Origin of the sequence: Pseudomonas sp. MWU318 (assembly GCF_016756945.1) — a bacterium.
Lineage (GTDB): Bacteria > Pseudomonadota > Gammaproteobacteria > Pseudomonadales > Pseudomonadaceae > Aquipseudomonas > Aquipseudomonas putida_A.
This window is the reverse complement of record NZ_JAESJL010000001.1, coordinates 230,686-346,028: the sequence shown is the minus strand read 5'-3', so window position 1 is coordinate 346,028 and position 115,343 is coordinate 230,686. Positions and strand designations below refer to the sequence as shown.

At 55.2% G+C, this 115,343-nt stretch carries 93 protein-coding genes and 2 pseudogenes (2 of these 95 only partly in view); 47 read left to right on the top strand and 48 right to left on the bottom strand.

Annotated elements, in window-relative coordinates:
• Positions 1–306: the start of an anti-sigma factor family protein gene (locus JN524_RS01440; protein WP_202368214.1), read on the bottom strand. The gene continues 435 nt to the left of window position 1, outside the view; the window shows 306 of its 741 coding nt (coding positions 1–306); the start codon lies at positions 304–306; its stop codon lies off the left edge, out of view.
• Positions 299–811 carry a sigma-70 family RNA polymerase sigma factor gene (locus tag JN524_RS01435; RefSeq protein WP_202368213.1) on the bottom strand — a complete coding sequence of 171 codons (513 nt, stop codon included), beginning with the start codon at positions 809–811 and terminating at the stop codon, positions 299–301. Before JN524_RS01435 ends, JN524_RS01440 begins: the two co-directional genes overlap by 8 nt.
• Before the next feature lie 153 nt (positions 812–964).
• On the opposite strand from JN524_RS01435, the gene JN524_RS01430 reads away from it, so the two are divergent.
• The 8 genes from JN524_RS01430 (at position 965) to JN524_RS01395 (ending at position 9,366) form a co-directional block, all read left to right on the top strand.
• Positions 965–1,933 (top strand): metallophosphoesterase family protein, encoded by a 969-nt coding sequence (locus JN524_RS01430; protein WP_202368212.1) that lies wholly within the window; start codon positions 965–967, stop codon positions 1,931–1,933.
• 14 nt (positions 1,934–1,947) lie between these two features.
• Positions 1,948–2,256, top strand: coding sequence for a plastocyanin/azurin family copper-binding protein (locus JN524_RS01425; protein ID WP_202368211.1), 309 nt, complete (start codon positions 1,948–1,950; stop codon positions 2,254–2,256).
• Positions 2,257–2,494: 238 nt separating this feature from the next.
• Positions 2,495–3,163 carry a GntR family transcriptional regulator gene (locus JN524_RS01420; protein WP_202368210.1) on the top strand — a complete coding sequence of 223 codons (669 nt, stop codon included), beginning with the start codon at positions 2,495–2,497 and terminating at the stop codon, positions 3,161–3,163.
• Positions 3,164–3,242: 79 nt separating this feature from the next.
• The gene (locus JN524_RS01415; RefSeq protein ID WP_202368209.1) at positions 3,243–4,049 is read left to right on the top strand and encodes an ABC transporter substrate-binding protein; all 807 of its coding nucleotides are present in this window, start codon (positions 3,243–3,245) and stop codon (positions 4,047–4,049) included.
• 11 nt (positions 4,050–4,060) lie between these two features.
• Complete coding sequence (locus JN524_RS01410; protein ID WP_007967116.1) at positions 4,061–4,837, top strand: amino acid ABC transporter permease; 777 nt, start codon at positions 4,061–4,063, stop codon at positions 4,835–4,837.
• A 2-nt stretch (positions 4,838–4,839) separates the two neighbouring features.
• On the top strand, positions 4,840–5,619 hold the full coding sequence (locus tag JN524_RS01405; RefSeq protein WP_202368208.1) for an amino acid ABC transporter ATP-binding protein: 780 nt from the start codon (positions 4,840–4,842) through the stop codon (positions 5,617–5,619).
• Between the two features lie 170 nt (positions 5,620–5,789).
• Complete coding sequence (locus JN524_RS01400; RefSeq protein WP_202368207.1) at positions 5,790–7,400, top strand: gamma-glutamyltransferase family protein; 1,611 nt, start codon at positions 5,790–5,792, stop codon at positions 7,398–7,400.
• 106 nt (positions 7,401–7,506) lie between these two features.
• Entirely contained in the window at positions 7,507–9,366 is a 1,860-nt protein-coding gene (locus JN524_RS01395; RefSeq protein WP_202368206.1) for an ABC transporter ATP-binding protein, read from the top strand.
• A 60-nt stretch (positions 9,367–9,426) separates the two neighbouring features.
• On the opposite strand, the gene JN524_RS01390 is transcribed toward JN524_RS01395, so the two are convergent.
• Positions 9,427–10,518: a GlxA family transcriptional regulator gene (locus tag JN524_RS01390; RefSeq protein ID WP_202368205.1), complete on the bottom strand. Its 1,092-nt coding sequence runs from the start codon at positions 10,516–10,518 to the stop codon at positions 9,427–9,429.
• Positions 10,519–10,605: 87 nt separating this feature from the next.
• Entirely contained in the window at positions 10,606–12,006 is a 1,401-nt protein-coding gene (gene gabP, locus JN524_RS01385) for a GABA permease (RefSeq protein ID WP_150370635.1), read from the bottom strand.
• 398 nt (positions 12,007–12,404) lie between these two features.
• Between gabP and JN524_RS01380 the strand changes: the two genes are divergently transcribed.
• The 4 genes from JN524_RS01380 to JN524_RS01365 all read left to right on the top strand — a co-directional run bounded on the left by JN524_RS01380 (position 12,405) and on the right by JN524_RS01365 (position 16,099).
• Positions 12,405–12,896: a GNAT family N-acetyltransferase gene (locus JN524_RS01380; protein WP_202368562.1), complete on the top strand. Its 492-nt coding sequence runs from the start codon at positions 12,405–12,407 to the stop codon at positions 12,894–12,896.
• An 85-nt stretch (positions 12,897–12,981) separates the two neighbouring features.
• Positions 12,982–13,365, top strand: coding sequence for a winged helix-turn-helix transcriptional regulator (locus JN524_RS01375; protein WP_202368204.1), 384 nt, complete (start codon positions 12,982–12,984; stop codon positions 13,363–13,365).
• A 576-nt stretch (positions 13,366–13,941) separates the two neighbouring features.
• Complete coding sequence (locus JN524_RS01370; RefSeq protein WP_202368203.1) at positions 13,942–15,009, top strand: alkene reductase; 1,068 nt, start codon at positions 13,942–13,944, stop codon at positions 15,007–15,009.
• Positions 15,010–15,427: 418 nt separating this feature from the next.
• A complete protein-coding gene (locus tag JN524_RS01365) occupies positions 15,428–16,099 on the top strand; it encodes a lipopolysaccharide kinase InaA family protein (protein ID WP_202368202.1) in 672 nt (223 codons plus the stop codon).
• Positions 16,100–16,172: 73 nt separating this feature from the next.
• Here the strand turns inward: JN524_RS01365 and JN524_RS01360 are convergent, their stop codons facing one another.
• Positions 16,173–16,442 carry a hypothetical protein gene (locus JN524_RS01360; RefSeq protein WP_027611776.1) on the bottom strand — a complete coding sequence of 90 codons (270 nt, stop codon included), beginning with the start codon at positions 16,440–16,442 and terminating at the stop codon, positions 16,173–16,175.
• Between the two features lie 293 nt (positions 16,443–16,735).
• Here JN524_RS01360 and JN524_RS01355 point away from each other — a divergent pair, with 293 nt between their 5' ends.
• On the top strand, positions 16,736–16,978 hold the full coding sequence (locus JN524_RS01355; RefSeq protein WP_103367089.1) for a hypothetical protein: 243 nt from the start codon (positions 16,736–16,738) through the stop codon (positions 16,976–16,978).
• A gap of 50 nt (positions 16,979–17,028) precedes the next feature.
• Here JN524_RS01355 and JN524_RS01350 read toward each other — a convergent pair whose 3' ends face one another.
• The 11 genes from JN524_RS01350 to JN524_RS01300 all read right to left on the bottom strand — a co-directional run bounded on the left by JN524_RS01350 (position 17,029) and on the right by JN524_RS01300 (position 30,193).
• Positions 17,029–17,931, bottom strand: a complete 903-nt coding sequence (locus JN524_RS01350; RefSeq protein WP_007967141.1) for a bestrophin family protein — start codon at positions 17,929–17,931, stop codon at positions 17,029–17,031.
• 166 nt (positions 17,932–18,097) lie between these two features.
• The gene (locus tag JN524_RS01345) at positions 18,098–19,384 is read right to left on the bottom strand and encodes a carbohydrate porin (protein ID WP_202368201.1); all 1,287 of its coding nucleotides are present in this window, start codon (positions 19,382–19,384) and stop codon (positions 18,098–18,100) included.
• 105 nt (positions 19,385–19,489) lie between these two features.
• Entirely contained in the window at positions 19,490–21,895 is a 2,406-nt protein-coding gene (locus JN524_RS01340) for a membrane-bound PQQ-dependent dehydrogenase, glucose/quinate/shikimate family (protein ID WP_202368200.1), read from the bottom strand.
• 206 nt (positions 21,896–22,101) lie between these two features.
• Positions 22,102–22,545 (bottom strand): tryptophan-rich sensory protein TspO, encoded by a 444-nt coding sequence (gene tspO, locus JN524_RS01335; protein ID WP_027611782.1) that lies wholly within the window; start codon positions 22,543–22,545, stop codon positions 22,102–22,104.
• 59 nt (positions 22,546–22,604) lie between these two features.
• On the bottom strand, positions 22,605–24,794 hold the full coding sequence (locus tag JN524_RS01330) for an ATP-binding protein (RefSeq protein ID WP_202368199.1): 2,190 nt from the start codon (positions 24,792–24,794) through the stop codon (positions 22,605–22,607).
• Positions 24,795–24,953: 159 nt separating this feature from the next.
• The gene (locus tag JN524_RS01325; RefSeq protein ID WP_202368198.1) at positions 24,954–26,492 is read right to left on the bottom strand and encodes a cryptochrome/photolyase family protein; all 1,539 of its coding nucleotides are present in this window, start codon (positions 26,490–26,492) and stop codon (positions 24,954–24,956) included.
• A 14-nt stretch (positions 26,493–26,506) separates the two neighbouring features.
• On the bottom strand, positions 26,507–26,812 hold the full coding sequence (locus JN524_RS01320) for a DUF6482 family protein (RefSeq protein ID WP_183779726.1): 306 nt from the start codon (positions 26,810–26,812) through the stop codon (positions 26,507–26,509).
• A gap of 32 nt (positions 26,813–26,844) precedes the next feature.
• Complete coding sequence (locus JN524_RS01315; protein WP_202368197.1) at positions 26,845–27,387, bottom strand: DUF3833 domain-containing protein; 543 nt, start codon at positions 27,385–27,387, stop codon at positions 26,845–26,847.
• 106 nt (positions 27,388–27,493) lie between these two features.
• A complete protein-coding gene (gene folE / locus JN524_RS01310; protein WP_202368196.1) occupies positions 27,494–28,054 on the bottom strand; it encodes a GTP cyclohydrolase I FolE in 561 nt (186 codons plus the stop codon).
• Between the two features lie 241 nt (positions 28,055–28,295).
• Entirely contained in the window at positions 28,296–29,420 is a 1,125-nt protein-coding gene (locus JN524_RS01305; protein WP_202368195.1) for an alkene reductase, read from the bottom strand.
• A 95-nt stretch (positions 29,421–29,515) separates the two neighbouring features.
• The gene (locus JN524_RS01300; protein WP_202368194.1) at positions 29,516–30,193 is read right to left on the bottom strand and encodes a type 1 glutamine amidotransferase domain-containing protein; all 678 of its coding nucleotides are present in this window, start codon (positions 30,191–30,193) and stop codon (positions 29,516–29,518) included.
• Positions 30,194–30,389: 196 nt separating this feature from the next.
• Here JN524_RS01300 and JN524_RS01295 point away from each other — a divergent pair, with 196 nt between their 5' ends.
• From JN524_RS01295 to JN524_RS01280, 4 genes are all read left to right on the top strand, one after another.
• The gene (locus JN524_RS01295) at positions 30,390–30,974 is read left to right on the top strand and encodes a TetR/AcrR family transcriptional regulator (protein ID WP_202368193.1); all 585 of its coding nucleotides are present in this window, start codon (positions 30,390–30,392) and stop codon (positions 30,972–30,974) included.
• 67 nt (positions 30,975–31,041) lie between these two features.
• Positions 31,042–31,701, top strand: coding sequence for a carbonic anhydrase (locus JN524_RS01290; protein WP_027611791.1), 660 nt, complete (start codon positions 31,042–31,044; stop codon positions 31,699–31,701).
• A 92-nt stretch (positions 31,702–31,793) separates the two neighbouring features.
• On the top strand, positions 31,794–32,420 hold the full coding sequence (locus JN524_RS01285) for a TetR/AcrR family transcriptional regulator (protein WP_097089798.1): 627 nt from the start codon (positions 31,794–31,796) through the stop codon (positions 32,418–32,420).
• Between the two features lie 197 nt (positions 32,421–32,617).
• Positions 32,618–33,889: an OmpP1/FadL family transporter gene (locus JN524_RS01280; protein ID WP_202368192.1), complete on the top strand. Its 1,272-nt coding sequence runs from the start codon at positions 32,618–32,620 to the stop codon at positions 33,887–33,889.
• Between the two features lie 240 nt (positions 33,890–34,129).
• Here the strand turns inward: JN524_RS01280 and JN524_RS01275 are convergent, their stop codons facing one another.
• Positions 34,130–35,590, bottom strand: coding sequence for an efflux transporter outer membrane subunit (locus tag JN524_RS01275; RefSeq protein ID WP_202368191.1), 1,461 nt, complete (start codon positions 35,588–35,590; stop codon positions 34,130–34,132).
• A gap of 170 nt (positions 35,591–35,760) precedes the next feature.
• Here JN524_RS01275 and JN524_RS01270 point away from each other — a divergent pair, with 170 nt between their 5' ends.
• The 7 genes and pseudogenes from JN524_RS01270 (at position 35,761) to JN524_RS27415 (ending at position 46,044) form a co-directional block, all read left to right on the top strand.
• Positions 35,761–36,870: an efflux RND transporter periplasmic adaptor subunit gene (locus JN524_RS01270; protein WP_202368190.1), complete on the top strand. Its 1,110-nt coding sequence runs from the start codon at positions 35,761–35,763 to the stop codon at positions 36,868–36,870.
• Positions 36,867–39,638, top strand: a pseudogene (locus JN524_RS01265) (efflux RND transporter permease subunit); the annotation flags it as partial. The gene JN524_RS01270 and the pseudogene JN524_RS01265, both read left to right, overlap by 4 nt.
• 382 nt (positions 39,639–40,020) lie before the next feature.
• On the top strand, positions 40,021–41,832 hold the full coding sequence (locus JN524_RS01260) for an integrase catalytic domain-containing protein (protein WP_202368189.1): 1,812 nt from the start codon (positions 40,021–40,023) through the stop codon (positions 41,830–41,832).
• Entirely contained in the window at positions 41,833–42,855 is a 1,023-nt protein-coding gene (locus JN524_RS01255) for a TniB family NTP-binding protein (RefSeq protein ID WP_109631309.1), read from the top strand.
• 384 nt (positions 42,856–43,239) lie between these two features.
• Positions 43,240–44,901 (top strand): TniQ family protein, encoded by a 1,662-nt coding sequence (locus JN524_RS01250; protein ID WP_202368188.1) that lies wholly within the window; start codon positions 43,240–43,242, stop codon positions 44,899–44,901.
• 230 nt (positions 44,902–45,131) lie between these two features.
• Positions 45,132–45,518, top strand: coding sequence for a hypothetical protein (locus JN524_RS01245; protein WP_109631315.1), 387 nt, complete (start codon positions 45,132–45,134; stop codon positions 45,516–45,518).
• Between the two features lie 160 nt (positions 45,519–45,678).
• Positions 45,679–46,044: a DNA binding protein gene (locus JN524_RS27415; protein ID WP_442964266.1), complete on the top strand. Its 366-nt coding sequence runs from the start codon at positions 45,679–45,681 to the stop codon at positions 46,042–46,044.
• Positions 46,045–46,178: 134 nt separating this feature from the next.
• Here the strand turns inward: JN524_RS27415 and JN524_RS01240 are convergent, their stop codons facing one another.
• Positions 46,179–47,156 (bottom strand): site-specific integrase, encoded by a 978-nt coding sequence (locus JN524_RS01240; RefSeq protein ID WP_202368187.1) that lies wholly within the window; start codon positions 47,154–47,156, stop codon positions 46,179–46,181.
• A 179-nt stretch (positions 47,157–47,335) separates the two neighbouring features.
• Between JN524_RS01240 and JN524_RS01235 the strand changes: the two genes are divergently transcribed.
• Together JN524_RS01235 and JN524_RS01230 are read left to right on the top strand one after the other, a co-directional pair.
• On the top strand, positions 47,336–48,373 hold the full coding sequence (locus JN524_RS01235; protein ID WP_202368186.1) for a DNA-binding protein: 1,038 nt from the start codon (positions 47,336–47,338) through the stop codon (positions 48,371–48,373).
• 333 nt (positions 48,374–48,706) lie between these two features.
• Positions 48,707–49,225 (top strand): hypothetical protein, encoded by a 519-nt coding sequence (locus tag JN524_RS01230; RefSeq protein ID WP_202368185.1) that lies wholly within the window; start codon positions 48,707–48,709, stop codon positions 49,223–49,225.
• 147 nt (positions 49,226–49,372) lie between these two features.
• Here JN524_RS01230 and JN524_RS01225 read toward each other — a convergent pair whose 3' ends face one another.
• On the bottom strand, positions 49,373–49,849 hold the full coding sequence (locus JN524_RS01225; protein WP_237402906.1) for an XRE family transcriptional regulator: 477 nt from the start codon (positions 49,847–49,849) through the stop codon (positions 49,373–49,375).
• Positions 49,850–50,352: 503 nt separating this feature from the next.
• Here JN524_RS01225 and JN524_RS01220 point away from each other — a divergent pair.
• The 4 genes from JN524_RS01220 to JN524_RS01205 all read left to right on the top strand — a co-directional run bounded on the left by JN524_RS01220 (position 50,353) and on the right by JN524_RS01205 (position 52,206).
• Positions 50,353–50,655 carry a hypothetical protein gene (locus tag JN524_RS01220; RefSeq protein WP_237402905.1) on the top strand — a complete coding sequence of 101 codons (303 nt, stop codon included), beginning with the start codon at positions 50,353–50,355 and terminating at the stop codon, positions 50,653–50,655.
• Between the two features lie 88 nt (positions 50,656–50,743).
• Positions 50,744–51,178 (top strand): DUF6957 family protein, encoded by a 435-nt coding sequence (locus JN524_RS01215; protein ID WP_202368184.1) that lies wholly within the window; start codon positions 50,744–50,746, stop codon positions 51,176–51,178.
• Positions 51,179–51,544: 366 nt separating this feature from the next.
• Entirely contained in the window at positions 51,545–51,985 is a 441-nt protein-coding gene (locus tag JN524_RS01210) for an antitoxin Xre/MbcA/ParS toxin-binding domain-containing protein (RefSeq protein WP_202368183.1), read from the top strand.
• A 50-nt stretch (positions 51,986–52,035) separates the two neighbouring features.
• Complete coding sequence (locus tag JN524_RS01205; protein WP_202368182.1) at positions 52,036–52,206, top strand: type II toxin-antitoxin system PrlF family antitoxin; 171 nt, start codon at positions 52,036–52,038, stop codon at positions 52,204–52,206.
• A gap of 97 nt (positions 52,207–52,303) precedes the next feature.
• Here JN524_RS01205 and JN524_RS01200 read toward each other — a convergent pair whose 3' ends face one another.
• Complete coding sequence (locus tag JN524_RS01200; RefSeq protein ID WP_202368181.1) at positions 52,304–52,633, bottom strand: hypothetical protein; 330 nt, start codon at positions 52,631–52,633, stop codon at positions 52,304–52,306.
• 735 nt (positions 52,634–53,368) lie between these two features.
• Here JN524_RS01200 and JN524_RS01195 point away from each other — a divergent pair.
• Positions 53,369–53,950 carry a toll/interleukin-1 receptor domain-containing protein gene (locus JN524_RS01195; protein ID WP_202368180.1) on the top strand — a complete coding sequence of 194 codons (582 nt, stop codon included), beginning with the start codon at positions 53,369–53,371 and terminating at the stop codon, positions 53,948–53,950.
• A gap of 183 nt (positions 53,951–54,133) precedes the next feature.
• Here JN524_RS01195 and JN524_RS01190 read toward each other — a convergent pair whose 3' ends face one another.
• The 6 genes from JN524_RS01190 to JN524_RS01165 form a co-directional block, all read right to left on the bottom strand.
• On the bottom strand, positions 54,134–54,550 hold the full coding sequence (locus tag JN524_RS01190; RefSeq protein WP_202368179.1) for a hypothetical protein: 417 nt from the start codon (positions 54,548–54,550) through the stop codon (positions 54,134–54,136).
• Between the two features lie 12 nt (positions 54,551–54,562).
• On the bottom strand, positions 54,563–55,321 hold the full coding sequence (locus tag JN524_RS01185) for a hypothetical protein (RefSeq protein WP_202368178.1): 759 nt from the start codon (positions 55,319–55,321) through the stop codon (positions 54,563–54,565).
• Positions 55,322–55,333: 12 nt separating this feature from the next.
• The gene (locus JN524_RS01180) at positions 55,334–55,930 is read right to left on the bottom strand and encodes an SLOG domain-containing protein (RefSeq protein ID WP_202368177.1); all 597 of its coding nucleotides are present in this window, start codon (positions 55,928–55,930) and stop codon (positions 55,334–55,336) included.
• Positions 55,927–57,081: a toll/interleukin-1 receptor domain-containing protein gene (locus tag JN524_RS01175; protein ID WP_202368176.1), complete on the bottom strand. Its 1,155-nt coding sequence runs from the start codon at positions 57,079–57,081 to the stop codon at positions 55,927–55,929. Before JN524_RS01175 ends, JN524_RS01180 begins: the two co-directional genes overlap by 4 nt.
• A gap of 35 nt (positions 57,082–57,116) precedes the next feature.
• Positions 57,117–57,605: a TIR domain-containing protein gene (locus JN524_RS01170; protein WP_237402904.1), complete on the bottom strand. Its 489-nt coding sequence runs from the start codon at positions 57,603–57,605 to the stop codon at positions 57,117–57,119.
• A 294-nt stretch (positions 57,606–57,899) separates the two neighbouring features.
• Positions 57,900–58,808, bottom strand: a complete 909-nt coding sequence (locus JN524_RS01165) for a hypothetical protein (protein WP_202368174.1) — start codon at positions 58,806–58,808, stop codon at positions 57,900–57,902.
• Between the two features lie 358 nt (positions 58,809–59,166).
• Here JN524_RS01165 and JN524_RS01160 point away from each other — a divergent pair, with 358 nt between their 5' ends.
• The 4 genes from JN524_RS01160 to JN524_RS01145 all read left to right on the top strand — a co-directional run bounded on the left by JN524_RS01160 (position 59,167) and on the right by JN524_RS01145 (position 64,182).
• Positions 59,167–61,722 carry a UvrD-helicase domain-containing protein gene (locus tag JN524_RS01160; RefSeq protein ID WP_202368173.1) on the top strand — a complete coding sequence of 852 codons (2,556 nt, stop codon included), beginning with the start codon at positions 59,167–59,169 and terminating at the stop codon, positions 61,720–61,722.
• 177 nt (positions 61,723–61,899) lie between these two features.
• Entirely contained in the window at positions 61,900–62,409 is a 510-nt protein-coding gene (locus JN524_RS01155; RefSeq protein WP_202368172.1) for a hypothetical protein, read from the top strand.
• On the top strand, positions 62,381–63,136 hold the full coding sequence (locus JN524_RS01150; protein WP_202368171.1) for an AbiV family abortive infection protein: 756 nt from the start codon (positions 62,381–62,383) through the stop codon (positions 63,134–63,136). Before JN524_RS01155 ends, JN524_RS01150 begins: the two co-directional genes overlap by 29 nt.
• A 131-nt stretch (positions 63,137–63,267) precedes the next feature.
• Positions 63,268–64,182: a toll/interleukin-1 receptor domain-containing protein gene (locus tag JN524_RS01145; protein WP_202368170.1), complete on the top strand. Its 915-nt coding sequence runs from the start codon at positions 63,268–63,270 to the stop codon at positions 64,180–64,182.
• Between the two features lie 415 nt (positions 64,183–64,597).
• Here JN524_RS01145 and JN524_RS01140 read toward each other — a convergent pair whose 3' ends face one another.
• The 4 genes and pseudogenes from JN524_RS01140 to JN524_RS01125 all read right to left on the bottom strand — a co-directional run bounded on the left by JN524_RS01140 (position 64,598) and on the right by JN524_RS01125 (position 67,295).
• Entirely contained in the window at positions 64,598–65,044 is a 447-nt protein-coding gene (locus tag JN524_RS01140) for a helix-turn-helix domain-containing protein (RefSeq protein WP_237402903.1), read from the bottom strand.
• A gap of 477 nt (positions 65,045–65,521) precedes the next feature.
• Positions 65,522–65,791: pseudogene (locus JN524_RS01135) on the bottom strand (glutathione binding-like protein); the annotation flags it as partial.
• 192 nt (positions 65,792–65,983) lie between these two features.
• Positions 65,984–66,193 carry a hypothetical protein gene (locus JN524_RS01130; RefSeq protein ID WP_202368168.1) on the bottom strand — a complete coding sequence of 70 codons (210 nt, stop codon included), beginning with the start codon at positions 66,191–66,193 and terminating at the stop codon, positions 65,984–65,986.
• 235 nt (positions 66,194–66,428) lie between these two features.
• Positions 66,429–67,295 carry a patatin-like phospholipase family protein gene (locus JN524_RS01125; RefSeq protein WP_202368167.1) on the bottom strand — a complete coding sequence of 289 codons (867 nt, stop codon included), beginning with the start codon at positions 67,293–67,295 and terminating at the stop codon, positions 66,429–66,431.
• A 438-nt stretch (positions 67,296–67,733) separates the two neighbouring features.
• Here JN524_RS01125 and JN524_RS01120 point away from each other — a divergent pair, with 438 nt between their 5' ends.
• Positions 67,734–68,099 carry a hypothetical protein gene (locus JN524_RS01120; protein WP_202368166.1) on the top strand — a complete coding sequence of 122 codons (366 nt, stop codon included), beginning with the start codon at positions 67,734–67,736 and terminating at the stop codon, positions 68,097–68,099.
• A 157-nt stretch (positions 68,100–68,256) separates the two neighbouring features.
• On the opposite strand, the gene JN524_RS01115 is transcribed toward JN524_RS01120, so the two are convergent.
• The 4 genes from JN524_RS01115 to JN524_RS01100 are packed head-to-tail and all read right to left on the bottom strand — an operon-like array spanning position 68,257 to position 83,079.
• On the bottom strand, positions 68,257–70,296 hold the full coding sequence (locus tag JN524_RS01115) for a hypothetical protein (protein ID WP_202368165.1): 2,040 nt from the start codon (positions 70,294–70,296) through the stop codon (positions 68,257–68,259).
• A 10-nt stretch (positions 70,297–70,306) separates the two neighbouring features.
• Entirely contained in the window at positions 70,307–73,867 is a 3,561-nt protein-coding gene (locus JN524_RS01110; RefSeq protein ID WP_237402902.1) for a DEAD/DEAH box helicase, read from the bottom strand.
• Between the two features lie 9 nt (positions 73,868–73,876).
• Positions 73,877–76,663, bottom strand: coding sequence for a DISARM anti-phage system protein DrmE domain-containing protein (locus JN524_RS01105; RefSeq protein WP_202368164.1), 2,787 nt, complete (start codon positions 76,661–76,663; stop codon positions 73,877–73,879).
• 2 nt (positions 76,664–76,665) lie between these two features.
• Positions 76,666–83,079 (bottom strand): hypothetical protein, encoded by a 6,414-nt coding sequence (locus tag JN524_RS01100; RefSeq protein WP_237402901.1) that lies wholly within the window; start codon positions 83,077–83,079, stop codon positions 76,666–76,668.
• A 930-nt stretch (positions 83,080–84,009) separates the two neighbouring features.
• Between JN524_RS01100 and JN524_RS01095 the strand changes: the two genes are divergently transcribed.
• Positions 84,010–84,900, top strand: coding sequence for an alpha/beta fold hydrolase (locus tag JN524_RS01095; RefSeq protein WP_237402900.1), 891 nt, complete (start codon positions 84,010–84,012; stop codon positions 84,898–84,900).
• Between the two features lie 150 nt (positions 84,901–85,050).
• On the opposite strand, the gene JN524_RS01090 is transcribed toward JN524_RS01095, so the two are convergent.
• The 3 genes from JN524_RS01090 to JN524_RS01080 all read right to left on the bottom strand — a co-directional run bounded on the left by JN524_RS01090 (position 85,051) and on the right by JN524_RS01080 (position 87,419).
• Positions 85,051–86,340 (bottom strand): hypothetical protein, encoded by a 1,290-nt coding sequence (locus tag JN524_RS01090; protein WP_202368163.1) that lies wholly within the window; start codon positions 86,338–86,340, stop codon positions 85,051–85,053.
• Positions 86,341–86,510: 170 nt separating this feature from the next.
• The gene (locus tag JN524_RS01085; RefSeq protein ID WP_237402899.1) at positions 86,511–86,855 is read right to left on the bottom strand and encodes a hypothetical protein; all 345 of its coding nucleotides are present in this window, start codon (positions 86,853–86,855) and stop codon (positions 86,511–86,513) included.
• A gap of 354 nt (positions 86,856–87,209) precedes the next feature.
• Positions 87,210–87,419, bottom strand: coding sequence for a hypothetical protein (locus JN524_RS01080; protein ID WP_202368162.1), 210 nt, complete (start codon positions 87,417–87,419; stop codon positions 87,210–87,212).
• 119 nt (positions 87,420–87,538) lie between these two features.
• On the opposite strand from JN524_RS01080, the gene JN524_RS01075 reads away from it, so the two are divergent.
• The gene (locus tag JN524_RS01075) at positions 87,539–87,745 is read left to right on the top strand and encodes a hypothetical protein (RefSeq protein ID WP_237402898.1); all 207 of its coding nucleotides are present in this window, start codon (positions 87,539–87,541) and stop codon (positions 87,743–87,745) included.
• 742 nt (positions 87,746–88,487) lie between these two features.
• Here the strand turns inward: JN524_RS01075 and JN524_RS27315 are convergent.
• Together JN524_RS27315 and JN524_RS01065 are read right to left on the bottom strand one after the other, a co-directional pair.
• Positions 88,488–88,679 carry an antitoxin Xre/MbcA/ParS toxin-binding domain-containing protein gene (locus JN524_RS27315; RefSeq protein WP_202368553.1) on the bottom strand — a complete coding sequence of 64 codons (192 nt, stop codon included), beginning with the start codon at positions 88,677–88,679 and terminating at the stop codon, positions 88,488–88,490.
• Positions 88,680–88,717: 38 nt separating this feature from the next.
• Positions 88,718–89,236, bottom strand: a complete 519-nt coding sequence (locus tag JN524_RS01065) for a hypothetical protein (protein ID WP_202368161.1) — start codon at positions 89,234–89,236, stop codon at positions 88,718–88,720.
• A gap of 121 nt (positions 89,237–89,357) precedes the next feature.
• Between JN524_RS01065 and JN524_RS01060 the strand changes: the two genes are divergently transcribed.
• Both JN524_RS01060 and JN524_RS01055 read left to right on the top strand, forming a co-directional pair.
• Entirely contained in the window at positions 89,358–89,666 is a 309-nt protein-coding gene (locus JN524_RS01060; protein WP_202368160.1) for a helix-turn-helix domain-containing protein, read from the top strand.
• 473 nt (positions 89,667–90,139) lie between these two features.
• Positions 90,140–90,631 carry an HNH endonuclease gene (locus JN524_RS01055; protein ID WP_202368159.1) on the top strand — a complete coding sequence of 164 codons (492 nt, stop codon included), beginning with the start codon at positions 90,140–90,142 and terminating at the stop codon, positions 90,629–90,631.
• A gap of 140 nt (positions 90,632–90,771) precedes the next feature.
• Here the strand turns inward: JN524_RS01055 and JN524_RS01050 are convergent, their stop codons facing one another.
• From JN524_RS01050 to JN524_RS01040, 3 genes are all read right to left on the bottom strand, one after another.
• Positions 90,772–91,581, bottom strand: a complete 810-nt coding sequence (locus tag JN524_RS01050) for a hypothetical protein (protein ID WP_202368158.1) — start codon at positions 91,579–91,581, stop codon at positions 90,772–90,774.
• A 169-nt stretch (positions 91,582–91,750) separates the two neighbouring features.
• The gene (locus JN524_RS01045) at positions 91,751–92,185 is read right to left on the bottom strand and encodes a hypothetical protein (protein WP_202368157.1); all 435 of its coding nucleotides are present in this window, start codon (positions 92,183–92,185) and stop codon (positions 91,751–91,753) included.
• A gap of 222 nt (positions 92,186–92,407) precedes the next feature.
• Positions 92,408–92,671: a hypothetical protein gene (locus JN524_RS01040; protein WP_202368156.1), complete on the bottom strand. Its 264-nt coding sequence runs from the start codon at positions 92,669–92,671 to the stop codon at positions 92,408–92,410.
• 209 nt (positions 92,672–92,880) lie between these two features.
• Between JN524_RS01040 and JN524_RS01035 the strand changes: the two genes are divergently transcribed.
• The 4 genes from JN524_RS01035 to JN524_RS01020 all read left to right on the top strand — a co-directional run bounded on the left by JN524_RS01035 (position 92,881) and on the right by JN524_RS01020 (position 99,264).
• Positions 92,881–94,863 (top strand): ATP-binding protein, encoded by a 1,983-nt coding sequence (locus tag JN524_RS01035; RefSeq protein ID WP_202368155.1) that lies wholly within the window; start codon positions 92,881–92,883, stop codon positions 94,861–94,863.
• 101 nt (positions 94,864–94,964) lie between these two features.
• Complete coding sequence (locus JN524_RS01030) at positions 94,965–96,686, top strand: hypothetical protein (RefSeq protein WP_202368154.1); 1,722 nt, start codon at positions 94,965–94,967, stop codon at positions 96,684–96,686.
• 304 nt (positions 96,687–96,990) lie between these two features.
• Positions 96,991–98,370 carry a DUF6035 family protein gene (locus JN524_RS01025; protein WP_202368153.1) on the top strand — a complete coding sequence of 460 codons (1,380 nt, stop codon included), beginning with the start codon at positions 96,991–96,993 and terminating at the stop codon, positions 98,368–98,370.
• A gap of 177 nt (positions 98,371–98,547) precedes the next feature.
• Positions 98,548–99,264 carry a hypothetical protein gene (locus JN524_RS01020; protein WP_202368152.1) on the top strand — a complete coding sequence of 239 codons (717 nt, stop codon included), beginning with the start codon at positions 98,548–98,550 and terminating at the stop codon, positions 99,262–99,264.
• A gap of 142 nt (positions 99,265–99,406) precedes the next feature.
• Here JN524_RS01020 and JN524_RS01015 read toward each other — a convergent pair whose 3' ends face one another.
• The 3 genes from JN524_RS01015 to JN524_RS01005 are packed head-to-tail and all read right to left on the bottom strand — an operon-like array spanning position 99,407 to position 105,907.
• Entirely contained in the window at positions 99,407–101,767 is a 2,361-nt protein-coding gene (locus JN524_RS01015; protein WP_202368151.1) for an RNaseH domain-containing protein, read from the bottom strand.
• Positions 101,745–104,885: a hypothetical protein gene (locus tag JN524_RS01010; RefSeq protein WP_202368150.1), complete on the bottom strand. Its 3,141-nt coding sequence runs from the start codon at positions 104,883–104,885 to the stop codon at positions 101,745–101,747. Before JN524_RS01010 ends, JN524_RS01015 begins: the two co-directional genes overlap by 23 nt.
• Positions 104,873–105,907, bottom strand: a complete 1,035-nt coding sequence (locus JN524_RS01005; protein ID WP_202368149.1) for a restriction endonuclease-related protein — start codon at positions 105,905–105,907, stop codon at positions 104,873–104,875. Before JN524_RS01005 ends, JN524_RS01010 begins: the two co-directional genes overlap by 13 nt.
• A 470-nt stretch (positions 105,908–106,377) precedes the next feature.
• On the opposite strand from JN524_RS01005, the gene JN524_RS01000 reads away from it, so the two are divergent.
• Both JN524_RS01000 and JN524_RS00995 read left to right on the top strand, forming a co-directional pair.
• The gene (locus JN524_RS01000) at positions 106,378–108,447 is read left to right on the top strand and encodes an AAA family ATPase (RefSeq protein ID WP_202368148.1); all 2,070 of its coding nucleotides are present in this window, start codon (positions 106,378–106,380) and stop codon (positions 108,445–108,447) included.
• Positions 108,444–110,447: a UvrD-helicase domain-containing protein gene (locus JN524_RS00995; protein WP_202368147.1), complete on the top strand. Its 2,004-nt coding sequence runs from the start codon at positions 108,444–108,446 to the stop codon at positions 110,445–110,447. Before JN524_RS01000 ends, JN524_RS00995 begins: the two co-directional genes overlap by 4 nt.
• 142 nt (positions 110,448–110,589) lie before the next feature.
• Here the strand turns inward: JN524_RS00995 and JN524_RS00990 are convergent, their stop codons facing one another.
• The 3 genes from JN524_RS00990 to JN524_RS00980 all read right to left on the bottom strand — a co-directional run bounded on the left by JN524_RS00990 (position 110,590) and on the right by JN524_RS00980 (position 113,751).
• Complete coding sequence (locus JN524_RS00990; protein WP_202368146.1) at positions 110,590–111,747, bottom strand: DUF3800 domain-containing protein; 1,158 nt, start codon at positions 111,745–111,747, stop codon at positions 110,590–110,592.
• Between the two features lie 375 nt (positions 111,748–112,122).
• Entirely contained in the window at positions 112,123–112,692 is a 570-nt protein-coding gene (locus JN524_RS00985) for a hypothetical protein (protein WP_202368145.1), read from the bottom strand.
• 93 nt (positions 112,693–112,785) lie between these two features.
• Positions 112,786–113,751 (bottom strand): PIN domain-containing protein, encoded by a 966-nt coding sequence (locus tag JN524_RS00980; protein ID WP_202368144.1) that lies wholly within the window; start codon positions 113,749–113,751, stop codon positions 112,786–112,788.
• 652 nt (positions 113,752–114,403) lie between these two features.
• Here JN524_RS00980 and JN524_RS00975 point away from each other — a divergent pair.
• On the top strand, positions 114,404–115,343 hold the 5' portion of the coding sequence (locus tag JN524_RS00975) for a hypothetical protein (RefSeq protein WP_202368143.1). It continues 77 nt past the right edge of the window; 940 of the gene's 1,017 nt are visible here — the first part of the coding sequence; it begins with the start codon at positions 114,404–114,406; its stop codon lies off the right edge, out of view.

The window sequence follows — 115,343 nt, the reverse complement described above, 5'->3', positions numbered from 1 at the left end:
CACCATCGCCAGGGCCAGCGCTGCGGCGGAAAAGGCCGGGGCCAGCCATTTTTGCCAGCGCTGGATCAACCTCGGCGCAGGTGTGTCGGCGGCGAACACGCTGGCTGTCAGTGAGGCGGGGGCGCGGTAGTAGGGGGCATGGCGCTTCACGCTGACCTTGAGCAACTTCGCATGATCATGCAGCCGCGCGCACTCGGCGCAGGCGCTCAGGTGCGCTGCCACCTGCGCCGCTGTGGCCGGATCAAGCTCCTGATCCAGATAGCCGTGCAGTTGGGTCTGGCAAACCGTGCAGTCGAGTTCATTCATGATCGTGCAACTTCAGTAGTTCGAGCTTGAGCAGGGCGCGCGCCCGGGCCAGCCTGGACATGACGGTACCGATGGGAATATCGACCACCAGAGCGATGTCCTTGTAGGGCAGGTCTTCGAGTTCCTTGAGCACGATCACCTCGCGAAACACCGGCGGCAGAGCGCACAGCGCTTGCTGCAGCAACGCGGCGTTTTCCGTGTGAATGGCCAGCAATTCCGGGGTCTGGCTATGGCTCAGGGGGCCGTCGTCAGTCATCATGTCGTCATCGATGGCGACCCAATGGCGTCCGGCCGAGGCCTTGAGCCAGGTGTAGCTTTCGTTGCGCACGATGGTCAGAAACCACGCCTTGGCGTTGCCGTCGGCGAAACGCTGCAAAAACCGGAAGGCGCGCAGCGCGCTTTCCTGCACCACATCGCGCGCAGCGCTGTCGTTGCCGGTGAGCCAGCGCGCAAGGTTGTAGGCCGCGTCCAGATGGGGCGCAATCAGTTCCTCAAATCGCTTCATGGTCGGTTCCGCACCGTCACACCCCTATAACCGTGCTGCGGCAGGTTTTATTCGCGCCAAAAGATTTATTTTTTGCCGTGGAATAAAGCCTCGCGCGGCCAGGTTTACCTCGTGTCAGCTACCTCACTGTAGTTCGCCCGCGAGGACATACCGATGGACATTCAAGCAAAACATCCGCTGCGTACCGACGGCCCGCTCAACCCGGACCGGCGCACCCTGCTCAAATGCTCGGCGTGGGCCGGGGCAGGAGTCCTCTGGGCCTTGAGCGGCGGGATTCCCAAAGCCTTTGCGCTGGACGAGGCGGGCAACGTCAATGATCCAAAAGCGCTGGCCAGCACCTTTCACTTCGTACAGATCAGCGATTCGCACATCGGCTTCAACAAGGAAGCCAATCCGGAGCCGGTCAAGACCTTGCAAGTGGCGATCGACAAGGTCATCGCACTGCCCAAACGGCCGTCACTGATCCTGCACACCGGCGACATCACCCACCTGTCCAAACCTGAGGAATTCGACACCGCCGCACAGCTGCTCAAAGGCCTGCCATCCACCGTGCATTACGTGCCCGGTGAACACGACACCCTCGACGAGGGCGGCGGCAAGCTTTATCTGGAGCGCTACGGCAAGGGCACCAAAGGCAACGGTTGGTACAGCTTCGATGACCATGGCGTGCACTTCATCGGGCTGATCAATGTGTTCAATTTCCAGGCCGGCCATGAGGCCAACCTCGGGGCCGAGCAACTGGCCTGGCTGGCGGATGACCTGCGTGCGGTTTCCACCAGTACGCCGATCGTGGTGTTCACGCACATCCCGCTGTGGACCATTTATCAGCCGTGGGGCTGGGGCACCGAGGACGGCGATCAGGCGATTGCGATGCTGCGCAAGTACGGCTCGGTGACGGTGCTCAACGGGCACATCCATCAGGTGATCCAGAAAGTCGAAGGCAATATCACCTTCCACACCGCCCGTGGCACCGCCTATCCGCAGCCGGCACCGGGTGCTGCACCGTCGCCGGGGCCGATGACGGTGGCGGCCGATCAATTGCGCAATTACCTGGGGATCACCGACGTGCGCGCGACTCAGGGTGATCACCCGCTGGCCCTGATTGATTCGACACTGGTGTAACCGAGGGCGAACCGATGAAAACGCGACTGTTGGCGCTGATGGGCCTGTTGCTGGCGATGCCGCTGTGGGCCGCCGAGGTGAAGATCGACATCAAGGAATTCATGTTCGCCCCCAAGGACTTGACCGTGGCCGTCGGCACCAAGGTGACGTGGGTCAATGACGATCAGATTCCGCACGCAGTGGCAGAAACCCACAAGGTGTTTCGCTCCGGAGCGCTGGATACCAATGACAGTTTTTCCTGGGTGTTCGATACGCCGGGGGAGTTTGAGTATTTTTGCGTGTTGCATCCGCAAATGATCGGCAAGGTGGTGGTGACGCAGTGATACATACCGCAAGGGTGCCGTTGAGTTGAGTGTTACTCAGCTACCAATCTGCACCTTTGCGGGGCTCGACATGGGCCATCGGGTAGCACTACTCAAGTTTCGCGCTGCAGGATCTGATCGCTGTTGTTTTCTTAAATCATTCGAATCAAGCGCTTGGCACGGTGCGGAGAAATCTGGCATGCATCGTGCTTTTTTGTATCCGTGGATAATTGGATACAAAAAGACAGAAGGTGCTGCCATGCAATTCGCTCCCGCCTACGACCAGCGTCAACCGATGACCGCCGAGGAAGAGGCCTACAACTTTCTGTTGGAAGGCATTTGCGGTGGTCGTTATCGCAAGGGCGACCGGTTGATCGCCGAGGACATCGCCAGTGAAATCGGCATGAGCCGCATGCCGGTGCGCGAAGCTTTTCGCCGCCTCGATGCGCAGGGCCTGGTGACGCTGCGGCCTAACCGCGGCGCGGTGGTTAGCGGTCTGGATGTCGAGCAAATGCATGAAGTGTTCGAGATGCGCAGCGCCCTGGAAGGGCTGGCGATTCGTATCGCCGTGCCCAAGATCAGCGAGCGTCAGTTGACGGCGCTAGAGCGGCTGCTCGATGAAATGGACGACTACCGCGAGGAGAGTGCGGCGTGGGTCAGCCGCCATCGCAAGTTCCATGAATACCTGTGCAGCCTCAGCGATCGCCCACGACTGCTGAAGCAGATCAGCGCCCTCTATTCGCTGATCGAAGCGCCGATGCGCCTTTGGCTGCAGCACATCGAAAAGCCCCTGAGTGCACGCCAGGAACACCAGATGATCCTCGATGCGATTCGCGCCGGCGACGCCAACAAGGCCGAAGCCGTGGTGCGCGAGCACATCGAAGGCACGGTCCCCGAACTGATCAAATTTTTGCAATCGGAAAAATAACCACAGAGCGGAACACGAGTCCGCCGATGTTTTGACTTTGAGTACTGCCCCGTTACTAACCGAACTGGAGTGTCTGGTCATGCATACGTCTCGCCTGTTACTGGCTGCAATATCCCTCGGGCTCTGTACTCAGTGGGCGCTTGCCGCACCCACGGTGCCGGAGCGTCTGGTCAAGGTCGACAAACTGACCTATTGCTCGGGCATGGATTCGCCGCCACTGGTGTCCTTCGATGAAGCGCAAAAGCCCAAAGGGCTGACCGTCGACCTCGGCCTGGAAATCGCCAAACGTCTAGGCGACAAGAAGGTCGATTGGAGGGTGATTCCGTTCTCCGGATTGCTCCCGGCCTTGCTCGCCAAACAGTGCGACATGATCGTCGACCAGTTGTTCGACAAGCCCGAGCGCCGTGAGGTGATCGACATCGTCAACTACATGTATTCCAGCCAGGCGGTCGTCGTGCCCAAGGGCAATCCGAAGGCGCTGAAAACCCTTGCGGATCTCAGCGGGCACAAGATCGCGGTGCTCAACGGCTCGACCATCAAGACCTTGCTCGACACCGAAAATGAAAGCCTGAGCAAGGCCGGCAAGCCGCCGATGAAACTGGTGGTCTACAACACCGACACCGATGCCTTCCAGGCCCTGCGCATCAATCAGGTCGACGCTTACGGCACCACCGTAGAAACCGCCGGCTATTACGCGGCGATGGCGCCGGATCTGTTCGAGGAAGGCGTGCCAGCCTTCAGCCGGATCCTCACCGGTCTGGGCATTCGCAAGGATGATGCGCAACTGAGCGCTGCGGTGCAGCAGATCATCAGCGACATGCGCAGCGACGGCAGCTACAACCAGCTCTTGAACAAGTGGCACGTCTCCAGCGACACACTCGATTGAGGTAAGCGTTGATGAACTTCAATTGGGATGTGTTCTGGCAGTACCTGTTGCAGCCGAGCGGCGTATACCTCACCGGCCTGTGGCTGACGTGCCTGATCAGTGTGCTGGCGATGTTGCTGGGCTGTGTGCTGGGGCTGGCCGCCGCATTGTTGCGCTTGTCGAAGAACCCTCTGCTGCATCTGCCGGTGCGTTTTTATGTGTGGCTGATGCGCGGCACACCGTTGCTGGTGCAGATCGTTTTCCTCTACACCGCGCTGGCGGCGGGCGGGATTTTTCGCTTCGAAGACATTGAGCTGTTCGGACTGGTGGTGCCCGGCAACATTCAGGCGGCGATCATTGCTCTGGGCCTCAACGAAGGCGCGTACATGGCCGAGATCATTCGCGCCGGGATCGGCGCCGTGGACAAGGGCCAGTACGAGGCTGGTCGTTCGCTGGGCATGACCTTCGCCAAACTGATGCGCCGCATCGTGCTGCCGCAAGCGTTTCGGGTGATCGTGCCGCCGCTGGGCAACGAGTTCAACGTGATGCTGAAAAACACCACGCTGGTCAGCGTGATCGGCGTGCAGGAGCTGTTGCTCAGTACGCAAATGGTCACCTCGGCGACCTTTCGCGTATTCGAGCTGTACCTGGTGGTGGCGATTTATTTCCTGTTACTTACCACGCTGTGGGGCTTCTTTCAGCGCTGGCTGGAGAACCGCTTCGGCCAGTCCGACCGACCTTCTGCGCCACCGCCGGCCTCCAGTCGGATGTTCGGGCGCAGCACTCTGAAACTGCTGAGGGGACGTTGATCATGGCGCAGCAAAGTGACGAGCTGATCATCGAGGCGCTGAACATTCACAAGGCCTTCGGTGATCTGCAGATTCTCAAGGGCATCTCGCTGCAAGTTCGCCGTGGCGAAGTGGTGGTGCTGATCGGCGCCTCGGGCTCGGGCAAAACCACGTTTATTCGCTGCATCAATCTGCTTGAAGACATTCAGGGCGGGGAAATTCGCGTCAGCGGCCGGCCCATGGGTTATCGCACCCGGGCGGACGGCAGTCTGGTGCGCGACTCGGAACGCAACATCGCTCGTCAACGCCGGGACATTGGCATGGTGTTCCAGCGCTTCAACCTGTTCCCGCACATGACCGCGCTGGAAAACATCATCGAAGCACCGATTCAGGTGTTGGGTGTGCCACGCCATGCTGCGCTGGAGCTGGCGCACGCGTTGCTCAAGCGAGTCGGGCTGGCAGACAAGGCCAGCCATTACCCCTCAATGCTTTCCGGCGGCCAGCAGCAACGGGTGGCGATCGCCCGAGCACTGGCGATGAAACCGCAGGCGATGCTGTTCGACGAACCCACCAGCGCACTCGACCCGGAAACCGTCGGCGAGGTTTTGCAGGTGATGAAGGAGCTGGCCGAGGAGGGCATGACCATGGTCGTGGTCACCCATGAAATGGGCTTTGCTCGCGAGGTGGCCGACCGGGTGGTGGTGCTCGATCAGGGTGAACTGATCGAACAAGGCCCGCCGGAGCAGATTTTCAGTCGTCCCACCCATCCCCGTACCCAGGCCTTTCTCAGTCGCGTGCTGTGAACTTCACAAGGATATTGACGATGCGTTTATCGAGCTTGTGCGCGGAGCCGCAGCCCCGACACGTTGAAGAACTTCGAGAAGATCCCCGGAAAACATCCAGCGCCTGATCACCCGCGAATGGAACCGGATCAAGTCCGGCCAATGAATTGCTGATTTGAAGAGCCTTTGCCATGTTGAAATACTCTGCTCACGAATATCCCTATCCATCGCAACGCCAAAGCGTCTTCGCCCGTCGTGGCATGGTCGCGGCGTCTCAGCCACTCGCCGCGCAGGCCGGCATCGAGATGCTGCAGAAGGGCGGCAACGCGATTGACGCGGCCATCGCCACTGCGGCGGCACTGACCGTGGTCGAACCTACGGGCTGCGGCCTGGGCGGTGATGCGTTTGCGCTGGTCTGGTTCAAGGATCAGCTGCATGGCCTCAATGCCAACGGCCATGCCCCGGCGTCGCTAAGTATCGAAGCGGTCAAGGCGACCGGCCATGAACAGATGCCGCTATATGGCTGGACGCCAGTGACGGTGCCCGGTTGCCCATCGGCCTGGGCCGAGCTGTCGCAACGCTTTGGCGTGTTGCCGTTCGCCGATTTACTGCAACCGGCGATCAGTCTGGCCAGAGACGGTTTTCCGCTGTCGCCGGTGGTTGCCCATCAATGGCAGATCGCGCTGGATGAGTTCGGCCCGCATCGTGATGAGGTGCTGCAGGCCTGGTTCGATACGTTCCTGATTGACGGTCGCGCGCCCCAAGCCGGGGAGCTGTTCCGTAACCCGGCGCAGGCGAGAACCCTCGAAGAACTGGCCCTCACGCGTTGCGAGAGTTTGTATCGCGGCGATTTGGCGCAACGCCTGGATGCGCATTCCCGAGCTACTGGCGGCTACCTGCGCGCCACCGATCTTGAACATTACCGCGCGCAATGGGTCGAGCCGATTCACGTCAATTACCGGGGCGTGGATGTCTGGGAAATCCCACCGAGCGGACAGGGGTTGGTCGCCTTGATGGCGCTGAAGATTCTCGAGGGCTTCGACTTCGATCACCGTGACAGCCAGCAGACCTGGCACCGGCAACTGGAGGCGATGAAGCTGGCCTACAGCGATGGTCTGCACTACATCACCGATCCGCTGCACATGCGCGTGGCTGTGGCCGATCTGTTGAGCGACGAGTACAGCGCCCGCCGCCGCGCTCAAATCGGCGAACAGGCGCAGCCGCCGAAACCGGGCGATCCCCACGCCAGCGGCACGGTGTATCTGGCCACGGCGGATGGGCAGGGCAATATGGTGTCGTTCATTCAGAGCAATTACCACGGTTTCGGCTCAGGCGTGGTGCTGCCGGACAGCGGCATCGCCCTGCAAAACCGAGGGCAGGAGTTCAGCCTGGATCCCGAGCATGCCAACGCGTTGGCGCCGGGGAAAAAGACCTTTCACACGATCATTCCCGGTTTCCTCACCAAGGACGGTAAGGCGTTGGGCCCGTTCGGTGTGATGGGCGGCTACATGCAGCCGCAGGGCCATGTGCAGATGGTCATGAACCTGGTGGATTTCGGCTTGAACCCGCAGTCGGCACTGGACGCGCCGCGCTGGCAGTGGCTCGGCGGCATGAAGGTGGGCATCGAGCAGGGCGCTTCAAGGGATCTGGCCAATGCGTTGGCGCGTCGCGGGCATGAGGTGCAGATCGCCAGTGACCTGACGGATTACGGCAGAGGACAGATTATTCTGCGTGATCCAGTGACGGGTGTGCTGTGTGGCGGGACTGAGCCGCGGGCGGATTCGCATATCGCAGTCTGGTAGAGACGGCAGGCACTCGTCAGGTGGGGCGCACACACTTTTTCACAAAGACCTCCCGGGATCCAATCGGTGGCAGAATCTCCCTGACTTGAACGTTCAGGAGAACATCATGCTTCGTGTGTTTGAACGAAGACTCGACCCTTTCCCGCCTGACGAGGTGCCACCGCCACCCAACGGTCTGGCTAAATTTCTCTGGGCCTGCACTCGCGGCGCTCGCGGCTACATTCTGGCATTGGCGTTGCTCAGCGCTGCTGTGTCGATCTATGAAGCCTGGCTGTTTTCCTTCCTCGGCCAGGTCGTCGATTTGCTCTCGACGTGGCAGGCCGGCGGCGAAGCGGCGGTGCAGGAAAGCCGCGTGTTGTGGGGCATGGGCATTGTCATGGTGCTCAGTGTCGGGCTGGTGGCGTTGCGCACAATGGTCCAGCACCAGATTCTGGCGATTAACCTGCCGCTGCGCCTGCGCTGGGATTTCCATCGGCTGATGCTGCGGCAAAGCCTTTCGTTTTTCTCCGATGAGTTTTCCGGTCGGGTCACGACCAAGGTGATGCAGACGGCGCTCGCCGTGCGCGACGTGCTGTTCACCATGATCGAGATTCTGCCGGGGATTGGCGTGTACTTCATCGCGATCATTGCCCTGGCCGGTGGTTTTGCGCTGAAGCTGATGCTGCCGTTCCTTGCTTGGGTCGTGCTGTTCGGTCTGGCCATGTGGTACTTCGTGCCGCGCCTGGGCAAGGTCGGCCAGGAACAGGCCAATGCGCGCTCGATGATGACCGGGCGTATCGCCGACGCGTACACCAATATCACCACGGTGAAGCTGTTCTCCCACTCCAACCGCGAAGCACATTTTGCGCGGGCGGCGATGGAAGATTTCAAGCAGACCGGCTTTCGTCAGATGCGTCTGGTCAGTCTGTTCGAAATCGTCAATCAGGCCTTGGTGGTGGGGTTGATCATGTCTGCCGGCGGCTACGCCCTGTGGCTGTGGCACCAGGGTGACGTCGGCGCCGGTGCGGTGGCGGCGATCACCGCCATGGCGTTGCGGATCAACGGCATGTCGAACTGGATCATGTGGCAGATGACTTCGCTGTTCGAAAGCATCGGTACCGTCCAGGACGGCATGGCGACGCTGACCCAAGGCACCAAAGTGCAAGACGCGCCGGATGCCGGCGTGCTGGTCACTTCTGGCGGCGCGGTGACGTTCGACAAGGTCAAGTTCAACTACGGTGGCGAGCGTCAGGTGCTCGATGGCCTGAGCCTGAGCATTCGGCCCGGTGAAAAAATCGGTCTGGTGGGCCGCTCCGGTGCGGGTAAATCGACGCTGATCAACCTGCTGCTGCGTTTCTATGACGTCGACAGCGGCGAGATTCGTATCGATGGCCAGAACATTGCGCACGTGACTCAAGACAGCTTACGCAGTGCGATCGGCATGGTCACCCAGGACACTTCGCTGCTGCACCGCTCGATTCGCGACAACATCGCCTACGGCCGGCCCGATGCCACCGACGCACAGATCCGCCGCGCCGCTGCCAATGCGCAGGCTGATGAGTTCATCAGTCAACTCAGCGACCGTCAGGGCCATACCGGCTACGACACTCTGGTAGGTGAACGCGGGATCAAGCTGTCGGGCGGCCAGCGTCAACGGGTGGCGATTGCCCGGGTGATGCTGAAGAACGCGCCGATCCTGCTGCTGGACGAAGCCACCAGCGCGCTGGACTCGGAAGTCGAAGTGGCGATTCAGGATAGCCTCGACGACATGATGCAGGGCAAGACCGTGATCGCGATCGCACATCGACTGTCGACGATTGCAGCGATGGATCGGCTGATTGTCATGGATGACGGGCGCATCATCGAGCAGGGCACCCATGCCGAATTGCTGGAAAAGAACGGCGTGTATGCGCGGCTGTGGGCGCATCAGAGCGGCGGGTTTCTTGGAGAAGACAAAGGCGTGGTGGAGGCCTTGGATCAGGCGTAAACGGGCAGGGCCCATGGCCGGGGCATCTTGGGTGTTCCCGGCCGATTTGCCTCGGTTCATTCAAGCCAGATCGACACTCGCCATCATTCGAACACTGGCAAACGTCGATTCGTTTCTCGCCTGATCGAGCGTTGTCAGTGTGTTGATCGATGACGGCGGCGTTATCCGTTTACGACTCATTGCAGAACCTGAGCGCTCGTCGCTCGGCGGCACCCCAAAGTGCTCGCGATAGCATTTTGAGAAATGCGGTGTGGAGGCAAAACCGCAGACATACGCCAGTTCCACGATCGACAGCGAGGTTTGCTTGAGCAGTTGTCGCGCGCGAATCAGCCGCAACCTCAAGTAGTAGCGTGACGGCGTGCATTGCAGGTATTTCTGAAACAGCCGCTCCAACTGTCGGCGTGACAGATCGACGTATTCGGCGAGGTTGTCCAGCTCTATCGGCTCCTCAAGATTGGCCTCCATCAACGCAACGACTTCTTGCAGCTTGGGCTGATGCGTACCGACCACATGCTTGAGCGGTACGCGTTGATGGTCCTGCTCGTTGCGGATGCGCTCGTATACAAACATCTCCGAGATGGCGGCTGATAACTCACGACCATGATCGCGGGCGATCAGGTGCAGCATCATGTCCAGCGGCGCTGTTCCTCCGGAACTGGTAAAGCGGTTGCGGTCGAGGGTGAAGAGGCTGGTGCTGACGTTGACGCGTGGGAAAGCTTCCTGCATGGCCGCCAGAAATTCCCAATGCACGCTGCACTCATAGCCATCGAGCAATCCGGCTTTGGCGAGTGCCCAGCTACCGGTGCACACACCGCCCAAACGTCTGGATTGCCGGGCCAGGGCTTGCAACCAGGATGTGTGCTCACGGGTGATCACGCTCTGGATGCCGACCCCGCCACAAACAATCACCGTGTCCGCCACGCTGGGGTTGCTCCACGAGGCATCCGGCGTGATCGGGACCCCGTCGCTGGCCCAAACAGCCGCACCATTGGCGCTGAAGGTATGCCAGCGATACAGCGTTCGCCCCGACAATTGATTGGCCATGCGCAGTGGTTCGACGGCGGATGCCAGCGACATGAGGGTGAATTTATCCAACAGCAGAAACCCGACGGATTGGGTCGTACCGTCGGCCACGGAGGGGGGCGATGACATCGTGTCCTCACAGGAATTGGTCTGAGATGCAGGCGTCGGTCATTCCCCAGGTCTTCGCCAAGGGAATGTCGGCTTCGGCGTGAACGCCTAGCCCACCGACGTTGCGCGTGCCGCCGGGGCAGGGTGACGCGACGTCATCAGGCCGATAAAGGAGATTGCCAGCGCCAGGCCAATGGTGGTGGTGACTTCGGTGCGGTGCTGCGGAGTGATCATCATGACCGCCAGCGCCGCGCAGATGAAGCCGATCACCAGCCACGTCAGCCATGGAAACAGCCACATGCGGAAGGTCAGCTCGACCTTGCGCTGTTGCAATATCCGCCGCATGCGTAGCTGCGACACCGCAATCGCCAGGTACACCAGCAAGGCAATCGCCCCGGAACTGGCCAGCAGGAACTCGAACAGCCCGGCGGGCATGAAATAGCTCCACACGGTGATCGACGCACCCAGCACGGTGCTGGCGATCACGGCGGCCCGTGGCACACCGGCCGCGGAAGTCGCCTTCAGCGTTTTCGGTGCATCGCCGCGACGGCCCAGCGAGTACAGCATGCGCGAGGCAATGTAGATCGAGGAGTTCATGCAACTGGCCACGGCGATCAGCACGACAACGTCGACCATGAACTTGGCGTTTGGAATGTTCATGATTTCCAGGGCGCGCTGATACGAGCCCACCGACGCCAGCAACGGATCATTCCACGGCACCACGGAGATGACCACGAAGATCGACAGCAGGTAGAACACGCCGATGCGCCAGATCACCGAGCGGGTGGCCTTGGCAATGTTCTGCGCCGGGTTATTCGATTCGGCGGCGGCGATGGTCACCGCTTCAGTGCCGATGAAACTGAACATGATCGTGATAAAAGCACCGACCACTGCGGACAAACCGTTGGGCGCAAATCCGCCGTGCTCGGCCATCAGACCACTCAACCCGCTGACTTCGCGGTCGGGCACCCAGCCCATCAACACGGCAAAACCGACCCCGATGAAGCCGATGATCGCCACAACCTTGGCCATGGCGAACCAGAACTCGAATTCACCATACTTGGACACGCTGAACAGGTTGGTCACCACCAGCGCAATGATCGATCCCAACGCGAACAGCCAGGCATCGACCTGAGGAAACCATTGGTGCAGCACATGCCCGGCCGCCAGTGCTTCGATGGGAATTACCAACACCCAAAACCACCAGTACAGCCAACCGATGGTAAAACCGGCCCAGCGGCCGATAGCCTGGTCGGCATAGGTGGAGAACGAACCGGTGTCCGGATTGGCCACCGCCATCTCGCCGAGCATGCGCATGACCAGCACGACGAGCAGACCTGAAAACAGATAGGCGAGAAGTACCGCCGGCCCTGCTGCGGCAATCGCGTGTCCTGAACCGACGAACAAACCGGCGCCGATAATCCCGGCGATGGACAGCATTGTGACGTGACGAGGCTTGAAGCCCTGCGCCAATTGGCTACTCGAATCCATGGAGTTCGGGCTGATCATCGGTATTTTTATTCTCTGCTGATCGACATTTAAGCAATTGAACGGGCATACGATCGGTCACCATCGTTGCCTGCTGAACTCCCGAGAGAAGCCCGTCCAACCGCCGCAGTTCTTATCAACCCCATGATCTGACCGGGATTGTTTTGATAGGAAGACACGGCACCTTAGCCGGCCTTGCAGCAGACTCAATAGCCTGATTGCGCCATGATCGTGTCTGATATCGACATGTGAATACCATGAGGTCGTATTGGAGACCTGTCGGTCACGCACGGCTCTGGCAATCAAAATCCAGATTGACCAAGTCATGTTCGTTTTTGAGATGGGTGCCTGAATTCGACGGTGAAACCAAACTGGGCCCCACAAGCCAGGCTCTCTATACTGGCCTTCCAGGATGGTAAATAGAGCACAACCTATGCCCCCTCGCACCTAATCAAAATTCCCCGGTCATTTTGGTTCCGGCTCAACCAAGCGACCTGGAAAATCTTGTAGCCATTCGAATTGAGGCCATGCGCGAAAGTCTGGAGCGTGTCGGGCGATTTGATCCGGTGCGTGCGCGTGAGCGGTTTCTTGGCGGTTTTGACGCTCGCAACACACGCTATATCGAGGTATCTGGAGAGAGGGTTGGTTTTGTAGTGGTCAAGCATCACCACAATGAACTCTTGCTCCACCACTTGTATGTGAGACCGAGCGCGCAAGGATCAGGTGTAGGGGCTGCTGTTCTCACTCAGATTTTCAAAGAGGCGGATGCGGCTGCGCTCCCTGTGAAAGTTGGCGCTCTCAAAGAAAGTGCTTCGAATCGCTTTTATACCCGCCATGGCTTCCAATTCACCGAAAGCAGTGAATTCGACAATTATTATGTGCGTCAGAGTGTTCCGGCGAAACAACGGTAGAAAGCGTTCTCAGGCTCGGTATATCCAGTAAACTTGGCGTCAATCTCGCGCCTTAGAGCGCCTGGGTATACAGAAGGAAACCGCCATGCTTGAACTCGAACCGCTGTGCTTCTCGTCCGACTGCCCTAGCCGGGCTTTATTCGAGCAGATCGCTGATAAATGGTCGATGATGGTGTTAGCCGTGCTTGAAGACGGTCCGCAACGCTTCAACGCGATCCGTCGTCGCCTGCAAGGCGTTACCCAAAAAGCGCTCACGCAATGTCTGCGCCGGCTGGAGCGCAACGGCCTGGTATCGCGCGAGGTGATTTCGCTTTCGCCAGTCGCGGTGCAGTACCAAATCACGCCGCTGGGCCGCACGCTGCAACAACCTTTTCGGGCACTGCATGAATGGACGCTCGCCAAGCTGCCGGAGGTTGATGCTGCCCGGCAGAAGTTCGACGCCGCTGCAATCGGACCGACAAGTACGTAGGGAAGGTTGCTTCACTCGATTACGTGAACGCGTTGTTGGCCGCCCATGCTGCGCTTCGGGACTTGTCATCCGATGGCTTGAGAAACACCGAAGATCTCAATCGAACCAGCGCGATCTGCTAAGCATGAAACTCTGCCAACACTTTTTGTTGTTGGCAGTGCGCTGGTTTTTGCCTTTCATGCGCGGGCAATCAATCTCGATACCTGCTTCAACCGAATCATCACATCGATTGCTCAGGCCGTTCGATCATGAACGCAGAGCGTCCTGCTCTTGCGCGCGAGGCCACTGTATACGGCTCGCCAGCCCATACGCCGCGGACTATTTCCTGACGGTAGGTATCCTCAGACCTACCAGGTGTACGAACGGTGCCTAATTGACGCCAGGTTTATTATTGATACCTTGTCGACTGTCCTCATTTGAGGGAAGCGGTCCGAACCGGACCCTTCGTTCGCCACTCTTGCCGGCGGCTTGCAGCCAGCCAATCGAGCATCCGACAGAAGCATTTCTTTGGTCGAGCCGCACTTGAGAAATCGTTAGGCACGGGCGGACATTCAATAAATTTATTCTGAGGAAAGTATGGGAAATTTTAAGCTTCTAACCCCCTTGAACAACGAAGAGCTCACTTTCAGAAATCGGGTGTTCATGGCGCCGATGACAAGAGGTCGATCCAAGGATCAGGTGGCCAACGAATTGACTGCGACCTATTACGCACAGCGCGCATCGGCGGGCCTTATTTTTACCGAAGGCACCCAGATCAGCGCCCAGGCCGTCGGCTGGACGAATACCCCGGGGATCTATACGCCTGAACAGATTGCGGGCTGGAAGAAGGTAACTCAGGCAGTTCATGAAGCCGGTGGCCTCATTTTCGCCCAGCTTTGGCACACCGGTAGAGCATCTCATCCTGATTTTCATGGTGGAGAACTCCCGGTCGCGCCATCGTCAGTCCCCTTCAATAGCCAGGCGTTCACGCCCGAAGGCATCAAACCCTCGGTGACCCCACGCGAACTGACCATTGATGAAATCAAGTCCACCATTGCGGACTACGAAAAAGCTGCACAGGCCGCGAAAGATGCGGGCTTTGATGGTGTAGAGATACACGGTGCCAATGGTTATCTGCCAGCGCAGTTTCTGGAAGACGGCTCAAACAAACGCACCGACGAATATGGCGGTACCATTGAGAAGCGGGCGAGGTTCTTGCTTGAAGCCACTGACGCTGCGATCAAAGCCTTCGGGCCGGCCCGTATCTCGGTCAGGCTGTCGCCGCGCATTCCGTACAATGACATGGGCGACTCCAATCTCGAGCAGACCTACATGTACGCAGTAGAAGCACTGGAAAAGAGAAACGTTGGAATTCTGCATTTCATGGAACCGGGCAGTCTGCCGGAAGGCGCGAAACCCTTGGCACCCGGGGCGCGCCAGCGGTTCTCAGGGATTTTCGTGTTGAATGTTGGTTATGACCGGAAGTCGGCGGAACAGGCCCTGCAAACCGGCCTGGCCGATGCAGTCACATTTGGCACGCTGTTCATCAGCAATCCTGATCTGCCGGAACGCTTCTTCCTTGATGCGCCGCTGGCTACTGCGGATGCCTCCACTTTTTACAGTGGTTCGGAACAGGGCTATACCGACTACCCGCCGCTGGCCTAGGGGGCGTCGACGTTTAGCTGGGCAATAGCGGTGAACCATCAGGTCGATACCGAGCATGGCGCTATCACGGGTGTCGGAGCGCGATTTTCGTTCTGGCACCCGACCGTCAAACCTGCCGATGTCTGCAAAGAGAACTTCTTGGGCATGACCGGCCCGCCAGCAGACATGCCAAATTCCATATTGACGATTGCCGCGTAGCGAATCTCGCCGGCCTGCATTTTACTGTTGATGTTTCAGGCTGGTCTGCCTGCAAAATATTTAGCCAATTTTCTTCACGTAGTTGCGTAAAAGCCCCAAGCTGGCCCTAAAATCCTTGAAAACCGAGGGAACTATTAACGTCCACCAACAGACTGATCTGCTGGTGCGGCCCTCATGCAAATGTCGCACGAAAAGATTTCTACAATAAATGGAGCGCACAATGGGCAGGGCACGCGATGAGTTTGATTTCTGGTGGGGTACGTCCGGGTCGTGGGTGGAACCGCCGAATGTTCGCCGTAGCGGCACCAGTGGTGTCCAACTGATTGTTCAAGGTGACAAGACGTTTTTCGTAAAGCGCCAGACCGGCCATTTGTTCCGCAGTCTCCGTTACCCCACTGGCCGACCCACCGCATTGCGTGAAGGCGTTGCCCTTTCAAGACTCGAAGAGCTGGGCGTGAATGCGCCAAGACCGGTATTTTATGGCGCGAGAAAAGTCGACGGCGTATGGCAGGGGGTCTTGGTTACCAAAGACCTGGGCGGCTTCATCGATCTGGATACCTGGTATAGCCAGGGCGCTGCAAGCCTGTTGACCACAGAGCAACATCTGCGACTGCTTGAACGTTTAGCGCAAATGCTGGCGCGGATGCACTCGGGCAAATGGCAGCACGGTTGCATGCGTTCCAAACACATCTTTATCAAGGCGTCGATTACCGACACAGACTTCGATTTTGAACTGGCGCTGCTTGACCTGGAGAAATCTCGCGGTCGTGTTACGGCAATGGGCGCGGCGCGTCACGACATTCCGCAACTCAGGCGGCATTCTTTCTGGGATGAGTCGCAGTGGCAGCATTTCCTTTCGAGTTATGAGCAAGCCAGTGGTAGAACCCTGTAAACTCACGAGTTGGCTATAACAGGCGCTGGTGCGTGCTCAGCACACAAGTCACGCACCAGACTCGTTTGAATAATTACCACTGACCGCTTCCGAGACAGGCGATTATTTCCCAGCCACTGAATTCCCACCAGGAATAGCGCTCATCTGAGCAACTTCTGGCCAGGCTGGCCGTCTGGATCTCTCCAGCTTTCTGTTGTGTTGAGAAAGGCGTGTCAATCGAGGCTGTCACTTGCTTGACCGTCTGTGGAGCAGTGATGGTCGTTGGATGAACGGCAGCGTTTGTGGCCGTTGCGGCGAGAGCGAGCGTCGCGGAAATGGCCAGGGTAGTCATGGACTTTTTCATGTTCGAATCCTTTCAGTTAGCTGACAGCGGGCTTAAACATTGGCCCCGACCTGCCTTCTGAACAGATCGGGCATTCGCGTAATGTCACGCCAGAAAAGCCTACCACTGCGCTATCTATGGAACAGTCGCACAACTGTGCTATTGACAACTTGTTGAACGGCCGGTCTTCGCCATGGGCGCTGGATCGAGTCAAATAATCTGAACCCCGCCCGAACGCCCACGCCTAACGATCAGCTTGTGTTCATTCGCACAGGCCCGGTGCCAATACCGGCACATTCCGAGAGGTGGTCAACGTGGCTAAAGACGAGAAGAAAAGCAAAAAAGACGACGCTTCGAAAGCCAGCAAGGACTTGAAAGACAAAAAGTCCTCGCCGGAAAAGAAATCAGCGGCAGCTTCGGCGCTTTCCAAGTCTTCCGACAAGAAAGACAAGAAGAAAGACGCCGAACCGAAAAAGTCTGCAAAAAAAGCCGATAGCAAGCCGGAAAAGGCCAAGGATGCAAAGAAGGCTGACAAGCCGGCGAAAAAGAAGAAGTAATACCTGTGACTCGCTAGGGCTTAACGCCCTGGCATCCCTCAGATCGTTCCTCAAGCCGTTTCTTCAACCCTGCGCGCATCCCCCAACGAATCACGCTGCATCGACTGCAGGTTTTTCTCGATGGTTTCGCACAGGGCTTCCATCTGGATCTGGTGCTCGCTATGGCGAAACGGGCTTTGCAGGTCAGTACCAATGCGTTCGATGGCCAGCAGCATGAAACCCACCACCGTCGAGGCCAGCGGGGTGAACCAACCCAGCGATTCCACCAGCCCCACCGGCACAATCAGGCAGAACAGCGAGATAAACAGGCGCGGGAAATACACGTAGGGGTAGGGCAGCGGTGTATTGGCGATCCGCTCCATCCCGCCCTGGCTGTTGGACAGATCGACCATCGTCGATTCCAGCCTTGCCAGCCGAATGCTGTCCAGGCGCCCGGCCTTGTATTCCCGGGCCAGCAACGCCGCGGAACCCGTGAGGATGTCGTTGGCAAAGTTGTTGGTGGTGCCGCTGCGGGCGAATTCATCCGCCGGGATGAACGCGCGGACTTCCTCCGGGCAGGGCTGACCCTGCAGATGCGCGGCGAGGCAGTTGACGTACGCCACATGGCGGCGCAACAGCGTCGCCTTCACCGGGTTCACTTCGTTATCGGGATCATCCAGCAGCGTCAGCACCTGCCGGGCAAAGCTGCGCGAGCTGTTGATCATCATGCCCCACAGGGTGCGCGCCTCCCACCAACGGTTGTAGGCGCTGCTGTTGCGGAAACTGATCAGCACCACCAGCGCAGAACCGAGCAATGTCAACGGCATCAGCGGCAGGTTGATCTTGGCGTTGAGGAACAACATGAAGTCGACGGTGACGGCGATGTCCCAGAGCAATAGCCAGAACAGCGACCAGCCCACGTAGCCCATGGTCTTGATGATCAAACGGTATTTTTTGACGATGGCTGCTTTCAAACGGAAACCTCGTGGCGAGCGGTAAGCGTTAACGCCCTAGCTCGGACGCAGGTTTGGGGGTAAAGGTTCGGTGTCGACTGAGCTTCTTGGTTACGACAATTTTCAGGCAATAAAAAACCCGGTCATTACGCCGGGTTTTTTATTGCCTGCAGTTCTGCCAGAAGAATCAAAGTGAGGCTTTCACCTGCAAGCCAAACACCAACGCATTGTCGATGTCCTGCCCGGAAAACGCGCCCGGTTCGATGATGTATTGCAGGTTCGGACGCAGTGTCAACCAAGGCGTGGCCTGGTAGCCGTAGCCGAGTTCGATCAACTGCTCGCCACTGTCCAGGTTCGGGAACTGCGTGCCATTGGCCATGGCGGCGTCCTGCTGTACGTCGCGGCTGCGCGGGTTAGGCACGGCGCGGCCGTAGCCCAGAGCAACGGTGTCGCGTGGGCGACCTTCGAACGGTTTGTACAGCACCAGACCGGTGCCGTACCACTTGCTGAACGGCGAAGCTGCTTCGCTGGCTGCCGAGTATTGGCCGAACGCATGCAGGCTGCGGCCCTCGGACGTTGGCGAACTCCATACGGCTTGATCGATCAGCAAGTAGTGACCGCCACGGCCGGAGACTTCCTTGTCGCTGCCGATGCGTTTCACGTCGGAGCTGTCGTAGTAGTAACCCAGCTTGTATTCGCCGGGCAATTGACCTGCGTGCTTGTACACCAGCTCGATCGGCACCACGGTGCCGGTGGTGTGTTTCGGGCCCAGATGCCAGGCGCGGCTGGAGTTGCCGTTGCTTTCCGGATCGACGTTGAACGCGGCCACGCGCAGTTGCCAGGACGGCGACAGGTCGTATTTCACCCGCACGCCCAGGTGCGCGTTCGGGTAGTTGGTCCAGCCGCTGCCGCCGGACATGTTCAGCGGATGGCCGCAGAAACCGGCGTTCATGAAGTTGCACAGAATGCCGCTGTCGAGGCCGCCGAGGTCGTTGCCCATGGCCATGTAACCCAGCTTCACGTTGAGCGCCGGGGTGAACAGGCTGCGCTCGTAGCTGAGTTCGGTCAGGCGGGTGTAGAGGCCGCCGTAGTTTTCCTGGATCGGCAGACGGTTGCCAACCAGATCTTCGGAGGCGCTGTTGCCGCGGCGGTCGTTGATGGTCAGCTGAACCTTGCCGGCGTTCTCTACGCCATACAACTTGCTCAGGTCGAACTGCGCGCCGAGCTTGATGTTTTGCGAATAACGACCGGAGCGATGCAGGCCGCCATCGGCGTTGTAAGCCATTTCGCCGGTGTAATCGCCGGTGAACTTGATCCCGTCCTGATCCATCTTGTGCCGCAGACCGCCCCAGTCACCGGTCAGGGTGTTGCGGGTCAACAGGTTCGAATCGGTATCGGCGAAGGCGGGCAGGGTGGTGCAGGTCAAGCCCAACAGCACGCCGTTGACCCAGCCGTTACGAGTAAAACCAAACATGGAGATCTTCCTGCTCAAAGCTGTAGCGATATCGGAAAGCGGCGCGGCACCCTCAGGTGCCGCGCGCAAAAAGAAAGCGCCCGTGTTCAGCACGGGCGCTGCGGATTACGGCAAGGCGTAAGCCATCACGTAGTCGCCGCGATCGGTCGACTGACGTGCACCACCGGCGGTGATGACGATGTACTGCTTGCCGGTCTTCGGCGAAACGTAGGTCATCGGGCCGCCCTGACTGCCGACTGGCAGACGCGCCTTCCAGATTTCCTCGCCATTGGCGCTGTTGAAGGCGCGCAGGTAGAAGTCCTGGGTGCCGGCGATAAAGATCAGGCCACCTTGGGTCGACAGGCTGCCGCCGAGGGTTGGCAGACCGATCTTGATCGGCAGGTGCATGCGAATGCCCAAGGGACCTGTGTCTTCAACGGTGCCGACCGGAACCTGCCAGGCGACTTTCTGGGTCTTCATGTCGATTGCGGTCAGGGTGCCGAACGGCGGAGCCTGGCACGGAATGCCAGCCACCGACAGGAAGCGGTTTTTGTTCACCGCGTAAGGCGTGCCTTTGAGCGGTACCGCGCCCATGCCGGTGTTCAACGCTTCGCCACCGGAGGAGGCTTGAGCCTTGTTCTGCGACGGGATCATCTGAATCCACAGGCCCAGGCGCATGTCGTTGACGAAGATGAAACCGTGTACCGGGTCAGTGGAGATGCTGCCCCAGTTCATGCCGCCCAGCGAACCCGGGAAGCTCAGGGATTTATCGGTACCCGGCGCGGTGTACAGGCCGTCATAACGCATCGATTTGAAATCGATCCGGCACAGCAACTGGTCATACGGGGTGGCGCCCCACATGTCCGATTCAGTCAGGTGCTGGGCACCGATCTGCGGCATGCCCACCGATTTTGGCTGGGTTGGCGAGTACGGTTCGTTCGGGATGTTCGCGGCTTTGACCGGGACTTCTTTAACCTCGGTCAACGGTTTACCGGTGGCACGATCGAGCACGTAGATCTGTCCGGCCTTGGTGCCGATGACCAGCGCCGGAACGGTTTTGCCGTCCTTGGTGAAGTCGATCAGGCTCGGCTGCATCGGCAGGTCGAAGTCCCAGAGATCGTTGTGCACAGTCTGGAATACCCAGCGTTCATCACCGGTGGTGGCGTCCAGCGCGAGGATTGAGGCGCCGTAGGTGTGATCGAGTTTGCTGCGCTCGACACCATAGATGTCGGTGGACGAGCTGCCCATCGGCAGGAACACGGTGTTAGTCGCCGGATCGTAGGACATCGGCGCCCAGCTGTTCGGCGTGCTGCGCACATACGTGCTGCCGTCGGCCGGGGCCTTTTTGTCCTGCGGGTTGCCCGGGTCGAAGGCCCAGCGCATGGCGCCGGTGATTACGTCGAAACCACGGATCACGCCGCCGGGCATGTCGGTTTGCACGTTATCGGCTACGCGACCGCCGACCACCACAGTGGTGCCGGCCATCAGCGGAGCGGAGGAGAGCTGGTAGTAGCTGTCCGGCACGTCACCGAGACCGGCCTTCAGGTCAACCTGACCGTTGTTGCCGAAACCCTGGCAGAACTCGCCGGTATCGGCATCGACCGCGATCAGGCGGGCGTCGATGGTGTTGGTCAGCAGACGGCGCTGGCAATTGGCGGCCGGCGCCGGTTTGGCTTCGATGATGCTCGAATTGCTTGGCTGAGCGATGCTTTTGGTCGCATCGAAATAGGCCATGCCACGGCAACGCTGCCAGACTTTCGACTTAGCGTTGATCGCGTTCTTCCACAGCTCTTTGCCGGTGTCGGCATCCAGCGCGATCAGGTTGTTGTGCGGGGTGCAGATGAACACTTTGTTGCCGATCTGCAGCGGAGTGAGCTGGTCTTCGGCACCGTTGCCATCGCTCTCGGCGACGTCACCGGTGTGGTAGGTCCAGGCTACTTTCAGCTTGTCGACGTTGTTGCGGTTGATCTGGTCCAGCGCAGCAAAGCGGCTGCCGCCCTCGGTATTGCCGTAGTGCGCCCAGTCTTTTTGCGCCTTGTCCGGCTCAACCGGGGTCAGGCCTGGACCCGTGCCGGTCGCGGCGACAGTCGGGTGCGCAACGAACATATTGCCGGCAGCCACCGCCAGTCCCACGGCCAGGACAGCGGCAACGCCGTAAGCGCCACGACCCGGAACACCACCGTTGGCACGCTTGAGCAGCGGGTAGACCAGCGTCACCGCCAGACCCACGGCGCTGAACATGAACAGACGCGAAAACACCGGCCAGAACACCAGCCCGGCATCGCTCACCGCCCAGATCGCTGTCCCGACCAGAAACGCCGCAAACAGCCAGGCGCCGGCCGTCTTGAAGCGAGCGATCAGCAGACCGGAAACGGCCATCACCAGACCGCCCACGAGGAAGTACCACGACCCTCCCAGGCTGACCAGCTTCACTCCGCCAGCCGCAAGTGCCAGGCCGAGCAGGGCGATGATCACCCCCAGCCCGACCAGAATGAATTTTGATATGCCCGAGAGGCGTTGACTCTGCTTCACGTTGGATGTCCCGTTGAAATGAGGCGTGCATTATATAGATAGGTAACTACCTAGTTAAATCACTAATTCAGTAATGAACTGTTGTTCATTGCGAAATCCCCGTCCTGAGCGGGGACCTGCGCTTTCAAGGGCCTGGAAAGATATTTTGAATGCCTGAAAAAGCGCCTTTTTGTCAGAAAAAATGGGAGTTATGACAGCTGCCGTCATCAACCACGGTTATTGCGCAGAATCGAGAAATTCAACGCCGCCGCCACACACAACCAGGCCAGATAAGGAAACAGGATCAACCCGGTGATCAAATCCAGGCGCAACGCCATAAACACCATCACCGCGACCACCAGCCACAACAGCAGCAGAATCACCATGGCGGCGGCCACCTGATGCGCGCCGAAGAACACCGGCGTCCACAACGTGTTCAGGGCAATTTGCGCGGCCCACAGCGCCAGTACCGTCTGACTGCCAGGAATCAGGCTCAAGCGATAACCGGCCCAGGCCAGCAATAGATAGATTATTGTCCAAGCCACCGGAAACGCCCAATTGGGCGGGGTGAATCCGGGTTTATTGAGCCCTTCGTACCATGGCCCGGGCTTGAAAATCACCCCGGTAGTCGCCGCAGCGCCGCACGCGATCAGAAAAATCAGAAACGTCACCATTTTTCACTCCTTGGCCGCAGCCACTCTCTCTGGGATTACAGCGCCGCAACGGTCGCTCATTCGGATTTCATCGCCATCAGGTCGCTGACCCGCGCCACCAGCGTGTCGACGGCAAACGGCTTGGTCAGCACCTGCATGTCCGGGCCCAATTGACCGGCACCAATCACCGCGTTTTCTGCGTACCCGGTAATGAACAGGGTCTTCAGATTCTGGCGGATTTCCCGGCCGGCATCGGCCAGTTGCCGACCATTCATGCCACCCGGCAAGCCGACGTCGGTGATCAGCAAGTCGATGTGTATGTCCGAGCGCAACATCTTCAGCCCGACCACACTGTCAGCGGCCTCTATCAAGGTGTAGCCGAGATCGCCGAGCACGTCAGTCAGCAGCGCACGCACCGTAGGCTCGTCGTCCACCACCAGAATTGTCTCGCCAGACTTGGGCAAGGCTGCCGGCGTGTTGTCCTTGTGATCCTGATTCGGCACAGGCTCGCCATGGTAGCGCGGCAGATAAATGCACATCTCCGTGCCTTGGCCAACCTGCGAATGCACGCGCACCTGGCCACCGGACTGCTTGGCGAAACCGTAGATCATCGACAGCCCCAACCCGGTGCCCTGGCCCAGCGGTTTGGTGGTGAAGAACGGGTCGAAGGCTTTGGCGATCACATCGGCAGTCATGCCGGTGCCGGTATCGGTCACGCACAGGCACAGGTATTCGCCCTCGGGCATGTCCAGGGTGCGCGCCGTCTCGCAGTCCAGCGCACGGTTGGCCGTTTCGATGGTGATGCGCCCGCCATCGGGCATCGCATCGCGCGCGTTGATGCACAGGTTGAGCAGGGCGTTCTCCAATTGGCTGGCGTCCACCAGCGTTGGCCAGAGCCCCGGTGCGGCGCGGGTTTCCAGAACGATGCTGGGGCCGACCGTACGCTGGATCAACTCGGTCATGCCGGTCATCAGCGTGTTCACGTCGGTCGGCCGCGGATCGAGGGTCTGGCGTCTGGAAAACGCCAGCAGACGGTGGGTCAGGGCGGCGGCTCGCTTCACCGCGCCCTGGGCGGTCACCATGTATTTGTCGACCTCATTCAGCCGGCCCTGTCTGATGCGCGCGCCCATCAACTCCAGCGCACCGGAAATGCCGGCCAGCAAATTATTGAAGTCATGCGCCAGGCCCCCGGTCAGTTGGCCGACGGCTTCCATTTTCTGCGACTGACGCAGCTTCTCTTCGGCCTGCATCAACTCTGCGGTGCGCGATGACACGCGCTGCTCCAGCGTATCGTTGAGCGCGCGCAACGCGGCGATGGCGCGGTCGCGCTCCGCTTCGACATTGCGCCGTTCCTCGACATCGATCAGCACGCCGGGAAAGCGCAGCGGCGTTCCATCATCGGCACATTCAACACGGCCGTTGGCCTCGATCCACTGATATCTGCCGTCTGTGCGGCGCACACGGTACTGGTGGGAGTAGGCGCCACCACGGCCGATGGCTTCGTTGATCGCGGTGGTCAGTCCATCCTGGTCTTCGGGATGCACGGTCACCATGACTTGTTCGAGGCTGAGGCCTTCGCGGCCCAGCGCCGGGTCGAGGTCAAACACCCGGGCGAATGCTTCGTCCACGGCAAAGCGGTCGGTGAGCAGGTCCCAGTGCCAGGTGCCGATGATCGCACCGGCAGCGAGCGCCAGTTGCACACGCTCGACGTTCTCCCGCGCCAGCGCTTCACTGGCTCGCAAGCGCTCCTCGGCGTCGCGCCGCTGGGTGACGTCGTTGAACAGGATCGCAATTTGCCGGTCGGCCGGATCGCCGACCCGTACCGCGCGCACGTCGAACCAGCGTTCGAAGGTGTTGGCGTAATTTTCGAAGTTCGCCGGCTCTCCGGTTTTGGCCACATGGCCGTAGGTTTCGAACCAGAAGCTTTCCAGATTGGGCGCGAACTCGGTCACCCATTTGCCGCGCAGGTTGACCCCGCACTGGTGTTCGAACGCCGGGTTGGCTTCGACGAAGTAGTAATCGACGGGTTTATCGTCAGCGTCGAATTTGACCTTGACGATGGCGAACGCCGATTCGATGGTTTCCAGAATGGTGATGAAGCGAGCCTCGCTGCGGGCGAGCGCATCCCGACTGGCTTGCAGTTGCGCCGCCATGTCGCGATCGAGGTCAACGTCCTGGGTGTCGACCTGAGTGCTCTGAAGCGCCGCGCGCAATCGCCTTACCTCTGACTCAAGCGCTTCGCGACTAAGGTGTTCAAGGGTATCCATGTGACCTGCTTTATTGAATGTTCAGGGACTGGCTTCATAGAGCGCGTGGGCACAACGCGAGCAGTGAACGTCGCGCTCGCAGGGGACTTGAGCGCCGATCATTCGTTGACCGGGCGCGCTGTGCTTAAGTTTCACCACCCGCGCATACGAGCGCTCATTTCAGATCGATTCGCCGTTATCCAGGCGCGCCAACAGGTTCTGCCCGCGTTGCCACAGCGCCTCCTGTCTGGCTGGCGGCATGCGGTCGAGGTTCTTGTACATCATCGCCATGCGTTGATTGCCGCGCAGTTGTTCGCCGTGGCGCATCAGAAAGTGCCAGTACAACGCATTGAACGGGCAGGCATTGTCCGCGGTACTTTCGCTGACCTTGTAGGCGCAGCTTCGGCAGTAGTCGGACATGCGATTGATGTATTGGCCACTGGCGCAATAGGGTTTGGAACCGAGGTAACCGCCATCGGCATGCATGACCATACCCAGCGTGTTCGGCAGCTCGACCCAGTCGAAGGCGTCCATATAGATCGCCAGATACCACTCACAGATATGGCTCGGCGCGATGCCGGCGAGCAGGGCAAAATTACCGGTGACCATCAGCCGCTGGATGTGATGCGCGTAGGCGTGCTGCAGACTCTGGCCGATGGCCTGGCGCATGCAGTTCATCTGCGTCGCACCGGTCCAGTAGAACTCGGGCAGTGGCCGGTCGTTGCCGAATACATTGCCCAGTGCGTAGTCTGGCATTTTCAGCCAGTACACGCCGCGCACATATTCCCGCCAGCCGATCAGTTGCCGAATGAAGCCTTCGGCGGCATTCAGGGCAATCCTGCCGGCCCAATAGGCCGACTCGACGTCGCTGCACAACTCCCGCAAATCCAGCAGGCCAATATTGAGCGCAGCGCTGATGCGCGCGTGAAACAGGAACGGTTCGTCACTGGCCATGGCGTCCTGATAGTCGCCGAATCCTGCCAGGCCATAGTCCAGAAAATACTCCCACAGCGCCTGCGCGTCGGCGTGGGTGACCGGGTAGTTGAAGTCGTCGAGTGCGCCATAGTGCTGACTGAAGCGTGCCCTCACCAGGGCGAGCACGTCGCGGGTGATCGCGTCATTACCGAAACGGATCGGGTAGGGGGCTTTCACGCCTTTGGGCAGGGCCTTGCGATTCTCCGCATCGAAATTCCACGCACCACCCACCGGCGTACCGTCGCCATTGAGCAGCAAGCGACTCTTGCGGCGCATCTCGCGATAGAAGAACTCCATGCGCAACTGCTTTTTGCCGGCGGCCCAGGCGGCGAACTCGGCGCGACTGCACAGAAAACGCGTATCGGCGTGCCAATGGAGGGGCAAGCCACAGTCCCTGATCGATTGCTCCAGGCGCCAATCCCCGCACTCGGTGACGTGCACTTCCTCGACCTGCAACCGCTGTTGCCAGCGGCGTAATTCCCCCGGCACCGAGCCGCTGTTGTGCGGATCATCCAGGGTCACGTATTCGACACGAACACCCTGGTCTCGCAGTGTCTGAGCGAAATGGCGCATGGCACTGAAGATCAGGGCGATTTTTTGTGGATGGTGCGGCACATGGCTGGCTTCTTCCATGACCTCGACCAGCAGCACGCTGTCGCGCTCGCTATCGAGTGTCTGTAAGGAAGCCAGGTCGAAGGACAACTGATCGCCCAGCACCAGGCACAACCGACGGTTCTGGTTCATTCACAGTATCCGTTTCATAACGCTGTGGTCAGCGAAAACGGAATCCGCAGCTCTTCGACGGGCCCGCTATCACGCCCGCACATTTCGTCGTGCACGCATTGCTGCACCAGCACGCAGGGGAATGCCGGCACAGTCTGAAGCAGGTCACGCAGATGGGTGATCGAGCGCAAGTGCATCGGTTTGGCCGCATCGTCGAGCAAGGTGAACTGGCCGTGATCCAGGCGGATGCGGGCCAGATAAAAACCACCTTCGAGTGACAGCAGCTCCAGCTCACGTATTTCGCTGTTGGCCGCACGTTCGGTCAGGGTTTGCAGATTCATGCTTCACTCCTTGCCTATCAATTGAGCACTGTTCATTGATTTTCTCCCGCGCCCTGGCGACGGAAGAACAAGGTCACCTGACCGACTTCAACACCGAGTTTGGACATGCTGGTGCGGTTGATCAGCGTGTCCTCGTCCATCTGGTACATCCAGTCGTCCATGCTCATTTCATAAGTTGAGCCATCAACCGGCAGATTCAGGCGATAACGCCAGTGCAGCGCATTGCCGGCGACCTGACCTGTGGCGACGCCCACCACATCACCCGCACGCCCGCTCCAGCGTCCCTGGCCCTCGGGCGTCAGGGTCCAGACGCGGCGTTGGCGCGTGCCGTCGCTGTACAGGAAGCGCTCATCGAGAATCAGGTTGTCGCCCTCACGATGGCTGACGATGTTGACCTCAAAGCGCTTGACCACTTCCCCGGAGCGCTTCTGAAACATCCCCCAGGCTTTCACGGGTTTGCTGAAAAAGCGTTGCAGATCCAGCGCCGGTTGCTGATCGGCATAGTGGCTGACATCCACGCTGCCGCAGCTTGCAACGCCGAGTACCAGAGCCAGTAAGAGCACAAGTCGGGCCATTGCCGTTCTCCCTGAGTGCACAGGTATGGGGGTGAAGTTGGGAATATCGTGCTTGTACAGTGGATTTATCGTGTACAGGTTTATCGCGCCTGTCGAAGGTCGGAAATCAACTTCGCCGCCCGATCAATTGCAGGAACTCCTGACGCGTCGTGGAGCTGTCGCGAAAAGCACCGAGCATCACCGAGGAGGTCATGATCGAATTCTGCTTTTCGACGCCGCGCATCATCATGCACATGTGCCTGGCTTCAATGACCACGGCCACGCCAGAGGCATCGGTGATCTGCTGAATCGCCTCGGCGATTTGCCGGGTGAGGTTTTCCTGGATCTGCAGACGGCGGGCGAACATGTCCACCACGCGCGCTACTTTCGACAGTCCCAGCACCCTGCCGGTGGGGATGTACGCCACGTGTGCCTTGCCGATGAAAGGCAGCATATGGTGCTCGCACAAGGAATAGAGCTCGATGTCACTGACGATGACCATCTCATCGCTTTGCGATTCGAACAGGGCACCGTTGGTGACGTCTTCCAGGCTCATCGAGTAGCCGTTGCACAGATACTGCATCGCTTTGGCCGCACGTTTGGGTGTGTCGAGCAGACCTTCGCGTTCGGGATTTTCACCGACACCGACGAGGATTTCGCGGTAATGGTTGGCTAGTAGTGGGTTCATTCAGGGTGCTCGCGGCAGTGCTGTGCGTGGGGGCCAATCCGTAGCGAAAGAGTTGTACGTAAAGAAGTGCTTTGTATAGGTTTTATTCAAGATAGGCTGAAAAAATAAACCTGACAATCAATCGGCAATCTTTTTTGTGCAGATGCGAAAACGTCGCAGCGCAGCGCGCGAGGTTGCAGATGTAGCGGGGGAGAAGAGGAAGCGCTCCCGGTGAGTGGGAGCGCTGTGCGAATTCGCGGAATTATTCGCTGTAGGTTGGGTAATCCACATAGCCTTCGGCATTGCCGCCGTAGACTGTCGCAGGATTCAGTGGATTGAGCGGCCAGTCATTGGCGATGCGCGCCGGCAGGTCCGGGTTGGCCATGAACGGACGGCCGAAAGCCACCAGATCAGCCAGTCCCGATTCAAGCAACTGCGCACCGGAGTCAGCGTTGTAACGCCCGGCGTAGATGATCGCGCCACTGAAGGTATCGCGCACTGCACGGCGGAAGGTTTGCGGCATCGCGGGCGCGTCGTCCCAGTCCGCTTCAGCGATGGACAGGTAGGCAATGCCCACATCCTCAAGCACTTTGATCGCTTCGATGTAAGTGGTATGCGGGTCCTCTTCGACCATGCCCAGATAGGTGCGCGCTTCATCGGTGGTGGTGAACAGCGGCGCGAAACGCACGCCGACTTTCTCTTTACCGATGCACTCGGCGACACCCGACACCACTTCGCGCAGAAAGCGCAGGCGATTGTGCAGCGAGCCACCGTATTGATCGGTGCGCACATTGCTGTGGGCAGAAATGAACTGGTTCACCAGATAGCCATTGGCGCAGTGCAGTTCGATCCCGTCGAAGCCGGCGTCCATCGCATTGCGCGCCGCCTGTATATAGAGCTGAACCAGTTCCTGGACTTCATCGGTGCTCAGTGCTCGCGGCGCGGATGGCGTAACCAGTTCGCCGGTGCCCGGCGCAGTTTCGATGAACACGCTGACCCGTTCGGTGGCGATGGCAGACGCTGAAACCGGGGCCGCGCCACCGGGTTGCAGCGCGGTGTGGGACACACGGCCGACGTGCCAAAGCTGGGCGAAAATCACGCCGCCCTGTGCATGCACCGCTTCGGTGACTGTGCGCCATCCGGCAATTTGCTCAAGGGTGTGAATGCCGGGAGTCCAGGCGTAGCCCTGACCGCGGGGCTCGATCTGCGTGCCTTCGGTGACCAGCAGACCGGCGCCGGCGCGTTGCTGGTAATACTCGGCCATCAATGTGTTGGCGACATTGCCCGGTTGTGTGCTGCGCTGGCGGGTGAGGGGCGGCAGGACGATGCGGTTCTTCAGGGTGTGCAGGCCCAGTGTGACGGGGGTGAAGTAAGGGCTGTTTTTCATGTGATTCCTGTTTTGGCCTTATTAGACCAGTCGACTAGTAATGCGGTAAAAAAAACACCGTGCGGGATGCGCACGGTGTCTGGACGCTGGAGGGTTCAGGCCAACAGCTTCAGCAGTTTTTCGGCGACGGCTGCCGAGCTGGCAGGGTTTTGACCCGTCACCAGTTGGCCATCGGTCACCACGTGAACCTGCCAGTCAGCGACCTTGGAGTAGCGGCCGCCGAGACGCTGGAATTCGTCTTCGATCAGGAACGGCACGACATCGGTCAGGCCTACAGCGGCTTCTTCAGCGTTGGTGAAACCGGTGACGTCCCGGCCTTGAATCAACGGCTTGCCATCGGCAGCCACCACGCGACGCAGAACGCCCGGCGCATGGCAGACGAAACCGTGAGGTTTGTTGCTGCGGTCGAACGCTTCGATCAGCGCAATCGAGTGTTTGTCATCGGCCAGATCCCACAGTGGGCCATGGCCACCGGGATAAAACACGGCATCGAAATCGTCAGCGCTGACATCCGCCAGGCGCCCGGTATTAGCCAGCGCCTGCTGAGCAGCGGGGTCTTGGCGGAAGCGGTCGGTTTCAGCGGTTTGCGCATCGGGCTCATCGCTTTTCGGATCGAGCGGTGGCTGGCCGCCGGCTGGCGATACCAGAGTGATCTGCGCGCCGGCATCCTTGAAGGCGTAATAGGGGGCCGCGAACTCTTCGAGCCAGAAGCCGGTTTTCTTGCCGGTGTTGCCGAGCTGATCGTGGGAAGTCAGAACCATCAAGATTTTCATAGAGCGCCCTGTATTGGTCTGGTGTCCTCGACGGGTTCGTCTGCGACACCTCGGAAGGAGTGACGGGCACAGAATAGATTCATATTAGACCGGTCGTCTAGTAATTTTTTACGCCCGTGTTTCCGCGCCATCACTGTGGCAAACTCCTGCTCATCAGAAATATACGACTGGTCTAATGTTTGGTATTTTGCGCCCCATGAAACCGACCTACGACGATACCCGCCAACACCTGCTCGACACCGGCCACCGCATGATGGCCGAAAAGGGCTTCACCAGCGTTGGCCTGAGCGAGATCCTGCAGACCGCCGGTGTGCCCAAGGGCTCGTTCTATCACTACTTCAAATCCAAGGAACTCTACGGCCAGGCGCTGCTGGAGGATTACTTTGTCGGCTACCTGGCAGATATGGAGCGACGCCTGACTCTGCCTGGGCTCAGTGCCTATGAGCGGCTGATGGATTACTGGCAGGGCTGGCAGAACCGCTGCACCCTGGAAGGCCATGGTGATGAATGCCTGGTGGTCAAGTTGAGCGCGGAAGTCGCCGACCTGTCCGAGTCGATGCGCCTGACCTTGCGCGACGGCGCCGAGCGCATCGTTGCGCGCATCACGACGTGCCTGGAAGAAGGGCAGTTGGATAAAAGTTTGCCGCAGACCGACGCTCGGCAACTGGCAGAAACGCTCTATCAACTGTGGTTGGGGGCGAGTTTATTGAACAAACTGCAGCGCACGGGGCAGTCGTTGCAGACGTCGATGGTGATCACGAAGCGGCTGTTGCAGCGCTGAAAACACCCACGACCCTTTCATATCGAGTACTTTTGCAAGCATCCGGCATCAGGATTTGGAGAACTTCATGCGTGACATTATCGACGGCTTTCTGCGCTTTCAACGTGAGGTATATCCGCAACGTGTCGAGCTGTTCAAGCAACTCGCGACCTCACAAAATCCGAAGGCGTTATTCGTTACTTGCTCGGACAGTCGTGTAGTGCCTGAGCTTCTTACACAGCGCGAACCCGGTGAACTATTCGTGATCCGCAACGCCGGTAACATTGTACCGTCGTACGGTCCCGAACCAGGTGGCGTGTCGGCTACCGTCGAATATGCAGTCGCCGTGCTCGGCGTACAGGACATCGTGATCTGCGGGCACTCGGACTGCGGAGCGATGGGCGCGATATCGCGCTGCACCTGTCTGGATCATCTTCCTGCGGTCGCCAATTGGCTGCGTCACGCGGACGCTGCGAAAGCGATCAACGCGGCGCATGAATTCGACACACCGCGCGCGAAGCTCGATGGTCTGGTCCGGGAAAATGTGATCGCGCAATTGGCGAACCTGCGCACGCATCCCTCCGTGGCCCTCGCGCTCGAGCAAGGGCGCATGAATCTGCACGGATGGGTCTACGACATCGAGGCGGGGTGCATCGATGCGCTGGATGGTTCAACCCGACGCTTTGTTCCCCTGGCTGATTCGCCGACTACCGTGGCGATCACTGCGCGTAACGGCAAGCAGATGTAACGGCTGGCCTCATCTGAAATCGCCAGACTTGTGACCTTATTCCTGTATGGTCACAAGTTGTCAGCCCGCCATAGGATGAGTAAGCTGCTGTCATGAATCAGCTATCAATATCTGCCTCCTCGCCAAACACTCGTGGCCCGGCCGAGCACGACATTCGTGACCAGATTGTCGCCGCTGCCAATGAACACTTCAGCCAGTATGGCTACGCGAAAACCACGGTTTCCGACCTGGCCAAGGCCATTGGTTTTTCCAAGGCGTACATCTATAAATTTTTTGACTCGAAACAGGCGATTGGCGAGGCCATTTGCGCCAATTGTCTGGGGCAAATCGTTGCAGCCGTCGAACAGGCCGTTAACGAAGAATCTCTTTCGGCGACCGAGCGTTTGCGCAGATTGGTAAAAACCGTCATTGCCACGGGTGTGAACCTGTTCTTCAACGACCGCAAGCTTTATGACATCGCGGCGTTTTCCGCTTCGGAGCGTTGGCACAGTGCCCAGGTGTATGAAGCACAGATCAAAGACTTTATTGTCGACATCGTGCGGCAAGGACGAGAAGCGGGGGAGTTCGAGCGCAAGACTCCACTGGACGAGACTGTCGAGGCGATCGATCTGGCGCTGCGACCTTTCGTCAACCCCTTGCTGTTGCAGCACAATCTGGATTTCATCGAGCAAGCGCCCACGCTGACCTCCAACCTCATCCTGCGCAGCCTCATGCCCTGACTGTCGCTGGGCAAATCTGTCAGTCGATTCGAGTCAAAACCACATCTCCCACATGACGTTTCCCGTTCCCGGCCGATGAGTGCCGGGAGGGCGCAACATTTCGCTCTTCGTGACCATTGACTGAATTGGTCACATGGATAATATGGCTTCGCTGTAGTTCGATGTTCTATTCCAGTGATCTCCATAGAGTCCCGATAATGAAAAAAACAATGCTCAAGAGCCCCGTGGGCCTGGCCGTCGTGCTTGCGTCTTCCAATGTGCTGGCCGGTGGCTTTGCACTCAACGAACAAAGCATCAGCGGGATGGGGTCCGGGTTTGCCGGGCGATCTTCATCGGCCGAAGACGCCAGTACGATCTACGGCAACCCGGCGGGCATGGCGCGACTTAAGCAAGAGCAGGTCAGCGTGGGGGCGGCGACATTGTTCGCCAAGTCCGATATCAGCCGGACTCGCAGTACGTTCGGGGGCAAGGAGGATGGCGACATGGTGCCCACGACCACCATACCGATGGGCTATTACGTCAAACCCATCGATGAGCACTGGGCATTCGGCGTCGGGTTTTATGTACCTTTCGGGTTGATCACCGACTACGGCAGTGGGTTTGCCGGACGCTATTACGCCAACAAGAGCGAAGTCACCACGCTGACTTTCCAACCGACCATCAGCTACGCCTTTAACGAAAAAGTCTCGATCGGTTTCGGTCCGACCATCAACCGTATCGGTGGAGAGATATCGGGCATGGTGCCCAATCCATTAACTCCTGGGCGCAATGACGGCAAGCTCAAAAGCACGGGTGATGACACCGCGCTGGGCTTCAACGCCGGTGTGCTGGTGCAGGCGACAGATCAGACCCGCCTGGGGCTGACTTATCACTCCAAAGTCAGTTACCACCTGGATGCGAAAACCAAGGTCACCGATGGCATCTTCAGCGTGCTGGGCGTCAGCGGCCGCAGTTATGACGCATCGCTGGATGTGGATACGCCGGAGTCGGTAGATTTTTCGGCCACGCATCAATTCAATAACGACTGGACGCTCTATGTCGGTAGCACCTGGACGCGCTGGAGTCGCTTCAAGGAGCTGACGATCGAAAACAGCGGCCTGCCGCCGTTGCTGAGCGGTCAATTGGGGACGATCAGCGAAGAGCAGAACTGGCATGACACGTGGGCACACGCCATCGGTGCTGCCTATCAATTGAATGGCCAGTGGGTGTTGCGAAGCGGGTTTTCGGTAGATCAATCACCCGCCAACAATACCAATCGCGGCCCCCGTATTCCTACGGGCGATCGAAAGGTTATCAGCTTCGGTGCGGGCTGGACGCCGGTGGAAAATGTCACCATCGACTTCGCTTACTCCTATCTCTGGGAGGAGAGCGTGAAGATCAACGACACCTCGTCATCCAGAGGTGCCTACAGTGCCAGGTACAAGAACAGTGCGAGCGGGCTCGGTACGTCTGTCAGCTACCGTTTTTAGCTGAGGGCTGTACTCACAATGTGGGGCCGGGAGTGCGTGCTGCCTCCCGACCCCACACGCGCAAGGGCATGTTGATCGGGCCGATTCTCGCAGAGAGGTTGGCCCTTTTTTGTAGGTCAAACCCCCATGACTTTGGCCATCAGGCTCTGATGGAAATGCCGTGGCGTGGCCCACGTCAAAACCGCGATCGACCTTTTGCTGCGTACTGTCGAGCCAAATTCTTTGCAAAGCTGGCGAGCTTCATCGCGACGCAACAGGCCGGGTTTCGGGAACTTGCCAGCCGCCGCCGAGCGCTTTGAATGCCGCGACCGCAGCCCGCGCCGATTCTGTCCGCGCTTGCGCACGGGCATCTGAAGCCTGGAGCAGCGTTTCGTCGGCGTGGAGCACATCAATCAGGCTCGCGGTGCCTTTTCCATAGGCAATAAAAGACGCTTGGCGAGCCTGGGTCAGAGAAGCCTCGCCTCCCGCGAGCGTGGTGGCCTGAAGGTTGCGGTTCACCAGGGCGGAGAAGGCATTCTCGACATCCTCAGTGGCGCGTAACACCGACTGACGATAAGCGGCCAGCGCTTCGGCTTCCTGTCCTTTGGCCTGATCGATCTGCGCGTTTATCCGGCCTACGTCAAAAAGTCTCCAGCGCAACCCAAGGACCGCCGCCGACTGACTGGAGCCACCGGTGAACAGATTGCCGCCGGAAACAGCCGTGGCGCTACCGAGCAATGCGCTGAGCGAAAGTTTCGGGTAGTACTCGGCAATCGCCACGCCGATGCGTGCATTGGAGGCTGCCAGGCGGCGCTCGGCGACGATCAGATCCGGCCGGCGACGCAGCAGATCGGCCGGCGTTCCCGAGGCGTTTATCGGCGGCACAACAGGAATGCTCGCCGTACCGGCCAGTTGCGTGCGGTGAGTCCCCGGCGGGGTGCCGAGCATCACGTCGAGCGCATTCATGGCGGCATCCAGGCCGGTCTGCAGCACTGGCACGCTCGCCTGAACTTGCGCCAGCGCGCCCTCAGTCTGTTGAACCTGATAGCGGGCAGCGAGGCCCTTGCCGTAGAGCAGGCGGACTTTCTCCAGCAGTCCCTGCTGGGTTTCGACTTGGCGGTTGGCAATCTCCAGTCGCGCCTGCAACCCACGGAGGGTGATGTAGATATCGGCCGTCTGCGCTGCAATGGCCAGGCGTGTGGCGGTCGCGCCCGCCTCGGAGGCCTGGTATTCGGCGAGTGCGGCTTCGCGCTCGCGTCTCAACCCGCCAAAGACATCAATCTCCCAGCCGGCATTGAGGTTGAGCTCGTAGGAACTTCCGTAGCGATCATAGCCAGGCGTTGAGTTCAGCACCTGGCCGAGCGGCGTCTCGACGGATTGATAGGCGCGTGCGGCTTGGCCATCAATGCTCCCCGAGGGCAACAGAGCGGCATTTGCGGCCCCCAATCCTGCCCGTGCCTGTGTGACCCGAGCCGCTGCTTGTGCCAGATCGAGGTTCTGTTCCAGCGCCTGGGTGACGAAATCGGTCAACACGGGATCGTTAAAACTCTCCCACCAGTTGACCAGCCGGGCCGGCGCCGTTGCCGGCGTCTGTTCGGCTGCTGGCTGACTCAGGTAACGATCGGGAAGCGCGAGGGCAGGCCGTTGATAGTCGGGACCGACCGCGCAGCCTGCCATCAAACTGGCGGCCACCAAAAGCGTGATAGGGCGAACAGGAGGCATTAAGGTACCTGCGACGAAGATGATAAGTGACCATATTAAATTACGGTCACGGCTTTAAGGTCAACGATATCTTATCCGTATGCGCCATCCACTGAAAATGTGTGACCGTTGACATTATTGGTCACCTTAATGAAAATGCCGGCATGTCCTATTCTTGAGTAACGGAACCTATGCGCCGGCCTCTAGCTGTACCGATTGCCGTTTGTCTGTTGCCGCTCGTCCTGACGGCGTGTGGCGACTCATCCGTCGTTGACGATCCTCGCACGCATGCCCCGTTGGTGAGGTCCGCTGCGGTTTCGGCGGCGTCCGAGGCTTCACGTGCTTTCACGGGTGTCGTGATCGCCCGCGTCGAGGCTGACCTTGGCTTTCGGGTCTCGGGCAAAATACTCGAGCGCCTGGTTGACACAGGCCAGACGGTCAAACGAGGTCAACCACTGATGCGTCTCGACCCGATTGATCTCGGGCTGCAGGCGCGGGCGCAGCAAGAGTCGGTCATGGCCGCTCGGGCGCGAGCCATACAGACCGCGGATGACGAGGCCCGGTATCGCGACCTGGTCGCCGCCGGCGCCATCTCGGCCTCGGCCTACGATCAGATCAAAGCCGCCGCAGATACCGCCAAAGCTCAGTTGAGCGCTGCGCAAGCGCAGGCTGACGTCGCTCGCAATGCGTCCGGTTATGCGCTGTTGCTTGCTGATTCCGATGGCGTGGTGGTGGAGACGCTGGCCGAGCCAGGACAAGTGGTGAGCCCCGGGCAAGCCGTGGTTCGACTGGCGCGGGCAGGGCAGCGCGAAGCCATCGTGCACCTGCCCGAGACGCTACGTCCGGCGGCAGGTTCGACCGCGCAGGCCACACTTTATGGCAACACCTCGGGTGCCGTGACAGCCAGGCTGCGGCTGCTGTCTGATTCGGCCGATCGCATGACGCGCACCTTTGAGGCGCGGTATGTGCTGGAGGGCGCGCTGGCCAATGCGCCGCTCGGTTCGACCGTTACGCTGCAGATCGCTGGCAGCCGCGCAAATGCACAGGTGTTGCAGGTGCCGCTGGCGGCGGTTTATGACCCAGGCAAAGGCCTCGGCCTCTGGGTGATTGCTGGCAACCCGGCCAAGGTGAACTGGCGGCCTGTGCAGATATTGGGCGTGAGCGATGACATTGCGCGTGTCGACGGTGAACTCAAGGTCGGTGAGCAAGTTGTCGCTTTAGGCGCACATCTTCTGCGCGAGGGGGAGGAGGTGAGACTGGCTCAACAGGCTGACGTCCAGGTTGCCGGGAGCCGTCCATGAGCCAGGGGCGTTTCAATCTTTCGGCGCTTGCCGTTCGCGAGCGTTCGATCACGGTGTTCCTGATCTTCCTGATCGGTGTTGCCGGGATCCTCGCGTTTTTCCAGCTCGGGCGCGCGGAAGACCCGCCGTTTACGGTCAAGCAGCTGACGGTCATCACGGCGTGGCCGGGCGCGACCGCGCAGGAAATGCAGGACCAGGTCGCCGAGCCGCTGGAAAAACGCCTGCAAGAGTTGAAATGGTACGACCGCACGGAAACCTACACTCGTCCGGGTCTGGCCTTCACCGTGGTGACACTGCTTGATCGTACACCGCCCTCCCAAGTGCAGGAGGAGTTCTACCAGGCGCGCAAAAAACTCGACGATGAGTCGATCAGGCTACCGGCCGGCGTGATTGGCCCGATGGTCAACGATGAGTTTGCAGATGTGACCTTTGCGTTGTTTGCCTTGAAAGCCAAAGGCGAGCCGCAGCGCCTGCTGGTACGTGATGCCGAATCGCTGCGCCAGCGCCTGTTGCATGTGCCAGGCGTGAAAAAGGTCAACATCATTGGTGAGCAGAGCGAGCGCATCTTTGTCTCTTTCTCCCATGATCGGCTGGCCACACTGGGGGTGACCCCGCAGGATATTTTTGCCGCGCTGAACAATCAGAACGTGCTGACGCCGGCCGGCTCGATTGAAACCAAGGGGCCAGAAGTCTTCCTGCGTCTCGATGGCGCCTTCGACAAGTTGCAGAAGATTCGTGACACACCGCTGGCGATTCAGGGACGTACCTTGAAGCTCTCGGACGTTGCGACGGTCGAGCGGGGTTACGAAGATCCGGCCACCTTCCTTGTGCGTAACAATGGTGAGGAAGCGCTGTTATTGGGTGTGGTGATGCGCGAGGGCTGGAACGGCCTGGACCTGGGCAAGGCACTGGACGTGGAGACCACCCGGATCAACGAAGGCATGCCACTGGGCATGACACTCAGCAAGGTCACCGATCAGTCGGTGAATATCAGTTCAGCCGTCGACGAGTTCATGATCAAGTTCTTCGTCGCCTTGCTGGTGGTGATGCTGGTGTGCTTTCTCAGCATGGGCTGGCACGTCGGTATTGTCGTAGCCGCAGCGGTGCCACTGACGCTCGCCGTGGTGTTTGTGGTGATGGCGGCAACGGGCAAGAACTTTGACCGGATCACCTTGGGGTCGCTGATCCTGGCGCTTGGACTGCTGGTGGACGACGCCATCATTGCGATCGAGATGATGGTGGTGAAAATGGAGGAGGGCTACGACCGCATCAAAGCGTCCGCGTATGCCTGGAGTCACACTGCCGCACCGATGCTTTCCGGCACGCTGGTGACCGCTATCGGCTTTCTGCCTAACGGCTTCGCGCAATCGACCGCTGGCGAGTACACCAGCAACATGTTCTGGATCGTAGGCATTGCCCTGATTGCCTCATGGGTGGTTGCGGTGGCCTTTACCCCCTATCTGGGCGTGAAGCTGTTGCCGGACATCAAACAGGTCGAAGGTGGTCACGCGGCCATTTACAACACGCCCAACTACAACCGCTTCCGCCGGATCTTGACGCGCGTCATCGCCCGCAAATGGCTGGTCGCCGGTACCGTTATCGCAACGTTTGTCCTGGCCGTTGTCGGCATGAGCCTGGTCAAGAAGCAGTTCTTCCCCACCTCGGACCGTCCCGAAGTGTTGATCGAAGTGCAAATGCCCTATGGAACCTCCATCGAGCAGACGAGTATCACCACCGCCAAAGTCGAGGCCTGGCTGCAAAAGCAGCAGGAAGCAAAAATCGTCACGGCCTATATCGGACAGGGTGCGCCGCGTTTCTACCTGGCCATGGCGCCGGAACTGCCTGATCCGTCATTCGCGAAGATTGTGGTGTTGACGCAGAGTCAGGAGGCACGGGAAGTCCTCAAGCTCCGTCTGCGCGAGGCCGTCGCCGAAGGGCTGGCTCCAGAAGCGCGGGTCAGGGTGACGCAGTTGGTGTTTGGTCCGTATTCACCGTTTCCTGTCGCTTACCGGGTGATGGGGCCCGATCCCTCGACATTGCGTGAGATTGCCGCTCAGGTGCAGACGGTGATGCAGGCGAGCCCCTTGATGCGAACCGTCAATACTGACTGGGGACCGCTGACACCCGCGCTGCATTTCACCCTGGATCAGGACCGCTTGCAGGCGGTGGGGCTGACCTCCAGTGCGGTCGCGCAGCAGTTGCAGTTTCTGCTTGCCGGGGTACCGATCACGGCCGTTCGTGAGGACATCCGTTCGGTACAAGTGATCGGGCGAGCGGCGGGGGATATCCGGCTCGACCCTGCAAAAATACAAGGTTTCACGCTGGTGGGCACGGCGGGCCAGCGGATTCCGCTGTCGCAAGTGGGGACAGTGGATGTGCGCATGGAGGATCCCGTCCTTCGGCGTCGTGACCGCACGCCGACCATTACTGTACGCGGCGACATTGCCGAAGGCTTGCAGCCTCCGGACGTTTCAGGCGTGATCACGAAGGCGCTGCAGCCGGTCATCGACACGCTGCCGGAAGGCTATCGCATCGAGCAATCGGGGGCGATCGAAGAGTCGGGCAAGGCCGGGCAAGCGATCTTGCCACTGCTGCCGATCATGATCGCCGTCACACTGCTGATCATCATTCTGCAGGTGCGTTCGGTATCGGCAATGATCATGGTGTTCCTCACCTCGCCGCTCGGGCTGATTGGTGTGGTGCCGACACTGCTGCTCTTCCAGCAGCCGTTCGGTATCAACGCCTTGGTCGGGTTGATCGCCCTTGTCAGGATTTCCAAATTAACGGACACCCCCTAACTCCCTGAATGTCCGAAGCTTTCGGTTAATTAAATTTTCTTATGTTGGAATTTTCACTACAAAATCCAACATCAAAAAATTTCCAACATAAGAAAATTATCCAATTAAAACAAATATCTAAAAGAAATTTATTTTGAAGGTTTTGATTTTCTCTGAAAAAGGGCTATACCTTCGATTTCCATGTAGTCGTGGGAACGGTCATGAAATCTGGCGCGTTTTCAACCCTCGATTCGCTGGCCAACACAGGCCATTCCATACGGGAATATCTGATTTCCGGCACAGCTGAGCGCGTTATCGACCAACCCCAGGCTAATCATTGGACGCCCCATAAGCCACGAGGGAGCGCTTTCAAATGATCGAAGTAGGCAACCTGGTTACTGAAAAAGGCCCCGATAACGAGCTCTACAAAGCCCTGGAGGTAGTAGATCGCGATCGCCATCTCGTAAAAATTCGCTCAGTGCTCACTGATGCAATAAAGGTTGTTGATGTCAACAATCTGATCCCCGTGACGCCCAGCGACATTATCAAAATGCAAGAGGGTGTCAAAGGGCGTGCCGAAGATTTAGATAACGACGTATCGGAGGATCCGATTACACAAGAGCAATACGCGCTTGCGCAGGATCGGTTTAATGCATTCAAAAAATTCAAAGATGGGCATTTCAAAACTAAAGAGCAGGTCTACTCTGAGTTGAATATTAGCCGGAGTACTTTTTATAATTTGCTTGACCAGTTTGATGAGAGCGTTGGTGTCGCGTCGATGATCGTGAACTCTAAGGGGCGGAAGAAGGGCAGCACCCTGCTGACCGAAGATCAAGAAGACGCTATTATGTACTGTTACAATACATATGCCGGCGAAAACTGGACACTCTGTTACCTCCACTCAAAGCTTCAAACAGAATGCTCTGAACGCGGTATTCCCTGCCCATCCCTGTCGGCCATGCGCAAGCGGATAATGCGCATCGACCCTGAGGATAGAGTTGCTCGTAGGGAGGGTGAACGCACCGCAGACGATACATATGTCCTCCGGAAGTCGAGGAGACTTACCCGCGCCCTGCAAGAGGTGCAGCTTGATCATACTCTGGCCGACATCTTCCTGCGCTCCGAAGTCGACGGCGAGCCCATCGGGAGGCCGTATCTTTCATTAGCTATTTGTCGCCACACGGGCGTTATTGTAGGATTTCATCTTTCCTTCGATCCGCCAAGTTCTCGGACAGTCTCGAATTTGATGCTGCATGCTCTCATGCCCAAAGTAGCATTCATGGAAGAACTTGGCCTAGGCGGGCTGCTTTATCCGTACTATGGCAAACCAGAAGTCGTATTTACGGACAATGCCAAGGAGTTTCATGCCAAAGCATTTCGTCGTGCCTGCGATAAATGGAACATTAAAGTAAAATTCCGTCAATCGAAACAAGCAGGAGGTAAGGTCGAAAGGACTTTTGGATCTTTAAATACAAAATTTATACATTTGCAGCGCGGAACAACCTGTTCACGTCCTAAGCGGACAAGCGACTTTGACCCAGCTAAAGACTCTGTAATGGCATATAGGGAGTTTTTGATCGAGTTGACTAAGGCGATTTGCCAATACAACGAAACTGCGGACTACTCTGGCAAATCTCCAGCCCGACGCTGGAAAGAATATTATACTGGTGCGGATGGTCAAATGCTGCTGCCGGAAGCCATTCTCAACCCTAAACGCTTTGCGCTTGAAATACTGCCAGAATTCTCAATCACGTGCACAAACACTTACGCAGAATATCGCAGCATCCAATACGATATCGGGGAGGCCAAGGATCACACTCGCCGGAAACTTCTTGTCAAACCCGATGCGCTCAATATTCACACGATCTGGGCTTATTTGTCGGCCGAGGATAGATGGATCGAACTTGATGCAATCGACGAAGATCTCCCTCGCACGATGACGGAGTACTTGCTCCGGAAAAAACTGCTTGATCAGCCAGGCTATCTAAGTCTCGAAGGCATCAAAGCCACGCAACTTCTGAACGAAGGGCATGCGCAGAACGAAGCGAAGTTCCGGCGTGCCCGGGAGGCCGGCCTCGTCGACAAGCAGTATCACTCCCGGAGTGAGCGCAAGCCGAAGTTGCCAACCACCTACATCAAGCGTGATTTCACACAACGGGCATCCGCGATGCTCGGGGAGAGCTAGATGAACCATCTCAGTGAAGCCGCACGCACGTATATGGACAAATCTGACGAGGAGCGAATCCAGGCGTGTCGCCGGAAGATTTTCATGGCCATGCCTGAATTCATGAAGACCTACGACATAGTTTCTGACCTTGTCGCTGCCGAGCGATCGGACAGCAACATTGGTCTCATCATCGTGGGCCCACCCGGCGCTGGCAAGACGACCATAGGCAAAAAGATCGCAGAGGTTTTCGAGGACTCGCCGCATGGCAAAATTCTGTACATCGACCTGGCCAACTACGCGGAGGACATGGATCTGCGGGCTATTTTGCACCGTGCGTTGGGGGTGGTCAAAACACCCCATAATCCTTACACCGCCTACGATAACGTCCATGAGGCGTGGCGCTTGATTAGGGAGAAGAACATTCGTTGCTTGGTGCTGGATGATACTCACGATCTGGGGCGTGCAGTCAGTGCTAGGCGTGGCCAGGCAAATCTCACCGCCTTAAGGTCATTTTCCAACGCCGACTACGGGCTCACGGTGATCATCATTGGCATCAAAGAGCTCTACAAGGTGCTCGAACCCGATCCGCAGCTCACAAGCCGCTACACGATCCGTCGGGTGACGATTGAGGAATGGAAAGCAGATAGCGAGTTGCTGGCAAACTTTCTCACGGGTTACGTCAGCCATCTTCCGCTCAAAAAGGAGTCCATCGTTGACGGTATGGACTTCATGGCTGCAGTCGTTAAGTTGCGGGGTAACACCAGGGCCATCACGGATTTGCTCCGTGCTTGTGGCATTGAGGCCATCCGCAGCGGGCAGGAGTGCATCACGCTGGAGTTGTTTAAAACCATGCACTTTGAGTACTTCGGTATGTTAAGCGTGGAGGACATCGTGCTGGAGTCGGATACTGAAGCTGGGTCAGCGCAGAGTACTCAAGTCGTCCTGGAGCAGCGTCGCGCAAAGTCCGGGAAGCGCAAGCGCACTCCGAAGGCCCCCAGTATCCCGGCAACCCCAGAAATTTTTGCATTCACGGGCTCCTAAAACGTCGGCGCCCTCAAGATAGCTTGTTGTGCCCGAACAGCATTACGAATAGGGCTCTCTGAGGCGCTGTAGATCGTTTCCCTACCACTACACAGGTCGGCCAAGGCCGACCTGTATTTCGTGTCGACACGCGTGGCTGGAGGCAGGATGGGGCGATTTCCGCGGTGGATCAGCTCCTCAGATAACGAATCGGTGCTTCAGCGATGCCTGAAGATAGTCCGAAGCTCCCTCGCGCTAACAGCAACCCGTCAGGCGACAAACAGTCACAGCGTAGAGCAGCATGCAACAGCGCAGCAGTCACTACCACACCAACCCAGAAACGAAGCTCCCAAGTCCAATGCTGACACCCAGGTAATCTTGCTTTCTGGCGATGCTGGCTGCGGTATGAGCGCGCTAACTCATCAATTATGCAGGAGGCTCTGCCGGCAAGGCATCAACGCGTTGGAGTTGCCGGAAATACCTGTTCACCCGAACCCGACGTTGGTTGACGGGCTTGTGGAAGCTCTGGGGTTGCCACCTCAAATGATGGCGGGTCAGAAGGCCCAGATTGAGTCCATCTACAACGCTACGTTTAAGTTGCGCGATATTCAGGTAACCATCGTGAATGACGTGCAATCGTATATGAGGCGTCCGTACAGCAATGCTTCGCCGGTGGTGACCCAAATCGCCGGGTTTATCCACTCCGGGATTTCAAAATTTGTTTTCTTGAGCGCCACTACGCGATGTTGCGACGCATTGGCTGAGGGCCTTCAGGTTGAAGGGATCACGTACTCGAGGATACACGTGCAGAGAATGCCATTCGGTGCCAATTACATCGGTTATGTCACCGATGCCGTTGAAAGGTTGACCGGAATTTCCGAGCTCCCTGGGTACCTGCCGTTAGAGCTGTACCAGCTTTCAGATGGCTTGATCGGTATGACCATGAGTCATATTCGGTGCTTGGTAGCTCCCTGCTCTAAAACGAGACGCTCCGACACGCCCCAGAACAAAACGTGGTTCGGCGGCTTCTGTCGGCCCGCCGATGATGAGACGTTCTCCTCCTGGCTCATGCGGAACGCGTTCAATAAGGGCGTTTGGTGGATAACCGGTAGAGAACTGGACGATTGCCGGCAAGCAGCGAGGTTGTACAGGGGGAGGGACGTAGATCGCATTTCAGACCTGATAGCGGCCGGTAAGGGCGGTAAAGTATTGTCGAAAGCGCTCGGTATCCCAACGCTCGCCGGTACATTCGAACTGCAAGATACCCGGGTGTTTCCGAGTCACTACCTTTTAGCGTATTGCCCGCAATGCCTGGCTGATGATGTGGCGTGTGGGCGACTTCCATCATGGCGCAAAGCGTGGAGGCAGTACGGGTATTGCGTGTGTGATAAGCACGAGATGCCCGTAACGCTCTCTGTTCTGCAACATCCCAATCCTGATCCTTTCTTTAGGGCGTGGGAGGCGTTCACTGAATACGTCCAGTCGCCACTTTTCCGGCTTAAAAGAAGGTTGGTAAGCGGCACGCTCTCTAATGAGAAACTGCAGATGCGGGAACGAAAGGTAGGACTACTGATCTTGCGGGTTCAAAGCTGGATACTAAACGAGGTTCTCACTGGCAGCTGTCCTCATCTTTCCTCCATCGGAGCTCGGTTTTTACTAAACGTCCTTTTACACGAGCCGATTCACAAAGGATCGCCGGGCGGATTCGCTAGAGCGTATTTCGACTCACGAGACCTAGCTCATGTCTTCTATACGAGCAATCGGAATTCAGGTGATCTTCATGGACACTATCTGACCGCAAGCCCCCGGCAAACCCTGACAGCCTATCTCCTGATCGGCATCGCTTATGACGTGATTAAACGACCGGAAGCAGCCTTTCTTCAAAGCGTGTTGGGAGTCACCCGCGCAGCTTTTCCGACCTGCCGTTCCGAAGTTTCTCACGCTGCGGTCACAATATTCACGCCCGAACATTGGGCAGCTATAACACGTACGGCGAAACGGGACTTATCCTTCGAGGATCTATTGCAGCTCGATTGGATTTTTAAACATGAGTCGAAACGCAAATGATCTGAGGATAATATCAATCAAATGCACTTCGGCTATCGTGTCGTATTTAAGAGTGTTCTGTTCATGCACTGAAAAGTTAAGAAATGGAGCAATAGCGACCCACTTATTAACAGATTTTTAGCTATTTGTGATGACGAGCCTGAACCGGATAATGTGCGGATTAAGACCTTTATTGACAAAAAAGGTCAGCTATACTGACTTCGTAGGCTACGGTACGAGGTTTGATTGCCATGACTAAGCTATTGACTCGTAAGGATTTAGAGCGAGAGCTGGCCCAGGCCAAACAGAGGCTTGCTCAGCAGAGCGAGGAGCTTGACACTCTACGGGAGCGCATGGAGTCTACGAGATCAAGAGATTTCTTTGAGAAATTTTATGCTATTGCTGATCGATACGGTTTTACTGCTGAAGAAGCTCGCGCAATAATATTAAGTGATAGTGCTCAAATTTCTGATGAGCAATGGGATGTTCGTCAGAGACAAGTTTCAGAATCGCTCTCTAATTCGTTGGAAGACCTGTTTGAGTTCGCCTGCACGGGCGAGATAGGACAGACTGCGCTACGTAAAGTCTTGGATACTGGGTTGGCTAAGCACAGCCGTGAGGTGGAGGAGAGCGCTTAGGCACTTTTCATAACTGGCTACGAAATTCAATGATAGCTCAAGCGGACAATGTATGTGAGTAACGGGTCAATGTGTTGGTTAGGACTGAGAGGAGAGTAAAGTGGCATCTGTGATTTTGCGACCCAAGACTAAAGAGTATCTTGAAGGGCTTAAGAGGGCCATGGATGGGTCTGCGCTTGCCCTCCAGGCGGGTTACAAATATTTGTTCCTCAGTGAAGTCTGTCATCTGCTGGAGGCCTACGATTATTCATTGGATGACATTCGCAAGATTCTAAATGGAGATTCTTCACCTCAGCCATCTTTTCCATATCGCTTATCCAGGGGTCATAGAAAAAATGGCGTCCCGGTTCGTTCGGATTCACAAAGCACCGGCCCCGTAAAAGGGGTGACTCGCAAAGAGAAGAGCTATCGGAATCCTCACACTGGAGAAACTATCTCGCTACGAAGTAGTAAGAATAAGGTACTAAAGCTGTGGCAACAAACGTATGGGGTTGAAGCCGTTGAGCAGTGGAGACTGAATGTCTAAGCATGCTAAATCTCTGCTCGAGACGGAGTTACGTGTCATAGACTCAATATCAGAGAGCCCAGTCGGCAATATCGCCTAACGAGTCCAAAGTGAAAGAAGCTTGCAGCCACTGTTCGCCAATTTGAACGTCCACATCATGGTTGAGGCGATGATGTTTTTTGCTCAGGGAGTGAGACAGAAGCGGTGAGTGCAGAAGCCATCGCTAATTCTCCAAAGGAATCTGAGCTGTCGATGTAGCGCATAGCTGACTTCATATCCTTCCATCCGACGTACTTCATCAGTGCTTTTAAATCCCAGCCGTTCGCTGAAGCCCAGGTCGCGAATCCGCGTCGCATGGAATGACTGCTATAGAGGTCAGCCGATACGCCAGTCTGCTCGAAGATTCGACGAAGAAGGGGTATCAGGCTGCCGGAGTTGATGCCGTCCTTAGACAAATTACCCCAGCGATCCACTTTCCTAAATACTGGCCCGCGCGCAATGCCGGCGACGGTGACCCAGTTGATGTACGCCTGCACAGGGCAAAGCTTCCTAAGGGCCGGGGTGTGGAACGAAGTACCCAGATGTTGTCGATCGCCTTTCGTGTGCGGGAGATAGAAAGTGATTCCTTTCCCTGATTCGGCTTGGGTGTGTTCGACCTGAAGACGTGCCAGCTCGTCACCCCGGAACCCGCGCCAGAACCCGATCAACACAAGCGCGATGTCTCGCCGATGCCTGATCATTCTTCCCAATTCACCGCGCTCCGCCGCGAGAGCTGCCTCTCGCTCGAGCCAGCTTACTGCTTGTTCCAGGTGAAGTAGAAGGAGAGGGGCTGCCTGTTTTTCTTGGGTCGGATGCAACGTCCGGATGCCCTTGATCATTTGCCTAACCGTCGGCGTTTTTGTGGGATCCGGGAAACCCTGCGTGACGTGCCATTGCGCCAGCGCGGCCAGGCGTTGCTTGAGCGTGTTGATGGTGTGCTTGTCCGCGTACTCGGCGAGGTAACGCACGATGCCATCGCCAGTCGCCGGTAGAAACCCACCCCAGGTCACTTCGAAGTGTTCTATCGCTGCACGGTAGCTGCGCCGGGTGTTTTCCCGGGTACCGGCCTGCAGGTAACGATCAACCTTGTTCATCTCGACCCTTCTACGCGAAACGTGCCATTTCCGGCGACGGAAAAAGCTAAAAACAGACTTATGATGCGATAACGCACGATTATTTGATCATAGAAACTCGATTTTTGTGATTGATTATTTGTCTCAGTGTAATATGTAAATACACATTACATTTACACTACGAAATCGTAGGAGATGACATGGCACGGGGCGGTATTAACAGGGCAATCGTCCAAATAGCACGGGATGCGCTGATCGCTCGAGGTGTAAATCCCAGCATCAACGCTGTGCGGGTTGAGCTTGGAAATACTGGCTCTATGACGACCATTGCCCGATATCTAAGCGAACTCGGAAAAGGAGATCCACTCCCGGTGGGGCGCCGGGAACGCTTGAGTGATGAACTCAACGGTCTGGTTGGTCAGGTGTTGGATCGACTGCTTGAAGAGGGCGCCGAAGAAGTGGCCGAAGCCCGAGCTGAGCTTGATGAGTACCGAGCGTCCGTCAATGAGCAACTTGCGCAAACGCAAGCCGCTCTGGCGGAATTGCAACGCCAGCACGATAACCTACAGGCAGCGCTCGACATCCAGGCCGGAGAGCTGAGTACGTGCCAAAGCAGTTTGCAGTCCGAGCTCACTCGCAACGCTCGCCTGAGCCAACGCTGTGCTGACCTAGAAGTACGGGTACATGAGAAAGACGAGCAGGTTCGTTCGCTGGAAGAAAAGCACCTGCACTCTAGAGATGCGCTTGAGCATTACCGTAATGCAGTCAAGGAGCAGCGAGACCAGGAGCAGCAACGGCACGAAGGACAGGTGCAGCAAGTTCAGGTCGAGTCGCGCCAACTCCAGCAGACATTGATGGTCAAGCAGGACGAACTGACTCGACTCAACAGAGATAACGAGCGCTTGCTGAGTGAGGCGCGGCAGCAGGCCAAAGCAGCGACGACGCATGAAGACGCGGCGCTTCGACTGACCGGTGAGGTTGCCGCCATGATGACAGCAGTTGCCAAGGCTGACGGTGCGAAAGAAGCACTTCAGGAGCAGCTTGGTCTGTCCCGCGCTGAATCTAGACGGCTAGAGGAGGGCTTGTCGCGGGCAAGTGCACAATTGACCGAAGCCCAAAGACTGTCGGAGCAATATTTTGCGGAGCTCACTCAGTTACGGCAAACCATGGATCACCCTGGCGACGAAAACCAGAGCAAAAACCAAATCGAAAACCAAAGCAAAAACGCCAGAAAATAAGACCAAGGGAGAGTTAGATTGATCAAATTTGACGCAGCGTGTAGCGGTACTGTTGCAAGCACTCTTGACCAGAAATACGCGCACGAGCGCCTGAATCAGATAGTTTTTTCTGACGATTTTTTGGGGCCACTTAAGCGCATTGGGCGAGTCGCGTCTCGTGCGACTGCGGCGACATCTGAAGTGGGCAGGAGGGAGAATCTTCAGGCGTAGAAGGCAAAAAGCGTAGAAGGCAATAAAGCGCTGAGAATTTCTAGGGCCCGTTTTGACTTGTGCCTTTTTAGAGGGAAGGTAGCCTAGATGGCGGATTGCTTTCATCCCTTACAAGGAGCTTTTATGCAGTTGAAAAAAGGTTACATCCTAATTCCCGCCCTCATCGGGCTCGTCATCAGCATGGCGTTTCTCGTCGTGCAAAGTCGGGTGTTCGATCTGATTGGGCGAAATTACAACTTCTGCCATGCGTTGTACGGCTTTACCTTTCCTTTCGTGATGAGCTATCTCTCATTCGAATTCAGCAAGGTACAGAAAACGCCCGTGATCCCGGTCATCAAGCAAATCCTGAACATTCCCTGGTACACCTGGCCTTTGGCATTTGTGCGTGTGATGTGGCGATCGATTGTGCGCGATGTTAGCGAAGGGATCTGCTGGATTCCTCTCGCCGGCGTTGCCTACGTTCTCTTGGGTTCGATTGGTAACGAAGTGTTTGTCGACCCCGCGACCAATGGAATCCCATTTACCTTGGCCTATGAGAACTTTGTGGCTGATGTCTTCGGCATGTTGCTATTTCTGTTGGTCACCTTTCCGTTTGTTACTCGCCAGAAAAAAGCACGCGCGTTGCTAACCAGCAACGCATAAACCATTCTCAGTGGGGCGGCTGCGCCGGTAAGTAAGCAATCACAACACTCCAGGCCGACGCAGACCCTCACTGCAGATAGCGAGAAAAAGCTAAGCAGGCGTGATGCCTTTGATCGTATGCGGCAAGGTGTTCCAGATTGCGATCGGTCACTCCTCAACGCGCTTCCAGATTCTTCCGACCGTTGATGTCGGAATGCCCAGAATGTCCGAAGCCTGCTTCTGAGTGAGCCCGTGAGCGCGGCAGCGAAGCACGGCGTCGACCTTCTCGGGCGGAGTGCGTTGGCCTGGCAGCCGAGGTTTCAAGACACCGCCTTCAAACTGCGTCGGCAATCCTTCCAAAACCCCCAGATCCTTGAGTTTCTTGATCTCTTTGTTGAGGTGCTTGAGAAAGTCTTCGGGTGCCTGCTGCCGTTCAAAACTGGCCGCCACAGTGAGTAGCGCCAACGGCTCGACATCCAGGTTTTCAGCGAGAATTTCCAGCGTGTCGAGAGTCACACTGGCCTTGGCGTGTTCCAAGTTATAGACATGCTTGGCATCCAATTGGCCATGGAAATCCTCTTTCGCCAGGCCACGGGCCGACCGAACGAGGCGGATGACTGCTGCCAACGGATCTCTCAACGGCATTACGAATCCCCAAAGCTGAGGATAAAGCCATATTGATCAATCCCAATCCATGGAATATAGTCCCCGTACTGGGATTTCAACTTGTCCACGACTTGACGATGGATTGTCATTCGCTGGGTTGAAGTCTGATTCAACCGCACCCAACCCGCGCTGATTCTTACCCTGCGTCTCTACTGGTAAGCCCGTCGAGTGTGTGCGGTAAGACAGCTACCAATATATCGCCTAATCGAAGTTGCCTGCTCACCATGAGGTTCCAAATTTATTCAGATCTGCACAACGAATTTTCGGCCTTCGAGATACCTGGCGTCGCTGTGGATGGACGCTGACCGAGAGTGGCTTCGTTCAGCGGCGAGTTTGGTGAAATCTACTTGCGTTCATGCCCGTGCTGAGAGTGGGCTGGTCGATGCTTGATTTAATTGATCAGAGAGACCGAAGAGTGAATGAAGAAAAGACTGTCCTCCAAGGCCCGGTTATGCCGACGCAACTAAAAGGCGCGGCGTGGGATGACTGAGCAAAAATATGCCATTCCGAAAGCGGTCGCCGAGGCTATGGGAGAGGATTTCGGTATGCCCATCACGGCATTCTTATGCGCAGCCGTTGATAGCCCTCCAATACTGATGGGGACGGTCTATGGCGATACCACGGGGCGCTTTCGTGAGGGAGCGAGCATACGAACGTCGCGAATTACGAGCGTTCTCTTCGTCAATGGTTATTCATTATTTCAAACCGTGGCAGGCAGTCGATACCTGGTGGTCAGTTGGGCGCCGGGCGGAAGCAATCTCTACATGAATCGAATTTATCACTGAGCGATCCGCAATTGCGGGGGCGAGGTAAAAGTCTCAAGGTTATCCGGGTGGTAATCGCAGGGGAGAGCGGGTTAGCGCAATGACGAGAATGAGTGTTACAGACGACGAACTGCTGGGAGATCTACTGTACGGGTCAGCACGCCCTCTTGGGGGCTCAAAACTTGGCGATGATGAGTTGATCGAACTGGCTGCTGATACCTTCAAAGAGAAGCCGTTCTATGTTGTCCGGAACTGGATGATTTTGGATGTCATGCTTCCAGAATCTGCTGAGCGGGAAGTCAAGACTCAGGGCCTTGATGCGACTGTCTTATATGCCCAAGCGGCCGTGTTCGACAGCCAGAACAAGCATTCGCCTGGTGACAGCGTGCTTAGCGGTTATCAAAGTGACTTCGATGGGTGCATTTTTGAAAGCGAGACCACGATTTTCATCTTGGCCGGTCGAGGCGCGCGCAAACACGTCAGCCTGCCCGCTATTCAAGTATTAGCCATGCATAGCAAGCGAGCAGAAGAATCCTATGATTGATGATCTGTCCTCGATCTTGCGTGATCGCTATCCAGAAATCTTTTCCAGTGCTCCGTTTTGCGAAATTGCGTGTTTGCTAGGGGGGCTGGATTAAATAGATGAACTGTGCGGCACGCTAAGAACTCATCTGACAGCACACCCCGAGGTGCCTCAAGTGCGAGCACGCCAGGTTAAGGAAAAATTCGGAGGTTTGCGGTTTTACTACTCGTGTGGTAATACGATTTGCCGTGAGTTGATCGCTGGTGCAGAAGAAAAGTCGATGACGATCTGCGAGGTCTGTGGCCACGCCGGGATATTAGGAGGGGAGGACTGGCTCCGAGTTCGATGCCTCGATCACGTCAACTGGTCACCCTCAGAAGACCGTGCATGAGCGCACGGAAACGCCCTGTTGAATCCATGAAAACAGACATGTGGGTCACCGTGAATCTACCTTCTCCGGGCATTGAACTTCACGATGTCGTTCGGCGCCGTATGCCTTTTACCCTTTTTCAATCGCTGGCCGAGATGTGGGGTATGGCTGAAGGGATACTGAGTGAGCACATGGCGATTTCTTACGAACGCTTGTCGAAAGCGATGACTGCAGGCTTTTTTTCGGTCTGGGAGAGCAGACGTCTGTATGGATTGATTGTTGCTCTACAGGCGTGCTGCGAGTTGTTCGAAGGCGATGTCCAGGCAGCCATGTCTTTCTTACAATCACCGCTGCGTTGTTTTGACTCAAAAACTCCTTTGGAAACGCTCGTTACCGAGGAGGGCAGGAGCGCCGTGATTGATCTGATCGGTCGACTTGAGCACGGAATCCCCACCTAAATGGCTTCTTTTTCGCAGAGGAACGAACACGACAAGGGAGGGGTGAACTCTTGAAGGAAGATAATACGGTAATCCAGATGCTGGATTTCTTGGCGGCTGACATATTTCATCGACCCGAACAATTGCAGCCTTTGAACGGGGAGTTGATCGCCCGCATCACCTTGCTCGTCGGTGATGTAGGCGTTGATCTGAATGCGCCTTTCGCTTTAGATAACGAATGATGTGATTCCTATTCGTTCATGGGTAACACTTGTCGAATTGGCAGCGTTAGAACCCGCTCATGTCAGTTCAGCGAGATCTAAACCCACGCTTTCAGAACTATGCCTTCGTCTCGTCCCCATTGTCTGCAAACAGCGTGTCTTGATGACCCATTAGAAAATTGACATGGGACTTGATGCCAACCATTTGCCCAAAATTGTAGTAATTGTGGCACAGCGATTCCATGCCGATCAGCGTTTCAATGGGTGTCGCGATAGGAAGATACCCAATCAAAACGGCCTTGCCGGGATCTGATGGATGAGTGTTCAAATGATAAATTTCGAAGAAGCCTTCACGCTCTTCATCTGAACACAGTCGAATTTCCCAGTGAGTATCTCTGCCCAGTTCCTCATTGTACTGTTTGATATATTCCGCTGATTTGTAATTCATGATCATCTCCTTTTTTGTTATGAGATAATTGTAAAATTGGAGCAATCATGGTCGCAAGTATCTTATTCGTAGATTCAATAGGCGTTAATGGCACCAATGCCTTCATATGATGTGAGTGGGGCCGCTCTAGAGATGATTGATTGGCTCAAATTCTCTTTTCACGGACACGGATAACTCCGTACCTCTCAAAACCCGCGAGGGCTCTGATAGGCGTTCTCTCCATGTGTCTACGCCCAGACTCAGTTTGGCTCTGTGGCCAGGCTCAGAACGTCAGCGAGGCGCAAGTCGAGCTCAAGTCACCATTGCGATGGGGAACAGATATGGTCAGCGCCAAATCCCGAATTGAATGCTCAGGGCCCTGAATTCAAATCTTCCAAATATTGATGACTAGGATTTCATCGGGTGGCCTGAGTTTTTGTACGATGCACTAGGACGAGGGGATACTGATTTAGGGGGGGGAACGTAAGAAAACAGGGCGTCTTCTTGACGTTCTCCATAATGTTTTATAAAACCCAGCCCAGTTCAGCAGACTTCAAGGCCAAGCCGCTTTCACATTCAAGAGGCCTTGTAGTGGGTCGGATGGCCGAACTGCGTGTTTGTCTTCCTTCGTAGGAGGCCATGGAGAAGGTTTTTCTTTAACGGGGGCGAATCAAAGCCAAGGCTAAAGTGTGGTTTTCGACTCAAATAAGAATCCAGCAGCGGCGATGACGCCATCACATCACACGGAATAAGAACATGGCATTTTTTACGAAAGACGAGGCGCGATCTGCCGCCAAGCGAGCAATGAAGAGCCGCAGCCTCGGTGAGATGAAAACAGAGTCGATGGAGTCCAATAAACGCGCGAGCAGGTTCGACGTATTTTTGTCTCACTCGATCAGCGACGCCGAGTTGGTACTCGGTGTGAAAGTACTCCTGGAGGACATGGGGAAGAAGGTCTATGTCGACTGGGTGGATGACCCTGAGCTCGACCGTAGTCAAGTCAACAAACACACCGCGCAGCGGCTGCGGGGTCGGATGAATCAATGTGATTCATTGCTCTATATCGCTACGGAGAACGCTTCGAGCTCCAAATGGATGCCTTGGGAGCTGGGATATTTTGACGGCCATAAACCAGGCCAAGTCGCCATTCTACCGGTGTTGGACAGCGAAAATCAGAGATTTGAAGGGCAGGAATACTTGGGCTTGTACCCAACCGTCGATAAGGACAGCATGAGCGGCCCCCGTAGGCCGAGTCGTGATCCTTTGGGTGACATTGCCGCTCTGCGAGGCCGTAGACCAGGCTTTCCGGTCTCAGGCATCGGCAAAATATTCCTCTAAGGCGTTGGCGACTGCAACAGAAGGGGGGAGAGCGAGGTCAATTGGCTCCCTGAGGTTATCCAGCCCGCTCCCCAATGCGGGCTTTTTTTCGCCCGCAACTTCGACAACCCGTACACCATTGCGATGAATGATCATGGGGCTTTTGGTAGACCGACCCATGGATAGTCAGATGCCGATGGTCGGTTACGCAGCAGCGTGCGCCTTCACCACGTAAACCACGACCACTGCCGTGATTGCCACCAACACAGCCCCATGGAAGACGATCAATGTCTTGGAGAAAGTGGCTTTGAGCCAGTTTTTCCAACCTTGGCCTTTATCGATCACCATCATAAAGTCGATCTTGTCTTTGTCAGTGGCGCGGACTTTGTCGTAGAGCCTGCGGTAGCAGCGCTCGAGCGCCAAGAAATAGCCGTCGAGGCCCCAGAAGGCGATGCCAGGAATATAGGCCAGAAGCGCGAAACCCTTGTCAGCGTCCTTGGCAGACAGCGCAAACAGCGCTGAGATCAGGATGATTGACCAACCCTTGAGCAAAAAGGAATTAGTGGACAGGCGATTGACTACACCTTGAACGAATTCTAGATGTTTGAGCTTTGCATCCATGGAGCTTATCCGTTAAAAATTATTGTAAAGTTGATCGATTGCCCTTGATCCCTTGAGGTCGGAGGCTTGCAGCATCCACCTTCTAAACGCCGCCTCGGAGATAGGCGTAAGCTGGCCGACGGGAGCGTCATGCGCCATGTTCAGCTGCTCGGCCGAATAGACCTCGTCCAATATACGTTTGCTCTCCACTACCATTCTGTAGCGAGGGCGGTGCCGTACCAGAGTGGTGAAGTTGAGTTCCATGTGTATCCATGGGGACAACGTTTTGTGCTCCGCATCCACCGAGTGTTTAAGCGAAATCGATTGGTCTGTGTTCATGAAAATGATCGTGTGGGTTTGATCAATCATGCGTTGGAGCGCAGTGGTCAGAATCATGTGTACATGTGCCGTAGAGCGATTGCGCTCATCGTAATCGTAGTACGTTGTGTCTTCGCGACGGCAATATTTGTTGTCGATGGCCTTAAGCAAGTCGTATATCGAGCCCCAGATGCAAGAGTCGATAAATACGTCCAGGTCGCATTTTTCCTTGAGCTCCAGCGCGATTTGAATCGCCTCGTCTACGTCTTTGGACGAGTGGGACAGGAATATGTCAGCTTTCACGGCCGGAAAAAGCGAGTCCAGAATGAGCGACGCATCGAATGTGTCCTCATCGATCATTAGCTTCGCCAGCTCGTCGACACGTTTCTGGTTGGCGGCCTTATAGGCCATGACTTTCGAGATATCGACAGGGTAAGAGAAGGTGTCGATGCTGAGATTGAAACCGCGATCCATCTAAAAACTTCCTTAGTTACCGAAATTCCGTTCGCTATCCGGTTCGATGCCGAGAATGCTGGTGTACAGGGAGAAATAGTCCCTGGATTTTTCAAGCTCCTTGAGGCGGTGATCAGTGTGGGTAGAGGGGAGGGTCGCTGTGGCACCGCCCCCCGCTCGGACTGCAATGATCTTGGCTTTGGGAAACTTGGACGTGAACAACTTGTATTCTTCGATGATTCCCTCCATGCCGCCGATAAAGATGCCAGCCTGGAACTCATTGTCTTCCATCATCCTATCGCGCATGGACAGTACGCTGTCTTTGAGCGTTTCTTCCTTGGCGATTAAGCGGATGTCTGCAAAACCTTGGTTTTCGAGGGGAAACTTGTCTTCAAAATACGCGGACTGATACACAGTTGCGCACTCAATACTTTGAAGTTTAAAATTTCTGCCCGCGGCATAGACCATTGGCGTGATCGAAGGGTGGCCGCCAAACACAATGCGTCGCCGCCCGAGTACGAGAAGCAAGAGTGACCTCACGGCCATTTGTATTTGGTACGGGTGGCAGTCATCAAAAAATGCTCTGCCGCGGGTCGGCACACTGGCGGACAGGAAGATCGATTTTTTCATTTTCGCCAGTCCAAAAATAGCAAGCCCGAACTATAAGGATCGATTAATCGAACATCCTTCTCCAGGTAGTTGCTAATCCAATCCATATGCGACTTCCACCGTTTCTCTTCGATTCCTAGATTATCGTACACTACAGCCACAGGAGCTGGGTGATTGTCTAGTGTCGCTTCGTGCAGAGTATAGGTCGTCGGTACCCCTAGCGCTGGATAGACGTAAATGGGCTCACCACGCTTCGGCTTCACGGTAAGGCTTCGTCGTAGTGAATAGCCCTCGATTGTCGCGTGGGCACGTTTGAGCGAGCTCCCGAACGCGTCCATCAGCTGGTGGTAGCGCGTGGCGACGCCTTCTGCGCGTAAATCCTCAGCCGATCGACAGATGAGTGCGAGACACTCTTTGGTCAACGACACCCCATCAGGCAGGAAATCGTCCTTTTTCAGAAGAAGATCCCGTGTGATCTGGCTACGGTCATCGAGATCTACATCTGGCCAACCCGCTCTCAGGATCGGAATGCCCCGAAACATGGCGCGCCCGAATTCCAAGGTAGTCCAACGGCTCTCGAAATAGGTCGGGGTGTCCAAATAGATCATGACATCGGTGTCGCACAGCTTCTGCCACAGCACTTCCTGGAAGTGTTCGCCGGGCAAAATCTCATGGGTATCGAGGAACACGTCGAACAAACGCTCTGAAAGCGCTGCATAGAGCTGCAGCGCAGCGGTGGTCGATTCCGTCCGTCGGTAGCTGAGGAATACACGCCGCTGCCGGGGCAGAAGCGATGCGCATTCCAGTAAACAATTGACGATCGTCGGGATATCCGCCGAGTCAAGGCCAAGCCCGTTGAGGATCGAGACAGACGGCGGAAATTCTTCGGTCAGCCTTCCAAGTTTCGATGCGACAGGTATGACAGGGATACTATCTTTCATCATTTTCGTGATGTGCTTGTCTTGGCCGTCAGGAAGGGGAAAGCACAGAGCCGCCGTGCATTTACCATCTGCAACCTGATATTTATCAGGCGCTCCTGCGTACCAATCGACCTCGACACCGAGGTTGAGCGACAGTACGGCAAGCTTCGCCTTCAACGCTTCGTGGAATTCCTCAAGGAAACCGTCGGGAGGCGAGCCAAAAATAGCCAAGTAGTAAGAAGCGTCCTGCATGGTGTTTCTCATCGATAGAGTGGTGAGCGGGGTGGTTAGTAGCGATTTCTGATCGCTATCGCTTCTTCAACCCACTTTCCAAGATTCTGGGAGATATCGGCGTACCGTGTGGCGCTGTCGTACCCCGCTGGATCATACGCACGTACGATATTGGAAAGCGCGGCATTACCCACGTTGAACTTGGCGAACGGGTTGATCCCGGCTCTGGCGGTCTGGCCGTTGCGATCAGTGATCCCGTGAATGTGGATCCCAAGCAGTCCCAGGCCTTTTTCCCAAGCTTGCTTGATTTCGTAGTCAATCCATTTACGGCCTGCGGTTTGCTCACCGATCAGCACAATGGCGCAGGAGCAGCCTCTCATTTCGGTGTTGATCCAATTTTCGATTGCCTGCTCACTTCCATTCTTCACAGCTTCCCAGCCGTTGTCGTAGGCCTCTCGTTCACCATGGATGGCTCCAATCGAGCGAATTTTCGCGGCTCGCCAATTATCGGCTTGGTAGTGAAAGCTGTAGAAGCAATGGCGCATGACTGTCTCCGCGCAGGTAATGCAGCACCGAGGGCTCGTTGCTGCGGGCGTTGATATCATAGGGCCGCATTTGGCGCGGCGCTACAGCGTCCTACTAAAGATAAATCACGTCTGGGCACCCTGCGCGAGCAGTGTGTGAAGTGTTGAACTCGAGCAGGCTGCTTCGATGGGCAAATGGCCTATCGACTGCGGATCTGGTAATGGTTCAATGCGCCCAGGCTAAGAGTTGTGCGCATGGTTGGTAACGTATCGTTCACGGTGCGGTGCTGAATTGATCTGAGTGTCGTTTCAGCTTTAATCACTTTGCGTGATAAGACCTTTTTCGTGGAGTTGCTTAAACACAATCTCAGTCAATATTTGGGCATAATTCATCATCAAACCCAGCAGGTCGCTAAGATTATAAGTGGAGAAAATGCGATGGGTCGGATCGGTGTGACCAAGGAGAAACACGTGAGTTTCTTTGGAGTCTTTTAGGTTACTGAAGAACTTGTTGGCTTTAGCTGTAAGCATCTCTTTGTCTTTCTCATTTATTGCGGACGCTTTCAGAGTGCGAGCGATCACTTCGTCTTTGTTTTTGGCTAGACCTGAGTTGTGGACGATCAAGTGGCGCAGCTTGGAAATTAAGCACAGCTCAAATCCTACGTGGCAATCGAGATGGTTTTTTGTTTCTATTTCTCTGAGTTCTTTGAATCTGTTCCTGAAACAGGAGAGGATGCTGTTTGGTTTGTTCTTTTTGAGGGCCACCTGGGTCAGAAACCAGCTGAAGTCTTTGGTTGATAAGTCCGACAAATCAATATTACCAAAGTCTGACTTCGGCCAGAAGTCGATGTCGACGTACCCTATGCCCGCGTAGAGGTGCTCTAGAAAATCTTCAAACGCTTCATAAGCTTCTGCCAATACCCACTGATAGTGTCGGTTTTTATGAATGTGGGCAGATCTAATCTCATCGTCTAGAAACAGACGTTTAGCACCATAGGTTGTCGCTCGGCCGTTTCTCAAGTCATGGTAGATCATGTGGTGGACAGAGCGAGGAATATCCTCCATGCCTGACTCTTGCTCATGCTTTTTCTCTTCCTGCAACCTTCGCAATTCACTGTCAAAGCGTGAACTGATCGAGCTTCTCAGTGCGCTGGTTTCAGTCATCTTGTGTTTGAATGCTGCGAGTGCATCTAAAATTTTTTGCGCTTTAAAAGGTTCGTTCATGGCAGATCCTTAGGGTCAACCCTGTCATTCATCTGAATATTTCCAGAAGTCCATGGCGTCGATGCGAGTAATCGTGACGAGCGAGCTTCGGCCATGACGTCCACCAGCATTGGCACCGTGTGCGCGCCTCTCAAGGTCTTTTTCAGACGCGATGAGAGAAAAATCCTCTCTGGTGGTAGGCTTCGCGTGGCCCAAACCTCGGATGTGGCGTTGCATTGGGGCCTAGGAACGCGTGAGAAGCCTGGCGCGTGAGCGTTGTCGCACAAAATGGAGATTAGTTGTAGTGGATGCCCCAAAGTCTGACGCTCAAGTTGATGAGATCGTTGAGCCCTCTTTTTCTAAAAGTCTACTGAGTCGCATGATCAACCGTCTACTCGATGCAGCCGGTGTGCAACAGGCATCGGCTTGGAGAGCTGGTCGTGCAGCGGGGCATCATGATGGATACCAGCGAGGCTTCAGTTTGGGGCAGGCTGCTGGGCTTGTCACAGGAGATAAGCTGGGCCATGAGCGCGGTCTTGGCGAAGGCCATGTGAGTGGCCTTGAAGAAGGTCGAACCCTTGGCTTCGAAGAAGGGCAGGTAACAGGGTTCGAAGCCGGGCACAAAAAGGGGTTTGACGAAGGCAAGCTGGTCATCGAGGTTCAGCCAGGCCCAGATCCCATAATTGAGGCTCCCGGGATTCGCGACGACCAACTCTTTAAAGATTGGCGCTTTCCAATCACTGATGAGTTGGAGGCGCAAATTAGAGCTGAGGTTGCTGACAAACTGCCGAAGCAACCACCCTCTGCGGATCAGTGGAAAATGATTCTGTCCAAGACGCCTACGACCTCTGTGGTTGCCGGCGCGGGGAGTGGCAAGTCAACGACCATGGTGCTACGACTCCTGGTGCTAAGGCATTACTTGGGCGTCGATTTCTCGAACCTCACCGTGGTGACCTTCACAGTTGAGTCCAAGAAGGATTTCGCGAAAAAAGTTCGCGAGGTCTTCAAGCTTTGGGGCTATGACATTTCGCATGATGACTCGCTAAAAATCGTCCGTACCTTCCACTCACGAATTTTGTCCTTCGCTCGATGCCTGCCGGGCATGAGTCAGGTGCAACCTTTTGAATTCTTGGAAAAGGATGGCAGTACGAAAGAGAAAGGCTCCATGTTCCAAGTGAAGGTTGGGGAGCCCCAGCTTGAGCTGATGAACGAGTGCTACATGCGCCTTTACGACAAGAATCCAGATTTTAAAACGCTCATCGGCAAGCTCTTCCGCCACGCATTAGCGATGGAAAAAGTGAACGCAGATAGTCCTGATGCACTAAAGGCGCAGCGCCAGGCCCGCGACTTGGCCAAGGCTGACGACGACATTTGCGACACTCTGGAAAAGCTGTGGCGAGCTGCAGGTAAATGGCCCATCGAGGGCATCGAGCCTTCGCGTAAGGTGATCCAGCTCCTAGGCCAAGATTTCCAGGTCAACGGTTACATTCCGGAGCTCGACGCTTTCGTCATCCTGGGCGTAGATAAATCTGAGCCGAGTGATTTGAAGGCTAAGGAAGGGCGCTTTCCTTACCTGAGGGCGGATGTGAAGAACAAGCGCATACTCTTCCAAGCTCACTGCAACCGTCCGGTGATCTACCTCAAAAGCTATGTCGAGTCAGCGGGCCCCATTGAGGCGATCCGAAGCCTGGTAAACACCTGTCCTAAATTCACCTACAAGCTGGAAGGTGACATCACTGCGCAGTACATCACGGAGGCGTTCTACAGCGCCGCATCGTACATGGAGAACCTTGGCCTGGATGTTTTCGAGGCGATCCGAGCCATGCGATTGCGCAAAGACGACGCGGATCGCGATTTCTTCCATGCCCTCGCGATCTACTGGAGCGACTTCACACGCATGCTCTTTAACATGACTCCGCCGGTCATGACGTTTAACACGATGTTCGCTATCTTCAGCGAGCGTAAGCCGCACAATCTTCGGGCGCTGACGCCTGGGGTTTTGCGACCGATGACCACCTTGCTCGTCGACGAGTTCCAGGACGTCGGGGCCAATACCATCTCGTGGATTCGCGCGACTTTCGCCGAAATCGAACGACGGAATTTGACTGTTCCTACCACTGGCTCACCGGCCTACGCCTCGCTCATGGCGGTCGGTGATGACTGGCAGAGCATTTACGGATGGCGAGGCAGTTCGCCGCACTACCTCATCGATTTTGACAAGGTTTTCCAATCGCCAGAGCCCAATCGAGTGTTCATGCAGGAGAATCATCGTTCGCATCAGATGGTAATCGATGCCGCGGAGGAAATTGTGAAACGCACGCCCGGTGGTGTGCCTGGGAAGCGGGGGATTGCCAAAAACAGTTCAGTGACAGGCCACCAGGTACCGGTAGAAGTCCGAGATATGGATTGGAAGCAAATCGCAGCGGATGTGGAGCGTCATTACGATGCCGGCGATTCGATTCTCATCCTGACACGCTCAAACTCCGTCAAGGAGGAGGCGCGTGACGCGCTGGAAGATCTTCGAGAAAGAGCCAGGCTGGAAAAGCGCTCTAGTCAGATACATTTCCTGACCTACCATTCTGCTAAGGGCCTGCAGGCCAAAGCCGTTTTTCTGCTTGGAGATTGCGACCTTAAAACCTCCTCACCTTCCAAAAATGATCTTTATGCGCAGGCAGGTATGAATCGCCCAGGTGACCCGTGTGGTTACGACACTTCACAGGGGGAGGAGGCATTGCGCACTGCTTATGTGGCGATAACCAGAGCCATCACCTACTGCTACTGGTATCTGGATGACGAGTCGAAGCCTGCCATCCAAAGGGCCAGCCGCTACATCAACGCGGCTCAACCGTACTGGAATAAGGTCAATGCTCCGGTGCCCGCTGCAACCAGCAAAGCCAAGGCGCCGGCAAAGCATCTTGGCAACCGTGTTTATTGAATGCATCAACGAGTGGGTAGCGACACTGGAGCGAGCGATTGAATGAGTATCTCGTTCGGTTCCTAGAAGGTGACGATCCCTTGATGCGCGACGAATCCGACGCACTGATGCGATAGACAGGCAGTCGGTGTCGTCACTGGTTATTGGGACTAATTGAGTCTGTTCGGAGTGGAAGCTATGGGAAACCATCAACAGCTTGTGGAGCAGGCGCTTGGCGGAGACTTACCCAAGCTTGCGGTCGACTTCTTTGTCGTCTTCGCAAGGTTTGAATGTGCACTCAAACGATCCATTACCTATGCCGCGCTGGATAGAGAGAAGGTGAGCGCGGACTGGGACGGCTTCGCACGCGATCTGGGAAATGGTTTTCTAGAGGAGGTGATTGCTCAAGAGATGGCTCCAGATTTGGTCAATAGGCCGCCCAAGCAACAGGTCATGCTCCCCGACGGAGGTGGTCTGGGATGGCGCGAAACTCCGGGAGTCAGAAACTCTGCGGAACTCTTCCTCGCCATTCGCCGAGCGCGAAACAACCTGGTGCACGGTGCCAAATATCGTGACGGGGCGACCGGCCACGTGGATCTTGTCGAGGGATCCGAACGGGATAACATGCTTTTAGATCAATCTCTGGCAGTACTGGGCCTTGCGCTTGAGAGAAGCCCAGGTGTCCGGCGTTTTTTCCTGCAGTATTGAGTGGCGGCGCTCTCCAGTTGGCTTTCCGCTGTCCTCGCTTAGCGTCAACGGAATCAACGTCAAGACGTTGGCCGCTCTCTGCCGATCGAAAAAAGAAGTCACTCGACATTCGGGTTGGCCTTCTGCAAGGATAAGTCCTTCCCATGCCAAGTTTAGACATATGCATACCCTTTCAATCCAACAGCTATACGCTTTACGTTTAGCGATCTTTGATAACGCAGCGGCGTTACATCATGAGTCTGAGCTTCTACTGCGAAATGAACTGTACAGCCGTGCATACTTGCTCGCACATTTCTGCGTTGAAGAACTTGGTAAGATCCCTATCTTGATAGGTGTCATTAGTCGACTTGAAAAAAATGAAGCGGTCGACTGGAAGGATGTCAAAAAACGCTTCACCAGCCACGTGAGCAAAATTGGGTCGCAAAACGGCCACTTCTATGCTTTTGGTCGAACAAGTGAGGTCGGTGGTGATAACGGTATTCCGTGGCTGATTGCTGCGAACCAATCTGTACCCGAATCCTATAACAAGAAGAATCTGTCGACTTACGTGGACGTCAAGGATGGAGCGATCCGGCGCCCAAGTGGTGCAATAGACAAAAACGGCGCCACGAAGCTGGTTAGTTACGCGTCAGACTGCCTGAATGCTCATCGGCGTTCTGAAGAATTGACCAACCCAATTGTGTATGAAGCTCATGAGGACGGCAGACTATGGGAGCACGCCGATTAAGTGGTGTTTTTGGGCTTTGCGCTGCGGGAATCGGCTTCAGGAAGGATTCCCGAAAGTGCGCCAATGTTCGGGTGTCCTTTTACTTTTTTTGCGGGTATCGCAGGCTTGCTGTCTAAAATGGAAATGAATGCATGAGTGCCGATCTATTTATCTCTTACGCGTGGACATCAACGGCTCATCGAGAGTGGGTTCGCTTGCTCGCTAGCCAACTCCATCTAATCGGGTATGACATAAAACTCGATGAGGAGGTTGATTATGGATCAAGTCTGACTGGTTTCATGCGACAGGTTACAGAGGCTTCTCACGTTCTGTTGATTGTCGACGAAAATTACGTTGACCGCGCTAACAATAAACCAGAATCGGGAGTCGGCAAAGAGACAAAGTGGATGAACGAGGCTTTCCCGAGCAAGCCTGATACATGGTTATCAGTCGTCTTCATTAATAACCCTGAAAGTATTTTGCCCGATTGGCTTAAAGGCCATGATCCAAGGGGTTTTGACTTTAATTTCTACCCCGAAAAGAATGAGTTTCCCGGGTCGCTCCAGCTCGAGGAAATCTGGCGATGGGTTGAGGGGTTACCTGCAAATAAAGCGCATGCCGTCCCAATATCGCTGGTTCGTAAACGCGCCGCACGTCTTGAACATATTGGTGCTCTCCGTGACAAGGCTCTCTACGCGAACCCTTCCCTCAAAGGGCGCGTAACCTTTCGTTATAGAGACCATGCTCATTATACGATTGGTCACGGAGAGTATGAATTCAAAGTAGTATTTAGCGGTGCTTCCACCAATAGCGTGCACGTCTACACAGATGGTGGTCTTGAAGCGATCGGTCTGATTGCTGATCCGAATTTCGATCTAGCCGCTGTTGGTTCTTTCTTAACGCCTGGTCGCGCTGTCTCACCAGTTGTGGAACAGAGAGTAGTGCTACTAAATTCACACGGGGTTCTATGTATCATTGCGATAGATGAAGTACAAAACGAAGTCAATGCTAAGGAATATATTCCAGAACATGTGACATTCTCCTACGAGGTTCTGGTGAATGACTAGGCGTTGTTCGTAGAGAAGTGCCCTATACACCGCCGCCGGAAGGCGTACGTGCTCATCAACGCATGATTTCTTGCAAGTTGCAGTAACGGGTCGCCAGGCGGTGTTGCAGCTTCAGCTACTTCACAGTGTGATGTCGACCCACGCAGCGACCCTGCCAAACGCGATTCGGGACTACTACAGCCAAATCCCGATGGCATTTGCCTAATCTCAAAATCCCCTATCGCGCCTGTGTGCGCGCCTGAGGGTATCTCGGATGGTTAATCTCTTCTCCCATTAGAGCGACGGCCTCTTGGCAATATTCAATGTTTCGACGGTACCGGAAGCTGCGGCCAGGGAGACTTGGACGGTACGAAGTGGGAATTAGTTTTTGCCGCTCAGTGTCAAGAAAAATATTTTTTCAGAAGGCCCCTAGTGCCTAAGTCGGCTTGCTTGTAGAAGGGACGGGCGTCCGCGAAGGAGTAGCTGTGGCAATGCCGAAGCCAGCGTTGCTTTTCTTGGCCGCTACAGCATTGAGATCTATCGGACTGAGGTGAGCCAGGGATATCTGGAGGCCGAACTTCTTGAATACAGCTTCGAGCGTCGCGAGAGTAGGATTGCCGCTATCCACCTCTAACTGCGACAAGGCCCGCTTTGAAATTTTGCTGGCCAGCGCGAACCGCTCTTGGCTCACACCCAGAAGATTTTCACGAAGTCGTTTGACGGCGCCGCCAAGCGTCAGTTGCCCCTGGGCAACCTCATCGGCCACTGCTTGAATGTAGGCCTTGCGCTCTTTTAAGGTCATCTCTTTCATATCCATCCATTCCTTCAGGCCAGCACCCAGATTGTCCATAGAAATGCTGGTCACGCCGCGAAAGCTTGGCATCTTGCCAGGCGTCGTTTGCGAACACTTGGACGGTGAGTTCTTTGGCCATCACAAACCAGTGATTGGCGCATTAAGATGCACTAATACATGATCAACGATGAGCGGCAGTGCATTAAAATGCGCTAATCGTGTGTGCATCGCATTCTCAGCGCTTTGTGAAAAATACACTAAAGAGCCCCAGCACTGATGGCTGGACTCTTCAATACCAATAGTGAGCTCACAGAAGAAATCGACAACGGACTACGTGAGTTCTCAATGGCTTAGGCAATGACAGGCCGTGTCCATTTTTTGAGCCTTAACTAGACAGCTTCTGGTTGCTCGCGATGGCCGATGAGTATTTCCATGTGCGTAACGCTGGGCTCGGTCTATTCGTCATGCACGTCGACCGAGCCCATTGCTCCAACGCCATGCTCAGCTGTTTCACATCGTGGGTATTACGAAAGCTGAAACCCTTGAGAATACATAACGCCTTTCTGGCTAAGTGGTTTTCGCCGTTTGCCCAAACAAGATCTTCTTTCCTTCTTCAGTTACCGTTGCGCGATTTTGCGATACTGCTTCGCCTTTGGCGTACGCACGTACCGTAGCTGGCCGAGCCTGAATAGCCAGAAACCAGCGTTTCAGGTTCGTAAAATCGTCCAGGTTCTGCTGCTGACGCTGCCATGGTACGACCCACGGATAAGCCGCCATGTCGGCAATCGAGTAGTCGTCACCAGCAATGAAGGTACGACCTTCTAGCCTGCGGTTGAGATTGACGCTCAGTGTCGCAAAGGTTGCCGACGTTTGGGCACGGTTCAAGCGTACCAAAACCGCCTCCAAAATCTTCTGGCCGCTCAAGGGAGTCCTCCTTTCACATTCAGACGGTCAGCACTCCCTGGATGCCTACCATGAAGATATTCATTACGCAGCCGACACGCACAGACGATCTAATTCGCGACCTGTTCACTCAGGCGTCATGAGCACCGCTATCGACAGTGTGATGAACTCTTCGTTGCTGCCGATCGTTTCCAGTGCACCGCGCACATTGCCTCCTACCTCACCTGGATGATGATGCTCGATCCACAGTGTTAACTCCATGATCGCAGCCTCAAGGGCTAGCTGGTTTTGATTGATCTTGAATAGTAGGGAAGGGATTAAGTCTGAGTTCGACATCGTCGATTTCTCCATGAAAAAAGTCAGCGTAGCAACGGTGCTGACTGAAATTGCGATTCGCTCAGCGCTTGATGGTACGTCCCACGATAGAGAACAACTTTTGCAGCCTCCCTATCAAACACTAATGAACAGGTAATGGGCATAGTCCGCATCGAAGTGTATGGTGCTCACACGCCCAAATCCTCCAACATCGCTCGCAGTGTCGAGACCCTCGTCTAGCGCTAATTCACGTTAATCAATGCTCATGGGCATGTGAATGGGTCACCAAGGTATGCGGAACCTTGGTGCGTTCAAGCCCCCCACGGTCAAGCCACCTAAGGGTCTGCTCATAAGCGCGCTGCAACAAAGACTCGGTTTGGGCAAAGTTGAATACCGAGACATCTACAGGACACAAAGGCGGGACGATGTGCAAGCTGGTGAGCGTGCGGAAGTGTTCAATATCGCTCACCAACTGACGCATGCTCATCAGGTTGACGGTATGCAAGGCCAGGGCAATCAAGCCTCTGGGCGGTTGAGACAAGGCACAACTCATTCCAGTGGGGACGACCACGACATTGGTGGAGCCTAGGGCTACGGCAGTCGAAATTGGTGTATTGCTAGCCACGCCACCGTCTATTAGAAATTGATCGGCGATTTGTACGCTGGGAAACACCAAGGGGATAGCAGCGCTGGCCAATAACGCCTGCTTCAGATCGCCACTGGACAGCACCGTCTCGGCACCACTTAACAGGTCAGTGGTGACGATGTAGAGGGGTAGCGTCGCCTCTTCAATACGATGAATGGGCAGCGCCTGATCCAACAATCGGTGTAACGCCGCCGGCTGTAACAGGAAGCCACGACGTTTGATCAATCCCTTACAGGTATCGACCCAGGAGAGGGGAAAAATGTCATCTTTGCCTAGCCGGCGCCAAAAACCCGTGAGCGCCTCAACGCCATCTGAATCGGGCCTGGCGGCAAAGTAAGCGCCATTAATAGCGCCTACCGAAGCGCCAATCACCATGTCGAATCGAAGATTGGCTTCGACCAAAGCCCGCAACATGCCCACCTGGACAGCACCTAAGCTGCCACCGCCAGCGAATACGATTGCGGTTTTGGTCGCCATGTTCGAGGCCTCAATGTAGATACGTATCGATGGAGTGTAGCGGCGGATCGTCGTTTCCAACGGATGCTCGCCACATAACCGATCCTATCTTGCCTATGCGATTGATCGTGTTTCGGCACAACGGGCAGAGGAAAATGGCGAACTGGTGCAGCCTAAATAGGTGCCCGTTTGACAACGCAATGCGTGCTAGCCAAACGTAAAAGCACCGGGCTCACTGTACGAACGAATGATTCGAATACCTTAGGGACAACGGATAACCACCGTCGGCGAAGGAGAGCCGTCGTCGTAGCACGTGTGTGCTTGCATCGTCATGTTGAGCGGCCTCGCAGCGCCCAGTGAAAGTCAGGATAACCAGTCACCTGCTTTCGTTGATTGAGTGAGATATCTGTTAGATTATTTAGCGGTAGAGTGCAGTTCACTGAAATTTAAGGAAAAAATATGCATACTCGAGTCGCCGTAGTCATTGAACATTGGCTAAACGCACCGCAAATGCAACTTGAATCCCTTCAAGCCACCAGCCAATTCGGCAAAGAATTCGAGCAGGCCTGCAAAGATACGCCCCTCGACGGCGTAGCCATCCGTAATCAGTGGATCCCTTTCCGACACGGTATGCATAAAGACGATGACCTTAATCTCAGAAGGCTTGCGTGGATCCTTAGGGAGGATTCGACATTCACTCTAGCCAAACTGCACATCGCTGGCGGCACGTCGGATGATCTGGTTAAAGCATCGAAAGATATTCCAGGATGTGTGTTGAGCAATCAGTTCAAGGGTGTTTTGCTGGATGAGGCTATCGGCAATTGAAGTAATCCCGCCCAAGCTTGAATTCAATTTCTCTCTCAATGTCGCTCCTGAGGATAAAGCGCAGCTTAGGTGATCGATAAAGCTATGAATCGCTGGCAACCAGCGACTCTAATGCTTGCATCGCCCTGCGCTGCGCTTGATCTCGTTTGAAACGCCCTCATGGGGCGTCCCAGTACCCCTTCTGAATGACAAGCGTCGCGTCCCGGTTTACCGCTCCCCCGTGAATGTAGCCACGCGACAACCCCTGATTGAACGTTTCGCATCCGATCTCAACCTGCACGCAACCACTGCATGAACTACCGACATCTGTACACACGGGATCAAAGGCACAGTTGAAGGCGAACATACTGGCGTCGTCGAACCAAGGCTGGAGGTAATGCTGGAAAAGGGTCAGTAAACCACCCGCCGTATAGTTCTGGATCGACGACACGTAGAGGATCACCGACAAGTCCATCGGTAAGAGGTATTCCTGAATACTCTTCGAGTCATAGCCTGTATGACGACGGGCTGTGAGCATCAGCGAATGGCTGATTGAATGCAGCAAGTGGAACGGCGCTCCCTCAGCCGGGTGTTCCGTTGAAATTGCTTTGGTGACCATGCCGGGGTGCATGGACAGTGCGGGATAGTGACTCAAGAGATAACCATGACTTTTGGATCTGTCAGCAAGCACATCTTCGCCAGGTGATTCGAGATGGGCCGATTCAATGCACCATCGCAAAACCTTGCAAGGATCCAGTCGAATCCACAGTGCTTCTGTCTTGGCGGACATCGCATACACCGAGGTTTTTCCCTTCAAGGCTTCGTCTACTCGATCGGCGAAGGCATTGAGCACCACTTGAGGAACATTTTCGGTCACCGAAGGACTGCTCTTCTCACGCGAGTATCCCAGCGTCGCCAGTACCACGCGCAAATCCGGAATGTGAGAGATCGACTCAATTCCGTATCGACTCTTGACGTTCTCCCATTGATCAATCAACACGTCCCGGTGCGAGGTATCAGTAGTCCCCAAAATCTCGTTCTCAATCGAGATCCCATTAACGTCGTGGGGCAGAAAAACGGCTTCCAGACAGCGACGATGTTGGATCAAATTCATCAGCGTGGCTTCATCAGGAATGAGATCGTGCGCTGCCCGAAAGCACCCTGATGAACTCGCCAACCGGGCTTCAATTGCGGCCACCTCTTTTTCTGCAGAGTCCAGCAGATCCGCGATGGATTCATTCGTTTTGGCGAGCTCGGCGAACTTGGAAATACTCTCAAGTTTTTTGGCAAGCGTCGCCCGCAACGCAGCCTGTTCCGCGGAATTCCCCCCGCTAGCAGACAGCAGCAGCGTAATTTTCTGCTCGAGTTCGCGTCCTGGCAATTTGTGCAGCAAAGCCAATGCAATTCCCTGGGCGATGTCCTGCGCTTGCCCACCCGGGGCACCCTGAACTCCTTGTAAGCACTGCAGCAGCTTGGCAATGAGCTTGCCGCGTTCCTCGCTTAATGCGATGTACTGTGTGCTTTGTGCGTAAAAGGATTCCCCGCTGGTGAGAGGGGTTCCCCGCTTGTTGATCTCCTGCTGAAACCGATCCTGGCAGGCGGTGCAGTTGTCCTGCAGCGATCCTGCGAGCTTCTCATTGGTGTCGACATCAAAGAAGGATGAATGGATAAACGAACCAGCATCTCGGTATCCGATGTTTTTGGAGCGTCGGGCAGAATGATGGACGTAGATTGGGCTGGCATAGCCACAGCGGTGCACCGCCAAATAAGGAATCTGGATCATTTCTCCAGGACATTCCCGACGCTTACATTGGACGTAGCTGCGTCCAGCCCGCTGATGAATACGACCTGCCATACTGGAAAGCGTTTGATCTTCCGGCCACCGGGGATCGTAAAAATCGATCACCTTGCACTTTTTGCAGCTGAGCATCAGCGGAGCGGGCGTCACCGATATTTCCGATGGAGACTGAATTTCGAGTCGCTTCTTTTCAGCGGCTGTCAGAAAGGTGGGATCAACCGCGCCACCCGAACTGATCCAGTCATTTACAAAACTCAGCACTGCATCCCGTAGCTGCTCTTTGTCCACGCCATCCAGTGCGGAGCCGCTGCTCACAACGCCCACTACACGGCCATAGGCTTGATTTCGCAGACGCGTGTAAGCGCCCGGTAGAAATGACTCCCTGAAGAGACGGCTTCGACTCACATATTCCTTATCCATGTGCCACCCCTTACCTGGCCAGCGCCATAAGAACTTTGTCGGCCAACTCATTGACCGGTTTGATCAAGATCTGATTTTCAATATCGCGAAATGAGCGGAAGGGTGCATAGCCAAAAATATCACCGAGTGCATCACTCAGTGTTTGATCATTTTTGCTTCCTGGCCAGTTCTGTAATTCGAAAAAGGCGTTATCTACGCGCTCTTCCAGTGAAGAGTTAAATCCCGCAATGACGCGTTGGTCGAATTTCGCCTGCATTGCAGCAGGAATTCGTAGCGAATTGATCACCGTCGTCTTGATGGCGCTGGTTGCCATTTTTCCGTCGGTGGAGCGCAGCAGGGCCACCAGACGCGTAACCTTGTTATTCAACTCGCTACCCCATGACTGTTGGGGTGCCCAGTTAAGCAAGACCGACGACAGGATCCCGGGCAGGGTGCGTTCGAGAATATTGGGGGCAAACCTGTTGATCGGCACCGAATCGACAAGCCGGTCGAGAAATGTGTGGTAATCCCCAAAGTTCATGAATACACCTGATTCAAACAGTTGGTGAGAGGACAACACGCAAAACACGATGCCCGGGTGCACGCGTCCGCTGCGGGCCGAAGCCTGGATGTATTCCGCAGTGGATTTCGGCCAACCGGCCATGATCATAAAATTCAACTCGGCGATGTCGACCCCGTGCGAAACGACACTGGTGGCAATGACGTGACGGCACGTGTCGTCGGGGGATTTGGTTTCCACATGCCGAATCGCATCGAGGATCATGTCCAGGCGAGTTTCTCCGTCCAGCAGGCGGGCGTTGCGCTCCGCTCCCGTCTTATTGTTGACCTCTTCCATGTAACGCAGGATTTCGGTGATATTGCGTTTACTGTTTGCATACACCAGGTCAGTGTTCAGATTTTTTTCGATGTACTGCAATGCATCGCTGGCTCGCGTCGTCGCAAACCCTAGCTGGCTTAGCAGCAGGTCATCCGCGCTCGCGAGCCTGGTTCGCCATTGATCAACTTGGTCGAGAAAACGCGAGCTAATCTCGGCGACCGCTTGCATCGCGATTCGACCCCGACCAATAGGAAGGATGCCGGCAAACCAGCGACGAATCAGTGCGGTTTCAGTTTCGTGATCTTTGGCTTTACGGGAGTAAAAGGATTCTCCTTGACTCACACCTGGTGCAGGGAAGCGAACAGCATGCTGCATATACAAGTGGTGGATATGGTCTTCGAAGTCCTTGATGGTAGCTGTGGCTGCCAGTACCTTGGGCGCGCGCCCCTTGTGACTGACCTGCAGGTTGCTCAACAGTGTTTCGTAATGGGCGTCAAAATTCCCCAGTGACTCCCGAAGTAAATGAAGCTCATCTTGGACAAGCAAAGCAAATCCAGGGTCTGACATGGGTGCCACTGTCACGACTTTCAGCTCACTTGTTCGGGTGTTGTTGCCACATTGCACGGTTTCCCATGCCTCATTCTTCTTCACGATACGACGATGTTCGCACTTGGACGTCTGTGAGAACCCGTGATCCGGACAATAGAAACGAGCACCGCCAAAGTAATTCACGAAGCGTTTGTTGTGCCCAATGACCGCGAGCTTGTCGACTGTTCCAACGAGCACAGAGGGCAGATAGCGATAACATTCTTCATCGGAGATATAGATTCCAATTTCGCCGCGTATCCCTTCGCCATGGACACCAGGGTCAGCGTTGACGTTTGACCAGCACTCCTGATTGCTGCACACATGCTTGATCCGTGCTCGCCCGAGGTCTTTTTCAATGCCAATAGATCCGATGGTGCCGCAGTAGGGGCAGTCGCTGATGAACTGGTAAGCTTTGAGACGATCGTCGCTGATCGCAGGCAAAAAGCCCGTGTGTATGTCATCCCCAAAGGTGCTGCTGATGCGATTGGGCGTGCCGTCGCCAGTGTAGTAACCAATAGTAAAAGGCCAGCCGCCCAAGCGCTCGCGCTGACGGATTTTGTTAGTGTGCGCGAGCACATAAGACAGTCGTTGAAACTGCTGAACCGACAACATCCGCAACGGAAATCGCATCCAGGCAGTGGTGCCATGGCCGCGCCCCTTCATCCGTGCGAACAGCATGGCCATGCTGATGATGCCTAGATATGCCTCGGTCTTCCCGCCGCCGGTAGCAAACCATAGGACGTCCGCTGTCTCCATGCTTCCTCGCAAATCAGATAGCGAGGCATGACGCTCATAGATTGACCGTATCTGGGTGAGAATGAAGCCCAGTTGAAACAAATGCCAGCCAGTGAATTTCTTGCCCTGCATTTTAATAGCACTGGCCATCGCCTCGTTCATCCATTGAAAGCACTGACGCAGGTCGTCGTGATTTCGTAGCAGTTCAACGCCGTCGCGAATCCGGCTAATTTCATTTCTGAAACTTTCACGGTCAGCGATAGCAACATCACGATCTGCCATGAGCCCGGTAGATTCCAAACCATGGATGCGTTCTGCCCAGAGACCAAGGTAATGTTCTTGTGCTGACAGAAAGCTTTCGCACACAAGCAATGGATCACGCGCGAGCAAGTCATAGTTTGGAGCGAATGCCATTCCGACCTCCTCAGGCGAAGGCGCATCGACACGCGCTTGTGCCGAGGTAGGCATTCCGTCGGTCATGAATCGTGAATCATCGGTCTGAGTGACGGCGCAGTTGATGCCATAACCTGGTAACCCATCGTCGTCGCGATATCGATAATCCTCTGGCTGCAAACGATGGGGGACTTTGTGGTTCGTTCCTGCCAACAACCTCATACCCAGTCGAACATCGAGTAAGTAGGGAAACTCAACACCAAAGGCGCGTGCATCCGCTGTGGTGGTCTGATTTTCCAGAAACAGCTCCAGTAGAAAGCGTCCCTCTGATTGCTCGGCGAATGCTGCCGGCGCCGGACGCAGACGACCACGAAGGTTGATCTGATAATTCAGCACTTCACCGGGCTCGCAGATAATTTGGTCATAAACCGCGCGGTTTAAGCCCTGTTGATCGCCTAACGCAGCCTCGCTCCAGTCGAAATTGAATTTTGCGCCGCCATTTGGATTCAAACGACAGCGTCTCATGACCCGCGGATCATCCAGCCAGCGATGCTCTTCACTGCGTAATGTGGCAGCCAGAAATGCCTTTGCAGACACCCACTCGTTGGGTTTGCCCGGATCAAAATTAAGGTCGATGGAGGAAAAACACACGGTGTAACGCTTGAACGCCATGGAGATGATTTGGCTTCGACGCGGGGCCGCGGAGTCCAATACAAGGTCGCGAGCCATGCTTTTCAAATCTGGGATATACCGGTGCACTACGTCGAACTGCCCATCCAGCTCACATTGGATGACACCATTACTGCCAGGGGAAACCAGCAAAACAATGCCTACTGAATTGGGCGGTTGCGGGCCGGTATATGCAATATCAGGAGCGGGGCCAAGACAGCCTACGAGGCTTAGCCGGTTGGGTTCGACACCATCATACAGTTTGCCATCTGGGGGGAGGACATCAGTGTCCTTGTCGCTCAGGCGCAGGCGCATCTCTTTGAGAAATGCAGCGGTCAGCCCCATTTCCTCACGATAATTGAGTGCCATGGATCGTCCTTATGATTGTGTAGTTTCCAGATGCTTACCGGCGTGATGGATCACGAGCAGCTTGTCTTCTTCATCCCAGTCGAAATGAATGCGCAAGGTACGAGCGGGGTCGCGAGCGTTGCCCAAGCAAAAATGTCTATTGAGATCGGCAGGTCTTCCTTTGTACTTTCGATGATCGGAAAATTGCCCCATGGTCACGCTGGACATCCTGGGCTGAAACTCAATGCTCTCCCGCTTGAAGTATTCAAGGACATCGTGCAAACGGGCATCTCTGTTCCTATAGTGGTCATAGAGCTTGGTGGCCATCAATAACAAGCAAGCCCGAAACTTGTCCGTGTCGCGGTAGACCGAGTCGCGCATGGATTTGAGCGCAGGTATGGTCAAATGAATGCGCTCTGGATGCTGCCTGATTATGCAATCCAGGACGTCGGCCAAGCCTTCCTCTTTAGCCGCGACGATCTGCGTTGTAGGCAACCGAACAGATCTCACCGTTGAGATTTCAATCATGTCGTCAAACGCGTGTCCGTCCATGGTCAGCTGGCCAATGGAGACTGTAGTGGCTCCTTTACTTCGCTCCAAAAGCGCCTTGCGCAGCTGCCTGCCCACCTGTTGGTGAACGCTACGCAATTGCTCGATAGCATTCGCGACAAAAGCTGCGGTTGATTCCGGCTGCTTCAATCCAGCCAACCGCGCGAATACCAGAACCGCTGCGCGATCACGTGGGCCGTACACATTGTGTCTGTACCAGTTCGAGACCGTGGCATCGCTGACGTTAACGTTCTCTTTCTTCAGATGGAGTTGTACTTGAGCAGGCTTGTAACGAGCTGACACCGTATCGACCATAGACGTCCAACGCGCAGCAGCACGAATGAACTGTTGTATGCCCTCAGAGACCGCCACCATCTCGAACAGTTTTTCCTGTGTTGCCACACGTTCGTCCGTGTACTTGAGGAGGATGATCTGGTCACCTTCTTCCAGGTGCTCGGGGCGAGTAGGGTGGATGTCATCATCCTTAAGCACCAACACCGGACGAGACTTAACCCATGGCAATGGAGTATCGGACTGTAAGGTGGTGATCCAGACAAGATCGACGCTCGAGGCTTCACCACCCTGGATGTCGGGAATGGGCTCCGCAGGTTCCTCTAGCAAGAGCTCAAGCCAGTTATCTGCTGCTTCCACATTCAATGGAACGAAGGCGTGATGAGTACGAGGCGGGTACTCGCCGTGATTCGGACAGTCAATGTTGCTGAGTATCAGCGGTTGACCGATCGTATCGCTGTCTTCGCAACATGTGTCGCCCCAATCCAATTGCCAGTGAATAAGCTTGTCACCGTCGGAACGACTAGCGGCTCCATGCTCCTGCCACCAATGATGAAGTAGGCGCTGCATCTGATCGACCTCGTAGGCGTACACCGGGATCGTCAGCTTTCTGCAGGGAGTAGCGAGCCAATGCTGTCGGCTGGGCCAGAGCATGCCAGTTATGACGACTTCATCAATCACACCGCGGTACTGCCTGAAGGCCTTCACGCCATCCATAGCTGCCAGTTGTATCGTCTCATTCCACTGCGTATCCAGCGTGTCGTCGAGCCAGCCAGCCAGGGCGCCGACCTCATGTGGGCTTCCACACAAGACCAGCGTTTTCACCAGCGTTGCGCGAGCATTTTGCAAATGTTGGTGCAACCAGGTGGCTTTCCCTGATACCGCGGACAACATAAGGCTGTGGAACTCAGACACGCGTTTGATCAAGTAGCGTGAGTCGGTCTCGGTTTCACCGTACTGACAGCTCCCTTTTTCCGCGACCTGGAGCCAGCGCTCCAAGCATCGGACGGGAAATAGCCCCGGGCGTGTCGCTGCTTGCAAGCTGCTCTCCAGTCGCGCAAGAGGAACGGACAATTCGTTCAAGCCACGAAAGACTTTTCCGATAATGGCTAAACGTTCCTTTAAAACGGGATCCTTCGACCGATGAAGCTCTCTGCGCAGCTGGAAAAAACTGTAGGCAAGACCCTCAAGAACACTATTCGCCGCTGCGTCACCGATCAGCGCCTGCTGGAAACCAAACTCCGTGCTGATCGGTGAATTGAGCGCCGCCTTGTCTGCCAGACGCATGACCCACAGGTGGGTGCGAGTCCTGTTCAAGCGCATTTTAGAGAGGGATTCGTTATCGCCCAGCGACAGTAAAACTATTCGGGGCGTTTGCGGAAAGCACTCTTCAAGTGCGCTATCTAAGGCCCAGCTATTATCGTTACCACCTCGGCTACCATCCACCACAAGGACAAAAGGGCGGCTGCCCTTAGCGATGAGGTCAGTCAGCTCCATCAAATCCACGGAGCCATCCACTACCAACGTTTGGGAGGTATGTGCACTCTTGCGCTCTTTCAACGTTGCGGGCCGAAGGACTCGCGCGTGCAAAGCGGCTACACGCGAAATGTCCTGAAAACCCATGCGCGGCCGAGAGATGAAGACGATATCTGGGTGTCGCTCTACGTTTTCTGAGTTGAGCCACGGAGCGCGAATCCCGCCTTGTAGTGCGTCCAGTCGGATTCGGTGCAGGTATACCATCAGCCGGGTGACGCTCTCACCCCCCATGACAGGTAAAGCGACCGCCATCGATTGTCCGTATTTAAGCGCACGTCCTGTTGTAGCAAAGCTTGCAGCCTCGCCAACGTCCGGCGCATTCAAGCCAAGGGAAGCCCAGACCCCCGAGGAGGGCAGCAGCAGGTCGCCGGCAGGTACAGCCCCCCAAGCATTCTGTAGCGCCGTCATCCACTCAGAGTGACTCGTTATGGTCTCAACCATGATCAGACTTTGACTTCTTGAGCTGATTTAGCCAGAAGTGCAGCCTTGATACTGGCAGCTACACGATAAAAGCTTTTTTTGCCCATCACCTTGTCAGGCACTATCAAACGTAGACGGGAAAGCCAACGAAGGGCTTCCTGAGGTTTAACCTGGGAATGGTGCTCCATCAGCTGAAGCTCAAAATCGTCCTCGTCAAACTTCACCTCTTCGCAAAGTGCTGTAAGTACGGGGCGCGCCCAATCCACCGCCGAGACACCCGCCTTAACAAGAAACTCATCCATGCTCTTCGGTTTCGCCTGCAGCAACGGGGAATAGGCTTGACCGAAGGAGCTGATGCGCACCTGGTCAGGTTTCTTTTTCTTGGCGTCCAGCAATCTATCCAGGGAGAAGTACCAGCCTTGGCTGAAGGACTCCAGGGTGTCGACGGATGTCGAGGTGTTCTCCAACTCAAGCTTGTTCAGAAGATGGGCTAGCGCAGTCTTTTTCCAGACATCCAAGGCAACGAATGGCTGCATTGCCTCACGGCCCGCGGTCAGCAATGGGTGTGTTTCCCATTGCCAAAGCGCTCGGGGCGTCATGAGGAAAATCACTCGAACCCGGTTACGTTTAGTGTTGGTGTTAAGACGTGCCTCATGGGCTATGTCCAACAAATCCAGGGTCTTGCTGATCGGTTGATCGCCAGTCAATTCAATGAACAACATGATGTGCTTGTTGAGCGCCTGCACGCCCATCACGCTTTCATTGAGCATTTTTTTGAAATCGCCGGCGGTACTGAATTCCGTATCCTTTTTATGCGCTGGATGATAACGACCATAAGGATTGTTGTTGATAGAAGGCTCTTCTTCCCCAATCGCCAGCAGCGATTCCACCATCCAGAGAGGATTCAACCCTAAAGCTTCAGAGCCGGTGATGATGCCCACCGAGTAATTCGAGGAGCGTGCTTGAACAGTGCCAACATTTGCCCTATCGCTTTTCTCTTCACTGATGAGCAGCTTTTCATCGCGCAGGGTCAAAGGGGAGGGGCGAACAGCCTTTTCAGGAAAGGCATGAGCGGAAAGCGGGTCGTTGTCATTGATAGCATCAAGTGCACCGAGCAGCTTATCCTCGATCTTCTGCAGGCCGCCCACCAAATTCAAAATGTTGGCGTTTCGCAGAGCGTATTCCTTACCGCCTTCGGTACGACGCATGTATTGCAACACGCCCAGTCCACACAGCTCATCAAGGAACGCCTCAAATTGCGCTTCAGTCATAGGCTCGAAAATTTCTGGAGCCCATTCCTCAACAATGGCTTTGGCACGACTTGGAGAAAAGCTACTCGTACTCTGTGCAATCAAACTGTAGGCGATCAGTTTGTAGCGCAGATCAAGATTGAGGGTGATATCAAAACGGTCGCAGATCAATTGCCGAATCGCGGGGTCTTTGCGAATTTGCTCAATATCCTCGGCCGTGATCGTAAGGCTGCCTATTCGGCTTTGGTGACGAGCACTTAAGGTCTGGATCAACTCATGACAGACGATATGAATCAATCCAGGATGCCTGTTCGTTTCCACCAGAATCCGATTCATCAGCAGCGGCGTGTCGAATTCATAACCCAGGTATCCAAGGGGTTCACGGATCAGTTGCAGAGCCTCCACCGGGCTCATGATAGAGACCTGGATCGCACTGCCAAGCTGGTGGAGCGGATAGTTTGGGGCATCTGCGAATCGACGAACGTTTTCAAGTCCGGCGATGACCACTTTGAAACGGCCGTTACTATTGTTAACGAGGCCGCTCAGCTCCCTGAAAATACGGAAACCGTTGGCCGCATCAAGACCCAGGATCGGGTCAATTTCATCGAGACATATCATAAAGGCGTCGGAGTTTTCTCGACGGAAATAGTCCTGCAGCGCTGCCACCATTGCCGCGGTGTCGAGGTTATAAGCCTCTTTAACCAAGCCGCTTGATACTGCATCGTTGTAGATGGTTTTCCAGACATACTTCCGGTGTTTTTCCAGCTCATCTCCAGAGAGATTGGCACGATCCAGATTGCCATCCATCTGATGCAGATAGGCATGATGGCGTTGATCGGGATTGTGGAATCGCCGCTGCGTTTCATTGAGCAACGTCGTCTTGCCGAGTTGTCGTCCGCCAAAAATCATCGCAGCACCATTACGCATTGTGGTGAGCATCTTGATGTCGTTTTGACGGCCATATCGCATTTCCGGCGGCGCCGGCTGCATTTGGTTGCCCGTATAGGGATTACAGAATGTCCACGGCAGGCTGAGCTGCAGGAAAGTCTTGAGTCGTGCAGTTTCCGGGACGTTGAGTCCGGCAAGCATCGCGAGTAGAACAGGGTCGACGTGGAGTAGCGAGTGCCTCTCTCGCTTGGAAAAGAATGCCAACTCATTGCGTTCGTCGTTGGATAGTTCTTTCCCTGAAATCAGAATAGTGCGGTCATGCAAGAATTGGGTTTGCTCGCTCAGCAATACCCTTAGCTCAGCGACCGTCCAATCGCCCGTGGCCATCAGAATATTGACGGCTTGTTCTTCTGATTTCTGATTGAAGAAAACGATGCCGCGCCCGGTGTCTCGGCGTTTTACAGGCATCGCAAAATGGGAGAATTTGTTGTGCGTTGAGAAGGCTGTCCGCTGGGGCATCGTATTGTTGAAGGTCGGCGTTACAGCCTCCAAACCTATTGCATGCATCACATGCACAAGCTCTTCATAGGTGGCCTTATCCAACCCTTTGAGCCGTCGACGCAGACCCACCAGATCCTCAATTGCGCGTTTGAAGTACCCCGGAAGGGTATCCAACGAAAGCCCCTCGATGCCTTCTCCTGCGAGGTGTCGAATGACTTCTCGTGGATTGGGGTTTGCATTCAAAATCGCGTACAGCTGAGGTTCGAGTTTCAGAAATTGTTTGAGCAGCTCAGTGCTGGACTCTACGGTGTCAGCCAATGAGGTTCCGGTTTCCAGCGAGTGTTTCAAATGCTCCAGCATCTCCTCTGCGACGGTGGTGTCGTGCTGGGCAAGCGCTGAATCAATTTGCTCCAGCCAATGCAAAGGTACCCAATCAACGCCATGATCGATCAAGGCCTGGTTGATCAGCGCATCCAATGACGCCTGCAGCTCCTCTTTCTTGAGGGTGAATTTCGCTGTAATGCTCGATTCCAGTTCATCCAGGCTACGATGAATCTCACAAAGGTCGTCCAGCATTTTCAGGTTTTTCAGTTGATCCTGAAGGTGTTCAAGTTCACCGCGCAACTGATAATGACGCTCATCGTCAATCAGCGAGGCGACGTTGGCATTGTCCAGAAGTCCGCGCATGTGGACGCTGCGGTTATTGCACAGATACACCTCTTCGGAAAACATACGCTTGATCACTTCGATCTTTTCGGCGGCCGAAATTCCGGTGCTGTCTTGATGATGAAGCGTCAGCAGAAGCGCATGGCGAAAATTGCGCTGTTCCAATGCTCGCTCTGCCAGGGCCAAATCATCCATCCCGTGCTCAAGCAAAGAGCACAGCAGCTCCATCTGATGATCGGCCTCATCGGCATCCAATGAGGCCAACCACTCTGCCGGCCAAGCCAGCCAGCCGGTAATGCGACCTCCTTCCCAGTTGGCCTCGTCGAGGTTTTCAGCAGTGTGAGAAATTCGGCGCAATACGTTTTCAACAATCTGCAGTCCCGCCAAATGTTCCAAGTCGACGGTACGATTAATACGTTCGGTTACTTGATTCAACGCTGCAGCGACCATCGTCAAGAAACGTGGCGCGAATTTGCTGAGCTCACTGTTGCGTTGGCCTTGGAGGGCATGTCCCTCGATCCAAAGATCGGCAATGGATACCACTTCATCCAGCGTGCGCAAGAACCAGTTACGAGCATTGCCCTCAATCTGAGGCGCCGCCGTGCTCTCGTTCATCACTTTCAGAATTTCAGCATGCATCAGGAGACTTTGTTCTTCCTGATCGCGGTATTTGTCGGCAAATGCCCGAACCTCATCCAGTGCCGATGAGTCGTCCTTCGTGATGCTGCGATAGGTAAGAGCGAATTCTTCGTGTTCTAAACACTCCTTCATGGCTTTACGAGCCGGGGCCCAACCGGTCTGTTTGTTCTGGATGCGGTCGTGCCACTCAACAATTCGCGCCGACAATTTCGCGCGAGCCTCCTTATCATTGCTGGTCGGCTGATCTCGCAGAGTATCCAGATCAAAGCGCAGGTTATGACTGGCAAAGTCGACCACTTCCTCGATCAAACGAGCAATGGGGCCATCAAAGTTTGTCGCAACCGAGGCTAAAAGCCGTGGTGCGTTCGTCAGATTTCCGCAGAACAGTGTCGGTTGGAACGCAGCACTAAACACAAGGTAGGGCACCACGCGTCCGCCTGGGCGTCGATATATCCAGGATTCAATCACCTCCGACGAGAGCTGATTCATGCTTTGCTGCACGCGACTGACGGTCGCGGTATCCCCACGCCACACATGCGCTCCCCGATAGGCAGCTTGTACCAAAGGAAGGGATAACAACTCACCAGTAAGTCCCATTCGCGAGGCGACTTCCAGCGTTTTGCACGCTAAGGGAAGGTGTCCCTCTTTAATCCAAAGCAGAGCTATGTTTTCTACAGCGATAGCCGGGATCGCACTCATCGACTGCTTACAAAGATCGAGCCTTTCACAGGACTCTGTAGGAGTATTCAAGAACTGGGAGACGTTTACTCCCTCTTCTGTCGGCGAATCCGCCACTGCCTCGGTCGGCAGTGCGTCAGCGTTAGCAATGTCATCATCGATGGAGCTTTGTGGTTCTTGCGACTGTGGCGCATCTACAACTTCCATCGGGTCGTTCGCGATGCTCACTGCCAACTGTTCAAATTGATCATCCAACGGAGCATCAATGTCAGGTTCGCTCGCCTCCGGAATTATCGTGGCCTGTGGTACTGAAGCTGTTTCGTCATCTCCCGGGCACGCAACCGGCGCGTGAATGACCAACGCCTCATTGCTTTGCAATGGCCGCTCCCATGCACCCAATGCAGCCTTGGCCGTTGGATGATACGACGCGGGAGTCAACTCGACAGCGTGTCCCTCGGGCAACGAATCAATTAGCAGACCAGGAGGCAACAATAAATTGCATCCGTCTTGTTCCGCCTGCTGGTGCTCCTTCCTGCCTCTTACCCGCGACTCTTCCGCTAGGCTGATGCAGTTGCGCAATTCATTCTTTTCACGAAAATTTGCAATTTCGAGTCTGCTGTTAAGGTTGTCCAGATCAACCTCCACCGAGTTCCGATACGCTTCGGCCGCTCGTAGACGTTGATTGATCTCCTCCGATTCCAGTTGGCGTTCGACTGTCAAATCCGTCAGCAGCGTCTCAGGAACCTCGTCCAACAGACGGTTGTTGAAATACACAAACCAGGCTGATCGGAAGGCGATCAAGAACTCGTTGTCACTAAATTCTGGAATGGCAAGGCTGCTGCCGATGCCTTCCAGTAACTCAATGCACTCGCTCAAGATGTTGCGGATCGTGTCCTCACCTAACGAATGCTCTTGTTTGAGCCGGGGCAGGTTAGCGGTGATGAGCAATTCGATCTGTTCGGCGTATTGGAGATTGTTAGAATCCGACTTTGCTTTTTCGGCCAGTTGAAAAAGCTCGTTATAGAGGTCATCAAGACTCAAGGGGGAGAGTGGCGCTACCACCAGTTCTTCGTCCGGCGCCTGCGCCGGCACTTGCTCTCTGGATGCCTTGGCATCCTTTAGAATTTCCGTGTAGAAGCCCATCAGCTCCGGCTGAAGCGTGACAAATAAACCTAATAATTGAGAACCAAATGGAGTAGCGCACGCGTAAACGCCATCGGCGATAACCTGTCTGTCATCATTGCCCAAGGTGTCCCACTGAGTGAGCCTATCCAAGAGAAGGCCGACCATGCCGGCCAACTGAGGGTAATACCACCGGCTTCTCATGAAATCTTTGATTTCACTGCTGCATTTCTTGAGCCCTTGCATCCAGGACAATCTCGGCTCCGCCATCGTCTCCAGAGCATTGCGATCTTCTACCGAAAACTCTTCAAATCGTTGAGCCGCGGTATTCGCGGGATCAAACCATGCGATGTCAATTTTCCTGAGTACCAGCATTTCCCAGCTTTGAAAACCCTCCACCGCCTTCGATTTCTTATTGATGCGTTGCTGCGTTGAATGAAGGTCATTGATCAACATCAGCATTCGGCCTGGCGCGTACTTCAGGTAGTCCACCATTCGCATTCCAGACTTATGTTTTGCGGCATCGGCTCTGCGCATCGCACGCGTTATTCCGAGCATGCGTTCGAGCACCAGGGGATCCCGCAGGCCGGTCTCGGGATTGAGCATTGTGTGATCGGGAAATCCAGGGCCGTCAGTTAAAAACTGGTCGAGAAGAAAGTCATTAATTTCAATAGCATAGATACGATTGCTCATATGACTTCCTTATCTTTATTAGTGATAGCTTGGGCGATCCGTTGGCATTCATTAAGCATAGATGCAGATGCACGCGGGGAACGATAAATTGGAAAATAGGGTAGGGCTCGCAACGAGCTCGAAACGGGAATTTATGGCGTAACGCTACTACAATGAAGTTGAGTAGGCTAGGGGGTTAAACTCATTCGAACAAATGGCTGTGAAGTGAGTTTTCCCTAACAAACGCTGCGTCTGCGCGGATTTGCTTTTCGCCTACGAAAAGCTATTCAAGACTCCGCGATTCTGGGGCTTACCGAGGATCAAGTTCACCCTGAACTCAGTCTGCCTTTGAGGTCGATAATGCTCGAACGCTGCAGGTTCTAAATAAGCATTGTGATATTCACGAAAATCTGCGAGTCCGTTTGGGATAAGAGGAGCCCTAATAAACACCCATCGGTGCAAATTTTTTGACTGTTCCAAATGACCTTCATCCTGAATGTCGGGCCAATTTTAACCTCTGGGTAGTCCGCGGATCCCGCCGCAGCGGTATATAACCCAATGCGCGCAGTCATCGCCATTGCAGCTGACCTCTTGGGTACCCAGCTTTCCATTTGATGGCTCCAGTAGGTCAGAGGTGGGCCGAAAAGTCGTTCCCTACAGGTTTAATGGCACAGCCCATTGGCTCGTGCGTAACGCAGCAGTTGTCGTGGTCTGCGAAACGTTAGCTGATCCATCGTGGGTTGCCGAATATTAGAATGCACAGCTTTGGAACAAGGTTAGTAGTTGCGCCACCACACTGTGTTCAAGGTTCAAGTCGGATCCTCGCTGGGCCACCTTTGTATGTTGTATCTGACGTACTGCCGACGATATGCGTTCCGGCACCGATGAACGTGTTGGGAGCCGAAGTCAGCGCAGACTATTTCTTGATCCTGATCTTGATGGGGCGCTTGTTTGGCCGCAAGCACGCAACGTGAGTGTGGTCTTGTCGTAGTCCTGTTCGTGCAACAAGGGAAAATGATGACAACACGCAAACTGACCATCAGAGACCTGCAGTTGAACGTTTCAATCAGTGGTCAGGGCTCGCCACTACTCTTGCTCAATGGCCTGGGTGGTCTAATCCGTACCTTCGATTCCCTGCGCGATGAACTTATGGACTACACGACCATCACGTTGGACGTGCCAGGAGTCGGAAAATCGCAAATCCCCCGCTGGCCTATGCGCCTGCCGCGCCATGCCGACGTGATCGCCGAGATGCTCAATCAGTTGGGAATCGACCAAGTCGATGTATTCGGCGTGAGTTGGGGCGGTGCATTGGCGCAAGAATTCACCTTGCGTTACCCGGGCATGGTGCGCCGGCTTATCCTCGCGGCGACCTCAGCAGGCCCGGCGGTGCTGGTGAAGCCCGCCGACATCGTGGATTTTTTTGGCAGGAGCAAAAGAGCCAAAACCAGCAAGCAAGAGGTGCCCAGCAATTCAATACAGACCCTGCTGCGCTTCGGTGTGGTGAAAGGCATGCTCACCGTCAACCCACGAGCCTATTACCACCAGCTCACTGCCTTGGCCGGCTGGACGAGCTTGCTGCGGCTGTTTCGTCTGCGTCATCGCACGATGATCCTCACAGGCGATCGGGACACCCTGGTACGGCTGTATAACGCGCAAATCCTGCACCGCAGCATCCGCCGTTCCGTACTGCACGTCTTAAAGGGCGAGGGGCATTTTTTTGTGGTGACCAGCGCCAGGCTAACCGCAAAATTGATACGCGAATTCCTCAGCCAGCGGTACAGCGATGAAGTTCCTGCGCCGATGATCGCCCACAGCAACCTCAAGCCACGCCTGCGGTGATCCGACAGCAATGAGTGCTGTTGCCTACTAATGAATTTGCCCTGTTGTGCAAGCGCGCTTCAGGGATGTCGAAGACTACGGAAAGATCTCCTAAGATTTTTCACGCGCGAACGATACAACACTCCCGCCTACTAACCACGATGGAAACTCCTAGGATTTCGGTGGATCCCAACCCTCAAAATGCTTGAGTGCGTCAAAATCACCGATTAGATCCTTCGCTTGGGCTAAGCGATCCAACACAGCTTGCCGCTCTCCTGATTCGAGAAGCTCCGCTTTTTGGGCGATGTCGTCGAAGAAGCTCCGAATGCTGTTCACTTTTACCCAGGTCTGAATAACCGATTCGAGTCGATCACGGCTGTCCTGGATCGCCTTGAGCCGGCGCTTTTCTTCTTCCTTACGTCTCCACTCTTCCATCTCTAACTTGTGCCGCTGTCGTTCCTGCTCGTTCCGTGCTCGTTGGATCTCAACCTTGGCAGCCAGCGTCGGAGCCTCGGTGGTCAGCGACTTTATGATGCTCGGGATTTTGCCGACCAAATCACCAGGCTTGTCTTCAATCCAGCGCTGAACCCACTCCACACCGTAGTACGGGGAGTACGCCTGCAAACAGAGTCTGCCGGTTGGCATATCGGCGCTCATCATCCATCCATCTGGAAAGTCGGAGCGTCGTTTACTCACGGGCAGCGACGTCAGTCGGATGTACCTCTTGTCTGGCCGCTGCACGTGAACGTATTCACTAATCTCATAGATGGTGAGACCAAATACGACCGCCCCGACGTAAGTCACCGTTGGACGGTGTGGCTTCCAAAGGGCAGGGTGGACATACCTATTGGATGCTTTCTCCCGATGGTCTACGGACTCACGTGCCATGTGAGTCGTAGGATCAGATAGCGCGACTGCAAGACTCTTCTTCATCAGCGCCAAGTACAACTGATTAGCAAAGTCGACGGTATGGCTCACTCCAGAGCGGCTTACTATCAGGTCTGCCATGGAGCGTTTCGATGGACGGAGGTAACCTTCATCTGTTTCGTGCGCTTTCTTAAAATGCTCCTCGATGTCTATCAATAGCGGATGCCGACGAGGAATTGGTGCAAGACGTTCAACCCGCTTTCCGCGACTCTTTACGGGGGCTTTTGAAAGAGATCGGGAGATTTGCTCGGGCGCTCCATTCCTGCTCCAGGCAACGAGCGCACCTGGTTGGGGATCAGGAAGTGCCGGCGGTGTTTTACGTTTCCCCACAGCCACTTGGGCCCAATATCCCACCGGAGGGCGGGGTATATTGAGGTTGGTAAAAATGCGTGCTAGGTAACTGGAGGAAACGCCATACCGCTCTGCTACTTTGGTCATGGGTGTAGACCAAGCCTGTTCGTACAGAGACTCCCGAGTAATGGTGTCCTCGGAAGAGTCAGCAGTGGTGGCTGCGGTGTTTAGAATGTCTTCCATACATGAGCTTCTTTAGGGTGATTGGCAGACTCAGTAGCGATCACATCAGCCTAGCTCAAGGCTTATGACGATTATGGGATTGAACTACGCACGCATACCAACACCCAAAGCGCGCCCCCGATTATGAAGTTCCGGCATGTCTCGAAGGTACCGAGTCATACATGCATGGATCATTCTCCAGTTATAAATTGTTCGGCCACTTGAGTGGAAAGGCTCGAGGCAGAGCCTCCTTCCTTCAAACCAGGGTAATCATCCAGCAGGAGATCAGATTTACCGTCCTCCACCTGACTCACCACAGTTTTATGAGCCACTCCGGCTTCTGCGTAAGCGCGCATCTGGTCGAGTTCCTTGTGGAAGGCCTTATCCTGAACCGTTGGTTTACTCGTGTACGGCTTCCGTCCCGGCTCAGGCTTCGTTGCATAGGTTGTTACTGCATCGGGGTCGTGCTGCAGCTTTTCTTGTATTTGAGCTTCGAGCATCGCACGAAGCGCGTCTTTATCTGGGCGGGTCAGCAATTTTTAAGTCCTATCGAACAGCCCACACCCAGTGAACGACTGAGCATTGGTGGGTAGTAAACAAATAATTGGCCTAATGAGAGTCAGAGCTGAAAAGGCACAGCGTCGCAGGTAGAGCCGGGAGCACATTCAATTTCTTCCAACATGAAAGGCCTGTCAAATTGGGCGCATGTATGGAAACAATCTGAAAACGTAGTGACGCGGGCCATGAGTGTAGGGCGGAGGGGGGAAATCGCATCCGGGCGATGGATGTCACGGTTAGGTAGCTACTTACACGCACCTTAAACCAGGTCGGATTGCCGACTACCTAGCTTAGCTGCAAACGACGTTTTCAGATTGCCAGAATCGCGCACATTACTCCGGCGCCATAAGCACCGCGAGGGTCAATTTTATGAACTCTTCGTTCCGATCTATGACCCCCAGTGCACCCCGTACATTCTGGGCAACCTCACCGGCTCCGCGCTGCTCAACCCAAAGCGTGAGCTCCATGATGGCGGCTTCAAGGGCGAGCTGGTTTTCGTTAATTTTGAACAGTAGGGAAGGGAGAAGGTCTGAGTTGGGCATAGGGATCCTCCGTGAAAGAGATCCGCGTAGCAGTCGTTGAATGTCTGGCTGTGGAATCTTTCGCCCACTAATTGCGATGGCGAATATCCGCGAATAGTGACGGGGTATTTTGAGAAGGAATGAAGATGATTTCGAGATTTGTCGTTGTTCCTGCAATCCCAACGGAAACGCTATCCGTGCGCAACGGAGATCGCTTCTACCCCAAGACCGCACCCATAGGCTTCAACATTTACGACAACGAAGAGAAACTGCGTCTGAAGACGACCTATCAGGCTCGAGTAGATGTTGAGGATGAGTGTCAGCGCCTCAACCAGCGGCACCTTTGAAACGTATTTCCAGCGAGAGCATCCATGGCGGCGCGTTAGGCATTAGCAGTCCCACAGATCATCCGGGGCTTGGCGCTCATAAACGAGTCGATCAAAGATTTAGGCAGGTACGACCTACATCCTGACGAAGATGCTCGGCATTCAGGAGTGAACAGACAACCTCTGCCTCGATCCTGGCCTTGAACACACCGTGCTTACTAGCGGAGCCTCCCTCGATCATATCTACAACCCGATATTGCTTGATGCCGTCGCCCAGTCTGGTTGTTTCGATGACCCTGAATCTTGAATGCATGGTACGTCCCTGCTGATAACTGGTGCCTTAGGAGTACCCACATGACGCCATGATTTCAACCATCGTGCAGGACTGAGCTGCGACAATTTATGACAGCGCGCCGTAACGCTATCCGCGTAACTGTGGTGGCTGACCGCCATGGAGTGTTTTCTGGAGCCAGCATCAATGCGTCTTCGACGTCACTTACCCATCTCTGCTCAAGATGCGCCAATTGCGCTGTGACCTGACTTCATCGACAAGCAACCAGGTGGTTTAGGCATCCGAGCCTATGAGATGTGCGATCAAGGCCTCTTTCAATTCCAGCAACGCCTCTCGCAATCGAGCGTCTTCGCGCGAATCCCCAGAGTTCGGTTTGAATTCTTCGACGTGCCTCAGAAGCACTTCGGAATCATTATTGTTGAGATCAAAGGTGATCATGCTAAGCCTGGCGTGTGAAGGGAGCGGGGCGCATCAGCAAGCGAACCCATGCCTGAGCCTTTCAAGTTCAGCATTCACGAGTTCGTATCCCGTCTCACTGTGAGCCGCTTGCAACCGTGAACGTTCATGAGTCCCCACCATGGGCTGATTTAGCCAATGATCGGCTTTCTCTTTGTTGCCAAATGTCTGCTCGGCTTGGCGTCGGATCTGCTCAACGTGATTCACTTTTTTGACTCTCGGAATTCTGTTGTTGTTCTGTCGTTTCAACTGGCCGTCGAGGTTGATGTTGTGGCTTTGATGCAATATTCGCGAAACGACTTGATGCCGCGTTTGATGATCAATATTGGCTTAATCATGTAGCGATAGCTGATGAGCAGATTGAGCGCGATCCAGCACAACTGGTAGGTCGAGCCATGAAATCCTCCGTGGTGCGTGCTGTTTTGCCAGAAGCCATACGCAACAAAAATAGTAAAGATGGCGACCGCTAGAGGGAGGATGCTAAGCCTTCCCAGAGAGACGGCAATGAAGGGGATCGTGACAACTGAGCGGACAGGTTCGTTTTCGAGTTGAATGGCCCATATCCGGTTGACGCTGTCTTTACCTGGCTGGAACGTCGCTCGAATTCGATCACCGGCCTTCACGTGAGCGTCGAGGACATCCGGAATTTCGAGCTTTTCGTGCTTCTTGCCATCAATTTTCCAGTAGTGGTAGCTGATCATGTCGCCGCCGAAGCCGCGTGATTTCTCATCAAGCCGGCCGTCTACGATTTGCATTTCCTTCATATTGATTTCTGTCCTTTCGTTTGGAGTGATGGCAAAAGGATATTTCTATCGAATACCAAGGAATACTTAGTATGTCGTCAAAGCGAATCTAAGAATCTCTTACCCTTTTGCGGCGAGAGAAATGACGACGTTCAGCAGGCGCTTAAAAGAGGCACGCAAGGCAAGAGGATTCTCTCAGGAGCGACTGGGGATAGACGCTGGAATCGAACCTGCATCAGCCAGCGCGCGGATGAATCAATATGAGAAAGGTGTTCACCAGCCTGGCGAGGGCATCGTTCAGCAGATTGCGACGGTGCTGGATCTACCCGTGGCGTATTTTTATTGTGCAAACGACGATGAAGCTCATTTGCTGCAATGCTTTCATGGCCTGAAGCAAGATGATCGAAAAAAGGTGGTCGACTTGGCCGAGAGCCTCGCTTTCAGTCAATGATGCTCACCCGTTGGATTGGCAAGCTTTCCAAATGACCTCCGCGTTATTAGCAACGGCGACTCTTCTTCGTTTTCGGGTGAGTCGTCACGAACGCCATGTGAATTTAAGCCGGACACAGGTCTTCCCTCCGCGAGCGGTGCTGGAAGTGTTAGCAAGAGTTTTGGCTGAATCTGGATATCGGCGCATGATTTCGGAGGGCGGCTGGCAACGACAATAGGTGATCATTCATACAATTGCCGAGCCAGCTAAAATATTCACATCGCTTGATTTAAGGCGTTTTCTGAATGCTGGTACAAGAGGCAGTGAGCTTTACTAAAGCGGATCAACGCATCCTGGATTCTTTGATGCCTGGACAGGAGGGATGGCACACGCCGAGTGATTTGGAGTGCTTGTCCACCTGCCCATATTCAAGTCGGTGTGACGGCCATGGGCCGGCAAAGAAAGTTTGCTCAGATGATTGGAGACGAGCGCCCTTGGATGAAGTCTCCTCCAAGGTTTTCGTGCATGTCCTGGAAAACTTTGATTTTTACAACCAAGGCGATATACCGCATTTAACCGTCCAATCAGATCAAGTGGTGGCGCTTCATTTCAAATTCCTGAAAGCAAGAGAAAGCTTGGTTGCCCCGGAGTATGCGGAAGGATCCCTGCAAATGACCAAGCATCGTCGGCGTGAACGAGCCAAAGGTGTTTCTCAGCGGCTGAAGAGCGAGCGTTTTTTTCAAACGAAAAAGCTTAAGTGTGAGGCGTGTGGCGTTGATTTTTACGCGCTATACGGCACGGATGGCTTTCGGGTGATTGAATGCCATCACCAGATCCCACTGGCTCATGTCGACCATAAAGGAAAAACCAATGTGGAGGATTTAGCGTTGCTATGCGCGAATTGCCACAGACTCGCTCACACATCGGAGTCACTGCATCTAACGCAGGCTTTGCGCCAATACGTTCAGGGGAAGGCCGGTAAATAATGGGAGTCCCAGCGCGGCTCTAGAACCGCGCTGAGCTTCTTCCCTGCACGCACCCATTCGTATCCCAGGGAGATAGTGGGCATCAAATCTTCTTGGTTTAAACCAGGCCATCAGGTGGGTTTTGCGCTGCGTTTGCGTTCTCACGCTCGATTGTATGAGGGAGAGATATGGTTCATTAGCTCTTCAAATTCTCCTTCAGAGGCCGAATACAGAGGTTCGAATTGCCCCTCATCTCCCGCAAAGACATATTGAGAACAGCGACACGCGTCTGCGTCCTCTTCACAGTTTTGGCAGGGGGAGGAGCAAATTTCAATCATTCGATCGATCGCCGTCGAAGGGTCAAAAGGATCGTAGGTATCGGAGTAACCCCCATGCCAAATGATCACTTCACCTTTGGCAAATTCCAGCACGCTCTCTGCACTGTCGAACTCCCAATTAGCCAAAGCCCTTAGCGCTGGCAGAAGCACAACCCGGCAATAGTCGAATCGGTAATTTTCCAGATGACATAGCACGCGCCCCTCATCCTCCACTAAGCTCTGAAAAGAAATCTGCCCGTAGCGCTCACCAAGGCTCTTGTATCGCCGAGGATCAACTCGAATATGTTTGAGCGCATTGTTGATCGCATCGATCAACTCCATTTTGCGGTTACTCAGATACGCACCCGATACCGCGAATTTTTCGTCAAAGGACTTCACGAGATCAGTGCGACTTTCTTTTATCCCGGCGGCCGATCGGATGGCCTGCAGGTAGTCAACACTGTGGGCCACAATCAAATTCACTCCAAAAGCCTGATGGAGCAAAACCTCATTGTTTCTTACTTTCGCCTCCAACTCTTCCTTTGCAGGCTCAAGGATGAATTCAATGTAGTGTTTGTAATCGTCGCAGGCGTCTCGGATAGAGGAGGTCATTTCGACCACTGGCCGAGACGTCGAATCATTGATGATTGCCATTGAGGTTCCTTGTTTATTCGAGGTCAGGCGGCATCAGCGGACGCCGTCCGCCTTACACATCTCTCTGTGAGATACCGCTGACTGCCCATTGAACGATGTCCCTTTTCGAAGGGAGTCAGAGGTGATGACTCTATCCTCAAAATGAATGGACAATTTGTGCTGTGCGATTTCAGTGGGTATTCATGCGAAGTGCTTTTGCGATGAAGCCCATTGATATCGCCATCCTCTTGACCCAGCGATAGGTGAGCGTCGGATTGGTCACCAGATGGTAACGATCATTGAGATCCTGAATTCGAACCAGGATCTGCTGGCGCTCGATAGCGGACAGATCCCGCTGCATCAGGTGTGCTTCCAATCTAGCCAGCTTGGCTTCGTACTCACGTGTCCAGGCGGGCCTTAGGTAGTTCTGAATCTTTTCCAGGTTCAGATAGAGGACTCCAGCAGCGGAGAGCGTGATGGAACTCGTCACGATGGTCAGGTCACCTTGATTCCATAAGGTGGCGAGTGCCATACATGGCGATAGTGTAACCAGACTTAGGTACAGCAGACGCTTTGGAGGATCTTTCCTGTCTTCCGGAGCCGTGCGCAGCAGAGCAGTGAACATGGATTCGTCCTTCAGTGGATTCGAAGCGGATGCTCTCATAAATTATTTGGCCAGAGAGGCCAGAATTTGTTACTGATTCTATGCATGGCCGCGGCTCTGCCAAAGCGCCACTCGCAGGCTTCTGAGGCCTCTGACGGCAGTTATTTTCTCAATGACCTTCCGAAGCCCAGGTTGCCCGCGATTTCAGGCACTGCAAAGAATCAGCTAGACACCAAGGCGCGTTCACAGCTTGTTGATTAACTCCTCTGTCAGCCGCCGAGTTTCCCCAGCTGCATGCGAGTGCGGGGCGACGTCCGCAAGAGAATGGAAATAGCAATACCCATCCGAGAACGCCCGGCTTTCATTGTAATGTTCGATCGCAACTTTGTATGAGGCCGTCATTTCGGTGGAGAGTATCGGGAAGTCCATCGCTCGGTTCATCTGATAAATGCGCTCGCGACGCAGGATCTGCACACGCTCGGCTTGCTTCCCTTCGTGAAAGCCCAAATCTAGCTGGTCATTTGTTCAGGACTCTGGGTGATGGACAACGAAGACGGACGTTGCCTGCAATGGCATGCAACGAATCCGAAAGCGACTAAGGCTCGATCCAGGTCGACTTCGGCTAGATTCAGCTAAACCGGCTATTGAGGTACGATAGCTGACATGCGTTGCACCCAGGAAAATGTCCGGGAAACACCACTCCATGGAGGGAATCAATGTCTGACCAAAACCGTCACCTTTCGTTGTTTGAGGAAGACTATCTTCTCCGTGAACTGGGCCCGGTTGCGCACGTGCCGCAGGTGGCGCTGACTGAGCTTGTGGCCAACGCCTGGGACGCAGGCGCTAGCAAGGTCGATCTGTTTCTACCTACCGAGCTTGGCGGTACCCTGACCGTGGTCGATGATGGACACGGAATGTCTGCCCAGCAGTTCAGCAAACGTTGGATGACGCTTCGATATAATCGTCTCAAGCACCAAAGTGCCAAAGTTGAATTTCCCAAGGAGAGGAGCTCTAAACTCCGGAAAGCCTATGGGCGTAACGGGGTGGGTCGACATGGGCTGCTATGTTTCGGTGATCAGTATCAGGTCGAAACATGGCGCGACGCCAAGCTCAGCACCTTCGTGGTGGGTACAGAGTCTGGGCCCAGTCCGTTTGTGGTGCGTTCAGAGGAATTTTCCGAGCGTGAAGGGACTGGCACACGGCTGTCTGTTTCAGTCACTCGCAAGATGCCGGATGTCAAAGAAATCATCACGGTACTTGCCGCACGGTTCATTCATGATCCGGGATTCCAGATTCGAGTAAATGGTACGCCTTTGACCTTGGCGAAACTTGAGCAGCATGCCCGCACGCACGCCCTGAAACTGAGTGATGGCCGTACGGCAAAAGTCATCGTCATCGACTCCACACAGCAGAACCATTCGTCCATCCACCAAGGCGTGGCATTTTGGGTTGAACACCGACTCGTGGGTAACCCCTCGTGGGTCATCGGCCAGGTCGCGAACTTCGATGGGCGTACCAGGTTCGCCAAGCGTTACAAGGTTATCGTGGACACTCAGGGCTTTGAAGGTCACGTGACCCAAGACTGGACAGGGTTTCAGTCGACACCTGCCGTCGAGGAGCTGTACAAGGCCGCTGCGGAATGCATCACGCGGGTGGCGGATGAACTGGCGACAGAGGTCGTGGAGGCTACCTCCGAAGATGCCCTGGTACAGAACCGTTCAGAGCTGAAATCCCTGGGGCATGGAGCTCAACTCGAAGTATCAGAGTTTACGAAAGCTGTCGCCCAGGCCCACCCTATGGTCTCTCCAGAGTTCCTCGCCACGGCGGTGAAAGCAGTCATCAACCTTGAAAAATCCAAGAGCGGGGCATCCTTACTACAAAAGCTGGCTAATCTGCCTGCTACCGATATTGAAGGCTTGGATTCCCTCTTGGCAGACTGGTCAGTTAAGGATGCGTTGCGCGTGCTTGACGAGATTGATGGCCGGCTCTGCGTCATTGAGGCCATCACCAGGCTGGCGGAAGATCCCGAGACGGATGAGCTCCACACCCTACATCCTCTGATTCTGCGATCCCGCTGGTTGTTTGGCCCCGAGTTCGAGTCGATGGAGTACTGCTCAAACATGACGTTGAAAAGCGTTGCGAAACAGCTCTGGGGGGATGGCGACGCGTCCTTTGCCAATGATCGCAAGCGACCTGACATCGTGGTACTGCCAGATCGATCCACTGTGCAGTTGGTGGGTATCGAACATTTCGATCCTCAAGATGCATCTGTTGCCCAGATGCAGAACATCCTTCTGATCGAACTCAAGAAAGGTGGCTTCAAACTCAATCGGCAGGAGGTCAACCAGGCCGATGGGTACGTTCAAGACATCGCAGGCTCGGGCTATGTCAACGGCTCGCCATTCATTACGGCCTGGGTCGTAGGGCAGTCGATCGCTGCCGGGGTGGGTACCTCCAAGACGGTGGGGGATGAGTCTCGTAAGTACGGGCAAGTCCGTGCTACCACTTATGGGGCGTTGGTGAGCACGGCCAACTTACGGCTGATGCGGTTACGGAAAACCTTGGAAGACCGGTACGACAACATCAAAACGGACGCGCTACTCGTCAAGGTATTGTCGACCCAAGAACAGGGAAACCTCGACCTTAACGCATCTCGTACTGCTGAAACGCAGGACACCGCTATCAAGGAAGCGGTCTAACAAAGCAGAAGAGCTGGATGTCGTGATCTGTCATATTGCCTGAGTTGATCCTCAACTCAGGCTTTCATTTTTAGGATGTTGCCCTCAAGCGAGGAGCTTCTGTGCTACAAGCAGCCACCGGAAAACTGTTCACAAATCGCGAAAACCCACGCCGACAAGATCTCAAAGGTGTGATTTACACGAACTTGGATCTCGGTGCTGTCGACCGGTTAACCTCCAGGATCGGAACGCTGATTAACTTGGACACATCGCATACCCCAGCAGCATTGGGCTATGAAATGACCGAGTACATGGAAGCGGCTGACCCCGAACCAGGAGTGCTCGTTTCACGCTCAGTGGGAGCCTACATCGACGATTTTGCTGACGTGGCCTCCTTCAGTTTGCAGGTGATTTGCTCCCCAGATGTTCACGTTGCCGAACGTTTGCTGCGCCAGCGACTTCGACCAGGGGATCGTCAGCCCGGTGAACGGCTAGCGCGCTTTTATGATCCGTCAGTCAGGGCCACTCAGCTCGAGCTTCAGAGTTTCGAACAGTTTGCAGATCAGTTGATCGGTTTGCAGCGCACCACCTACCTGGCTGCGATCCAGGCAATCAGAACGTACGTGGCCGCTGTCCACAGAATGAGCGATGACCTCAACCTGTCATACACCCTGTTGGTCATGGGCGTTGAGTCCTTGGCCCAAAAATTTGATGGCCACGAGCCGCAATGGACAGATATTCCTGATTCAAAACGATCTGGGGTGGATGAGGCACTCTCTGGCGTCAGCGAAGCGCACTCGCAAAAGGTCAGGGACGCCGTGTTGGAAGTCATACATCCGCGCCTTGGCTTTCGATTTGTACAGTTCATCCTCGCTTACCTGCCGGCGGATTATTTCTCGGTTCAGGCTGATGCACAGAAGCATCCGATAGGGCGCCGTGATCTGGAAGCAGCACTGCAGAATCTCTACGGCGTCCGCTCAAGCTACGTTCACACGCTCAAACCTTTGACCAAAGAGTTCCTCCACTTCGCCAGTCATAGAGAAACCTGTGAGGACGACGGAAAGCTGACCTTCACCTTTCAAGGGCTATTTCGCCTGGTAAGGGCAGTGATCATCGAGTTTGTCCGCAAGGCCACGAAGATCGAGCACGAGCCGAGCAACTACGAGTGGGACAATCCCCACCTCTTGACGTTGAGGCTCGACCCCTCCGTGTGGATCTACAACCCCTCAGGTTTTGACAGCCAGACATCGAGACGGTACTTCCAAGGCTTGGTAGAGCTGCTTGACCAGTGCCTGGTTGATTTTCCCAATCGCAAACTCCATCGGCTCAATCATGTGGTGGAGAAGGGGCTGAGCATTCAGCCCCAAATGAGCGAAGCACAGAATGTGTCCTTTCTAGCCTTCTGGTATTTGTCCGACATCTATTTGGGCGGGGATCCAACTGGCAGAAAGCATTCGGTCAAAGAATTGGAGCTGTTGAACGAGCCGAGTGTCGATTCCCTCGTCGCGCAGGCATTGCTTGGCAGCGACTCGGAATGGACACCGGTTGAACACCAGCTCCAGCTGGATCGCTATTACACGCAACGCTACAAGAAAAATGGCATCAAGGTGCCCACGAATGTGGAAGCCTGCATGGCTCTTTCACTGGCTGAACGGCACAGAAGAGCCGGTGATTTGACCTCTGCCATTGCTGCACTATCTGCAGCAGCCGAAAACTTTCCGCACCTCATCCAAGTGCGAAATTTAGCGGCTGGATTCGATCACAACACCCCCATCGTCTGGCTTTCGATCATCTATTCCCGCACCAACCAGCAGCGGGCTGACCTCGAATGCATCGGACTGTGATTGGCCATTGGGCGACTTCCTAATGATGATCCGCTTTCACGCCTCAGTATTTATGCACACAGGTGGCGCCACTCTCGCTGTAGGGCTTACTTCGAGCCACGCGCTGGCGCGTGGCTCGATAATCTTCCGTCACTGATCATGGAGAACGCGATGGGTAATCAGGCAGGCTAGACGACCAGGTCAACTGCGTCGGCCGGTGTACTGAATTATTCCCGGCAGGGTCGACGCTGGGTCAGTGAACTGGAATCGAATCAACGGATGCTCTGCGTTGCAGCGAGCACTGTGATGATGCTGGAGGCACCTCGTGCGCACTTTGGAATACGCTCAGCCCACCGAGCAGATGAAACTGACAGACGTTATGGATCTGGACAGCGCGACGACCATCGAAATGGGCAGCTTCCTGACCCGCGAATTGTCTTTGGTCATACGGGACAGGGCGAAGCTGGCGTCGCGATTCGTACTGGATCGAGACAAGCCCTGGCTAGTTTGCCAGCTGTGCGGCGCAGCACTTTTGCTGGTTCGTACCCAGAATCGTTTTTTTCACTTCCGACATCACCCGAGTATCGAAGGGCTCATCAAGTGCGATATTTCCACCAAAGGTGAACTTAGCCCAGCCCAGATCACTGCGATCAAGTACAACGCGCAAAAAGAAAGCCAGGCACATATCCGCCTAAAAGGGATCATTCGCGACAGTTTGATTGCCGACCTATCGTGCGGCGAGCCCCACGTCGAGAAAGTCTGGAAAGGGCAAGCCGTTGCCGAACGTGCAACCTGGCGCAAGCCAGACGTGCAAGTGGCCAGGGACGATGACCGCATTGCGTTCGAGGTACAGCTGTCGACAACTTTTCTGACTGAGATCGTCGGGCGAAGAGAGTTTTATCGGGCCAATGGTGGATCAATGATCTGGGTATTCCAGAATTTTGATCCTAGATCAACAAAGACAGCAGAGGAGGACATTTTCTTCCTGAACCACCTCAACGTGTTCATCGTCAACGATCAGACGCTGGCGCGATCGCGAGATACCGGTCGCATGGCATTTGATTGTTGGTACGCAGTACCCGGATTGATCGGCCGTACCATAATCAATGAATGGAGGTGCGCTGAGGTGTTTCTGGACGAGCTGACGTTCAGTTCGCAGAAGCAGGTCGTGTTCTACAACGACTACCAGACACAGAGAGAGGCGTTGGAGGCATCGGTCAACACTGACGTGCTACGCCGTGATTTTCATTCTTTCTGGATGGAGTACGGCAGGCAGGACACGCCAGAATCCAGAGAGCGCTGGGTCGCTCTACGTGAACGGATGGCAATTGCGTGTCCAGCTATCAAGCTCCCAAACTTCCACTGGACAGACCCTTTTCAAGGAGCAGTATCCATCGTGTTGAGCGCGCGCTACGGACGGCCCATTGGCTACCGATTCGAGCGTCTGCTCAATGTCAGTAATCAAGCGTTCGATTCCTACAAACCTTTTCTGCTGCAGTTCGGCTGGACGCTGGAAATCTTTGAGCAGAATGAGTTGTTGGCTGAGCAGGACAAGAAGGGTACTTGGGCGAAACGACGTGCAATAATCCGCACCGGATTTCAGGATCGGGACGAAGCATATCGACCCGATCTCCAGTTCAACTTGCTCTTCGCATTCCTGGTGCCGGAGCTCAGGGAGCGCTTGATGAACATGCGCGCCTGGTGATCACGTGCGGTACTCAGTCCAGAAAGGCATTGAGCCACCACAGGGCGACTAATGAGGGATACGTTGCTGTGCCCCTTGCAGGAGTGGAGCGCTTACCGATGGATGAGTGCTGGTAAGATCCGACCACTCTCGCTTCGAAAACTAATTTTTTACGTCGAAAATGTCTTTGGCCTAAATATGAAAAAACTCAAGAAAAATCACGAACAGTCTTTTATTGACGGGTTTTCCAATTACCTATCACGAAAGGCGCAAGAATCAGGACGGCAAGTGACGCGCTGCTCTTTGGATGGCCAGGACACAGTTTACGGGGCGGATTATATATTTACTAATCACACCAACTTTCTTATGGTCGAATTTAAATATGACAAATCAGACGTCAAACTTGAGGGCAAGAAACCGCGGCGCCTAACCCTCTGCCGTATACTGGATGACGAAGACGGATGGAGGCAATTGAGCTCGCAGTGTCATTACGTGGCTTGGTCGGAGTTTTTAGAGATTGATAACGTAGGAGGGCGAAGACCAAGGTTTAATGCCTACTACGATGAAGTTTGTAATCGCGCTGTATTTGGCGAGGACTCTGGATTAATAAAGCAGTCACCATACGAAGAATCACGGCTCAAGGCTGGTCTACTTGTGCGTGACTTTCTTTCAGGTGAATTAGGTACAGATTTTCAGAGTTTTGAAGTGTATACAAATTGGCTCATGAGCTTAGAAGATAGCGGCGATACGGGAATCGAACTTATCGTAGACCATCCTGACGAGGATGAATTATTACTGATGGAGTTCACTTCTGTACGTGAGCTGAAAACGTGGCTGGACTTAACCGCGTTTGAACCCCCGAAACCGACGCCGAAACCCAAACCACGTGGGTCTAGCGGGCCTGGGATGAGGTAGCAAAATGGACGCGATTCGTCGCCGTTCAGCAAAGACGCGGTAATCCAGGTTACCTCCAGCGAATGCCCTTAAAAACGTTGGGGCCTGTTATGCGGCAGCTTGATAAGTCATGCCGGCAGGCCGTGCCAAGCCATAGAATCAATCAGAACCGCCCCTTCCTCAGCTTCTCTGCAACCGGATGATCCTCTGCAATCTGCCGGGCCGCGTGAAGCGGGGAGGGAAGCCGAAGAAAACCATCCCACAATGGGGCATTCTTGCACCAGTATCCGGCCTGCAGCGCCACCTGGTCTTTGTTTGCAAAATTGCCTTCCTGGATCATCACAAACTCCGTCACTCCCAGCTGCTGCCACGAATCCTTGAGCTGCGACTGGGTGACGTCGTAACGGGTGTGGTAGCGGTGTGAACGCACCTTATTGAAGGTCTTGGAGTACGACGTGAAGTAATACACCAACTCCTGGTGTTCAGCTTGGTGGACACCGATTCGATTTCCTATATACATCGGCGCCAAAGGTGAAAGTGAGTGCACACCGGTCATTTGAGCTGTTTGGTTATCAGACCGCGTGCGAATCAACCAAGAGTTTTTCGGAACGGGAGGCAATCCTTGGCCTGCACCATCATTCATGCCTGGGTACAGCCGCTTCGCACCCGCGTTGATGTACACAATCAACGGGCTGTCGGCCACGGAGGTAGGCGCGAGGAGTGCTTGCCTGATCAGCAGTTTGGCAGCGTCCTGATCCAGCAACTTCGGGCTTGCATGGATGGCACAGAGCCCTTCGCTGTAGCTTTTCCATTGACCTGGCTGACTACCAGCACCATCAACGTAGACCTGTAGATACCGTGTATTGACCAAGGAGCGCGTGATCACGGGCAGGTAAGCGTTGGATTTGTGCAGGTAATCGACATAAATCGAAACGACGGTCGTATCGGCCGGGATGCCTGCTGTGCGCTCCAGAGGTAGCGGTACATAGCCAGTACCACGGGTGGCATCGATGAGGCTGTTGATGGCTGGGTAATCCACAGTCGGATCAGATTCCTCAGTCTTGGCTTTGCGCAGCCGACTCTTCAGGCCTGGAGCAATGCCCTTCGATGGCGTGGCTCCTTTGCCCTGATGTGGCAGGTGGAAGATGAACTGCGTGGAGATCCCATGTTGGGCGCAGAGTGCCCGCAACACATGCTTCGGATCATTTTCGTCCTTCGTGGCCACCTCGGGGGTTGTCTCGATAATCGCGGCGTCCGGCGACAGGTTGGTCAGCCGTGGCAACAATTCATGGGTAAACCAGTGCTGAATGTCCGTTGAGGTTGTCTTGGAAGTCAGTACCCGTTGCGCATCCTTGCACTGGATCTGCTGGAGTAGGATTTTAGGCTTGGGCTTTTCCTTGAACACGGGAGAAATAAATTCCAGGTTCTCGTAGGCCGTGTTAATGCGCATCATGATGTCCGTGTGCGCGGTCACTACAGCGATCCGAATTGGCCGCTCTGGTTCGTCTGACGGCTTGTCTCGCTGGGCGATGAGCCGGCCCACATAGCGGGTCAGCATGGGCTTGGCTGAGGACAGGGTCTTTTGAACGTGAAAGCTTGCCTGATCGAGGATGACCGTCCCGACACCACTGCCAATGGGCGAGGCAATCGGCGTGTGGGCATGAATCGGCCGGAGGGCCCCAGCCATTGAAATCTCATCGCCTCCCAGCGCCGGCAAGCTTCCTTCGCCCATGTGTTGGATGAGCTCGGCAGCAGGGCTGGTGTAGACGGTCTTAAAGTGGCCATCATCTGTTGGCAATGTGCGGATCTGGAACTTGGAAATTCCGCGAGCGGTTTTGATCCAGGTCGAGTGTGTGGTGTGCCGCCACTCGGGCAGGATATGGCTCAGGTGAACCGTGACGGACGCGTACTGACTGGGCACCCTGTGCAGCAACAGCAAATTCGTTGAAACGGAGTGCATGGCCACCGCGCGGCGATCGCCACGTTCGTAGAACAGCGGGTTGTCCCAGGCAAGCAAGGAGCCATCGCTGCAGACAGAGAGATTTAACGGGACGGAAGACTCCATCGGTTTGCTCGATAATTGCTGCGCGAGCATCCAGGGGACGACTTTGTATGCCACCGTTGATTGTCGTGGGTCGTGCATGACGTCAGATGCATGGATAGGAACTGGGCACTCTGGCACGAGCAGATCGAGGAAGTCCTGTTGGCCGGGCACTGCGTTACGCAGGATGTGCTGAGCCCATACGTTGATTGCCCGGTTCAGTTTGCCTGGGTCGATGGGCTTGAGTGACGCGATGGCTGGCGCTTCGTTGCTCTTGAGCAGTTGCGCGTTCACCCAGACCGGGCCGCCTGCCAGGTAACTGAGGATCTCTTCAAGTGACTCAGTGGGCAGATAGGGCTTGCCGAAATGATTGGTCAGCAATTGCCATCCATTCACGAAGTCCTGTGACGCGAGGTATTGCATGACGGGAGGAAGCTCGTCCGGGTCAAATCGGAACAGGTTAGTCCTCAGGGAAATCGTCATCAGGTAGCCCCTCTGTGTCTTGAGCGCCTGCAGTGGCTTGCGGGCCTGCCGCTTCGATGTAAAGCGTCATGGCTTCCACCAGGCCCGCATGGTGCGTTGAAAACTCGCTCCAGTGGCCATCCTGCTTGAGCTTCTCTATCGTCCGATTCAACAGCATTGCCCAAGTGTAGCGGCTGTCAAAGAACGCCGCGTCAGCCAGGTAGCAGGTCACGGGAGTGCCGCCGCGTCTGGCACGCCCGACAAGCTGGGTGAGTGTCACCAGCACGTTCATGATGGTGAAGAACCGTATAGCTTTGGGCTGGCTGTAAAAGTAGGGGGGAGCCAGCCGAATGCCATTGAGTATTCGGTTCGCCATGGCCCGCTCCTTCAGCAGTGCCTGCCCCGGGCTGGGGGACGCATGCACGCTTTCGCCAACGCTGTAGCAAAGGTGTGCAAGGTTGTTGTCTGGCTGATCGGAAGAGGGCAACGGTCGCACACAAACGACCACCCCACCCAAGGCGGACTTCCCGTCCCTGGTCACTATGTTGTGACCACGCGCCATTGGGTAGATGGAGCTGACCATCAATTGCACATCAGCATTGGGGCCATCGGCAAACTCCACGAGATCGTCATAAGTCAGCTTGTTTGCCAAGGGCAACCGCTCCTGTCGATCGGCTTTCTTGCCTCCCCGAATCCATGCGACCTTGCGCTGGCCCGCTGAAATATCGTAGAGCGTCGAGGCGAGTTGCTCTGCCTCGGCATCACTCCCCGTGACCAACAACAAGCGTGCTCGATGGCACGTGCTGTCATCTTGCTCCAATGCTGCTAAGCGACTGGTAAGCCATGGCCACAGTTCATAGGCCAGATCCCGGACATGAATGAGTCGAGAATCAAGCGATGCCCCCGATACATGCACTGAGACATTGACGTTTTCGAAGCGAATGTTCCCCTTGGCATCGGGTACGTCAATCAGCGTCTTTGCGTTCAAGTCGAAGCAGCTGGCGCCAGGGAAAAATGCCGTGGCACTGAAGCCAATAAAGGTGCGATTCACGCCGGCATGAATTTTCGATGTCAGGTTGGGCAGATATTGAAGCGTCCGGTGAGGGTCGCCGGACATCGCCACTACCTGGAGCGACCACGTGTCCCGTCCATCCTGCTTGCGTTTGAATCCGTAAACGACACGCTGGAGAGGGCCTAGCGGCGTAGGGCTGAAGGGTGCTGATCCTGAAAGATCCTGCTGCACCCTCAGTGCTGCGGCTACTTTAGCGCGCGCCAGCAAGGGGACATCTGCATACAGGGTGCGGAGACTGCTTTCAATAAAGTGCAAACTCGTCCTGATGACCAATGACGACCTGAGCCTTTCGAGTTTTTTGTCGTTCAGCCGCTGCCCCAGGTTTTTCCGCTTCGCCAGGGTGCTGAGCAGCGCGCCGATGTTGACGACTACCTCAACCGGGCTTGGCAGTGGGTCGTTGTGTGAGAAGGCTTGCAAGAGTTCCCGCAGCGGCGCCAGGTAGGGAGGGATAGCCTGCTCACCATATCCGCAGACGCCGTCGAGCGCCAATGGATCAACGCCCAGGTAATCAGCAATCATCTGATCTTCTGCCCGCTCCCACACGGTCTCGCGGTCAGGCCAAGTGAGATGCTTCAGAGCCAACTGGAGCAGCCGTGTGGTATGGAGAATCACTGCATTGCAGGCCCGTTGAGCACGGTACAGGGTAGACGCGTCGACGTCGGGAATGCTGTCTCGCCCAAAAATTTCCATATGAAGCTCAGCAAGGCTGCTGTGCTCGATGTGATTACTCAAAGGGAGTTCGAAGACGCTGGTATCGATCGCACTCAGCAGCAACCCATCGATCTCATCGACCATGAAGAGCGAGGCCGAACGGAGCAGCAGTTCGAGCAGGCTTCTCGACTCCCCGCCATCACCTTCTGTAGCGATGCGTGTGGTTCCGGAAATCAGGGCATGGTGGTTGACCACCACTATGTCGGCCGCCAAAGCTTGTTCGAGCATGGTGCGCTTGCCACACTGATTCAAAAACGGACAGCTACGAATCCGCTTGAACGTTTCCCGCCCCCGACGCTCGCCTGGTAGCTGCAGGTTGAAGCAAGGCTCCTCATCGCGCGGACTTACGCTCCCGTCAGTGGCGCAGGCATCGAGCAGGCATCGATAGTCGTAAGGATGATCCTCCCTAGCGCGGACAAAGTAGTAATCCCCCGCTTTGGCTATCCGGCGCTGGGAGTGCAGCGGGGCGATCTTCAGGTGAGGGGCCACGACACGTACCGAGCGCTTCAGGGCCTCAACCATGTTGCGTACGTCAGTCAGGTTGGGCACCGCGATCACCACGCGATGGCACTGCAGGGCTGTGTGGATGCCCATCAATTGCATCACAACAGTTTTCCCCGTCCCCGTCGGGGCATTGACCCGATAGAATTTCCCGGCATGGGCTTCTACGCAACCGTCGTTACGCACGATTGCATTTAAGGAGCTTCGGTGGCTTTGGTGCAGATGGTTCGCGGGCTCACATCCAGCTAGATCCAGTGCACTGGCTATCTCGTACAGCGAAGCCTTCTCCCAGGAGAACGTCGCGACATCCGAGGCCTCTACCAAGGGTAGACGGGTATCATTCAACACCAACCGGGAACGCTGCGCCTCGGAGATCACGAAAGTGCGGTAGCCATCAGAGTGTGTTTCCCGAAGGAGGATCTGTCCTTCAGTGGGCCATTTGGTGCATGACGGGGCAGTGGGCTCAGTCTTGATGGCGTAGAGTTTTTCCTCAATCAGACCGTCCAGGTCGAAGCCCACATGAAAATAGTAAACATCGGTCTCCTTGAGGCGAGGAGGGGCTTGCTGGTCACTCAAGCGATCAGCCGCTGCTACTCGAAACGGCGCACCACCACCGAAGATTATTCGCCCAGCCTCTTCAAGAAATCGCCCAGTCTGGTTCAGGTCAACAGGACGATACTGGATGAGCGTGATGATTTGGTCGCGCACTCTCTCAGAAGCACTGTCCCAACCGCTCCAAAGATGGGGGCGTCCCACCAGAAACACTTCGGCGTCAGCAAGGGTTGGCTCCTTGCTGATGTGCTTGATGGCCAACCCAAGCGCAAGGGCGGTGGCATTTTCAGTTAGCGTTGGCATAGTTTCTTCACCCAACGCAGGCACTGGGACTCAGACATGATCTGCCTGGGCAAGCACTGCTCATCAAGCGTGTGCAGGTATTGCGTCTGGTAGTCAGGGATGACGATGACCGTATCCGTTAGCGGAGTGCTGGCCAGGTGTTGCCCAAGGTTTTTGGTGGAATGCCATACCTTGGCATCCAGCGAGTAGGTTCGATCATCGAGGGTGAAACGCAGGTCAGCTTGATCAACGTCGGGCCACAGTTCGGCAGATACCCCCAGTCGACTGATGCCATCACGCAGACGCAGCTCCAGCAGCCCCGGAATCAAGGTAAATGTCCACAGAGGTGGGGTGAGTCGGTACTTGTTCTTGGCAGGGTGTGGTGGGATTACCTTCGCGGTTCTAACGCTCACCAAGTCGTCATCCATCCACTGAAAAATTCCGACCGCTTGTTCACACCAGTGCGCGCCACAGGACACAGCGTGGCGACGTATTTCCATTGGCCATCCACAACCTGGGCAAAGGTAGACCTGACCCAAACGGATCAGATGCTGAGGGATCGGCTCGTACAGCGAGTTGAAGCTGACTTGCAGCGGGATCAGAAAGTCGAGGCTTCGGTCAGCATCCACGACGCCATGCTCGATCAGAAACATCCGGAACAGCCGGTACTCATCATCCCCACGGGGTCGCGTTCTGCAGAGGTCGCGAACGTTCTTCACGATCTGTTGAACACGCTCCCAGCCCACACGAGGATTAGTCTCCAGCGCGATCGCATTGCACAGCATGGTGGGCTCATCGGCAAACTGCAGCGCGCCTTGGTACCCTTGCCTGAAACGGCTATCAAGCCATTGCTCAAGTGGCAGGCTTAGACAGGAGCGCAGGTCGGCGATCGTGCGGGGAGGGGATTCTGGCTCCAGCCACCAGAGCAATGCGCTGGCCTGGCGCAGAAGGTCGTGCCGCTCGGCGTGCTGATGGGCATCGAGTTGCGCAGCCTTCACGATCAGGCTAAGCAAACGTAGGGCGTTGCTTTCCACTGAGTCCATAAGCCCCCCTTGAATTGGAAGCATGCGTCCCTGCGGTGCATCGTGCTCGCACTTCTTACTACCTGATCAAGCAGGCTGGCTCAATATATCGGTAACTGCAAGACAGCCGGTCGGGTGCGGTTGAAGGGGTGGCCCCAGCGACCTAGCGCAAAGCCCATGATGCCTGACCTGCTGTGTCGGCTTGGCTTAATGTCGGGAAGGTAGGTTCCGATAAATGGCGAGGCAAGGGTGATGATGGCGATCAATTACCTCACCGCCGTCCCCAGAGCGAGGAAGCTTGTTGCTGTATGTTCGTCCGACGCCAGGGCGCTGCGTCGTCTTGGGCTAGCAGGATTTAATGCGATCGAGTCGAGTAGCCTTCACCAGGCTTTCGTGGCATATAGCAAGCACATTCAGGGAGGAATGGTTTTAGCCAGGATGACGCTGGGCATACCCTCTCCCTGCCACGGAATCAGGATGGGGGCAGCGCTGTGTACCTTTCGGCTTTGAATATCAAAAATTTCCGCCAGTTCGGCCATGACAACCATGCGCTGAACATCCAATTCAATGAGGGTGTGACTGCTCTCGTCGGTGAAAACGATGCAGGTAAAACTGCCGTTATCGATGCGATCCGGTACGTTTTGCAGACCCGGGATGCTGAGTACCTTCGATTGCAAATCGAGGACTTCCACATCGCCAACGATGGCACTCAGGCGGAGACCATCACCCTCAGATGCACCCTGGAAGGCCTAAGCGTGGCCGAACTCGGCGCGTTCGCTGAGTACGTAACGTACACAGGTGGCGTGGGGCGGCTGTACGTTCACTGGTCGGCTCGCCGAGTCGTTGCATCGGCCTCAACCCGCAAATGGGTCGATATCTCGGTTCGATCGGGTGAGAACGGAGAAGGCCCGGCTCTGGATGTGGGTGTACGGCAACTGTTAGCTACTGCATACCTGAAACCGCTGCGAGACGCTGAGCGGGAAATGTCCCCTGGCCGCAATTCCAGGCTGTCCCAGGTATTGAGCAGTTTCCCTAATATTGATGCGGGCAACTCGTTCGATTCGGCTGCACTCCCGGTCGACCTCTCTGACGCAGAAGCGCTCAGCATTGCCGGCATGGGCGATCTCCTGCGCCACCTTGTGAACCGTCACGGTGCCATCGTCTCTGCTCAGAAGGAGATCAACGAAACTTACCTTCGCCCACTATCCCTCGCTGGCCAACCCCTCACGAGTAGCATCGGCTTTGGGGAAGCCGGGACTGATCCAGCCAAGCTCAAGCAGATCCTGGAGCGATTGGAGTTGGGGCTGCTGGATCATGCCACTGGAGAGGCGCGAGGCATCTACGGGCTGGGATCAAACAATGTGTTGTTCATGGCCTGCGAATTACTGCTGCTCGGTAAGGAGCCCGACGGACTCCCGCTGCTCCTTATCGAAGAGCCAGAAGCCCACTTGCATCCGCAACGTCAGCTCCAATTGATGGAGTTTCTCGAAGCAGCGGCGAGGCCTTCGGCAGGCCTGAGGCCGGTTCAGGTCATCCTCACCACCCATAGCCCCAACCTGAGCTCGAAGATACCGTTGCAGAACTTAGTGCTGATGCAACGGCAACAGGCCTTCTCGCTCGCACAGAGTCAGACCTGCCTGGCGTCTGATGATTATCGCTTCCTCAGCCGCTTCCTGGACGTCACCAAGGCAGGGCTGTTCTTCGCAAAGGGCTTGCTTGTCGTAGAAGGCGATGCGGAAGCAATCTTGCTGCCTTCGCTTGCACGACGCTTGGGTAAGGATCTTACCAAGCACGGCGTATCGATCATCAATGTGGGCGGTGTAGGGCTGCGGCGCTACTCAAAAATCCTGCAACGCAAAGATGCGTCAAAAGGCGAGATCACTGTACCTACGGCATGCATCACCGACATGGACGTGATGCCGGACTGCGCGCCCGAGATTATGAGTCTGAAGGGGGTGAAGGGGTCGGTCTGGCCAGACAAAGCTGATCGGCGCTGGCGCGCCATGAAAGACTTTGGTAGCACACTGGCCGACCTTGAAAAAGGCCTCAAGGAGCATCGCGACAAGCGAACCGAGAGCGATGGGCAATGTGTACGCACGTTCGTTGCCGACCACTGGACGCTCGAATACGACTTGGCGTTCCAAGGCCTTTCGAAGGAAGTCCATAATGCCGGATACCTGGCCATCAATGAGGACAAGATCGATGAGGGTAAGGAAACCAAGGTCAGCCTGCTGAAAAAAGCAGACACGGCCTTCGCTAAAATCCAGTCCACCCATACCACCGAGGAAGCTCGGTGCTCCGCGATCTACAAGTTGTTCAAAAGAGCCTCCAAAGCGATTGCAGCACAGCACCTGATCGACCTGATTGACCAACGTTTCGAAGCCCGCACCCTGGATGCCATAACGCTGCGCGGGCTGCTGCCCACCTACGTTGTTCACGCAATCGAATATGCGACCGGGGGTTCAGCACTGGCCACGACCTCCAGTTCGGCTCACAGCGTGACCGTGCACACCGCACCGAATCCAGGATCGGCTGACCCGGTGGAGGAGGTCGCCAAATGACACTCAACCAACTGGTTGCCCCCATCACTGACGCCGATGTGGACTGGGTCGTACAGCTCATGGGGCTTGAGACGCTAGACGATCCTCGTCGAGATTTTCTGAAATCGATGGATACCGTTGATGTTGCGGCCTGTCCCGGGAGCGGTAAAACGACCTTGGTAGTGGCGAAGCTGGCGATTCTGGCACGCCATTGGAAGAGCCGTATGCAAGGAATCTGCGTGCTATCGCATACCAACGCAGCTCGAGAAGAGATCGAGAAACGGTTAGGCGGCACCGAGGTAGGGCAACGGCTGCTGCGTTTTCCTCACTACATCGACACCATCCATGGTTTCACCGGCAGATTCCTAGCCTCGCCATGGTTACGCTCGAAAGGGATCGCGTTGCAGGTCATTGACGATGAGGCCACACATAAAGCACGTCGAAGGGAGCTGACGTACCGCGAGCATTTAGGTGCACAAGCCGCTTTCGAGAAAAAATTCAAAAGTCTTCACAGCTTGCGGATCCGGTCTGCCGATTTCGACCAACCGCTCGGCGGTGAAGATATCGGTTTTGCGCCACACACGGCCACCTACAAGAGTGTGGTGAAATCGCTCAGTGGCGCAGCCAAGGCCGGTTACTTCTGCTTCGATGAGGTATTCGTCCTGGGCCACGCCTTACTCGATCAGGAGGCGGATGTGGGCGCCGCATTACGCCTGCGCTTCCCGTGCGTCTTGATCGATGAAATGCAGGACACCCAACCTGACCAGGCGGGCGTGCTGCAGCGTGTCTTTCCCCACGATGATCCAGATGTGCGGGTCATTCGCGTCGGCGATCCAAACCAGGAAATCTTCGAGAAGAAGACGCCACTGCAGAATCCGTTCCCTGATCCAGGCCGTCAGCTAGAGATCGCCAGCAGCTTCCGGTTTGATCAGGCCATTGCATCGATCGCCAACCCCTTTGCCTATGTCCCCATCACGAATGGTTTAGTAGGATTAAGGGCGTCGTGTACGCCAGACAGTATCCCCAACACGATCATCGTCTTCCCTGACGAAGATGCGACCCAGGTATTGGATGAGTTCGCAAAACTGGTGCTTAAGCATCTGCCGACGGAAACCCGCAAGACGGGTGTGTTCGCCATCGGCGCCGTACACCGGCTTGAAAACTTCAAAGCGAACCAGTACCCGAAGGCACTGGAGCATTACTGGCCTTCCTACCGGTCTGATACGACCAAGACATCGTTCAAGCCTCGCACCTTCGCTGAAGGTGCGCATATTGCGCGGCGTTTAGCGATGCGAGAACCCACAGCCGCTTCAGCCGTTGAGCTGCTGGCTTCCTGTCTGGTTAACCTCGGCGGATTAGCGTTTCCTAACAGCCAGGTGCAATTGAGAGGCCGTCAACAAGCCTCAATCGAAGAAAAACTCACGACCAAACCTGAAGCGTTCGCTCAATACCGCGAATGCATTCAGCAGATTCTGTTCGTGCCATCGGAGGTCACAGAGCAGGATTGGGTCAAGGTCATTTCACCCAAGCTCTTGCTGCTGGCAGCTGTGCTTCATGACGCCGAGGGTGTAGCAGCTGATCTTCAAGGCCACCAGTATCTCGATTGGGAGCCTCCCCCCGCAGCCACGGATGCTGGAGAAAGTGGCGGATCACTGATCAACACTTACCGATTCCAGGATGGCGCCGACGGCGTCGATATCCGGATGTCATCCATTCATTCAGAAAAGGGCAAAACCCACTCAGCGACGTTGATTTTGGAGACATTCAGGAAAACGCATTTCATTCAAAAGCTCATGCCGTGGCTTGAGGGCAAAGCAACGGCTGCCAAGAGACCCCAGGAAACCGCGAAGAAAGACATGATGCTGATGTACGTGGGGATGACTCGGCCGACTCACATGCTGTGCCTGGCCATACGGCAGAGCACCTTGGGGGAGGGCGCCGCTGGAGAGAAGCGCAGGTCGGCGCTCAAAAAAGCGGGGTGGTCGATTATGGAACTGACAGCTCTGGCTCCAGTGCCATAGCTACTCCGCTGATCCCTTACGCGGCGGCACAAAGGCCTTTCGCTATGAATGATTGAGAGCAGGCTGGTGAAATAGAGAAATGTATTAACCTCTGAGTCGCGATTGCCCTGTCAATTCAACGGAAGGGCAATCGCGGGATCAGTCAGGCGTTGCCGCCAACCACTCTCACGAACTCCTCCCTGGCATCCTTATCGAACAGAAATACCGCATGCTTATGGTACTCAGTCTGCGACATGACATAGTAGAGTAACTCTGACTTCTCGCCGTCGGATTTCTCGATGAGTTTCTGCAGAAGGGTGAGGCATTCTAGCTGTTTATGGGTAAGCGATTTCTTGGCTTCGGCCAGATCTGCAGCGCTCGTCTGGGCGATAAAAGTGAAGTAGTTTTTGAGCAAGCCGCTTATCACATCAGAAACCTGAACAGGCGGGAATTTCTTGGAGTCCACAAACTCGAATCTGCTGGAGGCCAGCACGCCGTCCAAAGCTGAGACCTTTTTAAAGCTCTTCTCGATCTCAAATTCATTGTCAAAAATATGGTGCGACGAAGCGAAGAGGCTAATGCTGTGTCGGTAGAATACCGACAAACCGTCGATGAGTTTGTAGGGCTCAGAGGTATACACCATGTCCAACGATTCGATGTTTCGACACAGATCGAAGAGTTTCGATAGGCTGATAGTGCGCGACAAGTCTTCCTTGCTCATCTTGCCACCAAGGCGAGCGGAGACCTGTCGATTTTTCTTCGCCACTTCGTTCAGTCGCTTGATGAAAGGTGCTGCATTCTTGGACGTTACGTTGGGATATCGATATTTTGAGAGTGCTGCTAGGAAGTCCCCCTTGTATTTGCACATGAGGTAATACAAGGCGTCCTTGTGGTAGTCCACATATTGCCGCCTCCCACCCGCCGGAGCGTAATTCAACATGCCGTGCTTATCGGCATGGTCGCAGCAGTCATCGATGATGTCGACCAGTGACCAATACTCCATGTTCAGATTCATGTAGTGGAGGTAGTAGTCAGAATCAAGCAGCCATTTTAGAACCTGAGTGACTTTCGCCGATTTGAGATTGTCGAGAAAGCCCCCCTTTGCCACTTGCTTGAATTTGAGCTCAGTTGCAGTGGGTGGCAGTTGGAGTGAGTCAATCAGCTCCTGACAATTACTGGTTGCCTGGGCACCCTTGCAAGCGATGCCGGCCAGCACAAAGCAAGGGGAGGGGTTTTCGTGAGAGTCCGTATTGAAACGGCCATTCGTCAAATATAGAGAACGGATGTTATTCGACTCGTCATAGTAAAACGTGTAACTCATTTGCCGCTCCTTTCAGTTTTGCTTCCACGACAGGAATCACTTCAAACGAAATCTCGCAAGTGGCCCCCGTTTCAGTCATCGATGAAGTACGAGTCAACAGTGATCTGGGGGGCGGGCACGCTACCTGCCGATCTAAAGAGTTTGCGGGTTTGCTGCCCTTGGGATCATCGCCATGCGAAGATGTCAAAATGCCATGCACCTACCTCGCTTGCAAGCGCCGGAGGCTGTAAGAGTGATTTTTGGAGGGGGACGTGGGGAATTGCTAGACACGTCGTCACCGTACCGAGAACGTCTTCAAGGAAGTAACGATTGTCGATCTCGAGAGAGGGGAGCACTTGGCACAGTGCATGGACACTGTGCTGGGCAAGCAACCGATCACTGAAGGTCTAAGACCTGTTTCCTGAATACCCCTAGACTAGCTACCCAATTACGCGAAATCGCGTGAAGGTTATAGGCCAGATTTCGGCAGCACTCTGGTGTGAAGAATGTCGGCGTATCCTCACGAGTATTCACATACTCAAGGATGTTGCCATGGCAGAGGTTGTGCCGCACTCGGACTATTTCGACGTTCTGGCGTGTTGGTAGATTCGATTCGAAATCCTGCTCACCTGGAAACGCTAAACCGTCGATTGAAATGCCATTGGCTCTAGCTTGACGCAGCAGCGAGTTACTCAGCAGCGCGATATCGTCAACGTTGGTGACCGGAGCAGGAGCTTTCACTTGTGCCATCGTGTTGCGTAGTGACGCCTCGATTGCAGTAAGAAATCCCGCGCATGCTGGAAGGTAGAGCTCGTGCTTCAAGGCATCATAGGCCTGAATGAAAAGCCAATGATTCTCTGCACCCAATGAATGCAGGTGCCAATGGTCGCGTTCGTCGAAGGCCCCACACTGATTTCGCAGAAAATGCTCAAGATCGTTGCCTGGAAGATCACGGTGGTCATTCACAATGTTTACCTCATCACAGCAGCTAGGAGCCTCGTAGAGCTCCTGGGCTCCACGACGGTCGTGAAGTCTACACCCGCAGATAGCAACAGGACGTCATAGGGTTTTTGGGTTAGAGACCCATTGCAACACCTCATCGACACCTGAGCGATTACCCTGCGCACGCAGGGTCTTACCGATCGCGAATGGAGCTTCCTCTCTACAGCGCTCTGCAAATTGGACGAAATTCTTATCTGCGGAGATGAAGACGTCCGCGTCAACCAAGTGTGCCGCCAGTCGAGCGTCACCAGGCGTGCCAGTGGTTATCTTGTGCCAAGCCTGGAGAAACTCAAAAGACCCTCGCAGCCACTGCCGCGGAACCGCTACTGGATCGAGCTCATGAAGCCATAGCCGATTCATCGACTCAGGCGATGAAAGCATGGCGGCAACATCAATCTCGGAATCCAGCCATTCACTCACCGCACTTTCGTGTATACGGAGTTCCGTCTTGAACATATGCAGGCTAGGTACACGCCAGTACTGTACGGGGGCACCTGACCAGCCTGGAGTACCGGTTTCTGGGATATATCCGACTTTCTGCAAGTGGTGATGGCTAGCAGGTTTGATTTTCTCCATTCGCTTTCTGATAGCGAATGCCTGTTCAACCGCCAGGCGCTTTTCTTCGTCCCGTCGAACGCTTTCGTTTGTTTCAACGGACTCTATCTCCCGGCGCGCACGATCCCAGAAACCACCATTGCGTCTTACCCAGTCATACCTGAGACGATTGAACTCCGCCATCTTCGGCTCGGCAATGGCCCACTCAGGGCGTAGCCTCATTATCTCTGCCTTGATCTCGGCGCATTCGCTGAACACCTCAGGCATCAGTCGCTTCCAGTCTTTTTTTGTAAGCAACTGAATCAGCCTGCGGCGTCCGACAGGCTCTGACATCTCTTGCACTTCATCTACCACAGCGGGAGAAACGACGATCTCCACGCCTGCCGCCCGGGCGCGCATAGCCAGTTCGTTGCCCGCGTCCTCATTCGCTATGTAGCTCCAGATGTTCGTGTCCAAAAAAAACCGCATCAATGCTGCCTCAATCAAAGAAAGTTGTGAACGTACTACGCTGTGAACACCCTCAGATTCTGGATTAGTACACGTCAAACATCCATCGCGATGCAGAGTTTGTGACACGGCACGCCAGAGCCTCCCGTGAGCGAACGGATGATATGATCAGCATCCTCTGATGGTCTTTCCACGCAGCTCGAGTTGTGCCTGCGAACATTGTTGATCGCCGCACGCCGTGCATACCTTCCTGTTACTTTCTCGCTGCCTTGCAAGGTAAATCTAGGAACAAGGAGCATGCCGTTTGGTAAGCGCGGGGCGTGCGACGGAAGAGACATTCTCTGGACGCTGATAGCATCAGAGCCTGGGCGATTGCTCATGGATGGAGGCCAAGTGCGGCAGATGAGCGTGCAACGCTGGCGGCCAAGACCGTCGCACTGAAAACCACATCTAAATTGATTGATCGACTCAATGCTGCTGAAACTACCTATGCCAACTGGCTAGATGCTGCAGAGTAATAACGAAGGATGCCCGTTGAATTCGCATGGTCGGAATTTGCAGCTGCTCGCACACGAGGCTGCAGCTTGGTTCTGGCCACTAATATCCAACCTTTCTTGTTGTGTCGGCTCAAGCTCTGTCGCGGCAAGGCCTACGTGAAATAAGGAATTCAGACATGTCGTTCGCAAACGTGCATCAGGCAGCGATGAAGCAGCAAAGCCGGAAAGGTCGCTGCCTACATTTCAGTGATGGACTGCAATGTAACGAGATCATCTCGGCCCACTCGATACAGAAGCGGGGGCAACTGGGCCTGATTGCTGAATCTGGTCACGTTTATCGACTCAATGCAGATCTGTCGACGCTGAAGGAAACAGGAGGCAAACCCCTGCCAAAAAAAATTGGAGTGAATCGCGCGTCGACCTTTCCCGGGATGTGCAAGCAGCACGATAACAAGCTTTTTGCACCCATTGATGACCGCCCGCTGGCTATCGATCACCATCAGGTGGCGCTGTACGCATACCGCAGCATCTGCCGAGAATATTTTGTCAAAGAGAACGCATCGATCTCTCTCACTGAAATGCTCGGGCACCCAGGACTGACTTCCGAACAGAGCCAGTTGCTGGCCGGTGCTGCCTATGGACAGTCCCTAGGGTTTGAACGGCTCAAACGACATAAGCTCATCTACGATGGCTGCCTCGCGGCCAACGATTTTACCGGTCTGAAATTCATTGTCTTTGGCTCGACGTCTCGATGCTCGCTCCAAGCCTCGGGGCTTATCTTCCCTGATTTTGATTTTCAAGGTCGTCAGTTACAGGACTTGGGCCCCGAAACCAGAGACTTGGATCTCCTGGTTTTCTTCACAGCCCCCACCGAATATGGATGGGCATTTGTCCTCGCATGGCATGAATCAAGCGATCTAAGCTGCCAGCGATTCACCTACTCCTTGGCGAAATCAGGGCGCGACGGCGGAAAGATTGAGGACATGCTGCTCCGGTTTTCGCTCGCGTGCTGCGAGAACCACGCTATTCGAATCTCCTGGTGGGATTCGCTACTAACGGTTGCGAAAAATCAGGCGATAGATTTCATGGCGGTTATGGCGGATCCGACCTTGGGAG

Excerpts from the sequence above, each read along its gene's own strand:
- JN524_RS01160 (WP_202368173.1), top strand. The coding sequence starts at position 59,167 with ATGATCAACCGTCTACTCGATGCAGCCGGTGTGCAACAGGCATCGGCT.
- JN524_RS01235 (WP_202368186.1), top strand. The coding sequence starts at position 47,336 with ATGGCACGGGGCGGTATTAACAGGGCAATCGTCCAAATAGCACGGGAT.
- JN524_RS01215 (WP_202368184.1), top strand. The coding sequence starts at position 50,744 with ATGAGTGTTACAGACGACGAACTGCTGGGAGATCTACTGTACGGGTCA.
- JN524_RS01130 (WP_202368168.1), bottom strand. The coding sequence starts at position 66,193 with ATGTCGAACTCAGACTTAATCCCTTCCCTACTATTCAAGATCAATCAA.
- JN524_RS01270 (WP_202368190.1), top strand. The coding sequence starts at position 35,761 with ATGCGCCGGCCTCTAGCTGTACCGATTGCCGTTTGTCTGTTGCCGCTC.
- JN524_RS01435 (WP_202368213.1), bottom strand. The coding sequence starts at position 811 with ATGAAGCGATTTGAGGAACTGATTGCGCCCCATCTGGACGCGGCCTAC.
- JN524_RS01230 (WP_202368185.1), top strand. The coding sequence starts at position 48,707 with ATGCAGTTGAAAAAAGGTTACATCCTAATTCCCGCCCTCATCGGGCTC.
- JN524_RS01225 (WP_237402906.1), bottom strand. The coding sequence starts at position 49,849 with ATGCCGTTGAGAGATCCGTTGGCAGCAGTCATCCGCCTCGTTCGGTCG.
- JN524_RS01090 (WP_202368163.1), bottom strand. The coding sequence starts at position 86,340 with ATGGAAGACATTCTAAACACCGCAGCCACCACTGCTGACTCTTCCGAG.
- JN524_RS01325 (WP_202368198.1), bottom strand. The coding sequence starts at position 26,492 with ATGAACCAGAACCGTCGGTTGTGCCTGGTGCTGGGCGATCAGTTGTCC.
- JN524_RS01370 (WP_202368203.1), top strand. The coding sequence starts at position 13,942 with ATGGGAAATTTTAAGCTTCTAACCCCCTTGAACAACGAAGAGCTCACT.
- JN524_RS01210 (WP_202368183.1), top strand. The coding sequence starts at position 51,545 with ATGAGCGCACGGAAACGCCCTGTTGAATCCATGAAAACAGACATGTGG.
- JN524_RS01245 (WP_109631315.1), top strand. The coding sequence starts at position 45,132 with ATGACTAAGCTATTGACTCGTAAGGATTTAGAGCGAGAGCTGGCCCAG.
- JN524_RS01260 (WP_202368189.1), top strand. The coding sequence starts at position 40,021 with ATGATCGAAGTAGGCAACCTGGTTACTGAAAAAGGCCCCGATAACGAG.
- JN524_RS00995 (WP_202368147.1), top strand. The coding sequence starts at position 108,444 with ATGACACTCAACCAACTGGTTGCCCCCATCACTGACGCCGATGTGGAC.
- JN524_RS01305 (WP_202368195.1), bottom strand. The coding sequence starts at position 29,420 with ATGAAAAACAGCCCTTACTTCACCCCCGTCACACTGGGCCTGCACACC.
- JN524_RS01185 (WP_202368178.1), bottom strand. The coding sequence starts at position 55,321 with ATGGATCGCGGTTTCAATCTCAGCATCGACACCTTCTCTTACCCTGTC.
- JN524_RS01015 (WP_202368151.1), bottom strand. The coding sequence starts at position 101,767 with ATGACGATTTCCCTGAGGACTAACCTGTTCCGATTTGACCCGGACGAG.
- JN524_RS01170 (WP_237402904.1), bottom strand. The coding sequence starts at position 57,605 with ATGCGCCATTGCTTCTACAGCTTTCACTACCAAGCCGATAATTGGCGA.
- JN524_RS01285 (WP_097089798.1), top strand. The coding sequence starts at position 31,794 with ATGAATCAGCTATCAATATCTGCCTCCTCGCCAAACACTCGTGGCCCG.
- JN524_RS01100 (WP_237402901.1), bottom strand. The coding sequence starts at position 83,079 with ATGAGCAATCGTATCTATGCTATTGAAATTAATGACTTTCTTCTCGAC.
- gabP (WP_150370635.1), bottom strand. The coding sequence starts at position 12,006 with ATGATCAGCCCGAACTCCATGGATTCGAGTAGCCAATTGGCGCAGGGC.
- JN524_RS01315 (WP_202368197.1), bottom strand. The coding sequence starts at position 27,387 with ATGGCCCGACTTGTGCTCTTACTGGCTCTGGTACTCGGCGTTGCAAGC.
- JN524_RS01180 (WP_202368177.1), bottom strand. The coding sequence starts at position 55,930 with ATGAAAAAATCGATCTTCCTGTCCGCCAGTGTGCCGACCCGCGGCAGA.
- JN524_RS01125 (WP_202368167.1), bottom strand. The coding sequence starts at position 67,295 with ATGGCGACCAAAACCGCAATCGTATTCGCTGGCGGTGGCAGCTTAGGT.
- JN524_RS01280 (WP_202368192.1), top strand. The coding sequence starts at position 32,618 with ATGAAAAAAACAATGCTCAAGAGCCCCGTGGGCCTGGCCGTCGTGCTT.
- JN524_RS00990 (WP_202368146.1), bottom strand. The coding sequence starts at position 111,747 with ATGAGTTACACGTTTTACTATGACGAGTCGAATAACATCCGTTCTCTA.
- JN524_RS01145 (WP_202368170.1), top strand. The coding sequence starts at position 63,268 with ATGAGTGCCGATCTATTTATCTCTTACGCGTGGACATCAACGGCTCAT.
- JN524_RS01020 (WP_202368152.1), top strand. The coding sequence starts at position 98,548 with ATGAAAAAACTCAAGAAAAATCACGAACAGTCTTTTATTGACGGGTTT.
- JN524_RS01155 (WP_202368172.1), top strand. The coding sequence starts at position 61,900 with ATGGGAAACCATCAACAGCTTGTGGAGCAGGCGCTTGGCGGAGACTTA.
- JN524_RS01420 (WP_202368210.1), top strand. The coding sequence starts at position 2,495 with ATGCAATTCGCTCCCGCCTACGACCAGCGTCAACCGATGACCGCCGAG.
- JN524_RS01035 (WP_202368155.1), top strand. The coding sequence starts at position 92,881 with ATGTCTGACCAAAACCGTCACCTTTCGTTGTTTGAGGAAGACTATCTT.
- JN524_RS01365 (WP_202368202.1), top strand. The coding sequence starts at position 15,428 with ATGGGCAGGGCACGCGATGAGTTTGATTTCTGGTGGGGTACGTCCGGG.
- JN524_RS01415 (WP_202368209.1), top strand. The coding sequence starts at position 3,243 with ATGCATACGTCTCGCCTGTTACTGGCTGCAATATCCCTCGGGCTCTGT.
- JN524_RS01360 (WP_027611776.1), bottom strand. The coding sequence starts at position 16,442 with ATGAAAAAGTCCATGACTACCCTGGCCATTTCCGCGACGCTCGCTCTC.
- JN524_RS01240 (WP_202368187.1), bottom strand. The coding sequence starts at position 47,156 with ATGAACAAGGTTGATCGTTACCTGCAGGCCGGTACCCGGGAAAACACC.
- JN524_RS01390 (WP_202368205.1), bottom strand. The coding sequence starts at position 10,518 with ATGTCATCGCCCCCCTCCGTGGCCGACGGTACGACCCAATCCGTCGGG.
- JN524_RS01250 (WP_202368188.1), top strand. The coding sequence starts at position 43,240 with ATGAGCGCGCTAACTCATCAATTATGCAGGAGGCTCTGCCGGCAAGGC.
- JN524_RS01375 (WP_202368204.1), top strand. The coding sequence starts at position 12,982 with ATGCTTGAACTCGAACCGCTGTGCTTCTCGTCCGACTGCCCTAGCCGG.
- JN524_RS01140 (WP_237402903.1), bottom strand. The coding sequence starts at position 65,044 with ATGCCAAGCTTTCGCGGCGTGACCAGCATTTCTATGGACAATCTGGGT.
- JN524_RS01425 (WP_202368211.1), top strand. The coding sequence starts at position 1,948 with ATGAAAACGCGACTGTTGGCGCTGATGGGCCTGTTGCTGGCGATGCCG.
- JN524_RS01430 (WP_202368212.1), top strand. The coding sequence starts at position 965 with ATGGACATTCAAGCAAAACATCCGCTGCGTACCGACGGCCCGCTCAAC.
- JN524_RS27415 (WP_442964266.1), top strand. The coding sequence starts at position 45,679 with ATGGATGGGTCTGCGCTTGCCCTCCAGGCGGGTTACAAATATTTGTTC.
- folE (WP_202368196.1), bottom strand. The coding sequence starts at position 28,054 with ATGAACCCACTACTAGCCAACCATTACCGCGAAATCCTCGTCGGTGTC.
- JN524_RS01115 (WP_202368165.1), bottom strand. The coding sequence starts at position 70,296 with ATGGATAAGGAATATGTGAGTCGAAGCCGTCTCTTCAGGGAGTCATTT.
- JN524_RS01010 (WP_202368150.1), bottom strand. The coding sequence starts at position 104,885 with ATGCCAACGCTAACTGAAAATGCCACCGCCCTTGCGCTTGGGTTGGCC.
- JN524_RS01195 (WP_202368180.1), top strand. The coding sequence starts at position 53,369 with ATGGCATTTTTTACGAAAGACGAGGCGCGATCTGCCGCCAAGCGAGCA.
- JN524_RS01320 (WP_183779726.1), bottom strand. The coding sequence starts at position 26,812 with ATGAATCTGCAAACCCTGACCGAACGTGCGGCCAACAGCGAAATACGT.
- JN524_RS01330 (WP_202368199.1), bottom strand. The coding sequence starts at position 24,794 with ATGGATACCCTTGAACACCTTAGTCGCGAAGCGCTTGAGTCAGAGGTA.
- JN524_RS01400 (WP_202368207.1), top strand. The coding sequence starts at position 5,790 with ATGTTGAAATACTCTGCTCACGAATATCCCTATCCATCGCAACGCCAA.
- JN524_RS01105 (WP_202368164.1), bottom strand. The coding sequence starts at position 76,663 with ATGGTTGAGACCATAACGAGTCACTCTGAGTGGATGACGGCGCTACAG.
- JN524_RS01290 (WP_027611791.1), top strand. The coding sequence starts at position 31,042 with ATGCGTGACATTATCGACGGCTTTCTGCGCTTTCAACGTGAGGTATAT.
- JN524_RS01345 (WP_202368201.1), bottom strand. The coding sequence starts at position 19,384 with ATGTTTGGTTTTACTCGTAACGGCTGGGTCAACGGCGTGCTGTTGGGC.
- JN524_RS01405 (WP_202368208.1), top strand. The coding sequence starts at position 4,840 with ATGGCGCAGCAAAGTGACGAGCTGATCATCGAGGCGCTGAACATTCAC.
- JN524_RS01200 (WP_202368181.1), bottom strand. The coding sequence starts at position 52,633 with ATGAATTACAAATCAGCGGAATATATCAAACAGTACAATGAGGAACTG.
- JN524_RS01275 (WP_202368191.1), bottom strand. The coding sequence starts at position 35,590 with ATGCCTCCTGTTCGCCCTATCACGCTTTTGGTGGCCGCCAGTTTGATG.
- JN524_RS01410 (WP_007967116.1), top strand. The coding sequence starts at position 4,061 with ATGAACTTCAATTGGGATGTGTTCTGGCAGTACCTGTTGCAGCCGAGC.
- JN524_RS01060 (WP_202368160.1), top strand. The coding sequence starts at position 89,358 with ATGACGACGTTCAGCAGGCGCTTAAAAGAGGCACGCAAGGCAAGAGGA.
- JN524_RS01120 (WP_202368166.1), top strand. The coding sequence starts at position 67,734 with ATGCATACTCGAGTCGCCGTAGTCATTGAACATTGGCTAAACGCACCG.
- JN524_RS01190 (WP_202368179.1), bottom strand. The coding sequence starts at position 54,550 with ATGGATGCAAAGCTCAAACATCTAGAATTCGTTCAAGGTGTAGTCAAT.
- JN524_RS01165 (WP_202368174.1), bottom strand. The coding sequence starts at position 58,808 with ATGAACGAACCTTTTAAAGCGCAAAAAATTTTAGATGCACTCGCAGCA.
- JN524_RS01110 (WP_237402902.1), bottom strand. The coding sequence starts at position 73,867 with ATGGCACTCAATTATCGTGAGGAAATGGGGCTGACCGCTGCATTTCTC.
- JN524_RS01220 (WP_237402905.1), top strand. The coding sequence starts at position 50,353 with ATGACTGAGCAAAAATATGCCATTCCGAAAGCGGTCGCCGAGGCTATG.
- JN524_RS01075 (WP_237402898.1), top strand. The coding sequence starts at position 87,539 with ATGAAGATGATTTCGAGATTTGTCGTTGTTCCTGCAATCCCAACGGAA.
- JN524_RS01065 (WP_202368161.1), bottom strand. The coding sequence starts at position 89,236 with ATGAAGGAAATGCAAATCGTAGACGGCCGGCTTGATGAGAAATCACGC.
- JN524_RS01295 (WP_202368193.1), top strand. The coding sequence starts at position 30,390 with ATGAAACCGACCTACGACGATACCCGCCAACACCTGCTCGACACCGGC.
- JN524_RS01395 (WP_202368206.1), top strand. The coding sequence starts at position 7,507 with ATGCTTCGTGTGTTTGAACGAAGACTCGACCCTTTCCCGCCTGACGAG.
- JN524_RS01005 (WP_202368149.1), bottom strand. The coding sequence starts at position 105,907 with ATGGACTCAGTGGAAAGCAACGCCCTACGTTTGCTTAGCCTGATCGTG.
- JN524_RS01300 (WP_202368194.1), bottom strand. The coding sequence starts at position 30,193 with ATGAAAATCTTGATGGTTCTGACTTCCCACGATCAGCTCGGCAACACC.
- JN524_RS01050 (WP_202368158.1), bottom strand. The coding sequence starts at position 91,581 with ATGGCAATCATCAATGATTCGACGTCTCGGCCAGTGGTCGAAATGACC.
- JN524_RS01080 (WP_202368162.1), bottom strand. The coding sequence starts at position 87,419 with ATGCCCAACTCAGACCTTCTCCCTTCCCTACTGTTCAAAATTAACGAA.
- JN524_RS00980 (WP_202368144.1), bottom strand. The coding sequence starts at position 113,751 with ATGCGGTTTTTTTTGGACACGAACATCTGGAGCTACATAGCGAATGAG.
- JN524_RS01045 (WP_202368157.1), bottom strand. The coding sequence starts at position 92,185 with ATGTTCACTGCTCTGCTGCGCACGGCTCCGGAAGACAGGAAAGATCCT.
- JN524_RS01175 (WP_202368176.1), bottom strand. The coding sequence starts at position 57,081 with ATGCAGGACGCTTCTTACTACTTGGCTATTTTTGGCTCGCCTCCCGAC.
- JN524_RS01255 (WP_109631309.1), top strand. The coding sequence starts at position 41,833 with ATGAACCATCTCAGTGAAGCCGCACGCACGTATATGGACAAATCTGAC.